The sequence below is a fragment of the Pseudomonas sp. TE3644 genome (assembly GCF_056278815.1).
In genome coordinates this window covers 2,225,621-2,340,963 of sequence record NZ_JBWBQF010000001.1, presented here as the reverse complement: position 1 = coordinate 2,340,963, position 115,343 = coordinate 2,225,621, and the positions used below count along the sequence as shown (strand labels likewise).

The 115,343-nt window shown below is 64.5% G+C and carries 95 protein-coding genes and 2 pseudogenes (2 of these 97 running past the window's edge); 41 read left to right on the top strand and 56 right to left on the bottom strand.

Going from position 1 to position 115,343, the window contains the following annotated elements:
- Positions 1–496: the 5' portion of a GGDEF domain-containing protein gene (locus ACZ9GA_RS10365; RefSeq protein ID WP_457362758.1), read on the bottom strand. It extends 683 nt beyond the left edge of the window; the window shows 496 of its 1,179 coding nt (coding positions 1–496); its start codon is at positions 494–496; its stop codon lies off the left edge, out of view.
- Between the two features lie 166 nt (positions 497–662).
- Here ACZ9GA_RS10365 and ACZ9GA_RS10360 point away from each other — a divergent pair, with 166 nt between their 5' ends.
- Positions 663–794, top strand: coding sequence for a hypothetical protein (locus tag ACZ9GA_RS10360; RefSeq protein ID WP_457362759.1), 132 nt, complete (start codon positions 663–665; stop codon positions 792–794).
- Positions 795–870: 76 nt separating this feature from the next.
- Here the strand turns inward: ACZ9GA_RS10360 and ACZ9GA_RS10355 are convergent, their stop codons facing one another.
- From ACZ9GA_RS10355 to ACZ9GA_RS10330, 6 genes are all read right to left on the bottom strand, one after another.
- Positions 871–1,107, bottom strand: a complete 237-nt coding sequence (locus ACZ9GA_RS10355; protein WP_457362760.1) for a hypothetical protein — start codon at positions 1,105–1,107, stop codon at positions 871–873.
- Between the two features lie 133 nt (positions 1,108–1,240).
- Complete coding sequence (locus ACZ9GA_RS10350; protein WP_457362761.1) at positions 1,241–2,191, bottom strand: GlxA family transcriptional regulator; 951 nt, start codon at positions 2,189–2,191, stop codon at positions 1,241–1,243.
- 198 nt (positions 2,192–2,389) lie between these two features.
- Positions 2,390–3,022 carry an isochorismate family cysteine hydrolase YcaC gene (ycaC, locus tag ACZ9GA_RS10345; protein ID WP_457362762.1) on the bottom strand — a complete coding sequence of 211 codons (633 nt, stop codon included), beginning with the start codon at positions 3,020–3,022 and terminating at the stop codon, positions 2,390–2,392.
- 34 nt (positions 3,023–3,056) lie between these two features.
- Positions 3,057–4,895: an amidohydrolase gene (locus ACZ9GA_RS10340; RefSeq protein WP_457362763.1), complete on the bottom strand. Its 1,839-nt coding sequence runs from the start codon at positions 4,893–4,895 to the stop codon at positions 3,057–3,059.
- Between the two features lie 25 nt (positions 4,896–4,920).
- Positions 4,921–5,331, bottom strand: coding sequence for a DoxX family protein (locus ACZ9GA_RS10335; protein WP_457362764.1), 411 nt, complete (start codon positions 5,329–5,331; stop codon positions 4,921–4,923).
- A 221-nt stretch (positions 5,332–5,552) separates the two neighbouring features.
- Positions 5,553–6,464, bottom strand: coding sequence for a LysR substrate-binding domain-containing protein (locus ACZ9GA_RS10330; protein ID WP_457362765.1), 912 nt, complete (start codon positions 6,462–6,464; stop codon positions 5,553–5,555).
- 164 nt (positions 6,465–6,628) lie between these two features.
- Here ACZ9GA_RS10330 and ACZ9GA_RS10325 point away from each other — a divergent pair, with 164 nt between their 5' ends.
- The 4 genes from ACZ9GA_RS10325 to ACZ9GA_RS10310 all read left to right on the top strand — a co-directional run bounded on the left by ACZ9GA_RS10325 (position 6,629) and on the right by ACZ9GA_RS10310 (position 11,300).
- Complete coding sequence (locus ACZ9GA_RS10325; RefSeq protein WP_457362766.1) at positions 6,629–8,518, top strand: hypothetical protein; 1,890 nt, start codon at positions 6,629–6,631, stop codon at positions 8,516–8,518.
- Between the two features lie 147 nt (positions 8,519–8,665).
- Positions 8,666–8,872 (top strand): hypervirulence associated TUDOR domain-containing protein, encoded by a 207-nt coding sequence (locus ACZ9GA_RS10320; protein ID WP_457362767.1) that lies wholly within the window; start codon positions 8,666–8,668, stop codon positions 8,870–8,872.
- A 191-nt stretch (positions 8,873–9,063) separates the two neighbouring features.
- On the top strand, positions 9,064–9,936 hold the full coding sequence (locus ACZ9GA_RS10315) for a glyoxalase (protein ID WP_457362768.1): 873 nt from the start codon (positions 9,064–9,066) through the stop codon (positions 9,934–9,936).
- Positions 9,933–11,300 carry an alginate export family protein gene (locus tag ACZ9GA_RS10310; protein ID WP_457362769.1) on the top strand — a complete coding sequence of 456 codons (1,368 nt, stop codon included), beginning with the start codon at positions 9,933–9,935 and terminating at the stop codon, positions 11,298–11,300. Before ACZ9GA_RS10315 ends, ACZ9GA_RS10310 begins: the two co-directional genes overlap by 4 nt.
- Here ACZ9GA_RS10310 and ACZ9GA_RS10305 read toward each other — a convergent pair.
- A complete protein-coding gene (locus ACZ9GA_RS10305; protein WP_457362770.1) occupies positions 11,290–11,823 on the bottom strand; it encodes a helix-turn-helix transcriptional regulator in 534 nt (177 codons plus the stop codon). The genes ACZ9GA_RS10310 and ACZ9GA_RS10305 overlap by 11 nt on opposite strands.
- 302 nt (positions 11,824–12,125) lie before the next feature.
- On the opposite strand from ACZ9GA_RS10305, the gene ACZ9GA_RS10300 reads away from it, so the two are divergent.
- Positions 12,126–12,947, top strand: coding sequence for an alpha/beta fold hydrolase (locus ACZ9GA_RS10300; protein WP_457362771.1), 822 nt, complete (start codon positions 12,126–12,128; stop codon positions 12,945–12,947).
- A 103-nt stretch (positions 12,948–13,050) separates the two neighbouring features.
- Here the strand turns inward: ACZ9GA_RS10300 and ACZ9GA_RS10295 are convergent, their stop codons facing one another.
- Together ACZ9GA_RS10295 and ACZ9GA_RS10290 are read right to left on the bottom strand one after the other, a co-directional pair.
- Positions 13,051–18,564: a trifunctional serine/threonine-protein kinase/ATP-binding protein/sensor histidine kinase gene (locus tag ACZ9GA_RS10295; protein WP_457362772.1), complete on the bottom strand. Its 5,514-nt coding sequence runs from the start codon at positions 18,562–18,564 to the stop codon at positions 13,051–13,053.
- 6 nt (positions 18,565–18,570) lie between these two features.
- Positions 18,571–19,626 (bottom strand): response regulator, encoded by a 1,056-nt coding sequence (locus ACZ9GA_RS10290; protein WP_457362773.1) that lies wholly within the window; start codon positions 19,624–19,626, stop codon positions 18,571–18,573.
- Between the two features lie 365 nt (positions 19,627–19,991).
- Between ACZ9GA_RS10290 and ACZ9GA_RS10285 the strand changes: the two genes are divergently transcribed.
- A complete protein-coding gene (locus ACZ9GA_RS10285; RefSeq protein WP_457362774.1) occupies positions 19,992–20,360 on the top strand; it encodes an RNA polymerase sigma factor in 369 nt (122 codons plus the stop codon).
- On the opposite strand, the gene ACZ9GA_RS10280 is transcribed toward ACZ9GA_RS10285, so the two are convergent.
- The 7 genes from ACZ9GA_RS10280 to ACZ9GA_RS10250 form a co-directional block, all read right to left on the bottom strand.
- The gene (locus tag ACZ9GA_RS10280) at positions 20,357–21,121 is read right to left on the bottom strand and encodes a 1,6-dihydroxycyclohexa-2,4-diene-1-carboxylate dehydrogenase (protein WP_457362775.1); all 765 of its coding nucleotides are present in this window, start codon (positions 21,119–21,121) and stop codon (positions 20,357–20,359) included. The two genes, ACZ9GA_RS10285 and ACZ9GA_RS10280, sit on opposite strands and share 4 nt — an antisense overlap.
- A gap of 115 nt (positions 21,122–21,236) precedes the next feature.
- Entirely contained in the window at positions 21,237–22,244 is a 1,008-nt protein-coding gene (gene benC / locus ACZ9GA_RS10275; RefSeq protein ID WP_457362776.1) for a benzoate 1,2-dioxygenase electron transfer component BenC, read from the bottom strand.
- A 10-nt stretch (positions 22,245–22,254) separates the two neighbouring features.
- Positions 22,255–22,740, bottom strand: coding sequence for a benzoate 1,2-dioxygenase small subunit (gene benB, locus ACZ9GA_RS10270; protein WP_457362777.1), 486 nt, complete (start codon positions 22,738–22,740; stop codon positions 22,255–22,257).
- Positions 22,737–24,092: a benzoate 1,2-dioxygenase large subunit gene (benA, locus tag ACZ9GA_RS10265; RefSeq protein WP_457362778.1), complete on the bottom strand. Its 1,356-nt coding sequence runs from the start codon at positions 24,090–24,092 to the stop codon at positions 22,737–22,739. Before benA ends, benB begins: the two co-directional genes overlap by 4 nt.
- Before the next feature lie 83 nt (positions 24,093–24,175).
- Positions 24,176–25,153: an AraC family transcriptional regulator gene (locus ACZ9GA_RS10260; protein ID WP_457362779.1), complete on the bottom strand. Its 978-nt coding sequence runs from the start codon at positions 25,151–25,153 to the stop codon at positions 24,176–24,178.
- Positions 25,154–25,313: 160 nt separating this feature from the next.
- Positions 25,314–25,862 carry a hypothetical protein gene (locus ACZ9GA_RS10255; RefSeq protein WP_457362780.1) on the bottom strand — a complete coding sequence of 183 codons (549 nt, stop codon included), beginning with the start codon at positions 25,860–25,862 and terminating at the stop codon, positions 25,314–25,316.
- 180 nt (positions 25,863–26,042) lie between these two features.
- Positions 26,043–26,969 carry a Gfo/Idh/MocA family protein gene (locus ACZ9GA_RS10250; protein WP_457362781.1) on the bottom strand — a complete coding sequence of 309 codons (927 nt, stop codon included), beginning with the start codon at positions 26,967–26,969 and terminating at the stop codon, positions 26,043–26,045.
- A 211-nt stretch (positions 26,970–27,180) separates the two neighbouring features.
- Between ACZ9GA_RS10250 and ACZ9GA_RS10245 the strand changes: the two genes are divergently transcribed.
- Together ACZ9GA_RS10245 and ACZ9GA_RS10240 are read left to right on the top strand one after the other, a co-directional pair.
- The gene (locus tag ACZ9GA_RS10245) at positions 27,181–28,632 is read left to right on the top strand and encodes a SulP family inorganic anion transporter (RefSeq protein WP_457362782.1); all 1,452 of its coding nucleotides are present in this window, start codon (positions 27,181–27,183) and stop codon (positions 28,630–28,632) included.
- A gap of 256 nt (positions 28,633–28,888) precedes the next feature.
- Positions 28,889–29,953, top strand: a complete 1,065-nt coding sequence (locus ACZ9GA_RS10240; protein ID WP_457362783.1) for an SDR family oxidoreductase — start codon at positions 28,889–28,891, stop codon at positions 29,951–29,953.
- A gap of 77 nt (positions 29,954–30,030) precedes the next feature.
- Here ACZ9GA_RS10240 and ACZ9GA_RS10235 read toward each other — a convergent pair whose 3' ends face one another.
- Positions 30,031–30,567, bottom strand: coding sequence for a DUF4174 domain-containing protein (locus ACZ9GA_RS10235; RefSeq protein ID WP_457362784.1), 537 nt, complete (start codon positions 30,565–30,567; stop codon positions 30,031–30,033).
- Between the two features lie 357 nt (positions 30,568–30,924).
- Between ACZ9GA_RS10235 and ACZ9GA_RS10230 the strand changes: the two genes are divergently transcribed.
- The 4 genes from ACZ9GA_RS10230 (at position 30,925) to ACZ9GA_RS10215 (ending at position 34,864) form a co-directional block, all read left to right on the top strand.
- Positions 30,925–32,115 carry an alpha/beta hydrolase gene (locus ACZ9GA_RS10230; RefSeq protein ID WP_457362785.1) on the top strand — a complete coding sequence of 397 codons (1,191 nt, stop codon included), beginning with the start codon at positions 30,925–30,927 and terminating at the stop codon, positions 32,113–32,115.
- A gap of 108 nt (positions 32,116–32,223) precedes the next feature.
- Positions 32,224–33,477, top strand: a complete 1,254-nt coding sequence (locus ACZ9GA_RS10225) for an MFS transporter (RefSeq protein ID WP_457362786.1) — start codon at positions 32,224–32,226, stop codon at positions 33,475–33,477.
- A 44-nt stretch (positions 33,478–33,521) separates the two neighbouring features.
- A complete protein-coding gene (locus tag ACZ9GA_RS10220; protein ID WP_457362787.1) occupies positions 33,522–34,331 on the top strand; it encodes an alpha/beta fold hydrolase in 810 nt (269 codons plus the stop codon).
- 80 nt (positions 34,332–34,411) lie between these two features.
- A complete protein-coding gene (locus tag ACZ9GA_RS10215; protein ID WP_457362788.1) occupies positions 34,412–34,864 on the top strand; it encodes a DUF2214 family protein in 453 nt (150 codons plus the stop codon).
- A gap of 9 nt (positions 34,865–34,873) precedes the next feature.
- Here ACZ9GA_RS10215 and aroA read toward each other — a convergent pair whose 3' ends face one another.
- A complete protein-coding gene (gene aroA, locus ACZ9GA_RS10210) occupies positions 34,874–36,133 on the bottom strand; it encodes a 3-phosphoshikimate 1-carboxyvinyltransferase (protein WP_457362789.1) in 1,260 nt (419 codons plus the stop codon).
- A gap of 156 nt (positions 36,134–36,289) precedes the next feature.
- Here aroA and ACZ9GA_RS10205 point away from each other — a divergent pair, with 156 nt between their 5' ends.
- The 5 genes from ACZ9GA_RS10205 (at position 36,290) to ACZ9GA_RS10185 (ending at position 41,607) form a co-directional block, all read left to right on the top strand.
- Entirely contained in the window at positions 36,290–37,273 is a 984-nt protein-coding gene (locus tag ACZ9GA_RS10205) for an aldo/keto reductase (protein ID WP_457362790.1), read from the top strand.
- A gap of 262 nt (positions 37,274–37,535) precedes the next feature.
- On the top strand, positions 37,536–38,618 hold the full coding sequence (locus ACZ9GA_RS10200; protein ID WP_457362791.1) for a lactonase family protein: 1,083 nt from the start codon (positions 37,536–37,538) through the stop codon (positions 38,616–38,618).
- A gap of 286 nt (positions 38,619–38,904) precedes the next feature.
- Complete coding sequence (locus tag ACZ9GA_RS10195; protein WP_457362792.1) at positions 38,905–40,059, top strand: cysteine desulfurase family protein; 1,155 nt, start codon at positions 38,905–38,907, stop codon at positions 40,057–40,059.
- A 95-nt stretch (positions 40,060–40,154) separates the two neighbouring features.
- A complete protein-coding gene (locus ACZ9GA_RS10190; RefSeq protein ID WP_457362793.1) occupies positions 40,155–40,403 on the top strand; it encodes a helix-turn-helix domain-containing protein in 249 nt (82 codons plus the stop codon).
- The gene (locus ACZ9GA_RS10185) at positions 40,396–41,607 is read left to right on the top strand and encodes a type II toxin-antitoxin system HipA family toxin (protein ID WP_457362794.1); all 1,212 of its coding nucleotides are present in this window, start codon (positions 40,396–40,398) and stop codon (positions 41,605–41,607) included. The genes ACZ9GA_RS10190 and ACZ9GA_RS10185 overlap by 8 nt, the downstream gene beginning before the upstream one ends.
- A 75-nt stretch (positions 41,608–41,682) precedes the next feature.
- Here ACZ9GA_RS10185 and ACZ9GA_RS10180 read toward each other — a convergent pair whose 3' ends face one another.
- Positions 41,683–43,017 (bottom strand): MFS transporter, encoded by a 1,335-nt coding sequence (locus ACZ9GA_RS10180; RefSeq protein ID WP_457362795.1) that lies wholly within the window; start codon positions 43,015–43,017, stop codon positions 41,683–41,685.
- 291 nt (positions 43,018–43,308) lie between these two features.
- Between ACZ9GA_RS10180 and ACZ9GA_RS10175 the strand changes: the two genes are divergently transcribed.
- Positions 43,309–45,012: an amidase gene (locus ACZ9GA_RS10175; protein WP_457362796.1), complete on the top strand. Its 1,704-nt coding sequence runs from the start codon at positions 43,309–43,311 to the stop codon at positions 45,010–45,012.
- Positions 45,013–45,186: 174 nt separating this feature from the next.
- Here ACZ9GA_RS10175 and ACZ9GA_RS10170 read toward each other — a convergent pair whose 3' ends face one another.
- Complete coding sequence (locus tag ACZ9GA_RS10170) at positions 45,187–46,251, bottom strand: diguanylate cyclase (protein ID WP_457362797.1); 1,065 nt, start codon at positions 46,249–46,251, stop codon at positions 45,187–45,189.
- A 171-nt stretch (positions 46,252–46,422) separates the two neighbouring features.
- On the opposite strand from ACZ9GA_RS10170, the gene ACZ9GA_RS10165 reads away from it, so the two are divergent.
- A complete protein-coding gene (locus ACZ9GA_RS10165; RefSeq protein ID WP_457362798.1) occupies positions 46,423–47,301 on the top strand; it encodes an NAD(P)-dependent oxidoreductase in 879 nt (292 codons plus the stop codon).
- A gap of 108 nt (positions 47,302–47,409) precedes the next feature.
- A complete protein-coding gene (locus ACZ9GA_RS10160; RefSeq protein WP_457362799.1) occupies positions 47,410–48,027 on the top strand; it encodes a DNA-3-methyladenine glycosylase family protein in 618 nt (205 codons plus the stop codon).
- Between the two features lie 90 nt (positions 48,028–48,117).
- Here the strand turns inward: ACZ9GA_RS10160 and tssE are convergent, their stop codons facing one another.
- From tssE to tssB, 18 genes are all read right to left on the bottom strand, one after another.
- The gene (tssE, locus tag ACZ9GA_RS10155; protein WP_457362800.1) at positions 48,118–48,543 is read right to left on the bottom strand and encodes a type VI secretion system baseplate subunit TssE; all 426 of its coding nucleotides are present in this window, start codon (positions 48,541–48,543) and stop codon (positions 48,118–48,120) included.
- A 3-nt stretch (positions 48,544–48,546) separates the two neighbouring features.
- A complete protein-coding gene (gene tssJ, locus ACZ9GA_RS10150) occupies positions 48,547–49,059 on the bottom strand; it encodes a type VI secretion system lipoprotein TssJ (protein ID WP_457362801.1) in 513 nt (170 codons plus the stop codon).
- On the bottom strand, positions 48,974–50,116 hold the full coding sequence (tssG, locus tag ACZ9GA_RS10145) for a type VI secretion system baseplate subunit TssG (RefSeq protein ID WP_457363762.1): 1,143 nt from the start codon (positions 50,114–50,116) through the stop codon (positions 48,974–48,976). The genes tssJ and tssG overlap by 86 nt, the downstream gene beginning before the upstream one ends.
- The gene (tssF, locus tag ACZ9GA_RS10140) at positions 50,080–51,849 is read right to left on the bottom strand and encodes a type VI secretion system baseplate subunit TssF (protein WP_457362802.1); all 1,770 of its coding nucleotides are present in this window, start codon (positions 51,847–51,849) and stop codon (positions 50,080–50,082) included. The genes tssG and tssF overlap by 37 nt, the downstream gene beginning before the upstream one ends.
- Before the next feature lie 25 nt (positions 51,850–51,874).
- Complete coding sequence (gene tssA / locus ACZ9GA_RS10135; RefSeq protein WP_457362803.1) at positions 51,875–53,437, bottom strand: type VI secretion system protein TssA; 1,563 nt, start codon at positions 53,435–53,437, stop codon at positions 51,875–51,877.
- Positions 53,434–56,595, bottom strand: a complete 3,162-nt coding sequence (locus tag ACZ9GA_RS10130) for an ImcF-related family protein (RefSeq protein WP_457362804.1) — start codon at positions 56,593–56,595, stop codon at positions 53,434–53,436. Before ACZ9GA_RS10130 ends, tssA begins: the two co-directional genes overlap by 4 nt.
- 9 nt (positions 56,596–56,604) lie before the next feature.
- Positions 56,605–57,831 carry a hypothetical protein gene (locus ACZ9GA_RS10125; protein WP_457362805.1) on the bottom strand — a complete coding sequence of 409 codons (1,227 nt, stop codon included), beginning with the start codon at positions 57,829–57,831 and terminating at the stop codon, positions 56,605–56,607.
- Positions 57,832–57,833: 2 nt separating this feature from the next.
- Positions 57,834–58,091: a PAAR domain-containing protein gene (locus ACZ9GA_RS10120; protein ID WP_457362806.1), complete on the bottom strand. Its 258-nt coding sequence runs from the start codon at positions 58,089–58,091 to the stop codon at positions 57,834–57,836.
- 41 nt (positions 58,092–58,132) lie between these two features.
- Complete coding sequence (locus tag ACZ9GA_RS10115) at positions 58,133–59,059, bottom strand: hypothetical protein (RefSeq protein WP_457362807.1); 927 nt, start codon at positions 59,057–59,059, stop codon at positions 58,133–58,135.
- Positions 59,060–59,103: 44 nt separating this feature from the next.
- A complete protein-coding gene (locus ACZ9GA_RS10110; RefSeq protein ID WP_457362808.1) occupies positions 59,104–59,742 on the bottom strand; it encodes a DUF2931 family protein in 639 nt (212 codons plus the stop codon).
- Entirely contained in the window at positions 59,739–63,743 is a 4,005-nt protein-coding gene (gene vgrG, locus ACZ9GA_RS10105) for a type VI secretion system tip protein VgrG (RefSeq protein WP_457362809.1), read from the bottom strand. The genes ACZ9GA_RS10110 and vgrG overlap by 4 nt, the downstream gene beginning before the upstream one ends.
- The gene (gene tssH / locus ACZ9GA_RS10100; RefSeq protein WP_457362810.1) at positions 63,740–66,337 is read right to left on the bottom strand and encodes a type VI secretion system ATPase TssH; all 2,598 of its coding nucleotides are present in this window, start codon (positions 66,335–66,337) and stop codon (positions 63,740–63,742) included. The genes vgrG and tssH overlap by 4 nt, the downstream gene beginning before the upstream one ends.
- 116 nt (positions 66,338–66,453) lie before the next feature.
- A complete protein-coding gene (locus ACZ9GA_RS10095; protein WP_457362811.1) occupies positions 66,454–66,945 on the bottom strand; it encodes an Hcp family type VI secretion system effector in 492 nt (163 codons plus the stop codon).
- 10 nt (positions 66,946–66,955) lie between these two features.
- Positions 66,956–68,311 carry an OmpA family protein gene (locus tag ACZ9GA_RS10090; protein WP_457362812.1) on the bottom strand — a complete coding sequence of 452 codons (1,356 nt, stop codon included), beginning with the start codon at positions 68,309–68,311 and terminating at the stop codon, positions 66,956–66,958.
- A gap of 10 nt (positions 68,312–68,321) precedes the next feature.
- On the bottom strand, positions 68,322–68,996 hold the full coding sequence (gene tssL / locus ACZ9GA_RS10085; RefSeq protein WP_457362813.1) for a type VI secretion system protein TssL, short form: 675 nt from the start codon (positions 68,994–68,996) through the stop codon (positions 68,322–68,324).
- Entirely contained in the window at positions 68,993–70,348 is a 1,356-nt protein-coding gene (gene tssK / locus ACZ9GA_RS10080) for a type VI secretion system baseplate subunit TssK (RefSeq protein ID WP_457362814.1), read from the bottom strand. The genes tssL and tssK overlap by 4 nt, the downstream gene beginning before the upstream one ends.
- 22 nt (positions 70,349–70,370) lie before the next feature.
- A complete protein-coding gene (gene tssC, locus ACZ9GA_RS10075) occupies positions 70,371–71,909 on the bottom strand; it encodes a type VI secretion system contractile sheath large subunit (RefSeq protein ID WP_457362815.1) in 1,539 nt (512 codons plus the stop codon).
- Between the two features lie 33 nt (positions 71,910–71,942).
- Entirely contained in the window at positions 71,943–72,443 is a 501-nt protein-coding gene (gene tssB / locus ACZ9GA_RS10070) for a type VI secretion system contractile sheath small subunit (RefSeq protein ID WP_457363763.1), read from the bottom strand.
- A gap of 465 nt (positions 72,444–72,908) precedes the next feature.
- Here tssB and ACZ9GA_RS10065 point away from each other — a divergent pair, with 465 nt between their 5' ends.
- Positions 72,909–73,925, top strand: a complete 1,017-nt coding sequence (locus tag ACZ9GA_RS10065; protein ID WP_457362816.1) for an alpha/beta hydrolase — start codon at positions 72,909–72,911, stop codon at positions 73,923–73,925.
- A gap of 60 nt (positions 73,926–73,985) precedes the next feature.
- Here ACZ9GA_RS10065 and ACZ9GA_RS10060 read toward each other — a convergent pair whose 3' ends face one another.
- From ACZ9GA_RS10060 to ACZ9GA_RS10050, 3 genes are all read right to left on the bottom strand, one after another.
- Positions 73,986–74,216, bottom strand: coding sequence for a hypothetical protein (locus ACZ9GA_RS10060; RefSeq protein ID WP_457363764.1), 231 nt, complete (start codon positions 74,214–74,216; stop codon positions 73,986–73,988).
- A 206-nt stretch (positions 74,217–74,422) separates the two neighbouring features.
- On the bottom strand, positions 74,423–75,778 hold the full coding sequence (locus tag ACZ9GA_RS10055; RefSeq protein ID WP_457362817.1) for an MFS transporter: 1,356 nt from the start codon (positions 75,776–75,778) through the stop codon (positions 74,423–74,425).
- Between the two features lie 108 nt (positions 75,779–75,886).
- Entirely contained in the window at positions 75,887–76,012 is a 126-nt protein-coding gene (locus ACZ9GA_RS10050) for a PSPA7_2676 family Cys-rich small protein (RefSeq protein WP_476226456.1), read from the bottom strand.
- Positions 76,013–76,277: 265 nt separating this feature from the next.
- On the opposite strand from ACZ9GA_RS10050, the gene ACZ9GA_RS10045 reads away from it, so the two are divergent.
- Both ACZ9GA_RS10045 and mqo read left to right on the top strand, forming a co-directional pair.
- Positions 76,278–78,617, top strand: coding sequence for a putative bifunctional diguanylate cyclase/phosphodiesterase (locus tag ACZ9GA_RS10045; protein ID WP_457362819.1), 2,340 nt, complete (start codon positions 76,278–76,280; stop codon positions 78,615–78,617).
- Positions 78,618–79,071: 454 nt separating this feature from the next.
- Positions 79,072–80,709, top strand: a complete 1,638-nt coding sequence (gene mqo, locus ACZ9GA_RS10040; RefSeq protein ID WP_457362820.1) for a malate dehydrogenase (quinone) — start codon at positions 79,072–79,074, stop codon at positions 80,707–80,709.
- Between the two features lie 126 nt (positions 80,710–80,835).
- Here the strand turns inward: mqo and ACZ9GA_RS10035 are convergent, their stop codons facing one another.
- Entirely contained in the window at positions 80,836–82,812 is a 1,977-nt protein-coding gene (locus tag ACZ9GA_RS10035; protein ID WP_457362821.1) for a sigma-54-dependent Fis family transcriptional regulator, read from the bottom strand.
- A gap of 172 nt (positions 82,813–82,984) precedes the next feature.
- Here ACZ9GA_RS10035 and ACZ9GA_RS10030 point away from each other — a divergent pair, with 172 nt between their 5' ends.
- From ACZ9GA_RS10030 to ACZ9GA_RS10005, 6 genes are all read left to right on the top strand, one after another.
- On the top strand, positions 82,985–83,986 hold the full coding sequence (locus ACZ9GA_RS10030; protein ID WP_457362822.1) for a Gfo/Idh/MocA family oxidoreductase: 1,002 nt from the start codon (positions 82,985–82,987) through the stop codon (positions 83,984–83,986).
- A gap of 11 nt (positions 83,987–83,997) precedes the next feature.
- On the top strand, positions 83,998–84,786 hold the full coding sequence (locus ACZ9GA_RS10025; protein WP_457362823.1) for a TIM barrel protein: 789 nt from the start codon (positions 83,998–84,000) through the stop codon (positions 84,784–84,786).
- Positions 84,787–84,826: 40 nt separating this feature from the next.
- Positions 84,827–85,753 (top strand): sugar ABC transporter substrate-binding protein, encoded by a 927-nt coding sequence (locus ACZ9GA_RS10020; RefSeq protein WP_457362824.1) that lies wholly within the window; start codon positions 84,827–84,829, stop codon positions 85,751–85,753.
- A 408-nt stretch (positions 85,754–86,161) separates the two neighbouring features.
- Complete coding sequence (locus tag ACZ9GA_RS10015; protein WP_457363765.1) at positions 86,162–86,698, top strand: RNA polymerase sigma factor; 537 nt, start codon at positions 86,162–86,164, stop codon at positions 86,696–86,698.
- Positions 86,695–87,702 (top strand): FecR family protein, encoded by a 1,008-nt coding sequence (locus tag ACZ9GA_RS10010; RefSeq protein ID WP_457362825.1) that lies wholly within the window; start codon positions 86,695–86,697, stop codon positions 87,700–87,702. Before ACZ9GA_RS10015 ends, ACZ9GA_RS10010 begins: the two co-directional genes overlap by 4 nt.
- 184 nt (positions 87,703–87,886) lie before the next feature.
- Positions 87,887–90,292, top strand: a complete 2,406-nt coding sequence (locus ACZ9GA_RS10005; protein ID WP_457362826.1) for a TonB-dependent siderophore receptor — start codon at positions 87,887–87,889, stop codon at positions 90,290–90,292.
- A gap of 443 nt (positions 90,293–90,735) precedes the next feature.
- Here ACZ9GA_RS10005 and ACZ9GA_RS10000 read toward each other — a convergent pair.
- A pseudogene (locus tag ACZ9GA_RS10000) lies at positions 90,736–91,170 on the bottom strand (methyl-accepting chemotaxis protein); the annotation flags it as partial.
- Between the two features lie 111 nt (positions 91,171–91,281).
- Positions 91,282–92,052, bottom strand: a pseudogene (locus ACZ9GA_RS09995) (PAS domain-containing protein); the annotation flags it as partial.
- 234 nt (positions 92,053–92,286) lie between these two features.
- Here ACZ9GA_RS09995 and ACZ9GA_RS09990 point away from each other — a divergent pair.
- The 6 genes from ACZ9GA_RS09990 to ACZ9GA_RS09965 all read left to right on the top strand — a co-directional run bounded on the left by ACZ9GA_RS09990 (position 92,287) and on the right by ACZ9GA_RS09965 (position 96,734).
- Positions 92,287–92,922: a LysE family translocator gene (locus ACZ9GA_RS09990; protein ID WP_457362827.1), complete on the top strand. Its 636-nt coding sequence runs from the start codon at positions 92,287–92,289 to the stop codon at positions 92,920–92,922.
- A gap of 190 nt (positions 92,923–93,112) precedes the next feature.
- Entirely contained in the window at positions 93,113–93,448 is a 336-nt protein-coding gene (locus ACZ9GA_RS09985) for a hypothetical protein (RefSeq protein WP_457362828.1), read from the top strand.
- A gap of 497 nt (positions 93,449–93,945) precedes the next feature.
- Entirely contained in the window at positions 93,946–94,194 is a 249-nt protein-coding gene (locus ACZ9GA_RS09980) for a ParD-like family protein (protein ID WP_008370240.1), read from the top strand.
- Positions 94,191–94,982 carry a type I methionyl aminopeptidase gene (map, locus tag ACZ9GA_RS09975; RefSeq protein ID WP_457362829.1) on the top strand — a complete coding sequence of 264 codons (792 nt, stop codon included), beginning with the start codon at positions 94,191–94,193 and terminating at the stop codon, positions 94,980–94,982. The genes ACZ9GA_RS09980 and map overlap by 4 nt, the downstream gene beginning before the upstream one ends.
- Positions 94,983–95,066: 84 nt before the next feature.
- Positions 95,067–96,476 carry a GntR family transcriptional regulator MpaR gene (gene mapR / locus ACZ9GA_RS09970; RefSeq protein WP_457362830.1) on the top strand — a complete coding sequence of 470 codons (1,410 nt, stop codon included), beginning with the start codon at positions 95,067–95,069 and terminating at the stop codon, positions 96,474–96,476.
- Between the two features lie 120 nt (positions 96,477–96,596).
- Positions 96,597–96,734 carry a hypothetical protein gene (locus tag ACZ9GA_RS09965; protein ID WP_155980613.1) on the top strand — a complete coding sequence of 46 codons (138 nt, stop codon included), beginning with the start codon at positions 96,597–96,599 and terminating at the stop codon, positions 96,732–96,734.
- Between the two features lie 3 nt (positions 96,735–96,737).
- Here ACZ9GA_RS09965 and ACZ9GA_RS09960 read toward each other — a convergent pair whose 3' ends face one another.
- The gene (locus tag ACZ9GA_RS09960; protein WP_457362831.1) at positions 96,738–97,646 is read right to left on the bottom strand and encodes a LysR family transcriptional regulator; all 909 of its coding nucleotides are present in this window, start codon (positions 97,644–97,646) and stop codon (positions 96,738–96,740) included.
- A 294-nt stretch (positions 97,647–97,940) separates the two neighbouring features.
- Positions 97,941–98,912, bottom strand: coding sequence for a porphobilinogen synthase (hemB, locus tag ACZ9GA_RS09955; RefSeq protein WP_457362832.1), 972 nt, complete (start codon positions 98,910–98,912; stop codon positions 97,941–97,943).
- A gap of 171 nt (positions 98,913–99,083) precedes the next feature.
- Between hemB and ddlA the strand changes: the two genes are divergently transcribed.
- On the top strand, positions 99,084–100,163 hold the full coding sequence (ddlA, locus tag ACZ9GA_RS09950) for a D-alanine--D-alanine ligase (RefSeq protein WP_457362833.1): 1,080 nt from the start codon (positions 99,084–99,086) through the stop codon (positions 100,161–100,163).
- 1,246 nt (positions 100,164–101,409) lie between these two features.
- On the top strand, positions 101,410–101,892 hold the full coding sequence (locus ACZ9GA_RS09945) for an REP-associated tyrosine transposase (protein ID WP_457362834.1): 483 nt from the start codon (positions 101,410–101,412) through the stop codon (positions 101,890–101,892).
- Here ACZ9GA_RS09945 and ACZ9GA_RS09940 read toward each other — a convergent pair.
- The 3 genes from ACZ9GA_RS09940 to ACZ9GA_RS09930 all read right to left on the bottom strand — a co-directional run bounded on the left by ACZ9GA_RS09940 (position 101,870) and on the right by ACZ9GA_RS09930 (position 105,108).
- The gene (locus tag ACZ9GA_RS09940; RefSeq protein WP_027980648.1) at positions 101,870–102,142 is read right to left on the bottom strand and encodes a hypothetical protein; all 273 of its coding nucleotides are present in this window, start codon (positions 102,140–102,142) and stop codon (positions 101,870–101,872) included. The genes ACZ9GA_RS09945 and ACZ9GA_RS09940 overlap by 23 nt on opposite strands.
- A 234-nt stretch (positions 102,143–102,376) precedes the next feature.
- The gene (locus ACZ9GA_RS09935; protein ID WP_457362835.1) at positions 102,377–103,711 is read right to left on the bottom strand and encodes an aminotransferase-like domain-containing protein; all 1,335 of its coding nucleotides are present in this window, start codon (positions 103,709–103,711) and stop codon (positions 102,377–102,379) included.
- Positions 103,712–103,944: 233 nt separating this feature from the next.
- Entirely contained in the window at positions 103,945–105,108 is a 1,164-nt protein-coding gene (locus tag ACZ9GA_RS09930; protein ID WP_457362836.1) for an AAA family ATPase, read from the bottom strand.
- A 396-nt stretch (positions 105,109–105,504) separates the two neighbouring features.
- On the opposite strand from ACZ9GA_RS09930, the gene ACZ9GA_RS09925 reads away from it, so the two are divergent.
- Together ACZ9GA_RS09925 and ACZ9GA_RS09920 are read left to right on the top strand one after the other, a co-directional pair.
- Positions 105,505–106,941, top strand: coding sequence for a carbohydrate porin (locus ACZ9GA_RS09925; protein ID WP_457362837.1), 1,437 nt, complete (start codon positions 105,505–105,507; stop codon positions 106,939–106,941).
- A gap of 30 nt (positions 106,942–106,971) precedes the next feature.
- On the top strand, positions 106,972–108,312 hold the full coding sequence (locus tag ACZ9GA_RS09920) for a glycoside hydrolase family 1 protein (RefSeq protein ID WP_457362838.1): 1,341 nt from the start codon (positions 106,972–106,974) through the stop codon (positions 108,310–108,312).
- A 335-nt stretch (positions 108,313–108,647) separates the two neighbouring features.
- On the opposite strand, the gene ACZ9GA_RS09915 is transcribed toward ACZ9GA_RS09920, so the two are convergent.
- The 5 genes from ACZ9GA_RS09915 to ACZ9GA_RS09895 form a co-directional block, all read right to left on the bottom strand.
- The gene (locus ACZ9GA_RS09915; protein WP_457362839.1) at positions 108,648–109,586 is read right to left on the bottom strand and encodes a SphA family protein; all 939 of its coding nucleotides are present in this window, start codon (positions 109,584–109,586) and stop codon (positions 108,648–108,650) included.
- A gap of 66 nt (positions 109,587–109,652) precedes the next feature.
- Complete coding sequence (locus ACZ9GA_RS09910) at positions 109,653–110,846, bottom strand: acetyl-CoA C-acyltransferase (protein WP_457362840.1); 1,194 nt, start codon at positions 110,844–110,846, stop codon at positions 109,653–109,655.
- Positions 110,847–110,887: 41 nt separating this feature from the next.
- On the bottom strand, positions 110,888–111,658 hold the full coding sequence (locus ACZ9GA_RS09905) for a crotonase/enoyl-CoA hydratase family protein (RefSeq protein WP_457362841.1): 771 nt from the start codon (positions 111,656–111,658) through the stop codon (positions 110,888–110,890).
- Position 111,659: 1 nt separating this feature from the next.
- Positions 111,660–113,309, bottom strand: coding sequence for a (2,3-dihydroxybenzoyl)adenylate synthase (locus ACZ9GA_RS09900; protein WP_457362842.1), 1,650 nt, complete (start codon positions 113,307–113,309; stop codon positions 111,660–111,662).
- A 79-nt stretch (positions 113,310–113,388) separates the two neighbouring features.
- Positions 113,389–114,153 (bottom strand): SDR family NAD(P)-dependent oxidoreductase, encoded by a 765-nt coding sequence (locus ACZ9GA_RS09895; RefSeq protein ID WP_027980640.1) that lies wholly within the window; start codon positions 114,151–114,153, stop codon positions 113,389–113,391.
- Positions 114,154–114,286: 133 nt separating this feature from the next.
- On the opposite strand from ACZ9GA_RS09895, the gene ACZ9GA_RS09890 reads away from it, so the two are divergent.
- A complete protein-coding gene (locus tag ACZ9GA_RS09890; RefSeq protein ID WP_457362843.1) occupies positions 114,287–114,916 on the top strand; it encodes a TetR/AcrR family transcriptional regulator in 630 nt (209 codons plus the stop codon).
- Here ACZ9GA_RS09890 and ACZ9GA_RS09885 read toward each other — a convergent pair.
- Positions 114,861–115,343 carry the 3' end of an MFS transporter gene (locus ACZ9GA_RS09885; protein WP_457362844.1) on the bottom strand. The gene runs 822 nt beyond the window's last position, so 483 of the gene's 1,305 nt are visible here — the last part of the coding sequence; its start codon lies off the right edge, out of view; its stop codon occupies positions 114,861–114,863. The genes ACZ9GA_RS09890 and ACZ9GA_RS09885 overlap by 56 nt on opposite strands.

The window sequence follows — 115,343 nt, the reverse complement described above, 5'->3', positions numbered from 1 at the left end:
ACAGGGCCACGTTGCCGATGACCACGCCCGAGATCAACAGCGAAACCACGGCAATGCCCTTGAATGACACCCGCACGCCGAGGTTGCCCAACAGCACGAAGATCACCGAGGCGTACAGGAACGTGGGTATGTCCGGTGAGTGGCTGCGCTTGAGCAGTTCGAACCAGGCAACGGCGCAGATCAGGTCGTGCACGGGCATCAGCATGTCGAGCAACAGCAGGTTGCGGCTGTAGCGGAACACTAAAAAGATGTTCACCAACCCCCAGGCCACCAGGCTGGTGCGCACCACCAGCGAGGTCATGGCCATGTCCGGGATCAGGATGAAGTCGGCGAACACATAGGAATAATAGGCCGCCGCCGCGATCAGGTTGATGGCCAGCAGAAAGCCGCGGTAGTGCTCAAGCACATAGGCGTTGAACGCAGGGCGCAGGGTTTCCGGGATTGTCCGGCTGGCATCGCGCAGGCGCGGGCGCGTGGGCTGTTCGGGAAGCGTCATGGCGAAGCGCCTGCAAACGGGATGGGCCAACTCAGTGTAAGAGCGGGTCACGCCTCTCGTCCAGTCGCACCGATACGGTGCGTGCTGAAACATCCTGTAACTGTGATCTGTTTGGTTTTTCGTTTGAGTGCAGGTTCCAATGGGACTTTTTCCCAAGGAGATCCACATGCCGACCAGCCAACTCATCCTGCTTCTGATCATCGGCGCCGCCGCCATGGCCTGGGGCGCCCGCCTGGATTTGAAGAACCGCCGCAAGGAACAGGCCGAGAAACAGGCGCGCGAGCAGCGCGAGGCCTGAGGGTTTCCCACTGCCACCTGCGCCTCGCTGGAAATCTTCAGGGTTTCCACCGGCCAGCGCAGCCTGGCGGCAGCGGCTACGGGGTGAGGCGCACCAACAGGGCTGCCAAATCCTGCCAGGGATGCTGCTCGCGTCGCGCGCCGCAGGTTGGCCGATGGGTGAACACCTCCCCCGGCTGGTTGATCGTTTGCGTCGCCTGACAGCAACTGCAGGTGATCTGCCCATCCTGCACCGCCCAGCGGAAGCTCCAGCTGGCCAGCCGATCCCCAGGGCTCATGCTGTCGCGCAGCGCCTGTGCGATCTCGTCCATCACCCCCATGTCCCCCATGACCGTCTCCCCTGCCCGATAGTCGACTGAGGATTATCTTGGCAGGCAGGCACGCACATCGGGTGACGGGCAGGGATACGACACGGCCAATGTCGTGCCCAATCCGGACATCATCCCTTCAATTGAATTGCTCACGGTACTGCGCGGGTGTACGCCCAATGCGTTCACTGAACAGCAGGCGCATGTGCCGGACGCTGCCAAAGCCACTTTTGAACGCCACGGTCTTGAGCGGCAGCTCGGTGCTTTCCAGCAGGTTGCGGGCGCGGTCGATGCGCGCGTTCTGGATAAAGGCCATGGGCGTGATGCCCACGTCCCGGGCAAACAGACGGCTGAGGTTGCGCGGGCTCATGGCGGCCACTTCGGCCAGTGCGTCGATGCTCAGCGGCTGGTCCAGGTGCTCAAGGATATGGTGCTGCACGCGGGTGACCGGCGAGTCCTGGGCCGCCACCTCGGCCATCAGCGGGCTGAACTGCGCCTGGTCCCCTTGGCGGCGCATGATCACCAACAGCACTTTGGCCACGTCCAGCGCCACCTTGCGGCCGTGGTCGCTGGCCACCACCGACAGCGCCAGGTCGATGCCGGCCGTCACACCACCAGAGGACAGCAGCTTGCGATCGTGAATGTAAATGTCTTCGGTGCCCACCTGCGCCTTGGGGAAGGCCTTGATCAGGCGGTCGGTGTAATGCCAGTGGGTGGTGACGCGGTGATCATCCAGCAGGCCCGCGTGGCCGAGAATGAAGGCGCCGGTGCAGATCGAACCATAGGACGGCAAGTGCTGGGCGGCCTGTTTGAGCCAGTCGATCAGCGCAGGATGTTGTTCGTTATAAGCGCCCGGTCCGCCAGGCACCAGCAGCAGGTCGATGGGCTGGTTGGCGTCTTCGATCAGGTGATCGGCGTGCACGGTGATGCCGCTTGAGGCACGCACACTGCGGTGCGCCGTGGCATAGGTGGCGATGCGATAGTGCTGGCAAGGCGCCAAATAGCGGTTGGCGATGGAGAACACTTCCACCGGGCCGGCCATGTCCAGCAGCAGGAAATCGGGGTACAGCACGATTGCAACGTCTTTCATGTCCAGGGGCCAATTGCCTGTGTTCAAGCAGGCGACAGTACCCTGTCCAGCGATAATGGCAAGCATTCACGCAAACGAACAGTTCTCGACCCACCCCGTAGCCGCTGCCGAAGGCTGCGCTGGCCCTGTGCCTCGCTGAAAATCTTCAGGGTTCACACGGGCCAGCGCAGCCTGGCGGCAGCGGCTACAGGTCGAGACTTACTTCTTGACAGTCAGCGCCACGTAGCTGTTCATCAGGTTGCGGTAGTTGGGCAGGCGCTGGGACAGCAGGTTGCCCAGGCCTTCGATGTCGTTGCGCCAGTCGCGGTGCAGCTCGCAGGCCACGGCGAACCAGTTCATCAGCTGGGCACCGGCAGCGCTCATGCGCGCCCAGGCAGCCTGTTGCACGGTGTCGTTGAAAGTACCCGAGGCATCGGTCACCACGAACACGTCAAAGCCTTCAGCCAGCGCCGACAGGGTCGGGAACGCCACGCACACGTCAGTCACCACGCCTGCGATGATCAGTTGCTTGCGGCCGGTGGCCTTGATGGCCTGGACGAAGTCGGCGTTGTCCCAAGCGTTGATCTGGCCAGGGCGCGGGATGTACGGCGCGTCCGGGAACATTTCTTTGAGCTCAGGTACCAGCGGGCCGTTGGGGCCGTTTTCGAAGCTGGTGGTCAGGATGGTCGGCAGGCCGAAGAACTTGGCGCAGTCGGCCAGGGCCAGCACGTTGTTCTTGAACTCGTTGGGCGAGAAATCCTGCACCAGCGAGATCAGGCCGGTCTGGTGGTCAACCAGCAGGACCACGGCGTCGTCTTTGTTCAGGCGGTTGTAAACAGGCGAATTGCTCATAACGGACTCCTAGCGTGTGTGTTGGATAACAGATTCAGAACGAGAAGCAGGAACAGCCCAGCGCACCCCAGAAACCCTGGAAGTCGCTGATCGGCGCGCTGGACTGGCGCGCCCGGTCGTGGCTGTGGACGTGCACGGCGCACGGGCCGCTGCAGTGGTGAACCTGCTGTGCCATGGGCGCTTGTGGGCGCCAGTGGCCCGGCACCTTGACCACCGGCGACCACTCGGGCACCACCGGCAGGCGCGGCGGCGCCAGGTCGGAAAATTCTGCGTCGGCGTGCACCACCTTGCCGCCGACCACAGTCAGCACCGATTCCAGCCACTTGATGGCTTCTTCCTCGACGCTGAAGAAGTCGGCGGACAAGGCGGCCAGGTCAGCCAGTTGGCCGATCTTGATCTGGCCCTTGTTGCCTTGCTCGGACGAGAACCAGGCGCTGCCGTGGGTGAACAGTTCCAGCGCGGTGTCACGCGGCAAGCCTTCAGGCTGCAACGCCAGGCCGCCGACGGTGCGGCCGCTGACCATCCAGTACAGCGAGGTCCACGGGTTGTAGCTGGACACCCGCGTGGCATCGGTGCCGGCGCCCACCGGCACGCCTTCGGCCAGCATGCGCTTGATCGGCGGCGTGGCCTCGGCGGCCTGCTGGCCGTAGCGGTCGACAAAGTACTCACCCTGGAAGGCCATGCGGTCCTGGATGGCGATGCCGCCGTTCAGGGCGCGTACACGCTCGATGTTGCGCGGCGAAATGGTCTCGGCGTGGTCGAAGAACCACGGCAGGTTGTTGAACGGGATGTCGCGGTTGACCTTCTCGAACACGTCCAGCATGCGCGAGATGGACTCGTCATAGGTGGCGTGCAGGCGGAACGGCCAGCGCTGCTCGACCAGGTGGCGCACCACCGGCTCCAGCTCTTCTTCCATGGTTTGCGGCAGGTCCGGGCGCGGTTCAAGGAAGTCCTCGAAGTCGGCCGCCGAGAACACCAGCATCTCGCCGGCGCCGTTGTGGCGCAGGTAGTCGTCGCCCTGGTGCAGCTTGACGCTGGAGGTCCAGTTCTTGAAGTCGGTCAGCTCTTCCTTGGGCTTCTGGGTGAACAGGTTGTAGGCGATGCGCACCGTCAACTGATCGTCCTTGGCCAACTGCTCGATCACTTGGTAGTCATCGGGGTAGTTCTGGAAGCCACCACCGGCGTCGATCACGCTGGTCAGGCCCAGGCGGTTCAGCTCACGCATGAACTGGCGGGTGGAGTTGACCTGGTATTCGAGCGGCAGCTTCGGCCCCTTGGCCAGGGTGGCGTAGAGGATCATCGCGTTGGGACGGGCGATCAGCATGCCGGTCGGGTCGCCATTGGCATCACGCTGGATCTCACCGCCGGGCGGGTTTGGCGTGTCGCGGGTGTAGCCCACCACGCGCAAGGCGGCGCGGTTGAGCAAGGCGCGGTCGTACAGGTGCAGCACGAACACCGGGGTGTCGGGGGCGGCCTGGTTGAGCTCCTGCAGGGTGGGCATGCGTTTTTCGGCGAACTGGAACTCGTTCCAGCCACCCACTACGCGCACCCATTGCGGGGTGGGCGTGCGGTCAGCCTGCTCCTTGAGCATGCGCAGGGCGTCGGCCACCGACGGCACGCCTTCCCAGCGCAGTTCCAGGTTGTAGTTCAGGCCGCCACGGATCAGGTGCAGGTGCGAGTCGTTCAGGCCAGGGATGACGGTGCGGCCTTTAAGGTCGATGACCTGGGTGCCGGTGCCACGAAAGGCCATGGCCTGGGCATCGCTGCCCACGGCCACGAAGCGGCCTTCACGGATGGCCACCGCGCTGGCGGTGGGGTTCTGCCGGTCGACGGTGTGAAACTTGCCATTGAAAAGAATCAGTTCGGCGTTCATTGCAGCTCCTGGGAAGGTGGAGAAATCAGGCGTAGCGCAGCGGCGCGGGCAAGCGCGGGGCCACGGCCAGGCGGCCGGCGCCGCCGATCAAAATGGTGGTGAACAGGATCAACAGCAGCCAGGCGAACTGGCCCTGCTCAAGGGTCCATTCGGGGTGCACGAACACCAGCGCCACCAGCAGCACCGCCAGCACGGGCAGACAAGCCAGGCGGGTGAACACGCCGGCGATGATCAGCAGCGGGCACAGCACCTCGGCAAAAATAGCCAGGCACAGGGTGGGCACGGCGCCCAAGTGGAAGGGGTCTTCGATCAACTGTAGCTGAGCCTGGAAGTTCAGCAGCTTGGGCAGGCCGTGCACCGTCAGCAGGAACACCGCGGCGCACACACGCAACCACAACAGGGCAAGGTCGGCGGGGTGGTGGCGGTGCGGGGTCATGGGTGGTCCTGGGTGGGTGATCAGAAGCGCCTATGATGAGCACCCTGCCCCTGGACCGATTGCACGGGTGTGCTGTGTTTTGAACCGGTGTGCGACCAGAAATCGTTGATGAACCCACCGCATTCCTTGTGGGACCGGGCGAAGCTCGGGAAGAGGCCATCCCGACTATCGTGTCGTTCGCTTCCCGAGCTTCGCCCGGTCCCACAAGGAGCGCGGCGGTGTCAGGGCAGCGGCGCCGCCATGACGCGGCTGATGTGTGCGCGCAACCAGCGCTCGGCCGGGTCGTTGTCGTGCACCCCGCTCCACACCATCGACAACTCGGCCGGCACGATGGGGAACGGCGGCTCGTCGGCGCGCAGCGCACCGTCTTCCACCAGCGCGCAAGCGGCATAGTCGGGCACCGTGGCAATCAGGTTGCTGCCCCTGAGCAGCGCCCGCAAGCCATGAAACTGCGGCACCCCCAGCACCACCCGGCGCGTGCGCCCGACCTTGGCCAGGTCCAGGTCGATGTTGCCGCTCAGGTCGCCCGAGAACGACACCATCGCATGGGGCCGCTCGCAGTAATCGTCCAGGGTCAGCGCCCCCGGCTCACTGTCACCGCGCAGCACCTTGCAGCCAATATCACGCAGCTTGCGGCGCTTGGCGTTGGCCGGCAAATCGGTGGTGTAGCTCACGCCCACCGAGATCTCGCCGCTGGCGAGCATGGCCGGCAGCAACAGGTAATTGGCGCGGCGCACCACGATGATGATGCCCGGCGCCTCCTCGCGCAGCTGCGCCAGCAAGGGCGGGAACAGGCCGAACTCGGCATCGTCCGACAGGCCGATGCGGAAGGTGGCGCAACTGGTGGTGGGGTCGAAATCCTTGGCGCGGCTGACGGCGCCGGAGATGGTGTCCAGCGCCGGGCGCAATTCTTCCAGAATCGACAGCGCGCGCAGGGTGGGCTCCATGTTGCGACCGTTGCGGATCAGCAGCGGGTCGTCGAACAGGTCGCGCAGCCGGCCCAGCGCAGCACTGACCGCCGGCTGGCCGATGAAGTGCTTTTCGGCCACCCGGGTCAGGTTGCGCTCGAACATCAGCGCTTCGAACAGCACCAGCAGGTTCATGTCGACGTGACGCAAGTCGTTGCGGTTCATGGATGGCGGGCTCCTTGCTGAGCGGGGTGGACGGGCGACCTGCTAGTGAAGCACAGCGCCAAGGGTTTGTTTTGAACGAATGTGCTGCTTGGGAAATTTCCTCTTTCTGCGCCAAGGGGGCCAAGGGCATGTTGCGACGGTCAATGGCCCCCGGACTTGCCCCGATGAAAACAGCCACCTGGTACCTGCCGCTCAGCGAACCGCTTGCTGGCGCCCTGCTGAACGACGCCCCCCTGGACGTGGCCGACCTGTGCCGCTATCAGACGGCGGCCATCCTCTACCTGCTGCACCTGCCCAAGCTGCCAGCCAACTCCGCCGTGGCCATGCAGCAGGCCTTCGCCCGCCTGCTGGAGCGCCCCACCGCCACCTTGAAAACCTTCCTGGCCGAAGGCTTTGAGCCGGCCGCCTTCGCCAAGGGGCTGGCCCACGCCCGCGCCATCGGTATCGAACTGCTGGACGCCGACACGGTGAAACGCCACCCGTTCGTTCACCCCCAGGGCACCTGGGATTTCGACTTCGCGCAACGCCATCGGGCCTCGCACGGTCCGTTGCAGCACGCCTACCCGCGCCCCGGCGGCCTGATCATTCGCCTCAGCGACCACCAGTTGCGCCTGGTGCAGAACATCCGCGCCAACCTTGAGGACTCCATCGAAGCCCAGGCCCACGCCGGCACCGGCAAGACCTTCGTGCTGGAGCAAGTGCTGGAGTTGATGCCCAAGGGCCAATGCCTGCTGCTGGCCGACGCGCAGCCCAAGCTTCAAGCCGTCAGCAAGCGCTTTGGCGATCAGGTGTCCACCTCCACCTTCAGGCAACTGGCCGAACACCTGCTGGCCCGCGGCAATCAGTTGCTCAAGGCGCGCATGCTGGCCTCATCACGGTTGCCGGTGCACTACGCGGCACTGGCCGAGCAGGCCAACCTGGGGCCCATCGGCCGCCGCACTCCAACGCAGGTCGCCGCCCTGTGCTGGAGTATCATTGCCAGGTTCTGCGCCACGCCCGACACCAGCATCACCGTCGCCCACCTGCCCGCCGAGCAGTTGCTGTGGATCGCCCCGGCCGAGCGGCAACTGCTGGCGCTGATGGCCGAGAAGCTGTGGTTCAAGATCAAGACCCTGAACGTCGATGCGCCGCTGCTGCCCAGTCGGGGCTACCACCGGATCAAGCAGATGATGCTGCACAACCTATTCATCCCCGAGCCCATCAAGATGATCATCATCGACGAGGGCCAGGACCTGTCCCCGGCCATCGTCGACTTCCTCAACCGCTCGCCACAATCGGTCATTACCCTGGGTGACCAGTTTCAAAACCTGGATGGCCGTTACGTCCCTCACCACGCCTCGATTCGGCATCGTGAAATGGCCATGTCGCTGCGCTGTGGGCCGTCATTGGTGGACTACGTCAACGACTTGATCGAGATATTCCCACATGCCAGCACTTTGCCGTTCACGGCAGACAAGACCAAGCAAACCGTGGTCGCCCACTACCCCGCCACCACCTTCCCCGCCGAGCCGTGCGTGATATTGGTGGCGGACGAATGGGGCCTGTTTGACTGGCTGATCCGCAGCCGCGACGAAGCCCGGGGCGCGGCAGTCATCGATTGGGAATGGCGCCTTGAAGGGTTCATGGAAGGTTGTTTGAACCTGTGCCTGTACGACCAGCCCGCCAGCCATGGCCTGATTGCCCGCTACGCCAACTGGGCCCAGTTGCGTGAAGTGATGGCCTGGAACGAGGCGTTCCTGCGGGTGGAGCACTGGCTGCAGACCGTCGGGGGACGATTTGGCGTATCCGGGCTGTACCGGCGCGCCGAGCTGGCCGAGTTTTCCTGGGACACCCCAATGCGCCCCTTGCTGGCGACTGTCTACACCGCCAAGAACTTCGAACTGCCGCACATGGCCCTGTCCGAAGACCTCTACTACTTCGCCAACCTGAAGGGCAAGCGGGCGCTGTCCAAGAAGCTGGCCCTGCTGTACACCGCCATCACCCGCGCCAGCGGCAAAATCCACTTCCCCGACACCCACCAGGAGCGCATGGCGCACATCCACGCCGCCCTGTAGCCGCTGCCGCAGGCTGCGCTGGCCGGTGTGAACCCTGAAGATCTTCAGCGAGGCAGAGGGCCAGCGCAGCCTGGCGGCAGCGGCTACGGGAATTTTGCGCTGTGGCGTTGAGTCTTATGGCTACGCCCACAACCCAGGAGCCCGAAGATGAAAACGTTCAAAGTCGGCGATGCCGTGCGCTGGAACTCCGAAGCCGGCGAAATCCATGGCACGGTGGTCAAGGTGCATGTGCATGACCTGGAGTTCATGGGCAGGCACCGCCCCGCGTCCAAAGCCGAGCCCCAGTACGAAGTCAAAAGCGACAAGACCGGCCACCACGCCGTGCACCATGGCGATGCCCTCCACAAACGCTGACGCTACAGGACGGCGTCGTCTGCATCGCGGCCAAGGCCGGCTCCTACCTCGGTCGGCGTAGGAGCCGACTTTAGTCGCGATGCGGGCAACGCGGTTTCAAGGCATCGGCTTGAAAAGCACACCCATTCAATTATTCATCTCCCCCACCCGCCACCCTGACGCCATCAACTTGCCCCTCTCTGGAGTTTGTCATGCGTCATACCCTGCTCATGCTCGCCATTGCCACGCCGCTGTCGGCGCTGGCTGCCACCGGCCCTGCGGTCGGCCCGCAATACGACACCAGCCACGTGTACGTGGCCCCCGGCGATGTCGATGCCTTTGTGCAAAGCTTCACCACCACCTTCGGCGGCAAGAGCACGCCGCAAGTGGTGGCCGATGTCACGCCAACGCCCAGCAGCACCACCTCGCAGCTGCTGCAGACGCCCTCGGGCACGGTCTCGCTGTTCGGCTTCAAGACGCCCATCCCGCACCCGTTCGGTGATGAGCGCAACGGCTACCTGGTCAAGGACATGGACCAGGCCATCAAGCTGGCCCGCCAGGCCGGTGCCGACGTGATCGTGGCGCCCTTCCCCGACCCCATCGGCCGCGACGCCGTGGTGCAGTGGCCAGGCGGCGTGAACATGCAGCTATACTGGCACAACACCGCGCCCAACTATGCGGCGTTCCAGTACGTACCGGAGAACCGCGTGTACGTATCAGCCGATCGCGCCCCGGCGTTCATCAAGGCGTTCACCACTTTCTCCCACGGCAAAGTGGTGGCCGACGATAAACACGCCCCCGGCGCCGAGATCGGCCGCGACAAGGGCACCTATGAGCGTGTGCGCATCACCTCCGACTTCGGCCGCATGACCGTACTGGTCACCGACGGTCACCTGCCCTTCCCTTACGGCCACGACACCACTGGCTACGAAGTGGCCGACCTGAATGCCACCCTGGCCAAGGCCACCGGCAGCGGCGCCACCGTGCTGGTACCGGCCGCCACCACCGATGGCCGTACGGCGGCGATGGTGCAGTTCCCAGGCGGCTACGTCGCGGAAATCCACCAAGTCCTGGCGAAACAGTGAAGCGGCCACTCGTCGGCCTGTCGTTGGCGCTGCTGCCGTTGCTGGCAGCGGCCGACGATACGCGCCCCGCCATCAAGGCCAACCGCTGGCAGGAGGACTGGTCGGCCCTGGCCTCCCCCGCCCTGCGCACCGAGCCTTTGGACAACCTCAAGTACATCGCCCTGGGGGACAGCGCCTGGCTGTCCCTGGGCGCCACCTTGCGCGAACGCCTGGAAATGAACGACGCCCCCGGCTTCGGCACCAAGGGCGTGAAGCGTGACAACTACCTGCTGCAACGCTTCCAGGTGCACGCCGACCTGCATTTGAACGAGCACTGGCGAGTCTTCACGCAACTGGAAGACGTACGCGCCTATGACAAGACCACCATCGGCGGCGCCGACCAGAACCGCCTGGACCTGCGCCTGGCCTTTCTGGAATACATCAACGCCTACGACAGCGGCACCCTGAAAACCCGCGTGGGCCGCCAGGATTTCGCCTTCGACTTGCAGCGCTTCGTGTCCTCGCGCGACGGACCCAACGTGCGTCAGTCGTTCGATGCCCTGTGGGCCGACTGGGAAACCAGCCAGTGGCGCTTCATCGGCATCGCCAGCCACCCGGTGCAGTACCGCGACGACGAGCACTTCGACGACACCTCCAGCAAGGCGATTCGCTTCGACATGCTGCGCGTGGAACGCGTGGTGGGCAGCAATCAGGAACTGTCGGCCTACTACGCCCTGTACCAGCGCGACGAAGCCCAGTACCTGGACGCGGTGGGCAGCGAGCACCGGGACATCCTTGATGCCCGTTATGCCGGCACCGCAGCCAGCGTGGATTGGGACGTGGAAGGCATGCTGCAGTCAGGCAGCGTGGCCGGCAAGGACATCCGCGCCTGGGCCGCTGGCAGTCGGCTGGGCTACACCTTCAAGCAAACCCCGTGGACCCCGCGCCTGGGCCTGCAACTGGACGTCGCCTCGGGTGACAGCCATGCCGGCGACGGCCGCGTGGGCACCTTCAACCCGCTGTTCCCCAATGGCTATTACTTCACCCTGGCCGGCTACACCGGCTATAGCAACTTGATCCACGTCAAGCCGTCGCTCACGGTCAAGCCGCTGCCGGGCCTGAGCGTGCAGACTGCGGTCGGCCTGCTGTGGCGTCAGACCACCAACGACGCGGTGTACACCCAGCCCAACATCGCCGTGGCCAACACCGCCGGCAGCGGCCAGCGCTGGACCGGCGCCTATGCCCAGCTGCGCACCGACTACGCCTTCACGGCCAACCTGAGCGGGGCCATCGAGGCTGTGCACTACGACGTCGGGCAAAGCCTGCGCGACGCCGGTGGCCACGACAGCAACTACCTGGGCACCGAACTTAAATTCAGTTGGTAAGGGACTGACGCGGCAGGGAGCGACGCCAGGCAAAGGGCGTCACTCCCATGCCCCGCGTGAACACGCGGGTGAAGTGCGACTGATCGGCAAACCCACACTCCAGGCCCACCTGGGCGATGGCCATGTCGTTGTCGGCCAGCAGCGCCTTGGCGCGTTCAAGACGGGCCTGCTGCAGCCAGTCGCGGGGCGACTGCCCGGTGGTTTTCTTGAAGGCGCGGGAAAAGTGGCTGCGCGACAGCGAGCAGGCGGCGGCGATGTCGGCAATGCAGGGGCTGGCACCCATCTGCTCCAGCATCAACTGCTTGGCGCGGCGCGTCTGCCACGGCGACAAGGCCACACGCTGTGGTTCCGGCGCCGTGTCGCTGTAGCGCACCAGCAGGTGCTCGCACAGGGCGCTGGAGTGCTGATGCAACGTATCGGGCGCAGCAGGGCCGGGCTCGGCCAGGGTGGCGGCCAGGGTCAGCAGCAGGTCGAGGGTCACCGGGTCCAGGGCGGCGCCGGGGGCTTGCATGCGGGCGTTCATGGGCAAGATTTCCTATTACGATCCAGGCTATCAGTGTCCCCGTGTGCGCCTTTAAGGTCCTTGTCGGCACCTTAATCGTTCTGAATTAAGAACGATTAAGGTTCGCCCAAGGATTTTTGTAGCCCCAGCCCCTTAGCGTGTGAACTCCCGTCGCCGCAACTGCCTTGACACCGCGTTGCCTGCATCGCGACTAAAGTCGGCTCCTACACCGTCCGTGGTAGGAGCCGACTTTAGTCGCGATGGCGCTAGTGCGACCAGCGCCGATGCAGCGGCCGAGCGGGCTCACCAATCAGGAGACAAGCATGCCTTACTTGACCACCACCGATGGCACCCAGCTGTACTACAAGGACTGGGGCAGCGGCCAACCCGTGGTACTGAGCCACGGCTGGCCGTTGAACGCCGACATGTGGGACTACCAGGCCAACTTCCTGGCCAACAACGGCTTCCGCGTAATCGCCCACGACCGTCGCGGCTTTGGCCGCTCCAGCCAACCCTGGACCGGCTACGACTACGACACCTTCGCCGATGACCTGGAGCAACTGCTCAGCCACCTGGACATCAGCAACGCGGTGCTGGCGGGCTTCTCCATGGGCGGCGGCGAAGTGGCGCGCTACCTGGGCCGTCACGGCAGCAAGCGCATCGCCAAGGCGGTGCTGATCAGCGCCGTGACGCCGCTGATGATCCGCCGCGACGATCACCCCGAAGGCATGGACCCGGCCATCTTCGACGGCATCCGCCAAGGCCTGCTCAACGACCGTGCCGGCTTCCTCGACGCCTTCGGCCCGGTGTTCACCGGCAGCGCGGAGCCTGCCAACAAGGTCGGCAAACCGATGCTCGACTGGACCCAGTTCCTGGCCCTGCAGGCCGGCTTCAAGGGCACTTACGACTGCGTGGCGGCGTTCTCGGAAACCGACTTCCGTGATGACCTGCGCAGCATCGACATCCCCACCCTGGTGATCCATGGCGACGGCGATGCGGTGGTGAGCTTCGAGGTGACCGGCAAGGCGGCCGCAGAATTGGTACGTGGGGCGACGCTGAAGGTGTACCCGGGTGCACCGCACGCGGTGTATTTCACCCATAAAGACCAGTTGAATCAGGACTTGCTGGCCTTCGCCCGCAGCTGACGCACTTGTAGCCGCTGCCGCCAGGCTGCGCTGGCCATGTGCCCCGCAGGAGATTTTCAGGGTTCACACGGGCCAGCGCAGCCTGGCGGCAGCGGCTACAGGGTCACGGGCCAGGGGCACACGGCAGGGTAAACACAAACACCGTCTGCCCCTCGCGCCCGCGGTGGAGGTGCAAGGTACCGTCCTGCGCATCCATGATCGACCGGCAAATGGCCAAGCCCATGCCCATGCCAGTGGTCTTGGTGGTGAAGAAGGCGTTGAACACCTTGTCTTCATCCTCGACGCTGATACCCGGCCCGCTGTCCTCCACCATCACCACCAGGTGACCTGCCACCGGTACCCGCGAACTCACCTGCAAGCGGCGTGTGATCTGCGGCACCCGCCCCATGGCCTCCACCGCGTTGACGATCAGGTTGTACAACACCTGCTGCAACTGCACGCCATCGACCTGCACCGCCATGCCCTGGGCCTGCAAGGAGGTGTGCACCGCCACCTGCTGTGCTTCGGTTTCCACTGCCGTCAGGCGCAGCACCTGCTGGATCAGTTCATCGATGGCCACCCAGCTGCGGCTGGCCGGTTCCTGACGCGCCAGCGCCTGCAACGAACGGATAATGTCGCCGGCCCGACGGCCGTCACGGGCGATGTCGCGCAGGCCTTCCAGGGCCTCGCCCACCTGCGGCACGTCACGCTGCAGCCAGCGCAGGCTGGCGCTGGCGTTGGTGACGATGGAGGCCAGTGGTTGATTGATTTCGTGGGCAATGGACGCCGCCAGCTCACCCATCACCGTGCTGTGACGCACCCGCGCCAGCTCCGCCCGGGCGCCGCGCAGGGCCGCCTCGGTGGCCCGCCGCTCGCTGACATCGGAGGTCACGCCCACGTACACGCCGTCTTCGGCGGGCTCGGCGTGGGCCTCCAGGTAACGCACGCTGCCATCCTCCAGCACGATGCGGAAGGCCATGCGCAACGGCAGCCGCGTCTGCCGCGCCCACAGCAGTTGCGCGTGCATGCGCTCGGCGTCCTCGCTGTGCACGCGACGTACCAGTGATTCGGACGAAGGGGCCTTGCTGCGCACCGGCAAATCCCAGACCGCGAACAGCTCATCGGACCACTGCGCCTGGTCGGTGTTGACGTCCCAGCGGAACGAGCCGGAGCGGATGATCTTCTGGCCGATGGCAAGCAACGCCTTGCTGGTGCGCAGTTGCGCTTCGGTGTCCCGGCGGCGGGCGTTTTCGTCCAACACCTGGGCATACAAGCGCGCGGTCTCCAGGGAAATGGCCGCCTGGGCCGCCAGCAGTTCGATCATCGCCACCCGCGCCAGGGTGAACACGCCACTGGCCAGCGGGTTTTCCAGGTACAGCAGGCCAATCACCTCGCCTTGCTTGAGCAAGGGCAGGCACAGCACCGCGCCGGCTTCCTGCACGGCAAAATACGGATCGTCGGCAAAATCGGCGTCGCGCCCGGCCTGCACCAGCGCCACGGTACGGCCGGTGCGCATCACCGTGTACAGCAACGACAAGGGCAGGCCCCGGGCCTGTACCGGCTGTTGCTGCAGGCTCACCCGCACGCCGGCATCGGCCGCCTCACCGCGGGCCACGCTGAGCAGGTCGCCCGCTTCCACCAGCACCAGTACGCCATTGCGCGCCCCGGCATGGACGATGGTGTTGGCCAGCAGCGTTTCCACCAGCCGCTCGAAGACGATTTCCCGCGACAGCGCCTGGGAGGCCTTGGTCACCGAGACCAGGTCCAGGTACTGTTGGCCGTTGAGCATGTCGATGGAGGTGCGGGCATCCAGGGGCTTGTTGCTCAGGTACAGATGCGCGGCTTCCAGCGCCCGCACCTTGTTCAGCGCGCCCCAGCGCTGGTAGCCATCCCGGGCGCTGACGCGGTGGCCACGGGCCGAGCTGGCCAGGCCCAGGGCCTGATGGCAGTTGGCGGCGCGTTCATGGGCCATGGCCTGCACCGGCGCGCAGCCGCTGGCGGCGGAATGTTCGATGGCACCTTCAAGCAGCTGCAAGGCACGCACCAGGTCACCTTGCAGGCGGGCGATCTCGGCTTCCACCAACATCTGCCGGTCCAGGTAGGCCTGGGGGTTGAGCCGGGCCCAGCGGCGCAGGTCCGCCAGGTACGGTTGCAGACCATGCACGGCGGCCAGTGGGCTGTAGGCGCTGGCCGCCAGGGCGGCGTGGTTGAGCGCCGAATAGAACGCCAGGTCCATCAGGTGCACGTGGGCGGCCATGCAGCCCTTCTGCGCTTCGGCGCGGCCCAGGTAATCGCTGGCCGCTTCGTGGCGGCCCTGGACGAAGGCCAGCAGGCCCCGGTACAGCCAGTAGAAGAAGCCGATGGGCAACATGCGGCTGGCTTCCACGCGCACCTGCCAGGCGTGCAGCGGGTCGCTGGAAGGCGAAAGGTCGGCGTCGCGCAACCCGCGCACGCACGCTTGCTGGATTTCCAGCAGCAGACGGCTGTCGGCGAACCCGGCCGCATCGGCCAAGGCCACCGCCGCATCAATGCGCTGTTCCACCTGGGCCAGCGGGCCGCCCATGACCAGCAGGATGCTGACCATGTGATGGCAGGCGTAACAGCTGAGCGCCGCCCTGCCCTCGCGGCGCCCGGCGGCGAACGCCTGTTCGCCACACTCCAGGGAAAACGCCAGCGAACGCGTCCAGGCGCTGGTGCGCCCCAGGGCCAGCTGGGTGGAGACCTGGCCGGTGTCCAGGCCCAGCACCTGCTCCAGGCGCACGGCCAGTTCGGTATAGCGCTGGCCTTGGGCGTGCGCGGCGTATTCATCGGCCAGCAGCACGCCGAACCACGCCAGCCCCGGCACGGAGGCGGCGCTGACGCCGTGGCGCACGGTCATCTGCACCATGCGGCCCAGCAACGGCAACGCCAGTTCGCGCTCCACGTGAATGGCCGGGATGATCATCGCCGCCATCAACTGCAAGGCGGCGGCGATAAAGCTGTTGTCCACGGTCTGATGCGCCAGCAGGGCTTCGATCGGGCGCTCGCCCAAGGCCTCATTGACCTGCGCCAATACCTGCTCGCGGTCGCAGCCATTGAACTCGATGCCGAACAGCGCCAGGCCCGCGCGCCCGGTATGCAGCGCTGCCATGTAGTTATCGGCCAGCGACAGCGCTTCAAGCTTGAGCACGTACAGCGCCGACACCTGGCACAGTGACTCGACCCGGTCCAACACTTGATCGATGCAGGCATGGGCGCCGGCGTAGTCGGCGCTGTTCATCAGGCATTGGGCGTACAGCAGGTCCATGGCGTAGCGCTGCGCCGGCGCCTGCTGCCAGCGCGGGCAACGGGCCAGCTCGCGGGCCAGGCGCAGGTATTGCAAGGCGAAGGGCAAAGTCGCGGTGTCGCTGGCCCGCCGTGCCGCCCGCAGCAGCGCCTCGACGAACGCTTGCAGGTCCTGTGCCTGCAACTGCTCATGGGCACACTGCTGAATATGCAGGGCAATGCGAAACAGGTAGGCCGGCGGCTGGCGGTCGTCCATGGCCTGGAGCAACTGCCGCGCCAGGCGTGTGTGCTGCAACGCGCGGTGCCGCGGCGCGATGGCGTGGTAGGCGGTTTCGCGCACCCGGTCATGGCTGAAGCACCAGCCCTCGCCCTCTGCCAACAGCAACCCGGCCTGCACCGCCGCGCCCAGGGCCTGACGCACACGGGCAGGCTGCAAGCGGCCCAGGCTGGCGATTTGCGCCAGGTTGGCACGGGTGCCGATCAGCGCCAGCAGGCCCAGCAGCCAGCGAGTGCGCCGGGGCAAGCGCGCCATGCGCGTGAGCAGCAGATCCACCACGTTGTCGGCCATCGGGTAGGCCAGCAGCGCCTGTTGGTCCCAGGCCCAGCCCAGCGCGCCAGGCCGGGGCACCAGGCGTTTTTCTTCCACCAGGGTGCGCACCAGTTGCTGGATGAACAGCGGGTTGCCGCCGCTCTTCTCGTGGATCACCTCGGCCAACGGCTGCATCGCCGCGCCCTGGCTGCCCAGCAACGTGTTGACCATGGCCAGCACGGCAGGCAAGCCCAAGGGTTTGAGCGCCAGTTCCGTGCAATGGCCCGCATCGGCGCGCGCCGCCTGTGCCAGCGGGCCTTGCCAGGGTTCACGGCTGGCCAGCACCAGCACCACGTGGGGCAAGGGTGTTTCCATCAGGTTGTGCAGCAGCGCCAGGGTATGGGTATCCAGCGCCGGCACGTGCTCGAAAAACAGCAGCAACGGGGTGCCGGGCGTGCCGAAGGCGGCAATAAAAGCGCGCAGCACCGTTTGCATGCGCTGGCTGGCATCGGCGCGCGGCGGTTCGGCCACAGGGGGTACGGCGCCCATCACCAGCTCCAGTTCAGGCACCAGCGCCTGCACTTGCGCGGCGCCATCACCCAGCGCCAGCAGCAGGTGTTGGCGCCAATGGGCCAGGCCCTGGGGATGTTCGCCCAGCAGGCGCAACACCAACGCGCGCAGGGCCGTGGTCAATGCCGCATAGGGGGTGATCTGGCCCAGCGGGTCGAAACGGCCGGCGGCAAAGACGATGCTGCCGGCCACCAGGTCCTGGTGCACCTGGCGCACCAGGGCGCCCTTGCCGCTGCCCACCGGGCCGCTGATCAGTACGCGCTCGCCTTCCCCGGTGACCGCACAGCGCAGCACGCGTTCATGCAGCAGCGCGCACTCATGCTCGCGACCGGGCAACGAAGCGTTCAGCGCCCCTTGCGCCAGGCCGCCACGGGCACCGGGCTCGAAGGGGTGAATGGTCTGCAGTTCGGTCCACTGCGCCAGGCACAGGCGCAGGTCGGCGGCCAGTTCATCGGCGCTGGCGTAGCGCTCATCGGCGCGCTTGGCCAGCAGTTTGAGCACCACCGCCGTCAGGGCCGGCGGCACCGTCGGGCGCACAATCTCCAACGGCGGTGGTTGCAGGGCCAGGTGCTGATGCAACCACTCCACCGGGTCGTTACCCTCGAACGGCAGCGTGCCGGTGAGCATCTCGTAAAAGCTGACGCCCAGTGAGTACAGGTCACTGCGCTCGTCCACCGGCTGCCCCGTACGGCCCGCCTGCTCGGGCGACATGTAGGCGAAACTGCCGCGAATGGCTTCCAGCGCCGGCCCGCTGGCGTCGCGCTGGCAACTCAGGGCGAAGGCCATCAGCCGCACTACGCCGTCGGCCCCTTCGATCAGGTTGCAAGGCTTGATGTCGCGGTGCAGGATGCCCGCCCGGTGGGCCTGCCCCAGGGCCTGGGTGGCGCTCAGGGCCAGGCGCAGGAAGCGCAGGATGGGCAGGCGCTCGCCCAATGCGTCCTGCAGGCCACGACCCTGGCTGTCGTCGAGCACCAGCAACGGCCCATCCACGGCGCCAATCAGCGCTACCGGCACAATCGCCCAGGCGGGCGACAGATGATGGCGAACATCGTATTCCTGATGCAGCCGCCGGAAGCCCCCTTCGCAGGGCAAGGCGGCGGGCCGGGCGATCAGCCAGTCACGGGCGGAGATGGGCGAACGCACGCGGTAGCGCGCCACTTCGCCATCCACCAGCAGCAGGCGCCAGGTGAGGTGCTTGAGCCATTGTTCATTGAAGCCGCCCAGTTGCTGGCGGTAATCGGCCAGCTCGCCGGGCAGTGGCGGCGCAAGGGTCATGGCGCCTCAGCCGGCATGGGCATCGACCTGCACGGGGTTCACGCCGATCTGCTCGCACAGGCGCACCAGGTCCACCAGGGTGGCGGCGCGCATCTTGGCCATGACGTGTTTTTTGTGCACCTTGGCGGTCACCTCGCGGGTGCCCAGCGCTGCGGCAACCAGCTTGTTGGGCTTGCCCTCCAGCAGCAACCCCAACACCTGGCGCTCGCGCGGCGTGAGGCTTTGATAGCGGCCGCGCACCTCGCGCGCCTGGGCCTGCACGGCGAAACCCTGACGGGCGCCGGCCAAGGCGCGGTCGATGGCGTCGAGCAATTCGTTTTCATCGAACGGTTTGGTCAGGAACTCCTGGGCGCCGGCCTTGATGGCCTTCACCGACATGGGGATGGTGCCATAGCCGGTCATGAAGATGATCGGCAGCGCACTGGCACGACGGCGCAGCTCGGCTTGCAGGTCAAAGCCGGTGCCGATCGAGAGGTTCACGTCCAGCACCAGGCAGGCCAGGCGCTGATCAAAATCCGAGGCCAGGAAGTCATCGGCAGTGGCAAAGGTGCGCACGGCGATGTCGGCGGAGCGCAACAGGCGCGACAGGGCATCGCGCACGCTGGCTTCGTCGTCCACCACGTAGACGATGGGTTCGCCGTGAGCGGGCACAGGGGGCGCTTCAGGCAGGGCCGTACCGGGGGCATCCAGCATGTCATGCAGCCCCAGGCGTTGCAGCAGCGCGATCAGCAAACTGTCGCGGCCGGTGGCAACGGGCGGCTGGGCGTCGGGCTCGGCGTCCAGCACCAGTCGGTAGCCACGCCCCGGCACCGTGCGGATGCGCTCGCGGGCCTCGCCCAGGGCTTTGCGCAGGGCCGAGATGTGCACCTGCAGGTTGTTCTCCTCCACCACCGCGCCGGGCCACACCCGGGCCAGCAGTTCATCCTTGCTGACCAGTTGGCCCTGGGCCGCTACCAGCACTTCGAGGATGTCGAACGCCCGGCTGCCGACCTTGACCGGCACCCCGCCCTGGTGAATCTCGCGCAGCGCAAGCGAGACTGTGACATTTCCAATACGAATCATGGGGTTCTCACCGAGCCGTCCAGGCGCCTGTCCATCGAGCTTTTCGCGATGCTGAACAGACTAGAGACAGTTGGATGGGTTGGCAATTATCCGGATGGATACGTTTGGGAACCATTTCGGACGGATGTGATCGCGGTGCGGACATTATTGCTTGATGCCTCGGCATTTCCCCGTCGCCGCTGCCGAAGGCTGCGCTGGTCCGATGCATCACTGCAGATCTACAGGGTTTATGAGGGCCAGCGCAGCCTGCGGCAGCGGCTACGGGGTGGTGCGGGATTCAGGGAGCAGCTTTGGCGTGTGCCATTGATAATGATTCGCATTGCAGCTATGATAAACCCGTCTTCCCCCACGACCGGTGACTGATCGTGAACCCCTGCACAGCCAAGCTCGACCTCTACCTGACTCAGCGCAAGGCGCTGATCGACTACGCCACTGCGATTCTGGGCTGCCGCGAGCAGGCCGAGCGGCTGGTGCAGGAAGCCTGGCTGCGCTTTGGCGCGGCACAAGGGGAAGTGCGGCCCAGCGGGTTGTTTCGCATTGTGCGCAACCTGGCACGGGCGCGGGTGCGGCCGCCGGTGGTGCCTGCGGTGGCGCCGCGCTGTGAACCGCAGCGCCCAAGCCTTGTGCAGAATGTTGTAGCCGCTGCCGCCAGGCTGCGCTGGCCTGCATTGAGCCTCAAAATCCCTGGCGCGTATGACGGCCAGCGCAGCCTGCGGCAGCGGCTACAGGCCTAACCCAGGTCGCCGCCGCCCACCGGCAGGGTGACGCCGGTGATGTAGGAGGCCTCGTCGGAGGCCAGGAACAGAATCGCCCCCACCTGCTCCTCTACGGTGCCGTAGCGATGCATCAGGCTGCTGTCCAACGTCTGATCGACGATCTGCCGGTACCAGCCTTTCTCCTCTTCACTTTGCTCGGCACTGTTGCGCGGGATACGCCGTGGCGGCGCCTCGGTGCCGCCCGGCGCAGTGGCGTTGACGCGCACGCCGCGGCCTGCCGTTTCGAAGGCCAGGCAGGCGGTCAGCGCATTGACGCCGCCCTTCGCCGCGCCATAGGGCACGCGGTTCACGCTGCGCGTGGCGATGGACGAGACATTGACGATAGCGCCACTGCCCTGCCCCACCATGATCGGCAACGCCGCGTGGCAGCACCACAACGTGGGGAACAGCGAGCGGCGCACTTCGGCTTCGATCTGCTCGGGTTGATAGTGTTCGAAGGGCTTGGCCCAGATCGTACCGCCCACGTTGTTGATCAGAATGTCCAGACGGCCGAAGTGCTTGACCGCCGCGGCGACGACACGGGCGCATTCTTCATGCTGTTCAAGATCGGCAGTGAGGACCAGGGGGTGGTTGGGCAGGTGCTCAAGCTCGTACACCAGCTCGGAGCGGTCCACCAGCACCAGGCGTGCGCCTTCGGCGGCCAGGCGCTGGGCCACGCCCAGGCCGATGCCTTGGGCAGCGCCGGTGACCAGGGCTATTTTGTTGTTGAATCGATTCATGAGGTGTCCTCGGTAGCCGCTGCCGCCAGGCTGCGCTGGCCTGTGTGAACCCTGAATATCTCCAGTGGGGCTCAGGGCCAGCGCAGCCTTCGGCAGCGGCTACGGTGATGGGGTATCAGGCGGCCGCGAATTTTTCGAAGTAGAAGTTGGCCGGCACGATCGCCTGGTCGCGCAGGTAGGCGCTCACGGCTTCCACCATGGGCGGCGGCCCGCACAGGTAGACGTCGACATCACCGTCGTTCAGGTGGCCCGGCTCGATGTGCTGGGTGACGTAGCCCTTGCGCGGGTAGCGACTGTCGGGGCTGGCCACGCACGCGCTGAAGGTGAACCGGGGAATGCGCAAGGCCAGCTCTTCCAGCCGCGCGGTCTCCACCAGATCGATGTCGTGGGTCACCCCGTAGATCAGGTGCACCGGGTGGTCGCTGCCTTGCTCGGCAATTCGCTCGAGCATCGCGGTAAACGGCGCCAGCCCCGTGCCGCCCGCCAGCAGCAACAGCGGCCGACGGATCTCGCGCAGATAAAAACTGCCCAACGGCCCTGCCAGGGTCATGCTGTCGCCGGCCTTGGCCAGGCCGGTGAGGAAGCTGCTCATCAAGCCCCCCGGCACGTTGCGAATCAGGAAGCTGACCTCGCCGTCACGCTGCAACGAACTGAAGGAATAGGCCCGGGTGTGCTCGCTGCCCGGCACCTGCAGGTTGACGTACTGCCCTGGCAGGAAGGCCAACTGGTTCAGCGCCTCGCCCTTGATCTTCAGCGCGATGGTGCTGTCGGACAGCTGCTGCACGGCGCTGATGGTGGCGTCGTAGCTGGCCTGCCTGGTCTTGCAAACGTCAGAAGACGCGGGCACGCGCACCACGCAGTCGCTTTGCGCCCTCATCTGGCAGGTCAGCACGTAGCCCTGGTCCGACTCATCCTGGGTCAGGGCGTCCTCGATGTATTCCTGGCCCAGGTCGTAGCGACCGGCTTCGGCAAAGCACTTGCAGGTGCCGCAGGCGCCATCGCGGCAGTCCAGGGGGATGTTGATGCCCTGGCGATACGCGGCATCGGCCACGGTTTCGCTGGCGCTGCTGTCGATGAAACGGGTCACGCCATCCTCGAAATTCAGTGCGATCTTGTAGGTCATGATGGCCGCCTCAGATGTGGTAGATGTCGATCAGCTGGCGCACGTAGTCGTTCTTCAACACCACTTTCTTGGCGCTGATCAACGGCTGTTCGCCGCGCGTATCCAGGGTGTAAAAGCTGGTGCCGAAGTAGCTGTCCACGGTCTTGTAGCGAAAGCTCAGGGTGTGCCAGTTGAACCGCACCCGCGCCTGCCCGTCGCCCTGTTCCAGCACCTCGATGTTGCTCAGGTTGTGCGAGGTGCGGGTGTCGGGGATGCTGGCGCTGGAACGCTCGGTCTTGATGCGGAACACGCGGTCTTCCAGGCCGTCGCGGCGGCCGTACCAGATCAGCGAAATCTCGCGTTGCGGGTCCTGGGTCAGCTCGTCGTTATCGTCCCAGCTGGGCATCCAGAACGTCGCGTCGGGGGCATAGAGTGCCAGCCAGCTGTCCCAGTCCTTGTCGTCCAGGTAGCGGGCTTCGCGGTAGAGAAAATCACGCACGGTGTCGTGGCTGATCATTGCACCACCTCCACGTCGATACGCTCGGCCTGCAGCGCCTTGATCATGGTCTGCTGCCAGTATTTGTGCTGCATCACGAACAGGCCTTCATCCTCGGTGCGCACGCCGCTGAGCTGGGGGTGCAGGTCGATGTCCTGGGCGGCCTGGTCGGCGCCCTCTACCCAATGCGAAGCACCTCGGGACATGTCGTTCCACGCCGTGGTGCTGCCCTGGTAGCCCAACTGGCAGGAGCGAAACTCCTCCAGGTCATCGGGGGTGGCCATGCCACTGACGTTGAAGAAGTCCTCGTACTGACGGATGCGCTGGGCGCGCGCGGCGTCGCTTTCGCCCTTGGGGGCGATGCAGTAGATGGTGATCTCAGTGCGGTTCACGTCCAGCGGCCGGGCGATGCGGATCTGCGAGCTGAATTGGTCCATCAGGTAGACGTTGGGGTACAGGCACAGGTTGCGCGAGTTGTGGATCATCCAGTCGGCGCGGGCACTGCCGAACTGCTGGGCCAGCTCATCGCGGCGCTCGTACAACGGCCGGTCCTCGGGATTAGACCAGCGAGTCCACAGCAGCATGTGGCCCTTGTCGAACGAGTAGAAACCGCCGCCCTGCTTGGCCCAGCCACCGGCGCTCATGGTCTTGGCGGCCGCCTGGGCCTCGCGCTGTTGGCGTTGCTGCTGGGTGGCGGCGTAGTTCCAGTGCACGGCGCTGACGTGGTAGCCGTCAGCGCCGTTTTCGGCGGTGAGCTTCCAGTTGCCCTCGTAGACGTAGCTGCTGGAACCGCGCAGCACTTCCAGGCCATCGGGGGACTGGTCGACGATCATGTCGATGATCTTCGCCGATTCGCCCAGGTGCTCCTGGAGGGATGGCACGTCCGGGTTCAGCGAACCGAACAGAAAACCGCGGTAGGACTCGAAGCGCGCCACCTTGGTCAGGTCATGGGAGCCTTCGCAATTGAAGCTTGCCGGATAGCCGGCCTCCACCGGATCCTTCACTTTCAACAGCTTGCCGGAGTTATTGAAGGTCCAGCCGTGGAACGGACAGGTGTAGGAACTGCGGTTGCCGGTTTTGTGCCGACACAGCATGGCGCCGCGGTGGCTGCAGGCGTTGAGGAACGCGTTGAGCTCGCCGGCCTTGTTGCGCGCGATGAACACCGGCTGGCGGCCCATCTGCACGGTGTAGTAGTCGTTGACGTTGGGGATCTGGCTTTCGTGGGCCAGGTACAGCCAGTTGCCCTCGAAGATGTGCTTCATCTCCAGGTCGAACAGCCGCGGGTCGGTGAACATCTCGCGCTTGCAGCGGTAGATGCCCTGAGCGCGGTCTTCGTGCAGCAGGGCATTGAGGTAGTCGATTCCCAGGGACATGGCCGGGGCCTCCGTTGTTATTGTTCAGGCACCTCCAGCGTACGAATGGGTGGGGGATGTCGATAGCCGATGCTTGCAGACCGCTATCCGTTTTGCGCGAGGGCGTTGCGGCGTCGCGCCAGGGTCTGGGACGGCAATTCGCCAAACTGCTGGCGATAGCTTTGGGAGAAGCGCCCCAGGTGGAAAAAGCCATGGTCCATGGCCAGCTCCGAGACGCTGCGCACCTTGCAGGTGGGGTCGGCCAGGCAGGCCTGGATACGCGCCAGGCGGCGCTGGCGGATGTACTGCGCCGGCGTGCTGTCGGCGTTGCGGGCAAACAGGTCGTACAGGGTGCGCACACTGACCTGCGCCAGGCGGGCCAGGGCCTGGCTGTCCAGTTCATCGCCCAAGTGGTTGTCGATGTAGTCGATCACCCGCTCGAAGTTCAGCGGCGGCGCCTCAGCGCTGACGCGCCGCACGTTGGTGCGGGTCAGGGTCAGCAGTTTGCTGGCCAGAATCTGCGCGTAGTGCGCTTGCACCTGCGGCTGCGGCTCTACTTCTTCAGCCTCTTGGCAGAGCATGCCCAACAGGCTCACCAGGCTTTGCAGCTGGTCCAGCCGATAGCGGTGTTCGGTGAAGCGCACGCCGGGCTCGGGCAACGTCCAGCGTTGCTGCTGGCACAGGCCTTCAAGCAGGCGCACGGGCACTTTGACGATGAACTTCTCGCAGTCGGCCGAATAGGTCAGGTCCACCGGCTCGTCGGGGTTGATCAACAGCAGTTCGCCGGGCACCAGGTCGTGTTCCTCGCGGCCACGACGCCACAGGCAATGGCCCTGCAACAGCACTTGCAAGTGAAAGAAGCGCTCCAGTGCCGGCGACACCACGCGCACGGCGGCGCCATAGCCAATGCGGCACAGGTCCAGGTCGGCGAACGGGCGGTGGCTCAGATGGGCCAGCGGGCGACTGGCGCGCGGCAGTTGAATGCAGTGGCTCCCTACGTGTTGATTGACGTACAGGGACACGGCATGAGGATCGGCACGGTTGAAGATTTCGCTGCGCTGGCCCAGTAAAGGCGTGTGCATGGCGGGAACACTCTGATTGTTGTTATTGAGTGGTATCTTCCCCCTTCGCGGGCTGGGGCGCCAATAGGCATGAGGTCTGGTTCGATACCCGTAGGGTATGGGGCAAGTGCCCCCATCCTTGGGGCTTTGGCCCGATTACGGGGCTATGGTTGCGCCAGTATCAGCTACCGGAACGATCGTCTCCGGGTTCACCGCCAGCATGAACACCACGGTCGTCGCCCAGTTCACCGGCGGCGTGAACACCCCGGTCGTCGCCCACTTCACCCGCGGCATGGACGCCGTGATCGTCACCTACTTCCCCGCCAGCGTGGACGCCATGATCGTCGCCTGCTTCGGCATGGGTACCGCTGCGGCCAGAGCTGGAAACACCTGCATGACCGTCGCCATGGCTGCTGCTGCCACTGGCACTGCCGCCATGGCCACCGCTGCTGCCGCTGCTGCCGCTACCGCCGCCACCGCCACCACTGCCTCCGTTGCCACCACCGCCACCGCTGCCACCGCCTCCTCCGCCACCTCCGCTGCCACCTCCACCGCCGCTACCGCCGCTACCGCCGCCTCCACCGCTCCCACTGCCGCCACCATGGCCACCGCTACCCCCCTCCTTGGCGTGAACACTGGAAAAACCGCCGAGTGAATCGGGGATCAACACCACCGACGCGGACAGCACCGCGCCTATCGCCAACGCCATTATTGTTTTTGTGATCAGCATGTATACCTCCACCAAACGCTATGGATGGGAACCGCAGGGAGGTCCATAGCAAGGTGCAGGCCAAGGCCGACACGCGGTCAATGCAGCCGCTGCCGCCAGGCTGCGCTGGCCCTGTGCCTCACTGAAGATCTCCAGGGCTAATGCAGGCCAGCGCAGCCTGGCGGCAGCGGCTACAAGGGGTCAGTCGTGGAACTCGGCCACCAGGGTGCGGCTGCCCGCCATGAAGGCATCAGCCACCAGACGCAACGGCTGCAGGTCGGCATCCCTGGCCTGGCGTGCGATCAGTTGCGCGAAATGCTGGTACAGCGACGGGTATTCCGCCTCGGCCGGCAGCGGCTGCGCCACGTCGTCGATGAACAGCGCCGCACCGCCCTGCTCCAGGCGCAGCACGCCATCTTCGGTCTCCACCACGATGCGCCAGATGTCCGGCTCGGGATGGTCCCAGTCAAAGTCGGCGGTCACCGGCAAGCCGTGGGCGTCCGTCATGCGCAGGCGGGCGGCGATGGGGGCCTGGTGGTTGGCCGGCACCCGCAATTCGGCGCCGCTGACGAACAGCGGCTGCGGCAGCAGTGCGGTGACAATGGACAGCGCATTGATACCCGGATCGAACACCCCCTGCCCGCCCGCCTGCCAGATCCACGCCTGGCCGGGGTGCCACTTGCGCACATCCTCCTTCCAGGTAATGGCCACGCTGCGCAGCGTGCGGCCCTGCAACCACTGGCGCGCCGGCTGCACCGCCGGGGCAAAGCGCGAATGCCAGGCAAACAGGCAGGTCACCCCCTGCGCCTGGGCCAGGTCCACCAGCGCCATGGCCTCGCCGAGGCTGGCGCATGGCGGTTTCTCGACCAACACGTGCTTGCCGGCCAGCAACGCCTGGCGCACCTGCGCGTAGCGCCCCTGGGGCGGGGTGCAGAACGACACCGCGGCAACCGCCGGCCCGTCGCTGAGCAAGGCCTCCAGGCTGTTGAAATTGGCCACGCCAGGGCAAGGCTGGCCCAGGGTAGCCACGGCCTGCAGGTGCCAGGCGGGGTTGCCGAGGATGGCCGGGACGTGCTGGTCCTGGGCGATCTTGCCGTAGCCGACGAGGCCCAGCGAAAGTTGCTCCATGGTGCGACTCCTGTTGCTTGGTTGTTGTTATGGGCAGCGAGGGTAACGCAGGGAGTCTAAACGATTGCGCCGGTGATGCGGCAAGGGCTGCCGCCGATCAAAATACCTGTCCGATCCAGTCCATTTTTCTTTAAACTGCGCACCACTCTCTGATTCACCCCACCGCTTGCCTATCCCTAGGTGAGCCGTTGGCGTTTTCGCAAGGAACCCCATGTCACTGTCTTCACTTCGCAGTAACGTCCTGGCCGGGCTGACCTCGTCCTTCGCCCTGGTGCCCGAATGCATCGCCTTTGCCCTGGTGGCGCAGCTCAACCCGCTGATGGGCCTGTACGGCGCGTTCATCATCTGCACCCTGACGGCACTGTTTGGCGGCCGCCCGGCGATGATTTCCGGGGCGGCCGGCTCCATGGCCGTGGTGATTGTGGCGCTGGTGGTGCAGCACGGCGTGCAATACCTGCTGGCCACCGTGGTGCTGGGCGGGCTGATCATGGTGCTGTTCGGGCTGTTGCGCCTGGGCAAGCTGATCCGCATGGTGCCGCACCCGGTGATGCTGGGCTTCGTCAACGGCCTGGCGATCATCATCGCGCTGTCGCAGCTGGAGCACTTCAAGCAGGGCGCCGACTGGCTGGGCGGTTCGGCCCTGGCGGTGATGCTGGGCCTGGTGGCGCTGACCATGGCCATCGTCTACCTGCTGCCGCGCTTGACGCGTGCGGTGCCGCCGGCGCTGGTGGCCATCATCGGGGTCAGCCTGCTGGTGTATTTCCTCGACCTGCCCACCCGCACCCTCAGTGACATGGCGCACATCGCCGGTGGCCTGCCCACCTTGCACTGGCCCAGCGTGCCGATGAACCTGGACACCCTGAAGATCATCGCCCCCTACGCGGTGCTGATGGCCATGGTCGGCCTGCTGGAGACCTTGCTCACCTTCAACCTCACCGATGAGCTGACCGAAACCCGTGGCCAGCCCAACCGTGAATGCGTGGCCCTGGGCGTGGCCAACGTCGCCTCGGGGCTGTTCGGCGGTATGGGCGGTTGCGCCATGATCGGCCAGACCGTGATCAACCTCAGCTCCGGCGGCCGCGGGCGCTTGTCCGGCGTGGTCAGCGGCATCATGGTGCTGCTGTTCATTCTGTTCCTGTCGCCGCTGATCGAGCGTATTCCGCTGGCAGCGCTGGCCGGGGTGATGTTCGTGGTGGCGCAGCAGACCTTTGCCTGGGGCTCGCTGCGGGTGCTGGGCAAGGTGCCGCGCCAGGACGCCGTGGTGATTGTCGCCGTGACCGTAATCACCGTCTTCACCGACCTGGCCACTGCCGTGCTGTGCGGCATCCTGATCGCCGCGCTGGCGTTCGCCTGGCAGCACGCCCGCGACATCCGCGCCGATGCCGACGACAGCCAGCCAGGCCGCAAGCGCTACACGCCCCACGGGACGCTGTTCTTCGCCTCGACCACGCACTTCCAGGCCCTGTTCGACCCGCGCAACGACCCTGACGAGGTGGTGGTGGACTGCCGTTATCTGCACTTGGCGGACCATTCGGCCATTGCCGCGCTGGAGGCCCTGGCGACGCGCTACGAGAAAGCCGGCAAGGGCTTTGTGCTGGAGCAGTTGTCGGAACGCAGCCAGCGTCTGCTGCAACGCGCTGGCGCTGCGGTGGTGATGAACTAGGCATTTTTGTTGTAGACCGCATCGCCTGCATCGCGACCAAGGTCGGCTCCTACGCGGTCCGTGGTAGGCCTGCCGGCGCCGCAATCGACGGGTACACGCGCCCTCGTAGCCGCTGCCGCCAGGCTGCGCTGGCCCGTGTGCCCCCCCCAAGATTTCCACCGAGGCAGCGGCTACGGGTCGCACCACGGCCATTGCGGGTTGGATCTCACGGCATCTGCCGCTAAGGTGTAACAACATTTGTTGCACAGAGGCAGACATGACTGAAGTCGCATTGGTAGTCGGCGCCAGCGGTATCGTCGGCAGCGCGCTCACCCGCGTACTGGCCGAAAACACCAATTGGAAGGTGGCCGGGCTGTCCCGCCACCCCAACCTGGCGCCGGGTATCATCCCGATTGCCGCCGATCTGCAGGATCCGGCTGCACTGGCCAGCGCCGTTGCCGGCCTGGCCCCGACCCACCTGTTCCTCACCACCTGGTCACGCCAGGCCAGCGAAGCGGAAAACATCCGCGTCAACGCTGCCATGGTGCGCAACGTGCTGGACGCCGTGCGCAGTGCTCGCAGCCTGCGCCACGCGGCCTTGGTCACCGGCCTCAAGCATTACCTGGGGCCGTTCGAGGCGTATGGCCAGGGCAGCCTGCCGCAGACACCGTTCCGCGAAAGCCAGGCGCGCCTTGAGGTGGAAAACTTCTACTACGCCCAGGAAGACGAAGTGTTCGCCGCCGCCCAGCGCGACCATTTCACCTGGAGCGTGCATCGCCCGCACACCATCACCGGCGTGGCCGTGGGCAACGCCATGAACATGGCCACCACCCTGGCCGTGTACGCCAGCGTGTGCAAGGCCAGCGGCCGCCCGTTCGTGTTCCCCGGGTCACGGGTGCAGTGGGACAGCCTTACCGACATGACTGACGCACGCATCCTCGCCCGTCAGTTGCTGTGGGCCGCCACCACGCCTGCCGCCGCCAACGAGGCGTTCAACGTCACCAACGGCGATGTGTTTCGCTGGAGCTGGATGTGGGGGCGGATTGCCGAGTGGTTCGATTTGGAACCGGCGCCCTTCCCCGAGCAGTCGATGCCACTGGCCACGCAGATGGCTGATGATCAGCAGGTGTGGACGCAGTTGGCGGCCGAGTATGGCTTGGTGGAGCACGACATTAAGCGGCTGATCTCGCCGTGGCACACCGACGCCGACCTGGGGCGGCCGATCGAGGTGGTCACCGACATGTCGAAAAGCCGGCGGTTGGGCTTTGTCGATTTTCAGGCCAGTGACCAGGGGTTCTTCGACGTGTTCGCGCAGTTGCGTGCCGAGCGTTTGATTCCCTGAGGATCGGCGTCGCGTTCATCGCGGCCACGCAGACCGGCGTAGGAGCCGGCCTTGGCCACGATGAACGCGACGCGGTTTCAATCGTCCAGCGACTGCGGTGCTGCGGCTGCCTTGCCGGCCTTGCCACCCTTGGCCGGCTTGCCCGGTTCCGGGGCAGGCGCGGCCGGAGCCGCCGCTGCCGCCTCTTTCTCAGCCATCGGCATGGCATCCACCGTGTCGAAGATTTCCTTCAATTCCACCGGCCCACTCTTCTCCAGCTTCTTGGTGCCGTCCTTGCCCACCAGAATGGTCTTGGGCAACTCGCCCGCGCCCAGGCTCAAACTGCGAATAAGCGCCATGGTCGCCTGCGGGTCCATGTTCTTGCCGTCGCGCTGGCCGATGGTGTTGACCACGGTGTACAGCACCAGGCTACGCTGGGCGAAGGCCTGCTGGTTGGCCGGTTCTTTGAGCGCGTCCTTGAGGTGCACCAGGGTGGGGTCCACCGAGCTGCGCGCAATGATGATCAGGGGCCGCGCCTTGCCCTGCTCCTGGGCCAGCGGCGAGTCGCTGTCGGCTGCCAGCACGGGGCCCGCAACTGCAACTAGGGCAGCCAAAGCCAGAGACCGAATGAGCATGTACACCTCCATTTCAAATTGACGCCCTAAAGACTACGGGACAGGGCGAAAGGTCCGGCATAGTGCGTTGAATTTGTAAGTTTTTTCATCCTGCTGGGGTGAAGCTTAGGCGAGCTTGCCCGACACGCAACCCGTATCCTCGTGGGACCGGGCGTCAGCTCGGGAAAAGATCGCCGCGGATACTCGGATAAAACGCAGCGTCTGCTTCCCGAGCTGACGCCCGGTCCCACGGGAAATGTATCGACTGGGCCATGTTTATGTAGCAAAAATTTACCCAGCTTTTACCCGGCCCGCGCCCCACCTGGCCCGCAGCTTCTGCATAATCGCGGCTTTCGTTGCCGTTGAAGCAGAATCGTCATGTCATTGCTGCCTTTTTCCCTGTCACGTTTCGTCCGTCCCCTGGCCCTGGGCATCGCCCTGGCCTCCCTTGGTGCCTGCGCCGACAAGCCCGCTGCCGAGGATGACGGCATCGTTTCGCTGCAGGAATACCTGAAAACCGCCTACCACCCCGCCCAGGCCAGCAAGCTTGACGGCTGGGCCACACGCTGGGCGTGGGGCACCCACCAGATCGACCTGTCGCTGCTGGTGCCCACCGGCCAGAAAAACGTACCGCTGGTGGTGTACCTGCCGGGCCTGGGTGAAGACGACAGCGCCGGCCAACTGTGGCGCCAAAGCTGGGGCAATGCCGGCTACGCCGTGCTGACCCTGCAGCCAACCCGTTACGACTCATCGGTCTATAAAACCCCCGATGCCCAGGCCGGCGCTTTCCGCAGCATCGCCGCCAACAGCTACGCCGACGCCGCGCTGCAAGCCCGGGTGGCCGAAGTGGTCACCGTGCTGGCCGAAGTGCGCCGCCGCGGCCTGGCCGGCGAGCCCGGCTTCAATGCCGTGGACGTGGAACACGTGGTGGTGGCCGGCTACGACCTGGGCGCCCAGACGGCGGCCGCCCTGGCCGGCGAGCGCGACCCTGGCCAGGCGCGCCTGACCCAATGGCGCCCGCAAGGCGCAATCATCCTCAGCCCCTACGTGGCGGCCGGCGCCGACCCGGCGCGCTTCAGCCAGATCGACACCCCGGTGCTGACCGCCACCGGCCCGCTGGATGAAGACCCCTTCAGCTGGGTGGGCAGCGCGCAACAGCGTTTCGCCCTGTTCGACGGCCTTGGCACCCCGGGCAGCTACCAACTGCGCCTGCAGGACGCCAGCCACAAGGACCTGTCCGGCACCCTGGCCCACGCCGGGGGCGGCAAGCCGGGCGAGAGCAAACGCGAAGGCCACCACGGCGGCGGCCCCGACGGTGGTGGCCCAGGCGGTGGTGGCCCAGGCGGTGGTGGCCCAGGCGGCCCGGGCGGCGAAGGTCGTGGCGGCGCCAAACCGGTGGACCTGGGCGTTGACCGCCGTCAGGCCGCCAGCGTCGCTGCCGTCAGTACCGCCTGGCTGGATGCCACGCTCAAGCGCGCGCCCACTGCCCAACAGTGGCTGGACCAGCAGGCCGGCCAATGGCTGGGCCCGGTCGGCCGCCTGGAACACAAGACCCCCGCCGCGCGTTGAACGTCATCGCTTGACAGCCTGACGCCGGGCCACTGAAGATCGAAGATAGGCAGCTAACGGTTTAGTCGGCGCTGCCTGTCTTCCGTCCAGACTTCGGGAACCGGTTTTGTGAAAGGCACTTTCCGCTCGCTACGCAACTACAACTACCGTGTATGGGCAGGCGGCGCGCTGATTTCCAATATCGGCACCTGGATGCAACGCACCGCGCAGGACTGGCTGGTGCTGGTGCAACTGACCCACGAAAGCGCCACCGCCGTGGGCATCGTCATGGCCTTGCAGTTCGGCCCCTACTTGCTGCTGATGCCGTTTACCGGCCTTGCCGCCGACCACTTCGACCGCCGCAAACTGGTGATGACCACCCAGGCCCTGTCCGGCGCCCTGGCGTTGGCATTAGGGCTGCTGACCCTGACGGGCGTGGTGCAACTGTGGCAAGTCTACGTGTTCGCGTTCTTGTTCGGCTGCGTCAGCGCCTTCGACTCCACCGCCCGCCAGACCTTCGTCGCCGAGCTGGTGGGCGACAAGGACCTGTCCAACGCCGTGGCGCTCAACTCCACCTCATTCAATGCCGCGCGCATGATCGGCCCCGCCGTGGCCGGCGTGCTGATTGCCGCCATTGGCAGCGGCTGGGTGTTCGTGCTCAATGCCGCCTCGTTTGGCGCCGTGCTGCTGTCCCTGCGCTGGCTGCGCCTGGGCGACCTGCAGTTGCGCGAACGCACCAAGAGCAGCCGCGCCGGCCTGGCTGACGGCTTTGCCTACGTGCGCAGCCGCCCTGACCTGCTGGCCATCCTGTGGATGTACTTTCTGATCGGCACCTTCGGCCTGAACTTCCCCATCTTCATTTCCACCATGTCGGTCACGGTCTTCCAGCAGGGCTCCAGCGAGTACGGTGTGCTGACCTCGTGCATGGCCGTGGGCTCGGTGCTCGGCGCCCTGCTCTCGGCCAGCCGCGGCACCCCGCGCATGAGCGCGCTGCTGGCCGGTGCGCTGCTGTTTGGCCTGGGCACGGGCCTGGCGGCCGTCATGCCCGGGTATTGGTGGTTCGGCCTGACCCTGACGGCGGTCGGCGTGGCCGCGCAAACCTTCACCACCACCGCCAACAGTACGGTGCAACTGTCCACCGACCCCGCCATGCGCGGGCGGGTGATGGCCATTCTGCTGGCCATTTCCGTGGGGGGCACGCCGCTGGGCGCGCCCGTGGTTGGCTGGGTGGCCGACAGCTTCGGCCCGCGCTGGGCGTTGGGCATCGGCGCCGCTTCAGGCCTGATCGCGGCCGCCGTCGCGCTGGGTTACTTGAGGAAACACAAAGGCTTGCGCGTAAGGTGGGAAAACGGACGGCTGCGGCATAGGCTTGAGTTGCCCTGAGCAACCCTGTCAGGGCGTCTTATTTTCAGGAAGAAGGAATGCCCATGCCCCAGCTGATCATCGATGGACAACCACTGCACTACACCGACCAGGGGTCCGGGGAAGTCATTCTGCTGGCCCACGGCTATTTGTGCGATCAGCGCATGTGGGTGCCGCAACTGCAGGCACTCAAGGACCACTACCGCGTCATCGCCCCCGACCTGTGGGGCCACGGCCAGTCCGGCCAGCGCCCGGCCAATGTGCGCGAGCTCGCCGACCTGGGTCGCCAGGCCGTCACGCTGCTGGACCATCTTGGCATCGAGCGCTGCCACCTCATCGGGCTGTCCATAGGCGGCATGTGGGCGGCCCGGCTGGCCGTGGACGCGCCCGAGCGCATCGATCGCCTGGTGCTGATGGACACCTACGTCGGCCCCGAGGACGAACCCGCGCGCCAATACTACTTCTCGCTGTTACAGCAGTTGGAAGATGAAGGCACCATGACCGACGCCTTGCTGGATATCGTGGTGCCCCTTTATTTTCACCCCGAAGCCGACCTGCACTCACCCCTGTGCCGCGCCTTTCGCGCCACGCTCGCCGCCCTGCCGGCCGCCACCGTGAACCAGAGCATCGTGCCGCTTGGGCGCATGATCTTCGGCCGCGAAGACCTGCGCGACCGTCTTGATCGGCTCGACCCACGCAAGACCCTGGTGATGTGCGGCGATCACGACATCCCACGCCCGCCCCATGAAACGCTGGAAATGGCCCGTATCATCGGCTGCCCCCATGTGCTGGTGCCGGACGCTGGCCACCTGGCCAACCTGGAGAACCCGGGCCGTGTCACCGACACGCTACTCAGCTTTCTGGCCAGCCGCTGACCGCGCCTGTTGGCCAGGCGAGCAGCGCCCGAGGGGAATTGAACTACGATGGTCAGACACACCGGTTGCGGGACATCGCCATGAGCCAAGCCATAGCCGCCTACCTGCATTATCTGGCGATTTTCGCCCTGTTCGCCCTGCTGTCCATCGAGCACGTATTGCTCAAGCCCGAGCCTACCCTGGAGCAGGCGCGCAGCCTGATACGCGTGGACATGTGGTTCGGCATCGTGGCGGGGGTGGTGTTGCTGACAGGGTTGGCGCGATTGCTGTGGTTTGCCAAGGGGCCGGACTTTTACCTGCACAACAGCTTCTTTCACGCCAAGGTGGCGTTGTTCGTGCTGATAGGCCTGATGTCGATCGTGCCGACCGTGCGTTTCCTGGGCTGGCGCGCGGCGGTGAAGGCAGGCGTGGCGCCCACCGTCAGCGCTGCCAGCATCCGGCAGATGATCATGATCATCCGCCTGGAGCTGACATTGCTGGTGCTGGTGCCGCTGCCCGCTACGCTGATGGCTCGGGGCTTTGGCACCTTCTGAATAACGGGCTCAGCCGTGGGTGTAGGTCACGCCCAGGGAGGCCAGGGCGTCCCAGTAACGCGGGTAGGTCTTGCCCACGCACAGCGGGTCCTGGATGCGGATGCCGCCCACCTTCAGGCCGGCCAGGGCAAAGCACATGGCGATGCGGTGGTCCGAATGGGTGTCGATCAATGCCTCGCAAGTGGTGCCAGCCAATGCAGGGTCAGCGTGCACCAGCAAGTCATCGCCCTCCACCGTCGACAGGCCGGGGCGAATGGCGTTGAGGCCGTCGTCCAGCGCTGCCACCCGGTCGCATTCCTTGACGCGCAGGTTGGCCAGTTCGACGAAGCGCACCGGCGTTTCGTTGAACGCCGCCAGCACCGCCAGCGTCGGGATCGCGTCCTGCATCTGCGAGCCGTTGATCACGGCCGGCATGCGCGGGAACTGCGCGATGTAATCCTGCGCCTTGGCGTCCGGTTGGGTGAAGGCGTCGTCGGCCACGCCCAGGTCGATGCGGCCACCGGTCAAGGCCTGGGCGGCCCACAGGTAAGTGGCGGCCGAGGCGTCGGGCTCGATGAAGTAATCGCCGGCCACGTAGCCGGTGGGCTGAACGCGCCAGGTCACCTCGTCCAGTTGCTCCACTTGCGCGCCGAAGGCACGCATGCAGGCCAGGGTCAGGTCCACGTAGCCGCGGGCGCCAATGTCTTTACCGGTCAAGGCGACGTCGATGGGCGTGGTACCGCACGCGGCAACCATCAGCAGCGCCGAGACGTACTGGCTGGACAAGCCGCCATCGATCTCGAAACGCTGGGCCTGCAGGCGGCCGGTACCTTTGACCTGCACCGGCGGGCAACCGGTGGCGCTGTGCACGTCAATGCCGCCGGCAGTGAGCGAAGCCAGCAGCGGGCCGATCGGGCGCTTTTGCATGTAATGGTCGCCGTCCAGGGTCACGTCGCCGTTGACCGTGGCCACGGCGGCGGTGAGGAAACGCACGGCGGTGCCGGCGTTGCCCAGGAACAGCGGTTCGCTGGGCACCTGCAGCTGGCCGCTGCTGGTGACCACGAAGGTGGTGTCGTCCGGTTCGTCAATGACCACGCCCATCTGCCGCAGGGCATTGGACATGTGCCGGGTGTCATCGCTTTTCAGCGCGCCGTCCAGGCGGCTGGTGCCTTTGGCCAGGGCGGCCAGCAGCAATGCGCGGTTGGTGATGGACTTCGATCCGGGTGGCGAAACCTGCCCGTTCAAGGCAAAGCCAGGCGGGATCACCGTGATTGTTTGTTGCGCAGCCATTTGTTCAACACTCCCCACTCGAAAACCTTGCCGCCGGTGTTACCACAGCAATAAAGATTCCCATCATGCCATTTCTGCGCGGGCAGTTGCACCCCGGTGCAGCCCGGGACTAGGCTGAATGCGCAAAATGGACTATTTCGACCACAGGAGCGATGCATGAAAACCGTCAACCTGGGCAGCACGGGCCTCAAGGTTTCCCCCTTGGCTCTGGGCTGCATGACCTATGGGGTGCCCAACCGCGGCAAACACCCCTGGACCCTGGACGAACACAGCAGCCGCCCGCTGATCAAACAGGCGCTGGAGCTGGGCATCAACTTTTTCGACACCGCCAACAGCTATTCCGATGGCACCAGCGAGGAAATCGTCGGCCGCGCCCTGCGCGACTACGCTCAGCGTGACGAGATCGTCATCGCCACCAAGGTGTATTTCCCCATGCGCGCCGCGCCGAATGTCGGCGGGCTGTCGCGCAAATCCATCTTCACCGAAATCGACAACAGCCTGCGCCGCCTGGGCACCGACTACGTCGACCTGTACCAGATTCACCGCTGGGACTATGAGACGCCGATTGAAGAAACCCTGGAGGCGCTGCACGACGTGGTCAAGGCCGGCAAGGCCCTGCACATTGGCGCCTCGTCCATGCACGCCTGGCAGTTTGCCAAGGCCCTGGCGACCTCCGAGCGCCACGGCTGGACGAAATTTGTGTCGATGCAAGACCACCTCAACCTGATCAACCGTGAAGAAGAGCGCGACATGCTGCCGCTGTGCCGGGACGCGGGTATTGCCGTGCTGCCCTGGAGCCCGCTGGCCCGTGGCCGCCTGACGCGTGACTGGGACCAGAGCACCACCCGTACCGAGACCGACGACTACGGCAAAAGCCTGTACCAGCCCTACACCGAGGATTGCGACCGGCAGATCGTCGAAGCCGTGGCCCGCGTGGCCGCCGCCCGTGGCGTGCCGCGTGCGCAGGTGGCGCTGGCGTGGGTGATGCAGGCGCCAGGCGTGACCGCGCCACTGGTGGGGGCCTCGCGGGCCGAGCATCTGACGGATGCGGTGGCGGCGTTGTCGTTGAAGCTTGAGCCGGAGGAAATCGAGCAGTTGGAAGCGCCGTACATTCCCCATGCCGTGGTGGGTTTCACCTGATTTGTAGCCGCAACTGCTGTTTGTGGGAGTGGGCTCTGCCCACGAAAAGTACTGCGCGTGGTGTCAGATACTGCGCGAAGTTCTTTTCGCGGGTAGAACCCGCTCCCACAACCGCAGTTGCAGCGACGCCGCCAGGAACTGGCATTTGTCATACGACGTCTGATAACCTCGAATGACAATAACAAGGAGTCCCTCCATGCCCTCACCCTTCCTACGCTTGGCCGCTCCTCTTCTTTTCCTCTCTCTGTCCAGTCAGGTAACCATGGCCTCTTCCTTCGTCTACGTCTCCAACGCCGCCGATGGCACCCTGTCCACCTACCGCCTGGACGCCAGCAGCGGCAAGCTGACCCCCGGCGGCACGACCCAGGCCGGGCCGACCGTGATGCCCATGACCGTCAGCCCCGACGGCAGCCTGCTGTACGCCGCCGTGCGCTCCAAGCCCTACCGCGTGCAAACCTTCAGCATCGCCCCGGCCGATGGGCACCTGACCCAGGTCAGCGAAAGCCCGGCCGCCGACAGCTACGCCTACATCTCGCTGGACCGCACGGGTCGCTACCTGTTCGGCGTGTCCTACGACAACGACATCGTCACCGTCACCCCGGTGAACAAGGCCAAGGTCGCCGACGCCCCGCTGCACACCCTCAAGACCGCACAAAACGCCCACTCAGTGCGCATCGACAAAGACAATCGCACCGTACTGGTGGCCAACCTGGGCGGCGAGCGCGTGTTGCAATACCGCTTCGACAGCCAGACCGGCAACCTGACGCCCTACACCCCCGATCACCTGCCCGCCCCTCAAGGCCTGGGCCCGCGCCACCTGGCGTTTGCCCCGGACAACCGCTTCGTCTACGTGCTGGATGAACTGCAGGACAAAGTCATCAGCTACGCCCTGGACAGCCACAGCGGGCAACTGACCCAGGTCGCCGTGGCCAGCAGCCTGCCCGCCGACTACGGCCTCAAGCCTGGTGCGCCACGTGGCCCGTCGCGGGTCGACACCCCGGCCATGCAACCGCACGCCGACAACACCCAGGACATCTGGGCGGCTGACATCCACCTGACCCCGGACGGCAATTACCTGTACACCAGCGAACGCACCAGCAGCGTGCTGTCGGCGTTCAAAGTCGACAAGGCCCACGGCACCCTGAGCCTGGTGGGCACCTTCGCCACCGAGAAACAGCCGCGCGGGTTCGCGATCAGTGCCGACAGCCGTCACCTGATCTGCACCGGGGAAAAATCCACCCAACTGTCGGTGTTCGACATCGATCCGGCCACCGGCGGGTTGACGCTCAACGGTCGCTACCCGACCGGCAACGGCGCCAACTGGGTTGAGATCGTTAACTTGTGAGGCTGCGCCCGCCCCATCCGTAGCCGCTGCCGCAGGCTGCGCTGGCCCTGTGCTTCGCTGGAAATCTCCAAGGTCCACACGGGCCAGCGCCGCCTGGCGGCAGCGGCTACAGGATGGCGCTGGGAGCTTGATGGCGATGTGGAGGGTAGTTATTCCGCCATCGTCTCTAAGCTACGAAAAATATTCTATAAACCCCGCAATTCAGCGCGCAGAAATCAATATTTTTGCCCACCCCGAAGCGTAAGCTTTCCCCATCACTGATCCCCAGCACGATAGGGAAAGCCCCATGCCCAACGCCCCCCTCTATTTCGACTACGCCGCCACCACCCCCGTCGACGACCGCGTCATCGCCGCCATGGTCGAGTGCCTGGGCCAGGCCGGCAATTTCGGCAACCCGGCCTCCAGCTCCCATGCCTTCGGCCAACGTGCACGGCAGTCCGTAGAACTGGCGCGTCGTCAGGTGGGCGAGTTGATCGGCGCACCTGCCGACTCGCTGGTGTGGACCAGCGGCGCCACCGAATCCAACAACCTGGCGCTCAAGGGCATCGCCGCCTCGGCCAGTACCGAATGCCGCCACATCATCACCAGCGTGCTGGAACACAAGGCCATTCTCGACACGGTGAATGAGCTTGAGCAGCAGGGTTTCCGCATCACCCGTCTGCGTCCCGATGCCAACGGCCTGATCCAGCCAGACGCCGTGCGCGCGGCACTGAGCGCCGACACCCTGCTGGTGTCGCTGATGTTGGTGAACAACGAACTGGGCACCCTCACCGACGTCGCCGCCATCGGCCAGATCGTCCGCGAGCACGGCGCATTGATGCACGTGGACGCCGCCCAAGGCACCGGCAAGGTCGCCATCGACCTGAACCAGTGGCCGGTGGACCTGCTGTCCATCTCGGCGCACAAAAGCTATGGCCCAAAAGGCATCGGCGCCCTCTACGTAGGCGAACGCGCCCGCCCTGCCCTGCGCGCCCAGATCCACGGCGGCGGCCATGAACAAGGCCTGCGTTCGGGCACCCTGGCCACTCACCAGATTGTCGGGATGGGCAGCGCCTACGCCTTGGCAGCCGCACACCTGGAAGAGGAACAACAACGCATCCAGACCCTGTCGACGCGCCTGCGCGATGGCCTGCTGCAACTGCCGGGCGTGCGCCTCAACGGTTGTCCCGATCAGCGCATTCCTCATACGTTGAACCTGTGCATCGACGTGCCCGGCTTCAACAGTGCCACCCTGGCAAACGAGCTTGCCGTGTCCTCGACCTCAGCCTGCAACTCCGCCAGTGCCGGTCCGTCCCACGTGCTGGTAGCCATTGGCCTGAGCAGCGAACAGGCGCAACGCAGCGTACGCCTGAGCCTGGGCCGCTACACCCGCGAAGCCGACGTGGACCGCGCCATCGAAGTGATCGGCCAGGCCCTCAGCGCACCGCCATCGTTCTGGTAAGCCAGCTGCCTGGCAGAAATAGCTTAATATGCATCAAATGCAGTGCAAAAGCATCTATAATGGGTTTTTTGCATTGCATATAATGCAGGCCTGTCATGAACCAAATCGGCGAAGTCATCAAACAACTGCGTAAAGCCCACGGGCTCACTCAAGCGGCGCTGGCCAGTAAATATGGCATGAGCCGCGCCACTATCTCTGGCATCGAAAATGGTACCGTCAGCGAAATCGGCTTGCGCAAAGTAGAGGCCATCCTTGCTGGCTTCGGCTATGAACTAGTTGCAGCAGCCAAACGACGTGGCCGCCCCACCCTCGACGAGTTGAAAAAAGGCGGCTTCCATGACTGAGCCAGACACGCAGCTTCAGGTCAACGTACTTGGTCGCCCCGTGGGAGCGCTGGGGCGTGCCGCCGAAGATGCTTCGGTTTTCAGCTACGACAGCCAGACGCCACAGCGCGAGTCTGTCTCGTTGACCATGCCCAGCCGGCTGCAAAGTTATGACTGGCAGCGCGGTGTTGCACCGCTTTTCGAGATGAACCTGCCCGAAGGCGCGCTGCGAGCCGAACTCCAACGACGATTCAGCAAGACCGTTCGCGGCTTTGATGATTTCGCGCTATTGGCCATCGTCGGCCCGCACCAGTTGGGGCGCGTAGGAATCGGCCAGGCCCCATCAACATCATTGCCTACGACAGATGTGGCGCACCTGCTGACCCACGATGGCACCGAAGGATTGTTCGAGGCATTGGTCAGCCAGTACGGGCAATATTCCGGCGTTTCTGGGGTACAGCCCAAAGTGCTAATTGCCGACGGCAATGGCATCGACCGCCTCACTCATCGTAGCGCTACTCATCTGGTCAAGGCGTTCGTCGCCCAGGACTTCCCGGACCTGGCTGCGAACGAGTTCTTCTGCATGCAGGCTGCGCGTTACTCGGGGCTTGCGGTACCAAAGGTCGAACTGAGTGACCACGGTCGATTTCTGCTAGTGGAGCGATTTGATCGTGATGAGCATGGCTACCTGGGGTTCGAGGATTTCTGCGTGCTCAACGGCTGGCCGTCAAAAGCCAAATATGACGGCTCCTACGAGGGCGCAGCCAGGCAAATTCAGGCGTTCGTGAGTCCGGTAATGCTGACCGACGCCCTTGAAGCATTTTTCAAGATCGTTGCGTTGTCAGCCATGGTGCGCAACGGCGATGCTCACCTGAAGAATTTCGGCGTTTTGTACCGTGATTGCGCGGATGATGCGCCCGTATGGCTGGCGCCCGCCTACGACATCGTGACCACTACCGTCTACATCAAGCAAGACTCGATGGCCTTGTTGCTGGGAGGCTCCAAAGCATGGCCCAAGCACAAGACTTTAATCCGCTTTGGCCGTGTCGCCTGTCAACTGACCGAAGGCCGGTGCGCAGATTTGCTGAATGAAGTCGCTGATGGAACGCAGAAAGCGATGAGAGAGCTTGAACAGTATCTTGAACGTCAACCGGCGTTCGAAGCTGTCGGGCGCGCGATGTTAAATCAATGGGCCGAAGGGATGCAGCGCAGCTTGGCCACCTAACGAAATTGCATCATATACAATGCACAATTTATCATTCCATGATAGTGCATTGCATATGATGCACATTACCGCTTATCAGCTTCGGAGCAGCCGCTCCGCCGCCACGGGCTTGAGCCGTGGCGTCAGCACATGAATCACCACGATCGCCACCAGGTACGCACTGCCCGCCACGATGAAAATCGGCTGGTAGGACTTGAACACGTCCAGGATGTAGCCGTTGTAGGTGGTCATCAGCATCCCGCCCATGGCGCCCGCAGTACCGCCAATGCCGATCACCGAGGCCACCGCCTGTTTGGGGAACAGGTCGGAAGGCAAGGTCATCAGGTTGGCCGACCAGGCCTGGTGCGCGGCTGCGGCCAGGCCGATGATCGCCACCACCAGCCATAGGTTGGAGACAAACTGCGCGGTCACGATCGGGATCACTGCCAAGGCACAGATGAGCATGGTGGTTTTGCGCGCGGCGTTCACGCCGCGGCCGTTTTTCAGCTGCCGTGACGAACCCCAGCCGCCCAGCACCGAGCCCAGGTCGGCCAGCAGGTAGACCGCAATCAAGGGCGGGCCGAAGGACTTCAGGTCCAGGCCGTAGGTCTTGCCCAGGAAATCCGGCAGCCAGAACAGGTACAGCCACCAGATGGGGTCGGTCAGGAACTTGCCGGCCGCATACGCCCAGGTCTCACGAAAGGTCAGCAGCTTGAACCACGAGAATTTGGCCGGCGTGGCGTCCACCGGCAACGACGGATCGGTGTCGCTGCGGATGTAGTCCAGTTCGCTGGCGCTGACGCGCGGATGGTCCTGGGGGCTGCGGTACATCAGCAGCCAGGCGATCAGCCACAGCGCAGTGACCACACCAATGGAGATGAACGCTGCGCGCCAGCCCCAGGCCAAGGTGATGGCCGGCACCAGCAGTGGCGTGACGATGGGGCCGAAGGCGGTACCGGCGTTGAAGATACCAGTGGCCTGGGCCCGCTCTTTCTGTGGGAACCATTCGGAGACCGCCTTGAGGCTGGCCGGGAAACTGCCGGACTCGCCAAAGCCCAGGGCAAAGCGGGCGATCGCAAACTGCGTGACGCCCTGCACCAGGCCATGGCCGATGCTGGCAATGGTCCACAGGGTGAAGGCCATGGCATAGCCAATGCGCACGCCGACCTTGTCGATGATGCGGCCAAAGGTCAGGAAGCCGATGGCGTAGGCGCACTGGAACCAGAACACGATACTGGCGTAGTCCGATTCCGACCATTTCAGCTCGGCGCTGAGGGTGGGCTTGAGGATGCCGATCATCTGACGGTCGATGTAGTTGATGCCGATGGCGACGAACAACAGCGCACAGATGGTCCAGCGGTAACGGCTGGTCAGGGTTTTAGCGGGGGCATGGGCCTGCGGACGGGACGCGGGCCCGATATCGATTGTCATGCTGGGCTTCCTTTATTGTTTTTATTGGACCCATTCGACAGCAGGACGATGGGTTTGTATGACATCGTATGACGTGTTTTGGAGGGTGTCAAATGCCCTCATCTGGACAGGCGTGGTGTTTTTTGGGCTGTTCAATATAATGCTCACACTGTAAATTCAGCGCACCCGCACCACGCGGCGTAACGAGAATCTTATGAGCACCCTAATGACGAGAAGTGATACCCCTGCCCTGGCAGGTTACAGTCACCCCATTTGCCTTTTTCTTTCCCTTCAGCCATCGGCGGTAGCAGCATGATCGAGGTCACCGAAGTTTCCATTGCCCAGCTGCGTGCTGCGCTTGAATCAGGCCAGACAACCGCCGTCGAGCTGGTTGAGGCGTACCTTGCGCGCATCGACGCCTTTGATGTGCCAGGCACCGAGACTGCCTTGAATGCGGTGGTGGTGCGCAACCCCGAAGCGCTCAAGGAAGCCCAGGCCAGCGACGCACGCCGCGCCCGTGGCGAAACCCTCGGCCCGCTGGACGGCATCCCCTATACCGCCAAGGACAGCTACCTGGTCAAGGGCCTGACCGCCGCCTCGGGCAGCCCGGCGTTCGCCAAGCTGGTGGCCCATCGCGACGCGTTCACCATTGAACGCCTGCGCGCCGCCGGCGCCATCTGCCTGGGCAAAACCAATATGCCGCCCATGGCCAACGGCGGCATGCAGCGCGGCGTCTACGGCCGGGCCGAAAGCCCTTACAACGCCGACTACCTGACCGCCCCCTTCGCCTCCGGCTCCTCCAACGGTGCCGGCACCGCAACGGCCGCCAGCTTTGCCGCCTTCGGCCTGGCAGAAGAGACCTGGTCGAGCGGCCGCGGCCCGGCCTCCAACAATGGCCTGTGCGCCTACACGCCGTCGCGCGGCGTGATCTCGGTACGCGGCAACTGGCCGCTGACGCCGACCATGGACGTGGTAGTGCCCTATGCCCGCACCATGGCCGACCTGCTGGAAGTGCTGGACGTGGTGGTAGCCGAAGACGCCGACACCCGCGGCGACCTGTGGCGCCTGCAGCCCTGGGTGCCTATCCCCAGCGTCGACTCGGTGCGCCCGGCGTCCTACCTTGACCTGGCCGCCAGCCCCGCTGCCCTGAAGGGCAAGCGCCTGGGCGTGCCACGCATGTTCATCAACGCCGATGAGGCAGCCGGCACCTCGGAGATCCCTGGCATCGGCGGCCCTACCGGCCAGCGCATCAACACCCGCGCCACCGTCATCGACCTGTGGCAACAGGCCCGCCAGGCCCTGGAAGCGGCCGGTGCCGAAGTGGTTGAAGTGGACTTCCCGCTGGTGTCCAACTGCGAAGGCGACCGCCCCGGCGCGCCGACGGTGTTCACCCGCGGTCTGGTCAGCAAGGAGTTCCTGCACCACGAACTGTGGGACTTGAGCGCCTGGGCCTTCGATGACTTTCTGCGCGCCAACGACGACCCGGCGCTCAACCGCCTGGCCGACGTCGACGGCCCGCTGATTTTCCCTCACGACCCGGGCACCCTGCCCAACCGCGAGGACGACCTGGCCGCCGGCATGGACGAGTACGTGCGCATGGCCCAGCGCGGCATCACGCCGTGGAACGAGATCAGCACCCTGCCGGACGGCCTGCGTGGCCTGGAGCAGACGCGCCGCACCGACCTTGAAGACTGGATGACCGGCCTGGGGCTTGATGCCGTGCTGTTCCCCACCGTCGCCGACGTGGGCCCGGCCGATGCCGACGTGAACCCGGCCTCGGCCGATATCGCCTGGAGCAACGGCATCTGGGTAGCCAACGGCAACCTGGCCATCCGTCACCTGGGCGTGCCCACGGTCACCGTGCCCATGGGCGTGATGGCGGACATCGGCATGCCGGTGGGCCTGACCTTCGCCGGCCGTGCCTACGATGACTCGGCGCTGCTGCAACTGGCGTCGGCCTTCGAAGCCTGCGGCAACAAACGCCAGATCCCGCCGCGCACCCCGCCACTGCGCTGATACCCCGACGGCCGCTGCTGCAGGACAGCGTCCTCCGTATCGCGGCCAAGGCCGGCTCCTACCACCACGCACGGCGTAGGAGCCGACCTTGGTCGCGATGCAGGCACCGCTATTTATCCTGACACCACTCCCACCTGAAGACAGTGGCTACAAAGATTGTGGGTAACGATTCAGTCACGCAGCTTCACCCGCCATCATCACCCGGTCGCGCCCCGCCTCCTTGCCCGCGTACAACAGGCCATCGGCCCGCTTCAGCGCGTCCCGGAACGTTTCATCAGCACCAATCACCGTCACCGACAACGTCGCCGTCACCACCAGCGCCCTGCCCTCGATCAGCCCGGCCCGGGCCCGAATGCATTCCAACACACGCTGCGCCACCACGCCGGCCTCGGCCAGCGAGGTGCTGGGCATCAGCACCAAAAACTCCTCCCCGCCCCAGCGCGCCGCAATGTCCGTGCCGCGCACGGCCCCGGCGATGCTGTCGGCCACCTGCTGCAACACCACATCGCCCAGGTCATGCCCGTGGCGATCATTGATCAGCTTGAAATGGTCCACATCCAGCAGGATCAGCGCCGTACAGCCGCCCTGCCGCTCACCGCCCATCTGCCGCAGGCGCTGCAACACCCGGCGACGGGTATACAGGCTGGTGAGGCTGTCACGGTGAGCCGACTGATACAGGTGCAACTGCATGGACAAGGTGAAGCGCACCGACAACGCCGTGGCGTACATCAACAAGCCGGTAGCGGTCAGGGCGTTGACGATGCCGAAAGTATCGATCAGATCATTCTGCACGCCCTGCGCCAGCCCCATGTGCCGCCGCAAGGCAAAACCACCCACGGCCACCAGCGCGATGGCCACGCTCAGCAGTACCCGGCGCACCGGCGCAGTCTGGAAACTGAACGCAATGATGGGCACCAGGCAAAACAGGTACAGGTCAAAATTGCTGTCCCAGCCCAGCATCCAGGTTGCGACGATCGCATGGCCGATGATTTCCAGGCTGAACAGCATGCCGGCCAATTGAAAGCGATTGTGCCGGATGGCCAGTAGGCACACCACGTAGCTGAGGATGCTGAGGGCATTGGCCACCCACAGCACGGGAATATTCAGCGCCACGAACAGGCCAAACAGCACGATATGGATGGCAAGGGCCAACCACACAATGCCGATGATGTGTTTCCAGAACTGTAAGTTTGCATCCTGCAAAACCTGGGCGCGGTCATCCGCGGAAAAGCTGGTCATCTAAGCGTCTCGCAGGAAGGGGTGTGAACATCGTTGTTGTTATGCCATTGATGTCGGCGCGTTGGCGCCGGTCTTGATGGCAGTGGTCGGGCATTTTTGCCAGCCCTCCGCCGGGTGGCGGGCCGGGGCCCGGGCATGCGATGCTTGGGATTTGGACAAGGAGTGCTTGCCATGCAAATCGCCTTCCTGGGCCTGGGTACCATGGGTCTGCCCATGGCCGCCAACCTGCTCAAGGCCGGTTACCCCGTGCGTGCCTGGAACCGTTCGCCACAGCCGGTCGCCACCCTGGCGGCACTGGGCGCGGTGCCTGCCGAAACGGCCCGCGAGGCGGTCGAGGGTGCAGATGTCGTGATCTCGATGCTGGCCGACGATAACGCCACCCAGGCCGCGCTGATCGACAGCGGCGCCCTGCAGGCCCTTAAGTCGGGGGCCATTCACATCAACATGGCGACTATCTCGGTGGCACTGGCCAACCGCCTGCTGGACCAGCACCAGCAACAAGGCGTTGCCTACCTTGCCGCCCCGGTGCTGGGCCGGGTGAACGTGGCCGAGGCCGGGCAGTTGCAGATTCTGGCGGCCGGCGACGCCACGGCGCTGGCCAGCGTACAGCCGCTGTTCGATGTGCTGGGGCAGAAGACCTGGCACTTTGGCGAGCGTCCCGAGCAGGCCAACGCCGTCAAACTCTCGGTCAATTTCATGATTGCCAGCGCCATCGGCACCCTGGGCGAGGCCGTGGCGCTGGCCCACGGGTATGGGGTGGACAAGGGCAGCATGCTGGACCTGGTCACCTCCACGCTGTTTGCAGCGCCCGTGTACAAAGGCTACGGCCAGGCCATGGCCGAGGAACGCTTCGAACCGGCCGGCTTCAAGCTGGCCCTGGGCCTGAAGGACGTGCGCCTGGCCATGGACGCCGCGGAAAAGGTCAACGTGCCCCTGCCCTTGGCCAGCACCCTGCGCGACACCCACATCGAAGCCCTGGCCCACGGCGAAGGCCACCTGGACTGGGCCGCGCTGTCACGCACCAGCGCCCGCCGCGCCGGTCAGTTCTGATGTGGGGTAGCCGCTGCCGCCAGGCTGCGCTGGTCCTTGCATTCACTCGAGATGTTGAGTGTACTCAGGGGCCAGCGCAGCCTGCCGGCAGCGGCTACGGAGTTTTGTGTGTCAAATATCTTTGAGCAGGCGAGTCTCCATCTCAGTGGTCTGGACCCGGACTGGGCCCGTCTGGTCCGCCAGGTGGGGCCTTGCCTGCATGCGCCAAAACCGGCGCGTGAACCCTACGAGGCATTGATCCGCGCCATTGCCTACCAGCAACTGCATGCCAAGGCGGGGGATGCGATTCTTGGCCGATTCCTGGCGCTATATCCCGATTCGTCCTTCCCGTCGGCCGAGCAATTGCTGGCGACCGACCCGGACCTGCAACGGGCCTGTGGTTTTTCCGCGACCAAGCTTTCGACCATTCGCGCCATTGCCCAGGCCACCCTGGAAGGCGTGGTGCCGTCGCGCGCTGAATCCCTGGGCCTTGACGACGAAGCGCTGATCACGCGCCTGACCAGCCTCAAAGGCATCGGGCGCTGGACCGTGGAGATGTTCCTGATCTACACCCTTGAGCGCCTGGACATTCTGCCCGTGGATGACTTTGGCGTGCGTGAGGGCTATCGGCGCCTCAAGCAGCTGGCCAAGGCGCCCACGCCGAAACAGATGCGTGACCTGGGCCAGCCCTGGGCGCCCTACCGCACCGTGGCAGCATGGTACCTGTGGCGCTGCCCACCCCTGTAGCCGCTGCCGCCAGGCTGCGCTGACCGGTGTAAACCCTGAAGATCTTCCGCGAAGCACAGGGCCAGCGCAGCCTGCGGCAGCGGCTACGGTTCACGCTAGCGGCTTGAGGCGCCACACCCGCACGTTGCCCTGGGGCCCCACCGTGGTGGCAAAGCTGGCTTGGGCACCGTTGTGCAGGTGCAGCTCCAACGCGTATTCCAGGTGCCCCGGCTGTTTTTGCGGCAACAGCGCGATGTCCAACCCGCGCAGGCGGGGCTCGTAGGTGCGCAAGGTGTGGGCGATGCGGTCCATCAGCTGGTGCGCAGAGCCCGGCAAGCCCTGAAGGATCTCGCTCATGTCCGGCAAACCATAATCAGGCAAATGCGCCAGGGTACCGGCACGGCTGTTGAGAATGCGCTGCACGTTGTCCAGGATCGACACAATGGGCTGGTCCTCCTCGTGCAGGCGCTGCAGGCGCGTCTCGGCGGTCACGTTCTGCAGCAAACGCTCATACAGCGACGGCATCGATTGCGGCATGGCTCACCCCTCGCCCACAGGCAGCAACATCAAGCGGTTATCGCCCAACTCCAGCACCCGCGCCTGCACCGGGTCCAGTTCGTTGCGGTCGAGGATGAGCCGCCATGAGCCCGCCTGCAGATCGGGGTCGCGGAACAACCCCACTACCGCGACGAAGCGTGCGTCGCCGGCCAAGGGCATGTTCAATTGCGCACCCTCGCCGGGACGCACCACCACGCCCTGCTCGGCCAGCACGTCCGCGCCTGGCAAATGCCCGCTGTCAGCCACCAGGCTTTCATACGACGCCTTTTCCAGTGCCGCCCGCGACCGCACCTGATACACCCGCACCAGGGTTGGCACCGACAACGTGTTCATTTCGCGGCCTGCGGTGTTCAAGGCCGCGCGGCCATTGAAGTCCAGCCGCAGGGTAGTCAGCGCCGAGGCGCGGTCATCACTCGTGGCGCGACTCAGGCCACACCCAGCCAGCCCCAGACTGATGACCACCATCAACGTGACCTTGAATACGGTAGCGAACATGAAAAATCTCCCTCAAGAATGGATTAGGGTGCAAGCCCTGATAGCGCCCCAGGTGAATGGTGATCGTGGTGTCGGCACGGGTGCCTATCAGCCCCGTTCTGCCCAGCAGCAAATTGGCCTTGCCCAGTATCGGGGTGGGGAGCAGGTGCGGCGCCAGGGTCAGCGTGAGCCGCACGGTGCAACGCCATCCCAGGTACACCCGCAACAACACCAGCAGGTCGCGGTGCAGCGGCGCACCGGGCAGCCAGCCCTGGGCCTGCTGCGGATCGTCGGTGGCCAGGCTTAACAGCACCTCGCAGCTGGCATCGCGCCCCATATCGCCCAAGGGCGCGCTTTGTGCCAGGCATACCGGATGGTCACCGCCCAACCTGGCGTGATGGGGCGCTGGCACCCGCACCGGCCAATGGGGCGTCACCTGCGCCAGGGTGTTGGCCGCCAGCAGCCTGACCAGGGCCACCAGGCCTTCGCCGGTGCGAGTGGGCAGGCGCATCGGGCCCAGTAACGCCAAAAACCGCGATACGGGCGCGTCTACGTGGGCCGCCGTGCCGGACAGGCCCAACCCGATCAATCCCAGCAGGCACTGGGACGTGGCGTCGGTGCCGCCCGGCGCAAAGGTGACCGGGTAGGAGTACTTGCGCCAAACGCGATAGAACTGGGTGAAGATCCGGTGGTTGAAGATATCCAGAAAGGCTTGCAACCCTTGGTGCCCCTCGCGTTGCAGGGCGATATCGTCCAGGTACGCTGTGGGCAACGGCGATTCCACCCCATACAGGCCCAGCAACCAGGTCCGCACGGTAGGCGGTTGCTCGGGGTGCAACGCGTCGTGTTCGACAGCCTTCAACTCTGCGCCGGGGAAACCCATGCCCGGGTGCGGACGGAAGCGCACCGGGTCGTCAGCCGGGTTGTCGGTGCTGCCCAGCAGCGCACGCTGGGGCTCGGCCTGTTCCAATAGGTGGCAGAAGCGGTACACCGAGGCTTGCGCCACCCGGGGGCGGATTGCGGCCAGCACCGCCTGCACGCTCAACCTGGCACCCGCTGGCTGTGATTTTCGCCCCAGCGCAAGCAGCGGTTACCGGGGTGCAGGATCAGCGTGAGCTGGTTGAACAGATGGATATCGGCGTACAGCGCAAAGAAACGGCTGAGCATTTCACCGAACAGGCTGATGTCCCCCTCCCCGCGGAACCCGCTGGTTTCCAGGGTCACCTCGATGTCGACCCCGCGCAGCAGGCAACCCTTCTCGAAGCGCTGAATCAGGTGGTGCCGCACCTCGGTGATCGCCCGCAGGCGCCGCCGATTGGCGTCACTGGCTGTCCAGTCATACAGCGCCAGGGTGCCGCGCAGCACTTCGGCGTTATCGAGCATGGGCAAAAAGGTGGAGCCCAGGTGGCTGAGGATGCGCCAGTGAAAACGGTCGCCGCTGGGTGGGTAACACGGCGAGGTCGGCGCGCACAGGCTGCGCACCTGCAAGGGGACGGGGCCGGCCTGGGCGGGCGTGTCCAGCAACGCACTTTGCAGCGCCTTGTGCGGCAGCATCCCGTGGGTGCCGGTCAAACGCAGCGACAGGTGCTCCTCGGCACCCAGGCGATCCTGATCGAAACCTTCGCCGCCCAGGATCAGCCACGTGTCGTGCAGACCGTTGGCACCGCGCTTGAGCCGGGTATGAAAATAGCGCTCCGGCGCGTCATCGCGCAGCAGCCCACCCTTATGCTGAAAGCTGGTGAAGGGCACGTAGGTGTGGTGGCCGCTCTTGCCGGTGCCGGTCACGCCGTCCACCGAATAAATCTCGGTATGGCCGTCCTGCAGGCGCAAGGCGCGCAACAGGTAGTCCGATTGCAACGGGTCCAGCGCCAGCGGGTCGGACTCCAGGGCAAACAGATTGATCACGGGCACGGCGTGCAGCTTCAGGTTGCTCAGGCTCAGGTTGTGCTCCCGGGGCCAGGGGCTGTCCAGTTCGATGTCCAGCTCCAGCCAGGGCGCTTGCGCAGGCACCTGTACCTGTTCCAGCCCGCACAGGGTTACGAAGCTGAATTTCTGCGGGAAGGTGAAGTATTCCAGCAATAGCTGGTAACCACTGAACGCGCTGTCCCCCTTGGGCCACAGGCGGTCCTGGGGGCAAAACCCCTTGGGCGAGAAAAACGCGTCCAGTGGCTGACGCCCCGGCTGCTCCGGTACCCGCGCATGGATCGCCTGCACACCCAGGGTCAGCGCGCGGTGCAAGGTTGCCGTGAGTCGCTCGTCACCGTCGAGATACAGCGCGATCTGCGCCAGGTCGAATTGCCCCCAGGGCATCTGCGCGCCCCGGCTCAAGCGGATTTGCAACAGCGCCCGACCGTCGAAGCCATGGCTCAGTCGCAGGGCGTCCAGCCGCAGCGGCCGCAACGGCACTGCCTGCGTGGTGGTGTAACGGCATCGCGTGTCGCGCGGGCCAAGGGGACGCGACAGAATCTCGAAGCCTTTGTCGACCACATGGCTCTGCTTCATGCGGTCTATCTCGGGGGCCAGTTCCACCACGCACAGCGAGGGAATGGTGCGCAGGTAGTGCGGCCACAGCAGGCTCACCAGGCCCTCGGTGAGCTCCGGCAGGTCGTCGTCGATTTTCTCCCGCACCCGCCCCATCAGGAAGGCAAAGCCTTCGAGCAGCCGTTCCACGTAGGGGTCGCGGGCGCCGGGGCGGTCCAGGTTGAGCTCAGCGGCCAGTTCCGGGTAGGCGGCGGCGAACTCCTTGCCGGCCTCGCGCAGGTAGCGCATTTCCGCCTGGAAGTAACGCAGGGTCAGGTTGTCTTTGTCCATCACGGTTGCCTTGTAAACGTGGGGGTCAGCTGCAGAGTGCTGCGGCATTGACCGGGTCGATGGCCACCAGGGCCGCCAGCAGCATGTCCATGCGCCCGTTCAGCGCGGGCCGGTCGGCGTCGCTGCGCTGGGCCTTGCGGCGCAGCAACTTGAGCAGGCGCGCCTTGACCTCGAAGTGCAGGTCCGGCTCCCATGCACCCAGGCCCTGGCGTTCGCCGGCCGCGTCCAGTTCGCTGAACAGGTGCAGGGCCAGCGCAGCGCTGCCCGCCTGCTCGGCCACCCGCGCCATCACCAACCGCAGCATCCAGCGATGGCGACCACTGGGGCCAATGGGTTGTACCGCCAGCCAGGCCAGGGCGTGGTCCACACCCTGCTCGCTGGCCTGCGCCAAGGCTTGCTGTTCCAGCGCGTGCAGATCGTGACCGCCCTCCTCTGCCGCGGGCGGCGGCAGCACGGGGCGTTGGGCCTTGGTGTGCTGGCTGATCCATTCACGGGTGGTTTCGTCGGCGAAGGGCGACCCGTCGCTCCAGTGCAGCAGTTCCAGGCCCGGCAGGCGTTGCAACAACCCCGTCAGGTCTTGCGCCACGGCCTGCGCCCAACTGCCGCAAGGCGCAGGCAGACGGCTGAGGGCCTGATGCTGGTACCACTGCAGATCCAGCCAGAAGTGGTTGGCGCCCTCGGCAAACAAACCCTCGAGCCGTTCAAGCAACTCGTCCCAGGCCTGCTGTTGGTGCAGGCGTTGCAGTTGCGGCCGATACTCGCCACGCGGCGGGGCCAGCCGTGTGTGACCGCTGCCGTCAATGACCGGCAACTGGTGCACCGTGTCCCAACGCAAAGCCTTGATCACCCGATGGCCGGCCAGCCAGCCCTGGGGTTGGCCGCGCAGGTACCCGGCCAGGGCGCGTCCGCTGTCGAGCAGCTCTCGAGCCGAGGTAACGGCGCTGGCGGCGGGGGCGGCCGTTTCTACAGGCCTGTCTTGTGTCGGCGCCGGCGCTGCGCTGCCACTGGGTTGTCCCAGGTGCAGCGCCAGGGCGTTATGCAGCCCTGTCAGGTCAGGGCGCTGCTCCGCTGGCCAGGCCTCCAGGGCGTGGTCCAGCCAGGCCAGCGCGCAGACAATGCTTTCGGCGTGCGGCTGCCCGGTGCCGCGATGCTGGGCAAGGCCGTCCAGCACCTTGCTGCCCGCCAGCCATTCCAGCGCTGCCTTGCGGCTGTTGGGCCGCGCCGGCAATACTTGCGTGGCAAAGCGCTCCACCAGGGCTGCCAGCAGGCTCAGGCCATCGCCCAGGCCCGCCAGGCCGTTGCGCTGCTGGCGCGCCCATAGCCAGTAAGTGATCACGCGCAGGTCTTTGCAGGTGTGCAGCGACAACTGCTCGGCCAGGCGGGCAACCTGTTCTGTGTCCGCGCCGGACAGCCGGTTGACCTCCTCGCGCAGGCGCTGAAATTCGTCGTGGTAGGCCGGGTCTTCGCCCACCGGGTTCAGCCCGTCGATGGGCCGCAGCCAGGCGGCCCACGCACTGGCCTGTTGCCGGGCCAGCGGCAAGGGTGGGCGATCGCCCAGCCAAGTGGTGATCAAGGTGTTCAGGCTCATGACGTACTCCCCTTGTCTTCCCCTGCGGCGAGGGGATCATCGTCGGCCAGGAACACCTCACGCGGCAGGGTAAAGCCCCGCAGCGTCAGGGCGGCCAAAGGTCCGGCACCCAGTTCGGTGCGCAAGTGCCAGGTCAGCGGTAAGCCATCGGGCGCCGTCAGCACAATGCGAAACTGCGTGCCGCTGTCGTCCAGCGCTGTCACCCGGGCCTGCTCCAGCAGGCGGATCAAGCCCCACGGCCCCGGGTATTCACCGAACAGGCGCTCGCCGGTGTGCACGCTGGTCCAGGTCAGGCGCGTGCCCGGCTGGTCGCCGCGGCCCGGCCACCGGAAGCGTTGCCAACGCTCTTTCTGGTTGAAATAGTGCTGGCGCTCACCGTCCAGGATGAAGGTGGTCTGCACCACGTCGCGCACCGGCTTGGCCCGCAGATCGAAACCGCGGCCCATGCCACCGTCGGTGTAGAGCACATCGGCCAGGTGGCTGAGCTGATTGATGGCCTGCAGAAACTGCGGGTTCACGCGCACGTCCTGCGGATGGCGGGGGTTGAGCACCCAGCGGCCGCCCTGCTTGCGCACCACGCCATCAAGCTCGGCACGCAGGAATTGTTCGATGCGCCCGGTATCGGCGCGAATCATCTGGCCCAACATGGCCAGCGAGACATCACTGTCGGTGGCCGCGAACGGATAACGACCGCCGAAAGCAGCGTTCCAGTGGGCGACGATGGTCTGCTGCCACTGGCGGTTCAGGCCGCCGGCCGAGGGCTGCAGCAGCAACTGGCGCGCCTGTTCCAGGGGCTCCACGAACAGCGCCTGGCCCAGGCCCTGCCACTGCCGACCCAGGTTGGCAGCCAGCAGGCGGCCCTGCTCGTGCGCCTGGCTCAGGCCGCTGGCCTGGCCCTGCAACACCGACTGGGCCATGGCCTGCGCCTGGGACTGCGGGTCGCGGGCATTAGCCGACTGTTGCAACGCCAGCCGCGCGGACGTGATCGCGGACAGGTAGCCGGGCAGCTCACTGTCCGCAAGTTTCACCAGTGGGCCGAACACGGTGGCCAAGCGTTGTGGATCGGTCTGCCCTTGATACGCCAGGGTTTGCTGCAACGCCAGCAGTGGTGACTGGCTGGCGTCGCCGGCCAGCGCCAGTTGCTCGACCGCTTCGGGCAGCGTGCTGACGGAACGCCAGCTCACCGCGTTCAGCGCCCTGAGCCAGGCCTTGCCGAAATCTCGAAAATAGCGCGCCGTGAGCCGTGCCTGAAGCGCGTCGGCCGAGACGCGGTCAGCATGATTTGCAGGTGGCTCGCCCAGCACCCAGTCGACAGCCTCCCGGCGCGCTTGCGCGGTCTGCTCGATGGCGTCGCGCACCTGCCCTTCCCACGCCTGGCGCGTGAAGGCGCCAGGCACGGCACTGGCGCTGTCGAACAACGCCGTGCTGCCCGCCATCTGCGCCATACTGAGCGCCGGGAAACGTCCGGCCTGCTCCAGCACCTGGGTGTAAAGCGCTGTCTCACTGTTGCGCCGCTCCAGTTCAGCCAGCAACAACTGGCGGGTGCGCACCGTCAGGTTGGCGTCTGCGGCGATGGCCCACTGTGGGTGGCGCGGCAGTTGCTCGGCGTAGAACTGCCACAGTGTCGATGCATAGGTGCCCCACTCCTCCGGTCCGACCCCGGGCGGCGCCTGGAACTGTGCCATCTTTTGCGCAAGAAACCCTGGCTCCACCCGTGCCGGGTTGGCCATCATCAAATAGGCTTTCAGCGCCTCATGGGCGGGCTGGGTGTCGCTACCGGGCTGGAGGGCCAAAGCCGTGCGCAGCCGGCTTTGCAGTTGCAGCATTGCGGCATCGCGCAAGAGCGGCAAGGCAAGCTGCTCGTAGCGCGGCCACAGGGCCTGGCGCAGTTGCGGCGCAGGGTTCAAGGCAAGCCCCTGGTACCAAGGGGCACCCCGCACGCCCTGGCGATCCAGCTGCCGGGTGATTGCTACCAGCCGTTGCAAGTCCGTGCCGGGCTGAGTCAGTGCGGTGTTCGCCTGTTCAAGCAGGTTGCGGTTGCTGGAGAAAGCGATCACCACCCCTGCCAACATCACCAAGGCCGCCATCATGAAGCCTACGCTGGCCAGTCGTACCGCATGCCAGCCTGCCCGCTTGCCGGCCACACGGTCTTCCAGCACCTGAGCCCAGGCCGGGTCAAGCTGTAACAAGTGCCCCACCCTGGGCGCCGCGTCGTCATCGCGCGCCAGGCTGAACTGCAGGCCGCGCAACGGTGCGCCTCGGGCGAACGCGGGCAGCAAGGGCGCCAGCGTCTTGCACCACTGCTCGATACCAACAGCGTGCAAGTCCCCACCCAGGCGATAGAGGAAGTCGTGACGGCTGTCCAGGCGCATCTGCTCGATGCCCTGTTGATTCAGCGGCGCCACCAGCGCCGTCAGTGCAGCAGCCACGTCCGCGTCACGGGTCGGCGCGGGCAGCAGGCAGCCCACGGAGGCCACTTCGCGCCCTGCCTGCGACCAACCGCTGCTGCACACCTGCCACAGGTACAACGGCGCCTGCCAGCGCAACGCATGGGTCAGGTCGCGCAGGTGGCGGGCACCGTTGCCCATGGCCTTGTCATCGCCACGCTGCCCCTGGGTCAACGGCCAGACAATGGCATCGAAAGGGCGCCGACGGTGCAGCGCCTTGAGCTGCCCGGCCACCGCCTGCGGCGCCATGCCTGCGCAACTGCCGGCCCACAGCAACAGCGTGCCACTGCATTCCTGCCACTCATCAACGGCCAGGCCCGGCGCCACGGCGTTGACTTGCTCAGCCTCGCCCAAAACCAGTATCAACCGCACCTTGCCGCGCCAGCGCCAACCGTAGTGTTCGCGCAAGTAGGCCCTGGCGTCATGGGCTGCGGTCGACGGCGGCGCAACCAGTGGCCGCGGCAGCCTGATGTGGTCATCGGCCGCCATCTCGGCCAGCACACTGCGCCCCTGCTTGTCGCCAAACAGCTTGCAGCTGGTCGCCAGCAACACCAGCACCGTGCCAATGGCCGCCAGCATCAGCCAGCGCTCGACGCCCTGCTCGCTGTCCAGCCACTGGGGGAAGTACCAGAGCACCGCCGTCGCGGTCATGACAATCACCAACAGCGTGCTGACCAGGGTCAGCGCGCCTGTCGAGCGTGGAATATGCATCCTGTGCTCCTAACGCAGAGGTGACGGCCCCGGCATGACTGCCGAGCACCAGAGCCGCGTATTCACGGGGCCCTCGCCACTGAAAATGAATTGCGGCCCTGCGCCGCAGGTGATCGCCTGGGTGGCGGCTGCGACCGCCAGCCACGGCGCGACGAGGCCCGTATTACCGAGCAAGGCATCGGGGCAGCACGGGCGCTGGTCAGGCGTAAGCGCCAAGTCCTTGATGACGCGGTTGAGGGCCACCGAGCGCTGGGCGACGATCCCCGTGCACCAGGTGCGCTCAATGTCGATCGCCGGCAGCGGCACCCAGTCCAGCGCTTGCCGGGCAGCCTCGGCCAATGACGCCTGACCCGCGCCACGCTCCTGCTGCGGCCGGTGCAGGTAGGCAATGGGCGGCAGCGTGGCCTGGGTCAGGCGGTTGCCCAGCAACACACCGACGGCGGCCTCGCCTGTGCCTTCGGGGTGCGGCGGCGCGACTTGCAGCGCGATGACCAACAGCAGCGCCGGGTCGTCGATGCGCTGGTCCAGCCATTCGTCGACTACCGACAGGCCGCTGCCGTCCAGGGTTTCGATGGGATGGCCGATGCCACTGGTAGCCCAGGCGGTTTGCCAGAGGTGTTGCAGCAACTCGGGGGCGGCGGTGGTGTTGAGTTCCAGGAGGACGGCCAGGGGGGTGTCGGCGGGCAGTTTGGCCAGGGTGGGGGCCAGGTCGGTGAGGAGGGTTTGCATGGCTTGTAGTAAAGCTTCCTCAGGCCCCTCCGATTCGCCCTGCAGGCGAGTGTGGCGCAACGAGAGTGCACCGTCCCTTATGGTTTGAGCTTTGAGAGACGGTTGGTCGTTGAGCATCACACCCAACTGTTTACGGCCATCCCCGTCATCCGGTTCATGCAGCGCGGTGTACCAGCTGACCGCCAGCACCTGCTGCGACCTGCGGCCAAAGCGCATCAACCGTGCTCGACGCTCATCCAGCGCCGAATCCCAGCCGTCAGCCATACCGCGCTGCCCCACGTAAATGAGGGTGCGGGTAAAAAAGCACAGGCTCCACAGCAACACCGGCAGTACTACTGCAAACCCGATGAAACTGCGCCAGTCCTGCTCCTGTGTTTGCGTCGCCAGATGATTCGCCTTTGCCAGCCCCACCAATAACAGCACGCCCAACAACGCCGCCCAGCGCAGGGCGTTGGGCGCTGCCGGGCGAAGTGCCGGGGGCGGCAACTTGTCCAGTCGGATGGCCATGATCAACGCACGCTCGCATCAGGAAAGGACGAAATCAGGGTGCAACCGCAGTCGCACGCATGCCCATCAAAGGCCACCGGCACCCCGTTGTCAGTGAAGCTTTCGTGCCCCTGGCCGATGGCGGTGAAGCCATGCACCGGACAACTGACCGGGTCCCCTACCCGTGCCACCCCGATACCGCCAAACACCATGGTGCTGGAACCGGCGAGTACAGTGCCGCCACTGCTGGTTTTGTCACCGTTGCGAATAATGTCTTGCATATGCATTCCTTGTTTTTAGTATTTAATTGCTGCTGCGTGCTTTATTTATCAGCCACATAATCAGCGCAGCATCCCTTATCCAGCAGGCCACCGCCCGGCTCATGGACGGGTGATTCCGGATCACTGGAAAGTTCGCTGTGCAGTGCCGCGCTTTTGGCTAAGGCAATGTTATCGATCAGCTTCTTGCGGGGGACCCATTCCCGGTTCACCCGATCCCAACGATAAAAAATACCGCCCCGCCAACGGCTCAATGTTTCGTTGCGTAGTTGCTCTTCCGTATAGGCATAACCTTCCAGACTCAGGTAATCCCTGGCGATCAATACTTTTTCCTGGAAAGCCTCACTGCCGGCCAGCACATTGGCCTTCCAGTTCCAGGCTTGCTCGTAGGACGGCATCCAATGGGCCATGTGGGTAATGCCATAACGCTGATCCAACGTTACGACGGGCTCGTCGTCGAGATCGCTGAAATGGCGTTGTTTGATTTCCGAGGCAAACATGTCGTCAAAGTCGCTGAGTTCATCCAGGGTGTCGATATAATCGCGGATTTGCTGTTGAGAAGGGTTCTGCCCCTTGATCAGTACGGACCGTGACAACACTTCGTTATCGACCTTGACTTGCACGGTCAGTACGCCGCCCAGGACTTTACCGCCCAGTTCGAATTGCCAACGCTTTGCACTGGAGGTGAAGCTTTCCGACTCTTGGAAGAGTTTCACGCACCGCCCTTGTCGCGGGCCGTAATTAGGGCCACAGACTCTCGCTGCCCATTGCAGGGTCCATGTCCAGGTGTATTCGCCAGTGAAACTGGAGGCGAATTCGAAGAGGATCTCAGGCAGTGCTGCGTCGGTGGTGAGGCTGAATATGTCGTGGTCGGCGGGTGATATCCAGGTGAGCGTGGGTTTTGATGACGTCACGGGAGTGACGCCGGTTCGAGTCGGTTGGGTGGAGCTGGCGTTTTTTACTTGTTGCATTGTTTGACCCTCACTTTGGTTACGCTCTGTCCACACCTTGTGGTTTACCAAGACCCGTATGGAATTCCATATTGGTCGACATAATCTTTATTCCTAGGATTCATAGGCCTGTATCGTCCGTTGGTTTTTCCTCCGTAAGGACCATTCGGATCTACTTCGGCTTGGAAACGCCCCACTTCTTTATATCCAAGGCAGCCAGCACCTACCCAAACCTTAACAATACCTCCTGGCGCCATACCCAAGGTAAGCGTATGCGGATAGAGGGTCATATCTCTTTGTGCAGGCACGCAGTACATATGCGTCGGCCTCACCATTTCATCTCGAACCCACTTAGGGATATTGATATTGACCCTATAGGTTTTTGATTCCACTAGTGATTGCCAGCGCAATATGATTTGCTCAGGCAAATCAACATTGTTCACCGGCATTGTTTTCCCCACCCCATTATTCCAGTCTTCCGGACGGGAGGCATACCCCGCAACACCGCCAAAAACATTGAAATACAATTCGCCAAGCTGATCAATAACATCGACACTCTCTACCCACACCTCCATATATCTTGGCGCTGAAAGCCCGACATACCAAGACTTATATGGAAGCATAGGCCTACCGTTACTTATATGCCCACCATTACAAGCTCCTAGTGAAAGGGTCAGGCTCAAAAGCAATACAACATACTTCATTGAGGGTACCCTTCTTGCGGCTTGTGAGGATAAACGTTGCGCCTACGGCTTTTAGTCGGCTTATTTATTGCCAATCTCATGCGTGTATTCCAGTTTGCCGACTGATGAATATAACGGGCGACCAACAAGCGCTGCTGATGACTATCTAGCTGTACGTCTTGACCAGCCATAGCAAGCTCCAATATATGTTCGGCGACTGCTTCCAGTTCCTCGGGTAGGGCTAGCTCAGGGTAATCCTCCAACCCTTGGAACGGCACTCCATGGACTACCGCCAAATTACGCATCACCCGCAGTGGAATCAGGCTCAACTCACCGCGTACCGAGCGATCCAGCGTGATAGCTGTCCAATGATCAGTGCCACCACCGAAGCGACCACGGGGAGGCTGGGGCGTTTCCCACCTTGCAATAGAGATCTGGCCATCTCCGGCCAGACCAGTAGCGCGTAACGCTTGGACCTTTTCATTGACCTGCCGCCACTCCGTGCTGTCCTCAAGCTTCTCGTGGGGTGCCAACAGGACGCGAGCGGGTGGGGTCAACAACATTCGTTCCTGTCCGATGGGCAAATAACCACCGCCGATGTCAGAGTGCACCCCCGGCAATTCTATTTCTTGGTGATCCTCCTTCACGCTGTTAAGCGCGAAGTTCAAACGTACTTCGTCACGCGCAGTCAGCTGGAGCACTTTTCGGGCACAACCTGGAGGCAAGTAAAGGTTAACGCCTGGATTACGCGCATCGGTGATGTCGAAATTGCCACGCCATGGGTCAGCAATGGCAGCAACTGTGTCAAACAGCCCTATAAAGTTGAGAATGATATCGCTCGCGGGCTCAAAGCCAGGCAATATCCCCAACCTCCCACCCTTTAAAATTTCCCAGAAAACACCCCGCCCAGGCTTCAGCAACTCATTTGCGCAATGACGCGCTGCTGCTGCACCTCGGCTAAATCCGAAAATGTCGAATTCGATCCTGCGAATCGTTTTCATTGGATTGGAGGAAACAAAGTTCAACATCTGCTTTTCGATCGCTTCTGGGGCTTCTCTTACCCGGGCCGCCACACCCGTTTCACCTCGACCAACGCCTTGTCCGTAATTACTGTCTTTATCTCCCGCACGGGTGCCGATCCCTTCGATGTAAACAGGCATAAATGCCATATCGGCGTCCTCGGAAATACTGCTGGCAGTGTCATCTGGGTAAAGCCGTAGAAGGTGAGCTACATTACTTGCAGTATTCCCGAAACTACTGTCCGGCGCCGCCTTGAACCGACCTTCCGAATATTCCCCGTACCCAAGTTTCTTGCACTGCTTGATCAGTAACTCTAATCCCGTTGTGCCGAACAACTCTGCATCTTCACGTTGACACTGCTGAGCCGCTGCCGCGTTGGGCAGGTTGTTCCCCGTCCCATCAAAGAACAGCCCGATCCGCAGGGTAATACCCTCAGGCCGCTCTTCCTCCTCTTCTTCCTCTTCCTCCGGCAGGTCATAGCTGATCGACAGATCCGTCTCATCGACCGTCCACACCCGCTCAGTCAGCCCCTCCTCATCGGAAACCCCACGCCATTCCTGCGCCCCATCATGCGTCTTGATCACATACCGCGAATTGGCCACCGGCATCTGCCCATCCGGCCGCAGCAACTGAAATTGCTGGCTGTACTCAAACGGCGGGTTATTGGGTGTGGGCAGGTCCGGCAACGTTGGCGCGTTGCGACACTTTTCGTTGTGGTAGGCGAAATACACCGACCGCAGATTGATCTCGCCTTCCGTGGCCGCTTCGATGCCGTAGCGGTCCATCTGGATGTAACTGCCATTCGCATTAAGCGTGATTCGCTTCCTGGCCGTAATACGAATCTCATCCTCGCTACTGGTGATGTCCAACCCATGCCGAGCCAGCAACTCCAGCTTGTCGTTCTGCGCCTGAACACTCACCGGTCCCTGGTTGGCGATCAGCTTGATGCCCAGCTTGTCGACAAACGCACTCAACCCCGCGCCGATCCCGAGAAACAGCCGCTTCACCACGCTGACGTCCGCCTGGCCGCCTGCGTTGAGAATCAGGTTCTGTTGCGCCGCCAGTTGCAGGTGCTTGCCACTGGTAACGGCAATGCCATTGGGCGCGCTGATCAAGGCAACCGCGCCGCGCAGTTGCTCGACTTCCTCGCGCAGCAGGGCCATCTGATGGTGAACTTCGGCGGGGTCAGCGCCGCAAGCTTCGGCTTCGCGGGACAGTTTGTAGCTCTGCTCACCGGCCTCCTTGAGGCGATTGACGGCGGCCTTCATGTCCAGCACCGGGCCGTTAGCCTCCGGTTGGGCATCGGCGCTGATGAACACACCTTGACCTGCGCGCAGGGCACCGTGGGCATCAGTACGTAGCTCGAACCCGGCACCGCGTTTCTTTTTCGTGGAATCGACAACGTGACCCAGGTTGAGCTGGCTCTTGCCACCATGCTCGGTCGCCAGCTTTACATGCTCCTCACCCCGCGTGTCCTCCATGCGCAGCTTGTTGTTGGCCGGCGTGCGCAGGATGTTGCGCTTTTCATTCTTGTAGTTGATGTGATCAGGATGGTCGCTGTCGTGCAGCGCGTGGGCAATGTACGGCCTGTCGGGGTCACCATTTTCGAAGGCGATCGCCACTTCGGTACCCACGATCAGCGGCAGGTGCAAACCATGGGTATCGCCGGCATACGGCCGTGCCAACCGTAGCCATATGCTCTCCTGGCCTAACGGCCAAGTGTCCCGGTCAAACAGGAAGCGCACGTGATAGCGGCCTTGTTCGTCGGTATCGGCGTACTGGTTGTACTGCTGCTCACTGGAGATCCGCGCCGCCACCGTCCCCGCCATCACCGGCTTGGGCTTGAGCGCCGGACGGAAGCACACATCGCGGTCGTAGGGCATACCGGTAAAGCAGGCTATAAAGCTGCTGTCCCGCGCCGCCCGGGTGGTCAGCCCGACGATCACCGCGCCCGGCGCAAACGCCGCTGGCGCGTCGCCTTTCAGCGTCAGGCATTGGCCCGGCGCGAGGATGGGGCTACTGGTGGTCCCACTCAGCCGGGTCCGGTCATTGAGATACCGCTCATGATGCAACCGCGCCAGGCCGATTCCGGTCTCCGGCTCCTGCTCATGCCGAAAGGCGTACCGGTCACCCATGGCCGTAAACGCATCGCCGACATGGTGAGCATCGCCGTAGGTCGTCGTGGCTCCACGCGTCTGATCGATATCCCCCTCAAGCTTCGCGTAGACATCGTTCGGGTCATAGGTACGAACATGAATGTGCTTCTCGACCACCTGATGATGCGACTGCAATTGCCAGACAGCGTCCTGCTCACCACTCGATAAGCCCGACTCCGAACGGCACGGCAATTCCACGTCAAACCGGTAAAACCGCTGTTCATCATGAAACTCCAAGACCCCGATATTCAGGCGCTCGTCAGTCCCAAAGCGATACCAGATCCCCACCTCGGCCAGCAGCCGTTCAATAAAGGCCAGATCACTCTCGCCGTACTGCATCACCTGCAACCGCCGCGGATACTCGTACAACAGGTCAAACAGAAAATGCTGCCCCAGATAACCATGCCGGCTGCGCAGGATGCTTTCGACAATCTCCGGCACCGACTGCTGCTGATAGAGGCGGTACTCACGACCGCGCCCCAACAAAGCCAGGCGCGGTTGCAACACCACCTCGTAGCGCGCCTCATCGCGCGACGAAGACAAGCGCTTGAACTCCGTGATCACCCCATGCACCTTGCGCAACGGTACCGGCGCAGGCACCTGCATGCCGCGATACAGCGGCTTCTGCGGTAGCGGATACAAGCTGAAGTAGGCCTCATGGCCCAGGATGTCTTCGGCCGGAATGTCCTGCACCGCACTGGTGAATTCGATGCGGTACTTGAAGCACTGGCTCAACCGCTCCTCACCCTCGAACGCCAGCACATCAATCGGCGCCTTACAGTTGTACACCGTGAGCCGATGTCGGCTGTGGTCAAAAAACGGCCCCATGGGGATGCTCACGCTCATGCCTGGTTTTCCTCTACTTCTTCAAAATGCATCGTCACCCCCTCCTCTTCGCTGTACCCCAGCGTCACCCCACGGGCACGCGGGCCCGCCGCCTGGCGTTGCAGCAGTTGCTGGCTAAGCACGGGCAGGATCTGCTGGTTGAGCAGGGTGTCGAGGGTGCGTGCGCCGCTGTCGGGCAGCAGGCAGGCGGCGGCCAGGGCGTCGGTGAGGCCTGGCTGCAGTTGGCAGCCCAGGCCGTAGTGGCGGTGCAGTCGCTGGCTCAGTTTTCCGAGCTTGAGCGCGGCGATGCGGCTCAGGGCCTCGGCACCCAGCGGGCGGTAGATCAGGGTCTGGAAGCGCGCCAGCAGCGCGGGCTGGAAATGATCGCGCAACAGAGGGTGCAGCAGGCGGTGCAGATCGCTGTCGGTGGCGTCAGGCTGGGCCTGCAACAGGGCTTGCAATGGATCGCTGCCCAGGTTGGAGGTCATAATGATGACGGTGTTGCGGAAGTCGATTTCGCGCCCTTCACCGTCACGCATGAAGCCGCGATCGAACACTTGGTAGAACAGGTTGAGCACATCGCGATGGGCCTTTTCCACCTCGTCCAGCAGCACCACGCTGTAGGGACGCTGGCGCACGGCTTCGGTCAGCACCCCACCCTGCCCGTAGCCGACATACCCCGGTGGCGAACCCTTGAGTTGGCTGACGGTGTGGGGCTCCTGGTACTCGGACAGGTTGAGGGTGATCAGCGACTTTTCACCGCCAAACAGCACGTCCGCCAGGGCCCGGGCCGTTTCGGTCTTGCCGACGCCGCTGCTGCCCACCAGCAGGAACACGCCCAGCGGCGCATCCTCCGGCGCAAGACCGGTCTTGGCGGCGCGCAACCGCTGGGCCAGGGCTTCGAGGGCCGGCGCCTGACCAATGACGCGCTGGCCCAGTTGCTGTTCCAGCGCCAACAGGCTGGCCTGTTCATCCTTGAGCAGGCTGCTCAGGGGCACGCCGGTCCAGTCGGCCACCACTTCAGCGACGTTGCGCACGCCGACCTCCAGCGACAGCAACGGTTGCTCGCCCTGGGTGGCCACCAGCCAGCCCAGCAAATCGTTGCAGACGGCGCGGTCCAGCGGCTCGCTTTGGCGCGCGGCAAGCAGTCGTTGGCTGAAGGCCTGCTCTTGCTGGTACTGCGCCTGCAATCGCAGTTGCTGGTCCAGCAGTTCATCGTACTGGGCGTCAAGGGTGTCGCGGCGCTCGTCGATATTGAAGCCATGCAGGCGGGCGTCGTCTTCCAGGGCCTGGCGCTCCAGCATCAGGGCCTCGAGCCTGGCCTTGAGCTGCACCAGCGCCTGGGGCTCACAGTCCAGGTTGATGCGCACACGGGCACTGGCGGTATCCAGCAGGTCGACCGCCTTGTCGGGTAGCTGGCGGCCACTGAGGTAGCGACGCGACAGGCTAACCGCAGCCTGCACGGCGGCGTCGAGGATGTGGACGCCATGATGACGCGCGTAGCGATCTTTCAGGCCGCGCAGCATCAGGCAGGCGCCTGGGTCGTCCGGCTCCTCCACGGCCACGCGCTGGAAGCGGCGCTCCAGGGCGGCGTCGCGCTCGAAATACTGCTTGTATTCCGACCAGGTGGTGGCGGCGATGGTGCGCAACTCGCCACGGGCCAGGGCCGGTTTGAGCAGGTTGGCCGCATCGGCGCCACCTGCCTGGTTGCCGGCGCCGATCAGGGTGTGAGCCTCGTCGATAAACAACAGTACAGGCACAGGCGATTGCTGTACGGCTTCGATCACCTGCTTGAGCCGCTGTTCGAACTCGCCCTTCACCCCTGCCCCAGCTTGCAGCAAACCCAGGTCCAGGGTGCGCACGCTGACCGGCTTGAGGCTGTCGGGCACATTGCCATCGGCAATGCGCAGGGCCAGCCCTTCGACCAGGGCGGTCTTGCCCACGCCGGGCTCGCCCACCAGCAGCGGGTTGTTCTTGCGCCGACGGCTGAGGATATCGATGACCTGACGAATCTCGTTGTCACGGCCGAACACCGGGTCGATGCCCCCTTGCCGCGCCTTGGCGGTGAGGTCGTGGGTGAACCGATCCAGGACCGCGTCGCGGGCTGGCGCATCGGTGAACACGGGTGACGCTTGCGCCGCGCAGCGCTCCACCGAAGCCTGATCCAGCCAGGGCTGCAACTGTTGCAATTGCGCCTGCCCCAGGCTGAGCAACGGCCACAGGGCGTCGCAGGCCAGCAACGTCGGGGTGTCCATCAGCGCGGCCAGCACATGCACCGAGCGCAGGTGCTCGACGTTGCCTTCCAGGGACGCGCGCAACCAGGCGTCGCGGATCAGTTGTTGCAGACGCTCGCACAGCTGCGGCTTGACCTGCACGCTGCGCGGCAGACGCTGCAGGTGATCGAGCAGGCCGCCCCACAGCGCGTCCATATCGCAGGCATGGCGGCGGGCAATCAGGGTCAGGTCGCCCTCATCCTGCTCCAGCAGTTTGAGCAGCCAGTGCTCCAGGGTAATGTGCCCGTGGGCGCGGCTTTGGCACAGTGACGCTGCAGCACTGAGCGCCTGGGCGCAGTGGGGGTTGAGGCGGCGCAGCAATTGGGTGGCAACGGGTACCATGGCGGGTACGTCCTTGTTCTGGAAACGGGGCGATGTGCTTGGCTGAACGCCCGCGAACGGACGCTCAACCCTGCACACCAGGCAGCGGCAAGCCGCAGCTTGCCGGGTCATGGGCATCAGGCGGTCTGGCGCTCCGTCCAGGAGTCGGAATGGATGATGTTGCCGTCCTTGTAGGTCCAGGTGATCTTCTCGTAGCGCAGCTCCACCTCCTCCAGGTGGTTGTGCTTTTCCTTGGCGGGGTCTTTCACGTCATGCATCTTTGCCGCGACGGTCACCACCTTCACGTTCTCCAATTTAGTGTTGTAGTACTCCACTTCCTGGCCGGCATCGTCGATGCGGTACCACTTGAACTCCGCCGTCTTGAGGGTCTGGCCGGTGCTGGCGGCCTTGTAGAGGTAGGGGCTGCTGGCGTCGATTTCCTTGGTGAATTTGAACGCCGTGTGGATACGTGCACCGGTCAATTTGCCGGTGTTGTCATCGGTGGGGATGTACAGCTTGTGGTCCTGGGCGACGACCTCGACGCTGCCTTCTCGGCTTTGTACGTTGACGGAGCCCTTGATGTCGGCGCCGCCATCGTCTTTCAGCCACAGGTAAACAGGGATAGCCATGTGTAACTCCTCAAGAATTGGCCGCCACGGGCGGCACAGGTTGTTGGCCTGACTCCTGGGTGAAGGCCCCACAGGCCTCCCCTTCCGGGACCAGGCGGATATCGACGCGCCGGTTGGCGGCGCGTCCGGATTCGGTGTCGTTGCTGGCGATGGGCTGGCTGGCGCCGAAGCCCTGCACCGCGAAACAGTGGGCGGGCATGCCGCCAATGGTCTGCATCCAGTCGCGCACCGCTTCGGCGCGGGCCACCGACAGGCGTTGGTTGCTGTCGGGGTGGCCCGTGGCATCGGTGTGCCCGGTGACCACGATCAAACCGCCCTGCCCGGCCTTGATGTCCAGCAACGCACCCACCAGCACCTGGGTAGCCTGCGGCTTGAGTTGCGCACTGCCGCTGGCGAACAGCGACAGGCTGTCCAGGCGCAGGGGGTGGGCTGTGGGAGCGATGGGCTGAGGCTGCGCCTGGACCATGGCCGGCGCGGGCAGCCACCGGCTCTGCCAGGCGGTATGCCCCATGGCCAGCAGCGAGCCCCCTGTAAACAGCCACAGGGCCACCATCACCGCAGGCGGCACACGACGCACGCTGACCGGCAGTTGCTGCACCACGGGATCGGGGAACGGCCAGTGCGACGGCCCGGCAGCGTGCCCTGTCGCTGCCTGAACCAACCCCGTGCGCTGGTGCAGCCACTGCTGCCACAGGTTGCCGGGCTGCTGCTGCGGTGTTGCCGCGACCAGCATCACGGCGCAGGTCGCCACCCGGGCATCGACGTGAACCAGGACGCGCTCATGCAGCCACCGCGCTGCGCATTCAAGCTGCACCGCGGCATGCAACCGCGCCGTGCGTGCAGTGGTGTCCGTCACCTGCCGCTGCCAAGCGATCAGATCGGCCCGGCTGGCGCCCTCGAGTACCCAGGGGCTGGGCTGGCCTGCCTCCCAGCAAAACCAGGGCCCGGCACAATGGGCAGCAGGCACGTAGCCGGCCACGGTCACTGGCAGCGGCTGCCCGCCCCGGCGTGCCAGGGCGAGCTGATGACCGAAGGCGCGAAGTCGGCCCGCCAGGCTGACCGTGTCCTGGTGCTCGCCGGGGTTGACGACCAACAGAACGCTGAGTTGCCCCGCCCAGCCGGGACGCAAGGTGCGCAGATCGGCCACCACCGCCGGCAGGTTCTTCACACGCGGTACCGGCACATAGCAGGCCTGATCGGTGACGGATGGTACGTCCGGCGAAGCGCCAAACAGGGCTGGCTGACCGTCGCCGCAGACCAGTACAACAGGCTGCCGGTAACCGGGCGGTGGCAAGGCGTCGGGCTTGCCCAGCGCCACACAGACGGCATGACGACGGGCCATCCAGCGCCACAAGGTGCGGATCATGGACACCCCCTCACGCAGGTCCCACCATGAGCCCGGCCGCTTGACTGGCGAGCCAATGGTTCAGCCCCCACCACGCGACCGCCAGCAATGCGCCAGCCCCTACCGCGTGCAGGACCAGTGACCGGCTGCCATACCTGAATCGGGCGTGGGTGCCCAGCCGTGTCGTCAGGGGCTTGCACACCTGCAAAGGCATGATCAGCTCGTCCAATGCCGCCTGAAGCTGCTCGCGCTCCGGCGCATCAATGGCGTGATAACGCCCTCGAAAACCCAGCATCAGCACCCGGTGATAGACCGTCAGTACCTGCAGGTCAGGCGCAGGCTGGCGCAGCACTTCGCGCAGTTCCTCATAAAGGAAGTCGCCTGCCTGATGGCGATTGAAGAAGCGCGCCTGCAACGGCTCGCCGGCCCACGCGTCATGCTCGTCCTCGGTGGCGACGTGCAGCACCGTTTCATCCAGCAAGGCGCATTGCGCGTAGCTGATGCGCTCGATATTGGCCTGGCTCAGGCCTGCGCCCTGCAACTGTTCGCGCACGCTGACCACTTGCGCAGCGCAGCGCTCACGCAACTGCTGCACCTCGACGGGCATGCTACCGTTGCGTAACTGCACCACCAGCAGGTAGCTGTCCTGGAGCACCTGATCGATGTCCATCGCTGCGGCATCGGCCTTCATCTGCAAGGGGCTCATGTGCGCAGTACCGCGAACAGTTCCAGCTGCGCTTCGGTCAAGGTGCTGGGCACGTAGAACGCGCACAGTCCCTCAGCCAGCACGGCCTGCCCCTTGGGGTGGCCAAGATCCAAGGCGAAATACTGGTTTTCCAGGCGCAATGCGATGGCCGCGGGCACGTGGCTGAGGGCTTGCAGCGGCACGCCGTCCAGGGCCGCGTTGACCAGTTGCCTGACCTCGTCCGGCGCGCCCACCTTGCACAGGCGCGGAAACTGCAATTGCACCTGCGCGGCCGGCAAGCGGCAGCGCACCGACAGGTAGAAATCGGCGGCGCCGGGTTCGCGCAGGCGCGGGTCATCCAGCCGTGCCTGCCAGTGGTTGGGGGCGGTTTCACGCAGGTCCAGGGTGACCACCCGCGATGGCAGGCTGGCCTCCAGCAGCGTCGAGATCACCTTGATCAAGGTCGGCAATACCGAGCCGAGGTCGTCGTGCCGATACGCCGGTATCTGCTCAATGTCATGGTCCAGGGAGAAGGTCAGCAGCGCACCCGCCAGCTTCGCCAGCTCGCCATACACCTGCTCGGGATGGCGCGCCGGATACTGGATGAGGTCAGCCAGCACCGGCTGGTAAGTGTTGAGTGCGTTGAGCAGCCAGAACAGCGACACATCGGCCACGGCAAAGTCGGCCATGCGCTGGTTGCACTCGCGGCGCATGCCCATCAGGCGTTCACGCTTGGCTGACAGCTGGGTCAACAGGTTGTCCAGTTGCGCCACCAACCCCGGGTGCGCAGCCAGGCTGAGCAAAGGCGGCACGAAGCCTGGGTCCAGCACCCAGCCGCCCTGACTGTCCTGCACCAGCCGCGCCAGCGGGCAGGTGACGTACTCGCCGGTGCCGCTGGTGCTCAGGCGCAGGCTGAGGTCGTGCTCCAGCACGGCCACAGACTCCACCTCGTCGCCGTACAGGTCCTGGACCTGCTTCCAGCTTTGCCGGTATCGCGTCGGGTAGTTGGCGCGTTCGGCTGAAGGCAGGCAATTGCGACCGTTGGCTTTTTCCAGTGGCAACGCCAACACCAGGGTCGCGCTCTGACCGACGTCGGCCAGCAGCGTGGACAGCGCCTGCGCCGGTGGCAGTGCATCGGCTGTATCGGTGTCGATCAACGTGCCATCTGGCAGCCTGGCCTGAATGCGCGTGGCGTGCAGCTTGCCCAGGCGCAGCGCGTCGGGATCGAATTCGGCGGCCAATACACCCCAGGGGTGCACCCATTGCAGGCGAGCCAGGTTTTCATTGCTCCAGGCCTCCCAGCGCGCCTGTTGCTGGAATTGCTGGGGTGAGAGCAACACCCCCGTGGCCCATGCGGGACGGTCTATTTTCATGGTGTCAGGTCCTTGGACGGGTTCAGGCCTTGGCCTTGGGCATCTGCGAAACCAGCGACAGGTTCACGTCCATGCCTTCCACCTGGAAATGCGGCACGGCGTACAACTTGACGCGGAAGAAACCGGGGTTGTCGTGCAGGTCTTCCACCGTGACCCGCGCGTCGCGCAGCGGGTGTGAGGCTTGCAGGTCGTCACCGGGGTCGGTCATTTCGGTCACCAGGCCGCTGACCCACTTGTTGAGTTCCACTTCCAGCACGCGCCGGTCCTTGGTGGTGCCGATGTTTTCGCGCTGGATCAGTTTCAGGTAATGGGCGATGCGCGAGAGCAGGAAGATGTACGGCAGGCGCGCATTGATACGGCTGTTGGCGGTGGCGTCGGGGGTGTCGTACAGCGCCGGTTTCTGCGCGGAGTTGGCGGAGAAGAAACAGGCGTAATCACGGTTCTTGTAGTACGACAGGGGGATGAACCCCAGGTTGGCGAACTCGAACTCGCGGGTCTCGGGGATCATCACCTCGGAGGGGATCTTCACCTGGCTGCCAGTGCCCAGGTCATAGAGGTGGATGGGCAGGCCACTGACCGCCCCGCCGGACTGCGGACCGCGCACCTGCACGCACCAGCCGTTGCGGATAAAGCTCTTGACCATGTTGGCGGCAAAGGCGAACGAGGCGTTGGTCCACAGGTATTTGTGGTGGTCGGGGCCTTTGACGCTTTCGATGTAGTTGAAGCTGCGCACCGGGACCGTGTCCGGGCCGTAGGGCAAGCGGCCCAACACCCGTGGTGTGGTCAGGCCGATGTAACGGGCATCGTCGCTGTCGCGAAAGGCTTTCCACTTGGTGTATTCGGCACGGTCGAAATAGTTGCCGATGTCCTTGATGGCCGCCACTTCCTCCATGGTCTGCTTGCCGAAAAATGCGGGGCCCACGGCACTGATGACCGGCATGTGGGCCGCCGCCGCGACACTGGACAGGTTGCGCAGCAACGCCATGTCCTGGGGGCTGCGGTCGAATTCGTAGTCGCAGATGGCGGCGGCGATGGGCTCGCCGCCCGGGGTGTCGTATTCCAGGGTGTAGGTGTGCCAATACAACCCGCTCTGGGCAATTTCGGGGGCGTCCTCGAAGTCCTGAATCAGGTGCTGCTTGCTGGCGTCCAGCAGTTCGATGCGCACGTTCTGGCGAAAATCGGTCTGGTCGACCAGCGACTTCACCCCGCGCCAGGTGGACTCCACGCGCTGAAAGTCCGGATGGTGCATCACCTGGTCCAGTTGACGGCTTATCTGCTGGTCCAAAGTGGCAATGTGTTCATCCAGCAGCGCCCGGTCCAGACGCTCGACGGTACGCGAGGACTGCTGCAGCAGGTCGAGGAACACACTGACGGCCGCCGTCACGCGCTCATCGGCGGTGGCCTCGGACAGCGCGTCCATATGCTGAAACACTTCGATCCCGCCCAGTGCGGCAACGGGACTGAGATCGATCTTTGCCAGCAGCGACGTATAGACGCTGGGGTTTTCCTGGAGCGACACCGGGCCGCCGCTGGATAATGCGGAAGAATGGGGCGTTGACATTGAAGTTACATCCTGCAAAACAATAAGGAATAATCAGCTCTGTTGCGGAGCCGCCAATGCAGCCAGTTCCTGACGTAACTCGTTACTTAAAGCGCTGTCCTTGAGAATGCGCTCCAGCTCCTGTCGAAACGTGGCGTTATCGAGCAAATTGGATTTAAGGTCTCGTAACAAATTCCTCATGGCCAATAACGCGCGCAAGTGCGGTATTTGCCGTGCCACTTGTTCGGGCTCAAAATCCTTGATGGACTGAAACTTCAAATCAATGGCGGTATCGCCAGGGCTGTCTGGCGTATCTGGCAGTACCATCTTCACGCAGGGCGCGTATTGGCCCAGCACGCTGTCGAAATTGTTTTTGTTGATGTCCAGCTTGCCGCGCCCGGCCAGCGGCCGCTGCTCATGGCCGTTGCTGAAGTCACCCAGCACCAGCAATTTCAACGGCAACTCCACTTTGCGCTGGGCACCGCCGGTATGCAGGTCAAGTTTGATATTGACCCTGGCCTTGGGAATTTCATTCTGGAAACTGTTGGATGTCATAGACCCCCCGAATCGTTGTAAGGAGTGTGCAAACACAATCAGGCACCAATGCAATTTAAACTTTAGCCCAGCCTGCCAACAGGCAGTGGGGGCAATCAATTCAATATGTACCTGAGGAGTCACTCCTGTTGGGGTATTCGGACGGGAAGGTATCCAAGTGGCCATGTGGTTGATAGAGGAAAACGCCTCATCGGAATTTTCCACAAAACTTTGGGAAATTTCCTTCATGTAATACGACAAACCGTAGCCGCTGCCGAAGGCTGCGCTGGCCCTGTGCCTCGCTGCGGATTTCCAGGAGTCCCACCGGCCAGCGCAGCCTGGCGGCAGCGGCTACATTGTCCCCAAAATAGAATCAATGATTCTCAAATGCATGCAATTGTCCCATTCATGGATCCTCCGTAAAGTAGCCCCCATGCCGCGAACAACGCCGCACTTCACTTAACGACACTTTGAAGGAACAACACCATGACCCTGCGCAAAACCCTCACCGCTTCCCTGCTGGCCCTGTCCATCGGCAACGCTTTCGCCGCCGACGACACCGGCGCCGAACACCAGACCCAGGCGTTCCTGGATGCCCTGAACGCGGGTGGCGGCACGCCGATCGAACAGCTGAGCCCCAAGGACGCCCGTGCCGTACTGACCGGCGCGCAAAACTCGGTGAAGGTTGATCTGTCCGGCACGGACGTCAGCAACAAGACCATCCAGGTCGATGGCCAGGCCATCAAGCTGACCATCGTGCGGCCCGCCAAGGTGAAGGGCGATCTGCCCGTGTTCATGTTCTTCCACGGCGGTGGCTGGGTGCTGGGCGACTACCCGACCCACGCTCGCCTGATTCATGACCTGGTGGTGAATTCCGGCGCCGTAGCGGTGTATGTGGACTACACCCCGTCGCCCGAAGCGCACTACCCTACCGCCATCAATCAGGCCTACGCCGCCACCCGCTGGGTAGCCGAGCACGGCAAGCAGATTGGTGTGGACGGCAAGCGCCTGGCGGTGGCCGGCAACAGTGTGGGGGGCAACATGGCCGCGGTGGTCAGCCTGATGGCCAAGGAACAGGGCACGCCCAAACTGCGCTTCCAGCTACTGTTGTGGCCGGTGACCGACGCCAACTTCGATGATGCGTCGTACCAGCAATATGCCCAGGGGCATTTCCTGACCAAGAACATGATGACCTGGTTCTGGGACAGCTACACCACCGACGCCGCCCAGCGCGCCGAGATCCACGCCTCGCCGCTGCGTGCCAGCCTTGAACAGCTCAAGGGCCTGCCACCGGCACTGGTGCAGACCGCCGGCCTGGACGTGTTGCGCGATGAAGGCGAAGCCTACGCCCGCAAACTGGACGCGGCTGGGGTGGACGTGACGGCGGTGCGCTACAACGGCATGATCCATGACTACGGCCTGCTCAACCCGCTGAGCAACATCCCCGAGGTCAAGGCGGCCATGCGCCAGGCAGGCCAGGAGCTCAAGGCTCACCTGAACTGACACCGCCAGGATGCACCGTAGCCTGGCGGCAGCGGCTACGTCGGGTCGTGAGGTGTCGTGTCAGCCATTGACACGTCGGCGGTATTGGGCAATTTCTTCATCCGACACATCTTCCCGGTAACAGATTGGCGCATAGCCACCGGGCTTGCTGTAGGCGCTGCGCCGCCCACAACTGCTGCCATTGCGCGCCCTGTTGTAAGGACACGCACAGACACTGGGGTAGGTGGCAATCGATTCGGTGATGATCCGTCGTGCAATCTCATCGTCGGTCGGGGATGAGGATTTGGCCATCGCAGTGGCTGAAAGGACGGCTGAGGTCAAGGCCACCAGCAGCAGCGTTCGCATAAGACTATCCCTGTTGAGCGATAGCCAAATAATATCCTAACGCCATCTTTACGCCACTACCCCTATCAAAAACCATCCCCTGTAGCCGCTGCCGCCAGGCTGCGCTGGCCCCCACATTCACTGGAGATTTCCAGCGTAACTGGCGGCAGCGGCTACGGGCGTTGCATCAACCGCGCGCCGCTGGCGATGCTGCCACCCAGGGCAAACACACACCCCAGCCACAACGCCCATTGCGGCCCACTGCTCAGCGACGCGTGGAAGCACAACGCAACCAGCGAAGCCCCCAACGTCTGCCCCAGCAACCGCGACGTCGCGACGATGCCACTGGCGCCGCCGCTGCGATGCGCCGGCGCGCTGGTCATCAGAGCCTTGAGGTTGGGTGACTGAAAAAAGCCGAACCCCGCGCCGCACAGCGCCATGCGCCAGCCAATGTCGAAGGCCGAGGCGCCATCGCCCAGCAAGGCCAGGCTGGCCATGCCCGCACTCAACGCCAGCAAGCCGATGCCGCCCAGCAACCCCGGCGAAAACCTATCGGCCAGGCGCCCCGCCACCAACGCTACCAGGGCCACTACTGCCGGCCACGGCGTCATCAGGAACCCGGTCGCCACTTGACTGTGCCCCAGCACGCTTTGCAACAGAAACGGCAAGGCCACGAAGGCCAGGCCCTGGGTGCTGAACGCACAGATGGCCGTGGCCGACGACAGCGCAAACAATGGGCGACGGAACAGGTCCAGGGCCAGCATAGGCGCCGGGTGACCGGCCTGGCGACGGATCAGCAATACGCCGCAGGCCAGGGCCATCAACAGTTCAGCCCCGGTGAGCACACCGCTGGCACCATGCACCGTGGTGCCCAGCCCCAACACCAGAAAACCGAACAGCCCGGCACACAGCACCGCCGCCACGCGGTCAAAGTCATGGCCTGCACGTTCGATCTCAGGCAGATTGCGCTGGGCCAGCACCACCGCCAGCAACCCCAGCGGCACATTGATCAGGAACAGCCAATGCCAGCTGGCCACCGCCAGAATGGCAGACGCCGCCGTAGGCCCCAGGGTGAAGGCCAACCCCACCACCAGCGAGTTGTAGCCCATGCCCCGCCCCAGCATCCTGGAGGGATAGATAAAGCGAATCAGCGCGGTATTGACGCTCATGATCGCCGCCGCCCCCAACCCCTGCACCACCCGCGCGATGGCCAGCGACGGCAGGGACCAAGCCAGGCCGCACACCAATGAGGAAAGTAAGAACACCAGCAGCCCGCCCAGATACACCCGGCGGTGCCCCAGCACTTCGCCCAGCGAAGCAAACGGCAGGATAGTGGCGACCATGGCCAGTTGATAAGCATTGACCACCCAGATCACCGACGCCGAATCGGTGCCGATGCCCGTGGCCAGGGTGGGCAGCGCCGTGTTGACAATGGCGGTGTCGAGGGTGGCCATGCCAACCGCCAGCGAGATGGCAATCACGGCAGGAACGCGGTTGTGGCTGGGCAGACCGTCAGCAGGGGCAAGCATGCGCGCAGGTATCCGATGTCAGGCGGGGAAGCCTTGGAGGGTACCGCTGCGTAGAGCGAATTTCATGTCAAAGCGGCGAACCTGTCAGACGTTTCATCTGCGCGCTGGCTACTGAGTCATGACATGGTGGTAACGCAAGCTGCCGCAGCGCTCGCAACGCTCACAGGTCATCGATGGCATCTGCAGGGGGTAGGCGACCCATTCACAACCTCTGACAAAACAAATAATGCTCATGACGCATTCCTCAAGGCTTCTCAACAGGGATATTGCAGCGATCAGGCCAACTTGGCGCCCCAGTAGAAACAACGACTTAGCCCGCATACCACCGTGCATTTTGCAAGATGCACCGTCACGGCCCGTGCACCCTGCCGGGTGCGCATGACCCCTCGTCAGATTCCTCGCGAGCGGGGCTAAACCTTAGAGCGCCCCGACCGATACCTCACGGTAATGAAAGCTCGCGCGACAGGGAGTCGACACCTGACTCGGTAGACCGGCCTAGATGACAGAAAAAACCTTCAGCACGTTCGTGCGCTGCCCCGGTACCCGCTACCTGCTGCTGACCGGCGTGCTGCTGGCCGGCCTGGTCTGCACCAGTGGCGCGGCGCGGTGGCGCCTGGCCTGGCAGTCGCCGCTGACCTGGCTGTGCCTGGCGGCCATCGTGTTGCTGGCCGTGCTGGCGGTGCAGATCGGCATCAGCCAACGCCTGATCCGCCGCCGCAACCTGGAGCTCAAGCGCCAGATCCAGGAGCACGCCAGCGTGCGCGCCTCCCTGGCCTTGAGCGAAGACCGCTTCCGCCGCCTGTTCCACTGCTCCCCGGACGCGGTGTGGATCCTCGACCAGCATGGCTTCAGCAGCCAGGCCAACGCAGCCATGCTGGCCACATTCGGCTTCAGCGATGCCGCTGCGTTCAAAAACGTCAGCCCACTGGATCTGTCGCCGCCGCTGCAGGAAGACGGCACCCCCTCGGTTGAGCGCGCCGAGCTGGTCATGGCAGCGGCCAATGCCAAGGGTGTACAGCGTTTCGAGTGGACCCACCGACGCCTGGACGGCAGCCTGTTCCCCGCCGAAGTCACCCTCAGCGTGCTGCACCTGGACGGCGAACCGGTGACTTTCGCCGTGGTGCGCGATATCTCCCTGCGCCGCCAGGCCGAGGATGAACTGCTGCGCCAGAAGACCCTGCTGCAAGCCATCGTCGACAACGCGCCGTCGCTGATCTACATGTTCGACCCACAGGGCCGGCTGGTGCTGTGCAACCAGCTGTATGAAGACGCCGTCGGCCGCCAGGAAGATGACCTGATCGGCAAACGCCGCGATGACTTCATGATTCCCGCCGATGCCCGTCAGCAGAACCTGGACGACGCCACGGTGCTGAACAACAGCCAGGCCCAGCGCTTCGAGGACATCCACCACCGCCAGGGCGAGCCGCGCACCTACCTGACCACCAAATGCCCGCTGCGTACCCCCGACGGCCAACTGCTGGGCGTGCTGGGCATCTCCAACGACATCACCCGCCTCAAGCAGACCCAGGCCGCGCTGGAACGCCTGGCGCACTTTGATGCCACCACGGGGCTGGCCAACCGCGTGCTGTTCCACCGCGACCTGGCCGAGGACATCCGCCAGGCCGGCACCCACGGCCGGCAATTGGCGGTGCTGGTACTGGACCTGGATGGTTTCAAGACCGTCAACGACACCTTGGGCCACCCCACCGGCGACCGCCTGTTGCAGGAAGTCACCGTGCGCTTCCAATTGGCCTTGCGCCCCGGCGACCGGGTGGCCCGGCTGGGCGGCGACGAGTTTGCCTTCGTGTTGCCCATTGGTCGCCATGTAGAGGAGATCATCGCCCGCCTGCAAGCCCTGCTCGACAGCCTGCGCCCCGCGTTCGAGCTGGACGGCAGCACCGCGCTGATCACCGCCAGCATCGGCGTGGCCCTGTACCCGTCCGACGGTGCCTGCGGCGACACCCTGCTGCGCCACGCCGACACCGCCATGTACGCGGCCAAGGAAGCCGGGCGTAACGACTATCGGTTCTACCAGCGGCACATGACCCAGCACATGCAGCAGCGTGTCAGCCTGGAACATGCCCTGCGCCGCGCCCTGGACAACGACGAGCTGGAAGTGTGGTACCAGCCCAAGCTGAACCTGGCGGACGGCCAGGTGATGGGCGCCGAAGCGCTGATGCGCTGGCGCGACCCGGTGGCCGGACTGATCCCGCCCAGCGATTTCATTCCCCTGGCCGAGCGCACCGGGCTGATCCTGCCCATGGGCGAATGGCTGCTGGACCAGGTGTGCGGGCAAATCCGCCGCTGGCGCGACAGTGGCTGTTTCGATGGCCACGTGGCGGTCAACGTCGCCGTGCCGCAGATCGAGCGCAGCGACTTCGCCAGCACCGTCACCCGTGCCCTGCAGCGCTATCAATTGCCGGCGCGGGCGCTGGAAGTGGAAGTCACGGAAAGCCTGTTCCTGGAAAGCCGGCAACTGGCGCGCAGCGTGCTGGGGCGATTGCAGAGCATGGGTGTGACCACGGCGGTGGACGATTTTGGTACGGGTTATTCATCGCTGGCTTACCTGCACTTGTTGCCGGTGGACAACCTGAAGATCGACCGCGCCTTTATCCAGGAACTGCCGCACTCCACCACCCACGTGGCGATTACCCGGGCAATCATTCAGTTGGGGCATGCGTTGAAATTCCACGTGACAGCCGAAGGCATCGAAACGCCGGAGCAGTACGATTTTGTGCGCCAGGCCGGGTGTGACGTGGGCCAGGGTTACCTGATCGCCCGCCCCATGCCGGCGGCCGAGTTCCAAGCGTGGCTAGCCAGCGACCGCCCCGCGCTATAAGCCCGTAGCCGCTGCCGCCAGGCTGCGCTGGCCCTGTGCCCACTGGAAATCCCAAGGGTTCACACAGGCCAGCGCAGCCTGCGGCAGCGGCTACAGGTCGCATTTCGCCATCAAAAGCAGGGCATTTACGCCATTACATGAAACATTTTTCATGCGACTAAGGTATTATCCCCCGCGACCAAGTGCCGCAACCTGCGGGAAATTTCTAGCAATCTAGATAACGCCTGGTCGTTCATAAAGAGTGCCCCCTAGCAGCTGTCGCCAATAATTAACAATAAATCGGCTCCGGAGGGACATGACTACGGGATAGATAGCTGACTATCTGTTCCAGTACTCACTGCTCCGTACTTTCGAGTTCGGTAAATACATGGCATGTCACCGTGCGTGCGGTGTTTTACGCAGACTCGCCCTAGAGCGGGACGCGGATTGAGTTTTTTAAATACAGGGGTAACCGATGTTTAAGAAAGTGAACAAGGCACTGCTGGGTCTGGCATTGTCCATGACGCTCATGCCTGCCCATGGCGAGGAGCCGAAGAAAGTCGACGTACTGCTGGTCGGCGGCGGCATCATGAGCGCCACCCTCGGCGTCTGGCTCAACGAACTGGAGCCGGGCTGGTCGATGCAGATGGTCGAGCGCCTGGACGGCGTGGCCGAAGAAAGCTCCAACGGCTGGAACAACGCCGGTACCGGCCACTCTGCCCTGGCCGAGTCCAACTACACCCCGTACGGCAAGGACGGCAAGATCGAGATCGGCAAGGCCATCGAGATCAACGAAGCGTTCCAGGTCACCCGTCAGTTCCTGTCGTGGCAGGTGCGTTCGGGCGTGCTGAAAAACCCGCACTCGTTCATCAACTCCACCCCGCACATGAGCTTCATGTGGGGCGATGACAACGTCAAATTCCTCAAGGCCCGCTACGAAGCCCTGAAGCAGAGCCCGTTGTTCGCCGGCATGCAGTACAGCGAAGATCAGGAGCAGATCAAGAAGTGGGTGCCGCTGATGATGGAAGGGCGTGATCCCAACCAGAAAATCGCCGCCACCTGGACGCCGCTGGGCACCGACGCCAACTGGGGTGAAGTCACTCGCCAGTACGTTGCCGCCCTGCAGACCAGCCCCAACTTCACGCTGAACCTGTCCAGCGAAGTCGAAGAGATCACCCGCAATAAGGACGGCGGCTGGCACGTCGAGTACAAAAACCTGAAAGACGGCACCACCCACGCCACCGACGCGAAATTCGTGTTCATCGGTGCCGGCGGCGGCGCGCTGAAACTGCTGCAGAAAGCCGACATCCCGGAAGCGCGCGATTACGCCGGCTTCCCGGTGGGTGGTTCGTTCCTGGTCACTGATAACCAGGACATCGCCCTGCAGCACATGGCCAAGGCCTACGGCATCGCCTCCACCGGCGCGCCGCCCATGTCCGTACCGCACCTGGACACCCGCGTGCTGGATGGCAAGCGCGTGATCCTGTTCGGGCCATTCGCCACCTTCTCCACCAAGTTCCTCAAGCAAGGCTCCTACCTGGACCTGCTGTCGACCACCACCACGCATAACGTGTGGCCGATGACCAAGGTTGGCGTTGAGCAGTACCCGCTGATCGAGTACCTGGCTGGCCAGTTGATGATGTCGGATGACGACCGCTTCAACGCCCTGAAAGAGTACTTCCCGCACGCCAAGAAAGAAGACTGGCGCCTGTGGCAAGCCGGCCAGCGCGTGCAGATCATCAAGCGTGATGCCGAGAAAGGCGGCGTGCTGAAACTGGGTACCGAGGTTGTGTACTCCCAGGATCGCTCCATCGCCGGCCTGCTGGGCGCCTCCCCAGGTGCCTCGACCGCGCCACCGATCATGATCGATGTGCTGGAAAAGGTCTTCAAGGACAAGGTCGCCACCCCGGCCTGGCAGGAAAAGATGCACCAGATCGTGCCTAGCTACGGCACCAAGCTGAATGACTCGCCAGCGCGCGTTCAGCAGGAGTGGAACTACACCTCCGAGGTGCTGCAACTGACCAAGCCACCGGTGATCGACGCTTCGGTTGCCCCGCAGGCTGCCCCGGCCGTCAAGCCGGCTGCCAACCCAGCGGCTGACATGGCGCTGTAAGCAACACGCTGATCTATCGGCATTGCTGCTTGTGTGGGAGCGGGTTCTACCCGCGAAAGAGCCTCCGCGGTTTATTTGACAAACCGCGTTGCCCTTTTCGCGGGCAGAGCCCGCTCCCACATTTTGTCAGAGGCGGTACTGCGCGACGCTGATGCCCAGCCGATTCATCTTCACGTACAACCCTCCCCGCGACACCTTCAACTGCTGCGCCGCCAGGCGAATGTTACCCCCTGTCTCGCGCAAGGCCGCCTCGATGGCCTGCCGCTCATGCCCGCTCAAATCCCTCGGTGCCTCCGGCGCCACCGCGCGGCTGCCCACCATCAACTCCAACGGCAAGTCCTGCGCTTGCAACCACTCGCCACTGGCCACGTTCACCGCCCGCTCGATGGTGTTTTCCAACTCGCGCACATTGCCCGGCCACGGATGCTCCAGCAGTCGCTCCAGCGCCGCTGGCGTCAGGTCACGCACCGCTTTGCGCAGGCTGCGCGCGCAGCGTGACAGAAAATGCCGCGCCAGCACCGCGATGTCCTCGCGGCGCATGCGCAGCGGCGGCACGCTCAGGCTCAGCACGTTGAGGCGGTAGTACAGGTCTTCACGAAAAGCACCGTCGGCCACGGCCTGGCCCAGGTTGCGATGGGTGGCGGCGATGATGCGCACGTCCACCTGCTGGGATTTGCGCGCCCCCACGCGGGTCACCTCCCCTTCCTGCAACACCCGCAGCAAGCTGACCTGAGCATCGAACGCCATGTCGCCGATTTCATCGAGAAAGATGGTGCCGCCATCGGCCAACTCGAACTTGCCGGCCGCCCCACCCCGCGCCGAGCCACTGAACGCGCCTTCGACATGGCCGAACAGTTCGCTCTGCACCAGATCACGCGGAATGGCCCCGCAGTTAACCGCCACGAACGGCCCGTTGCGCCGCTCGCTGGCATTATGGATGGCCTGGGCGAACAGCTCCTTGCCGGTGCCGCTTTCCCCCAGGATCAGCGTGGTGGCGTCGCTGCGGCTGGCGACACGGCCCAGGTGCAGGGCGTCCTGCAAAGCGCGGGAATTGCCCAGGAGGGTGTCGAAGGTATAGCGCGCTTGTGTGCCGATGATGCGCCGGGCGATCTCGCGGGTGCGGCGGTTTTCGCGCAGGGAGATGATCTGGCCGCCCTGCTCCATGGCGCACACAGATGCCAGGCAGGCCAGGGTCGAGCCGTCGTGCAACTGGAAGGTGCAGTCCAGGTCACGCAGCGGTTCGGTGACGCGGCGCAGACGCTCGTCGGTCAGGTCGCTGTGGCCCAGCTGCTTGAAGGGCTGGCCCAGCAACGCCTCCCCCACGCGGAACAACTGCCGCGCATAGCGGTTGAGCGCCTTGATGCTGCCCCGTTCATCCAGCACCACCAGGCCTTCGTTGAGCACTTCCAGCACCGTGCGCTGTTCGTTCAGCAGCGCTTGCAAGGCCATCTGCCGGCCCACCGCCTCGGCTGCGGCCTGCACGGTGCCCAGGGTATGGAAATGGAACCAGCCGGGCTCCGCCGTCAGGGTCAGGATGGCCACGGTGGTGCCCCGGGCATCGCGGATGGGGGCGGCAGCGCAGTGCATTCGGCGCTGGCGGTGCCAGGTGCTGAAATTCTCCTCGGCCAGCACATAGACCAACCGGTCCAATACCATCGCCAGGCCCGTGCAGTTGGTGCCCTGCACCGATTCGGTCAGGCGGCTGCCCACCGGCGTCAGGTCCAGGCCGCAATAGGCCAGTGTGGTGCCCTCGGCGTCGGTCAGGTTGACGTGGCCGCGCGGGTTGTAGGCCAGCAGGCCGCTCATGACCTCGGCGGCGATGGGGATCAGGCCACGATTGGCGTGCAGTTTTTCGTCAAGGCTGGCGGGCGCCACGAATCGGTAGGCCTGTTGATCGGGGTGCAGGCCAGCAGCGAGGCTGCGGCGCCATGACGCCCAGATCACCTGGCGCACGCCAGGGGGCGGCTGTACTTGCCCTGACAGGCAGTGTTCCCACGCCTGCTGCAACTCCATCAATGGCCCTTGGTTCAATGCGGCCGGGCCCAGGGCGGCCAGGTAATCGAGATCCTCGGGGGTACAGTCCATCGGGGGCAAGCGGCTCATGAACGCGTCCTGGCAATGTCATTGTTTTTGACATGTCAGTGTAGCCATGTCTTTCAAATAGACATTAATGCGCCTATCCAAAATCAATAAACCTATAAAAATCAACAACTTGAAAAATGGCACAGGCCTTGCTCCAGTCGCTGTATCACCTCACAACAACAAGGACCACCGCATGAGCAAGATCATCCGCCTCGGCCTCATCGGCGCCGGCCGCATGGGCAGCTTCCACGCCCACACCGCTGCCCGGCACATCCCCGGTGCCTGCCTGAGTGCGATCGCCGACCCCACCCCGGGCCAGGCCGCGCGCCTGGCCGAAGAACTGGGCGTGGCCCAGGCCTATACCGACCCGCAGCAACTGCTGGACGACCCGGCCGTGGACGCCGTGCTGATTGCCGCCCCCGCCCGCAGCCACGCGGAACTGGTGATCAGCGCCGCCCACGCCGGCAAAAGCGTGTTCTGCGAAAAACCCATGGCCATCACCCTGGACGAAGCCGACCGCGCCATTGCCGCTGCCGCCGACGCCGGCGTGGTGCTGCAAGTGGGCTTCAACCGCCGCTTCGCCCGCAGCTTCCGCACCGCCCATGAAGACGTGCTGGCCGGCCGCATCGGCACCCCGCAACTGCTGCGCTCGCTGACCCGTGACCCCGGGCTGAGCAACCCGGCCGCCATCAAGCCCTGGACCATCTTCCTGGAAACCCTGATCCACGACTTCGATGCCCTGCGCTATCTCAACCCCGGCGCCGAAGCCGTGCAGGTGTTCGCCGTGGCCGACGCCCTGGTGGCGCCGCAGTACAAGGACAAGGGCCTGCTGGACACCGCCGTGGTCACCGTGCGTTTCGACAACGGCGCCATCGCCACCGCCGAGGCCAATTTCCAGGCTGTGTACGGCTACGACGTGCGCGGGGAAGTGTTCGGCAGCGCCGGGATGCTGAGCATCGGTAGCGTCGCTGACGGCAACCTGGTGCGCTACCTGGCCGACGGCGTGCAGGCCGATACCCTGCGCCTGGACACCGACCTGCTGCGCGACGCCTACATTGCCGAGCTCAACCATTTCGTGGCCTGCGTGCGCAGCGGCGAGGCGCCCCAAGCCAGCGGTGAAGATGCCCGTGCCGCCCTGCGCATCGCCCTGGCCTGTATCGACTCGGTGCAATCCGGCCTGCCGGTCAACCTGTGAGGAATCTGCCCATGACCACTTCGCCCTTCACCCTGGCCGCCAGCGCGGAAATGCTGTTTGTTGACTTGCCGTTCGTGGAGCGCGTGCAGCGCATCCACGCCCTGGGTTTCAGCGTGGAAATCTGGGACTGGTCAACCAAGGACATCGACGCCCTGGTGGCCACCGGCGCCCGTTTCACGTCGATGACCGGGTACCTGAGCGGCAACCTCACGGAAAGCGACGGCATCCGCCAGTTGCTCGACAGCGCCGAGACCTCCCTGGCCGTGGCCGAACGCCTGGGCTGCCCCAGCCTCAACCTGCACGGCACCGGCCTGGACAATCGCGGTTTGCCGGTGCGCCCGGTGGCCCAGGTCACGGGCGCCATGTGGCTGAGCGCGTGCAAAACCCTGGAAAAAATCGCGCGCCTGGGCGAGGCGGCCGGCAAGGTGTTTTTACTGGAAAACCTCAACACCGCCGTCGACCATCCCGGCACGCCGTTCGCCACGGCGGCTGACACCCTGGCGCTGATCGAAGCCGTGGGCAGCCCCTGGCTCAAGCTCAACCTGGACCTGTACCACGCACAAATCGGCGAGGGCAACCTGATCGAACTGGTGCAGCGCGCCGGCTCGGCGATTGGCGAGATCCAGGTGGCCGACGTGCCCGGACGCAAGGAGCCGGGCACCGGCGAAATCCACTACCCCGCCATTGCCCGCGCCCTGGATGTCATCGGCTATCGCGGCGTGGTCGGCCTGGAAGGCTGGGCCTCGAGCGACCCGGTGCTGGCCCTGGAGCGTTTCCGCAGCGCCTTTACCCTCGACTGAATCGTGCATTTTCCTACAACAACAATAAGGAAACACCTTCATGCGCAAGCTCTCACTGCTAATCGCCTCACTGCTGTTGCTGGCCAGCCAGGCCAGCTGGGCCGACTACCGCATCGGCGTGACCATCGCCCGCGTCGACGACAACTTCATGACCTACGTGCGCACCGGGCTTGAGGCCGCCGGTCGCCAGCAACACGTCCAGGTGCAGGTGCAGGACGCCCAGGGCGACGTGGTGCGTCAGCTGGACCAGGTACAAAGCTTCATCAGCCAGAAGGTCGACGCCATCATCGTGCTGCCGGTGGACACGGCGGGCACCACCAACATTTCCCGCGCCACCCTGGCGGCCGGCATTCCGCTGGTGTACGTCAACCGTCGTCCCGACCAGACCGACCTGCCCAAGGGCGTGGTCGCCGTGGCCTCCAACGACATCGAGGCCGGCCAGTTGCAGATGCGTTACCTGGCCCAGCGCATGGGCGGCAAGGGCAACCTGGCGATCATCCTCGGTGACCTGACGCAGAACGCCACGCAAGGTCGCACTGAAGGTGTGAAGGAGGTGCTCAAGCAGTTTCCCGGCATCAAGGTAGTCGCCGAACAAAGCGCCAACTGGGACCGCAGCAAGGGCATGGACCTGACCAGCAACTGGGTGCTGGCCGGCACGCCCCTGGACGCCATCGTCGCCAACAACGACGAAATGGCCATCGGCGCCGCCATGGCCCTGCAGCAGGCCGGCAAAAACGCGGGCAGCCTGCCCATCGTCGGCGTCGACGGCCTGCCCGATGGCCTGGCGGCGATCAAGAGCGGGCAACTGGCCGCCACCGTGTTCCAGGACCCCAAGGCCCAGGCCGACAGCGCCATGGACGCGGCGGTGAAGATGATCGAAGGCAAGCCGGTGGAGAGCAACATCTGGGTGCCTTACCAGCTAGTCAAACCTGAAGAAGTAGCCCTGTTCGCCGCCCATTTCAAATAAATGCGGCTGAACAGAACCGGCGACGCCTAACCATCAGGCCATGGTACGTTGCAACAAACTGTAGGAGCCGAGCTTGCTCGCGATGCGCCGCGCGGGCGGCGCTCGATCTCAAGCACGCTATAAACACCAAGGCATGCACCTCCGGGGTCCAAGTGCGGTTTCACGGCAGGCGTATCGGGTTTTCCTCAAAGGGTCCGGCGGGTCATTGCGTTACGGCCACCAGGTGCCAGCCGATGTTTCTCCAGCGTTCTCGAGATCGAGCGCCGCCCGCGCGGCGCATCGCGAGCAAGCTCGGCTCCTACGGTCTGTTGCAACGTGCCATGGCCTGTGAAACCGGCGTCGCCAGCCTTGTGGCCATTCCCATCGCGAGCGCTTATCATGCGCGTTTTCCCTGGCCGCCCCCCCTCCATGCCCAAGCCGCCCTTCCCCGAGCCTGACGATCAGGACATGCTGCAGGTCTTCCTGCAACAGCAAGGGCGCGTGGAAAAACAGCTCAGCCGCTGGGTGGCCTGCCGCGCCACGGCGGCTGACCTGTGCCAGGAGCTGTTCATCCGCCTGTGGCGACGCAAGGACGTGCAGGTGCAGGACATGGGCCAGTACATGATGCGCAGCGCGCGCAACCTGGCCATTGACCACATCCGCAGCCAGCGCAGCCGCCTGCGCACCGAGACCGCGCTGTTGCCCGAACAGATGGCCGGCACCTCGTCCGCCCTGGAAGACGGCCACCAGGCCAACCACGAACTGCATCAGGTGGACGCCGCCCTGCGCGCGCTGCCCGAGCGCACCCGCCATGTGTTTTTGCTCAACCGCATCCATGGCCAAAGCTACAACGAAATAGCCCGTGCGCTGGACATCTCCGCCAGCGCCGTGGAAAAACATATGATGCGCGCCTTGCAGGCCTGCAAGAGCAGCGTCGAAGCCCCCACCGTGAAGGCCAGGCCATGAACGTTGTCAGCATCTCCTCTCGCCCCGCCAGCGCGGACATCGCCTTGCTGTGGGTGACGCGCGTGGCGGCCGAGCCCGGCAACCCGACCCTGGATGAGACCCGCCTGCCTGCCACCGACCAGCAGGAACTGCAGCGCTGGCTGGCCCAGGATGCCGCCAACGCCGACGCCTACCGCGATGCGCGCCGCCTGTGGCACCTCACCGGCCCTGCGGCCGCGCAGTTGGCCCACGAAGAAGACGCGGCCCTGCAGGCCCTGCTGCGCCGCGCCCAGGCAGCCCGCCCCCGCCGTCGGCTGCTGCCCGTGGCCATGGCCGCCACGGTGGTGCTGGCCGGCGTGCTGGCCCTGGCCTGGCAGCCCGAGCGCTGGCTCGACGACCTGCAGGCCGACTACCACACCGCCCCCGGCCAGTTGCGCAACCTCACCCTGGCCGATGGCAGCGAAGTGCAACTGGACGGCGACAGCGCCATCGACGTGACACTCGACGCCCAGGGCCGCAACGTGCGCCTGCGCCGTGGTGCTGCGTACTTCCATGTCAGCCACAACGGCCAGCCATTCGTGGTGCACGCCGATGACGGCGAGGTGCGCGTGCTGGGCACCCACTTCGAAGTCCGCCGCCAGGCCAACGGCAGCCAGGTGACCGTTGAAGAAGGCAAGGTCGCGGTCAAGGCGGCCCAGGACACCACCCCAGTGCTGCTCACCGCCGGTCAACGCGTGGACTACGACCCACTTCACGCCGGCGCCCTGCAAGCGGTCAACCCGCAGCAGGCTTTCAGCTGGCGCCAAGGGCAACTGAGCTTCCGCCGCCAGCCCCTGGCCGATGCCCTGGCCGTGGTGCAACGCTACTACCCCGGGCGCATCGTGCTGCTGGGCAGCGGGCTGGGCAAACGCCAGGTCAGCGGCGACTTCGCCAGCAACGACCCGCAAGCCGTACTCGACGCCTTTCAGGGCGTGCTGGGCTACACCCAACAGCGCCTGCCCGGCGGTAACCTGATCATCCGCTGAACCTGATCATCCGCCTGTAGCCGCTGCCGCAAGGCTGCGCTGGCCCCTTGCCCCGCTGGAGATATTCAGGGTTCACGCTGGCCAGCGCAGCCTGTCGCCAGCGGCGACGGATGAGTGATCGGCAGGTGCATATTTAAAGCTAATGAGATATATTCGCATCTCATAACCCCTGAGCCGAAATTCGATGCGCTGCCGGTTGCGATTTTCCTTGCTGGCAGCAGCACTGAGCACCCCCCTGGGCCTGCCCCTGGCGGTCCAGGCCGACGCGCTCGCCCCCCAGGCGGCCGCGCCGCGTTACAACCTTGCCCTCAAGCCCCAACCCCTGCCCGACGCCTTGGCTGCACTGAGCCGCCTGACCGGGCAGAACATCGTCTATGTCGACGACACCCCTTACCTCGTCCAGGCGCCAGCAGTGATCGGCCAACTCACCGTTGAGCAGGCCTTGAGCCGCCTACTGGCGGGCACCGGCCTGCGCTACCGGCGCACTGACGACAAAACCCTGGCCCTGACCGCCCCACCCGTCGACGCCAGCCAGATCCAGCTGCAACCCTTGAACATCGACAGCCAGCGTCTGGCCAGCTACCAGCCCGCCGCCGTAGTCCGTGTCAATCGCAGCCCTTCGTCCTGGCTGGAGCAGCCGGCCAGCATCAGCCGGGTGAACGACGCCGTACTGCGCGACCAGCAACCGCGCAACCTGGACGACGCCCTGCGCAACGTCAGCGGCCTGACCCAGGGCAACACCCTGGGCAGCACCCAGGACACCCTGGTCAAGCGCGGCTTCGGCGACAACCGCGACGGCTCGATAGTGCGCGACGGCATGCCCATGGTGCAGGGTCGCAACTTCAACGCCACCACCGACAGCGTCGAAGTGCTCAAAGGCCCCGCCGCCCTGCTGTACGGCATCCAGGACCCGGGCGGGGTGATCAACGTGGTCAGCAAGACCCCACAGCTCACCGCCCGCAACGAACTGCAGACCAAGGCCTCCGGCTTCGCCCATGGCCGCGATGGCAGCGACATCAGCCTGGACAGCACCGGGCCACTGGGCGACAACGGCCTGGCGTATCGGCTGATCGTTGATCATCAGGACGAAGACTACTGGCGCAACTACGGCGTGCACCGCGAAACCCTGGTGGCGCCGTCGCTGGCCTGGTACGGCGAGCGTGACGAGATCCAGCTGGCGTACGAGCACCGCACCTTCCTCACCCCGTTCGACCGCGGCACGGTGATCAACCCCGATACCGGCCGGCCGCTGGACATCCCCTATACCCGGCGGCTGGACGAGCCATTCAACGACATGACCGGCCGCTCGCAACGGCTGCGCCTGAGCTACAACCATCAACTGGACAATGGCTGGCAAGCCCACGGTGCCTACAGCTACAACGAGGAAACCTATGACGCCTACCAGGTGCGCATCACCGGGGTGGACACCAGCACCGGCACCCTGACCCGCAGCATGGACGGCACCCTGGGCTCGATCAGCCGCGCCCAGCAGGGCGAACTGGAATTGTCCGGCAGCCCCACCTGGCTGGGCCTGGAGCACGAGGTGCTGGTGGGCCTGAGCGAAGAGCATCGGCTGTACTACCGTGATGACCTGCTACGCCAGAACAGCCTCAGCACCTTCAGCTACGTCAACCCCGTCTACGGCCAGGAAGTAGCGCCCACCAGCGTGTCCGCCAGCTCCAGCGCGCAGCTGGATCGCCTGCGCACCACGGCGCTGTACCTGCGTGACTCGATCCATTTGAACGAGCAGTGGCTGGCCATCGTGGGCACCCGCCTGCTCAGCTACGACCAGTACGCCGGGCGCGGCCGCCCCTTCCACGCCAACACCGACATCAACGGCACCGCCTGGGTGCCCAGCGCCGGGCTGGTGTACCGCTTCGCCCCGGACTGGTCGTGGTACGTCAGCTACAGCGAGTCGTTCAAGCCCAATTCCAGCATCGCGCCGCTCAATGCCGACACCACGCAGATCATCGACTCCACCATCCGCCCCGAGCAAGCCAAGGCGTGGGAGACGGGCCTCAAGTACGAGCACCCCGATGGCCTGTCCGCCAGCGTGGCGCTGTACGACATCCGCAAGCGCAATGTGCTGGTCAGCGAGACCGTCAACGACGTTCCGGTCAGCCGCAATGCCGGCGCCGTGCGTTCGCGCGGTATCGAGCTTGAGGCCAGCGGCAGCCTGGCGCCTGGCTGGGATGTGATGGCGGCCTATGCCTTCACCGATGCGTGGGTTACCCGGGATCCGCAGTTGCGCGGCAATCCCTTGCAGAACGTGCCCCGCCATAGCGCGTCTCTATACCTGAGCCACGACCTGGGCACCGTGCTAGGCGGTGGTCGCCTGCACATTGGCGGTGGGCCGCGTTATGTGGGGGAACGGGCGGGAGATCCGCAGGACAGTTTCAAATTGCCGGCTTACACCGTGACTGATGCGTTTGCCCGTTATGACACCCATGTGGGTGGCCATGACCTGCGAGTGCAGTTGAACATCAACAATCTGTTCGACCGGCATTACTACCCTTCGGCGGTGAGCCAGTACGTGGTTGCCGTGGGCGACCCGCGACAGGTCGTGCTGACCACCAGCGTATCCTTCTAAGCAAACCCACCGCAGAACCAAGGCAGGCCGCCGCTTTGGCTTTTGATCTTGATCTTGATCTTGATCTTGATCGACGTCTCCGGTCGGCCCTTGGCTCTAACGGGGCATACAATCAAGATCAAAGGCCTCACGGAAGCAAAAGCGGTTCGCGGTGTGGCGACGGTTGCTTGCTGGCTTTCTGACCACAGCGTCCCTGAAAAAGCACGTATTCGGTAAACCCAAAAATAATTTCAATGCTTCACTGAGGTGACAGCACCGCCGTGCCCGCCACTGCGCCCAGACGGCGAGCGAAGAAGGCTACGTGCCACTGAGCGCCAGCGACCTGGCACACGAACGCCAGCAACTGAAGCAACCTGTGGGACCGGGCGAAGCTCGGGAAGCGAACCACCCGGTCTTCCTGGCCAGCCCCTTCCCGAGCTTCGCCCGGTCCCACAGATCAGCCCTCAGTGGGTCAGTTGGCTGCTGAACTGCCCCACCGCGCTCACCACCTTCTGCGCCCCATCCTGAATCTCGGCAATCACCGCCCCCGACTGCGCCGCCAATCCCAGCCCCTGCTCGGCCTGGCGCTTGCCCTGCTCGATCACCTGCACGGCCTCCTCGGCCAGCTTCTGGTTCTGCAGCACCACCGCCACGATCTCCTCGGTCGCCGTGCTGGTGCGCGACGCCAGTTGCCGCACTTCATCGGCCACCACCGCAAACCCACGCCCCTGCTCACCCGCACGCGCCGCTTCAATGGCCGCATTGAGCGCAAGCAAGTTGGTCTGGTCGGCAATGCTGCTGATGCTCTTGATGATGGTGCCGATGACCTGCGACTGCTTGTCCAGCGCGGCAATGCCATCCGCTGCCGCTTGCATCTGCGCCGCCAACTGGCGCATCACCTCCACGGTCTCCTGCACCACGGTGCTGCCGCGCCGCGCTGCCGCATCGGTGTCCTCCGACGTGCTGTAGGCAATGTCCGCCGCCTCGGCCACGGCCAGTTCACGGTTGACCTGATCGGTGATCACCGTGGCGAACTTCACCACCTTGTAAAGCCGGTTGTGCACATCGGCGATCGGGTTGTACGAGGCCTCCAACCACACCACGCGCCCGGCGCTGTCCACGCGCTTGAAGCGGTTGGCGACAAATTCGCCACGGCGCAGGGTGTCCCAGAACGCCTGGTACTGCGCCGAGCTGGCCTCTTCAGGCTCGCAGAACAGGCGGTGATGCTTGCCCTTGACCTGCTCCAGGCGATAGCCCATGCCACTGAGGAAACGATCATTGGCGGTGATCACGGTACCGTCCAGATTGAACTCGATCACCGCCGTGGACCGCTGCAGGGCATCGATCAGGTTCTCGTGCTCGCGCGAGGTGTCGATGGTACGGGTCAAGTCATTGGCGTACACCGAACAGTGCAGGATCTTGCCCTGGCTGTTGCGCACCGGCTGCACGATTGCCCGCAACCAGGCGTCGGCGTTGTCGCCCCGGGTCAACTGCAATGCACCCGCCCAATGGGCGCCGCTCTGCAGGGCTGTCTTCATGCGCTTGAAATGCTCGGTGCCACGGGCATCGCTGGGCACCAGGTCCACCAGTGCACGGCCCACCAACTGATCACCGCCGTAGTGCATTTCACGCTTGAAGTTATCGTTGGCGTAGATCACCCGGCCTTGAGGGTCCAGGTTCAGCGTCAGCATCTCGCTGTCCAGGCTCTCGATCACCTGCTCATGGATGGACAGCTTTTCACCGATTACCGCCAGTTCTTGTTTCAACCGCTTGTTAAACATCATGGGACCGTATCTCAAGGCATGGTAGGCAGATTCGTGGCTTTGATATCGGCGTGATAGCGCCGCGCTTGAGGGGGCTGTGGAAGATTTGCATCCCCTGCCGTAGCCGCTGCCGCAAGGCTGCGCTGGCCCTGCGGCTCGCGGTAAATCGCCAGGGTTCACGCCGGCCAGCGCAGCCTGGCGGCAGCGGCTACGGATATACTGCGCCGCGCCCTTCCCGACAGGAGTCTGACAATGCCCGAGTTACCCAGCCTGCTGGCCTTTGCCCTGATCGCCCTGGGCATGGTACTGACCCCAGGCCCGAACATGGTCTACCTGATTTCACGTTCAATCTGCCAAGGCCGCACGGCGGGGCTGATCTCTTTAAGCGGCGTGGCCGCAGGCTTTGTGATCTACATGCTGTGCGCCGCCCTGGGCATCACCGCCCTGCTGCTGGCCGTGCCGTTCGCCTACGACACCCTGCGCCTGGGCGGCGCGCTGTACCTACTGTACTTGGCCTGGCAGGCGGTCAAACCGGGCGGCCGCTCGCCGTTCCAGGTACGCGACCTGCCCGCCGACAGCCCGCGCAAGCTGTTCACCATGGGGTTGGTGACCAACCTGCTCAACCCCAAGATCGCCGTGATGTACCTGTCGCTGCTGCCGCAATTCATCAGCCCCAGCGGCCATGGCAGCGTACTGGCGCAATCGCTGGTGCTGGGCAGTACGCAGATTGTCATCAGCCTGTTGGTGAACGGTTTGATTGCCATGATGGCCGGCACCGTCGCCGCCTTCCTGGCCAACCGCCCCACCTGGCAGGTGGTACAACGATGGCTGATGGGCACCGTGCTTGCCGGCCTGGCCATACGCATGGCCACCGAAAGCCGCCGCTGATTGTAGCCGCTGCCAAAGGCTGCGCTGGCCGGGGTGAACCCTGAGCATCTCCAGCGCGGCATAGGGCCAGCGCAGCCTGCGGCAGCGGCTACGGGTTTACCGAATCTTTACCGATTGTAGACATCCACTTACACGAATCCGTTGTTTCATAGCTCCATGGCGAACCCATTACCCGCCAAAGGAGACACCCATGATTTCGAAGATGACCCAAGCCCTGATCCTGTCCGGTTGCCTGATTGCCGCCGGTACCGCCAGCGCAGGTGAACGCGACGTGATCGTGCCCGTCATCGCCGGGGCCGTCGTGGGCGCCGTGGTGGCCGGGGCCCTGAGCGGGCCGGTGCATGAACACCACCACTACCGTCCGGCGTATCAGGGGTATTACCAGCAGCCGGTGTATCAGGGTTACTACCAACAGCCGGTCGCCTATGTGCCTGCCCCGCCGCCACGCCCTTATTACTATGGCGGCCACTATCGACGTGACGACTACTACCGTTATGACCACCGCCCAGGCTACGGCCGCTGGTAACCCCCCGCAGATCTGATGCCGAACAAACAAGGCGGACCAGGCAATGGCACAGACATAACTGGCCCGAAACAAATGTGGGACCGAGCGTAGCTCGGGAAGCGCCGCGCGGGCGGCGCTCGATCTCAAGAACGCCGAAATAACATCGGCTGGCACCTGGTGGCCGTGACGCAATCCGTAGCCGCTGCCGCCAGGCTGCGCTGGCCTGTGTGAACCCTGAAGATCTCCAGCGGGGCAAAGGGCCAGCGCAGCCTGGCGGCAGCGGCTACGGTCCGCGGTGGCTTCCAGGGGTGCATGTCGTGATGGTTGGGGTGCTCTTGAGATCGAGCGCCGCCCGCGCGGCGCATCGCCGCCTAGCGGCAGCTCCTACATTTGTTTCGGGCCAGTTATGTCTCTGCCATTGCCTGGTCCGCCTTGTGTGCTCGACATCAAGGCTGGCATAGACCTGCCAACCACGCTACCATACGTTCCATATACACTTCATATATGGACCGTCCCCCATGGGTATCGTCAAAATCTCCGACGTGATGCACGAAAACCTGCGCATCACCTCCAACGCCCTGAGCCGCTCCATCAACGCCCAGGCCGAGCACTGGATGCGTATCGGCATGCTCGCCGAGCTGCACCCCCACCTGCCCCACAACGAACTCACGCAATTGCTGATCCGCGCCGAGCAGGCCGGCGGCTTCGACCTGCAGACGGTCGCCACATGCATGGAACAACGCCAACTGGCCGGGAGCGCCCAATGAGCAAGAAAGTCACCCTCCACGACGCCGCCGGCATCGAACAGTCACGCATCGCCGGCAAGCTGGCCGCCGATGTGCTGGACATGATCACCCCCTACGTGAAGCCTGGCGTGTCCACCGATGAGCTGGACCGCATCTGCAACGATTACATCGTCAACGTGCAGAAGGCCAAGCCGGCCAACGTCGGTTATCACGGTTTCCCCAAGACCATCTGCGCCTCGGTCAACGACGTGATCTGCCACGGCATCCCCAACGGCAAGGTGCTGGTTGACGGCGATATCCTCAATATCGACGTGGCGGTGATCAAGGATGGCTGGTTCGGTGACACCAGCCGCATGTACCCGGTGGGCCAGGTCAATGACGAAGCCCAGCGCCTGATACGTACCACGTACGAGGCCATGTGCGCGGGCATCCGCCAGGTACGCCCCGGCGCGCACCTGGGTGATATCGGCCATGCGATTCAAACCGTCGCCGAGGCGGCCGGCTTCAGCGTGGTACGCGAGTACTGCGGCCATGGCATCGGCAAGGTCTACCACGATGAGCCGCAAGTGCTGCACTACGGCATGAAGGGCCAGGGCATGAAGCTGGTCAAGGGCATGATCTTTACCGTGGAGCCGATGCTCAACGCCGGCAAGCGCGGCACCCATACCCTGGCCGATGGCTGGACGGTGCTGACCCGCGACGGCTCGCTGTCGGCGCAGTGGGAGCACATGGTGGTGGTCACCGATGACGGCTTCCAGATCCTCACGCCCTGGCCGCACCCGGTGCCGGGCTACGACGCGATCATCTGATCCGCTGTTTTGCGCTGAATCTGCCGCTGGTATGTGAGCAGATTCGGCGGCATGCTGGTGCCCCCTACCCCGCGCCGGCTCATCATGAAACGCTACGAACAGCTCGCTGACGAAATCTCCCTGATGATCCGCACCGGCGTGCTCAAGGCCGGGGAGAAAGTGCCGTCGGTGCGTACCGCCAGCCGTACCTTCGTGGTCAGCCCGTCGACCGTCTTCCAGGCCTATTACCTGCTCGAAGACCGTGGGCTGATCCAGGCCCGCGCGCGCTCGGGCTACTACGTGCGCGAGCAGACCGCCAGGCCGCTGACCGAGCCCAGCATCACCGAGCGCCAGGCCGAAAGCACCGACGTGGATGTCAGCGAGCTGGTGTTCTCGGTGCTGGGCTCACTCAAGGACCCCAACACCGTGCCGTTCGGCTCGGCCTTCCCCAGCCCCGACCTGTATCCGCTGCAGCGCCTGGCCCGCTCGATGGCGCGCACCGTGCGCGACATGGCGCCCCAGGCCGTGATTGCCGACATGACCGCAGGCAACCCCGACCTGCGCCGCCAGATCGCCCTGCGCTACATGATCAGCGGCGTGCACCTGGCCATGGATGAGTTGGTGATCACCAACGGCGCGCTGGAAGCGTTGAATCTGTGCCTGCAATCGGTGACCCAGCCCGGTGACTTGGTGGCCATCGAGTCACCGGCTTTTTATGCGACCTTGCAAGTGCTGGAACGACTCAAACTCAAGGCCGTGGAAATCCCCGTGCACCCACGCGAAGGCGTCGACCTGACCGTGCTGGCCGACCGCTTGCAACGCCTGCCGATCAAGGCCTGCTGGTTCATGAGCAGCCTGCAGAACCCGCTGGGTGCCAGCCTGCCCGCTGCCGCCAAGCAGGCGCTCTACGGGCTGCTGCACCAACATCAGGTGCCGCTGATCGAGGATGATGTCTACAGCGAGCTGCACTACGGCGCGCAGCCGCAGCAGCCGGTCAAGCGCCTGGACCGCGACGGCCTGGTGATGCACTGCGGCTCGTTCTCCAAAAGCCTGGCGCCCGGTTATCGGGTGGGCTGGGTGGCCGGCGGGCGCTTCGCCCAGCAGATCAGCCGCCTGAAGCTGATGACCACCATCTCGCCATCCGTGCCGGCCCAGGCGGCCATCGCCGATTACCTGCAACATGGCGGCTACGACCGGCACCTGCGCAAGCTGCGGCACAACCTGGAGATGCAGCAAAGCGCAATGCTGGCTTCGGCGGCGCGGCACTTTCCCGAGAGCACGCGGGTAACGCGGCCCGATGGCGGTTATTTTCTGTGGTTTGAATTTCCGCGGCAGGTGGATTCCCTGCAACTGTTCCAGCTGGCGCTGGCCCAGGGCATCAGCATCGCGCCGGGGCCGATTTTCTCGGCCACGCGCAGCTTCAGTCAGTGCGCACGGCTCAACCACGGGCATCCGTGGGACAAGCGCAGTGAGGACGCCATGGCCATGCTGGGACGCATCATTGGCTCATTTTAATGCGTGGTGTAATGGATTGTTACCGGTTTTGGAAAACAGCCTTGCGACCTGCGACCTAGCGTCGCACCCTAGCCGTTGGTAGAGTAGCGCCGGATTGAAAGAACCTGTAAGGACCGCCCCATGCTACGTCTCGTCGCCTCTGCCCTGCTGCTGCTGATTTCGTGCGGCATCGCCATTGATCACCGCCGCGAATACCGCCGCGGCCAGGCCCGTCGCCGGGCGCTGGTGGCTTCCCAACATACCCGCGCGCAAGACTGACCCTCACAGCTGAGCCTGCCCACCCGGCAACACCCCACGCAGATGGCTGATCAACACCTTGATCTTGGCATCCAGGTAGCGCCGGTTCGGGTACACCGCGTACACGTTCAGGCATTGCAGCCGATACTGCGGCAACAGGCGCACCAGGCTGCCCGTCTCGATGCCTTTCTGGGCCGAGAACACCGGCAGCGACCCTACCCCCATTCCCGACTCGATCGCCTCGATCATGGCGTCGCCCATGTTCACCTGGAACGCCGACGGCCCCAGGGTGATGCGCTGCACATCGTCTTCGCCATGAAATTCCCACAGGTCAGTGGCGCTGCTGGGGTTGACCAGCCGCAGGCACTCATGGCCATGCAAGGCCTGGGGCGTTAGCGGCGCGCCGTGACGGGCGAGGTAATCGGGCGAGGCGCACAGCACGCTGTAGGACTGGCCGATGCGCTGGCTGACATACCCCGAATCGGGCAGTTGCGGGGCCAGCACGATGGCGACGTCGATGCCCTCCTCGATCAAGTCCGGCATGCGGTTGGCCATGGTCAGCTCGAAGCTGACCTCGGGATGCTGCTGGCGATAATCGGCGATGGCCGGCACCACGTAGTGACGGCCAACGCCCATCATCGAATGCACGCGCAGGCGGCCGCTGGGGCGCAGCTGGGTGTTGCCCGCCTCGACTTCGGCTTCGTCGACGTGGGCGATGATCTGCTCACAGCGAACCAGGTAACGTTGACCCACTTCGGTCAGGGCCACGTGGCGGGTGCTGCGGTTGAGCAGGCGCGCGCGCAGGTGCGCTTCCAGCGCCGCGACACTGCGCGACACCGTGGCCACGGCGACATTCAATTGTTTGGCGGCATGGCTGAAGCTGCCGGCCTCGGCGACGCAGACGAAGGTGCGCATGTTTTGCAGAGTGTCCATCGAATGCCTCGAAGATGGTGAAGCTGCAATTGTCACACACAGTTCGCGAATGATTATTCCGCAGGATGAAAAGGCTATTCGCCTGGAACGAAAAATTGTGCTGCGCCTTTCCCGAGCTTTGCTCGGTCCCACACCTTTCGCGGCAGTTGGGTCAGTGAGGCAAAGCACTTAGCCTTTGGCGGCACCGCAGTAATAGCTGCAGAGCCGCAAAAAGCTGAGCGCTTTGCCTCCCTGACACTCATGGCCCGAAAGGTGTGGGACCGAGCAAAGCTCGGGAAGCAGTCACCGCCGCAATCAAATCCCGTCGCGGGCAATGTCCATGGCGAAATAGGTGAAGATCAGATCAGCACCCGCACGCTTGATCGCACCCAAACTTTCACGCACCACACGCGCTTCATCAATGGCACCGGCCTGGGCACCGAACTTGATCATCGCGTACTCGCCGCTCACCTGGTACGCCGTCAACGGCAGGCGCGAGGCTTCGCGGATGTCGCGGATGATGTCCAGGTACGCGCCGGCCGGCTTGACCATGATCGCGTCTGCACCTTCCTGCTCGTCCATCAGCGACTCGCGCACCGCTTCGCGGCGGTTCATCGGGTTCATCTGGTAGGCCTTGCGGTCACCCTTGAGCGCCGAGCCGCCGGCTTCGCGGAACGGGCCGTACAGGGCCGAGGCGAATTTGGTGGAATAGGCCATGATCGAGGTGTCGATGAAACCGGCCTCGTCCAGCGCGCTGCGGATGGCCTGCACCTGGCCATCCATCGCTGCCGACGGCGAAATGAAATCGGCACCGGCGCGGGCGGCGGCCACAGCCTGCTTGCCCAGGTTGCGCAAGGTGGCGTCGTTGTCCACGCCGTGGTCACACAGCACACCGCAGTGGCCGTGGGAGGTGTATTCGCAGAAGCAGGTGTCGGCCATCACGATCATTTCCGGCACGGCGTCCTTGCAGATGCGCGCGATGCGCGACACCAGACCGTTTTCCTGCCAGGTGTCGCTGCCGTCGGCGTCCAGCTTGTGCGACACGCCAAAGGTCATCACCGACTTGATGCCGGCACGGGCATAGCGCTCGATCTCGCCGGCCAGCTTGGATTCGGGGATGCGCGCCACACCGGGCATGCTGGTGATAGGCACGAAATCATCGATCTCTTCCTCGACGAAAATCGGCAGCACCAGGTCATCCAGGCTGAACTCGGTTTCCTGGAACAGCGAACGGAGGTTCTCGGAACGCCGCAGGCGCCGTGGACGAACGATAGGGAACTGGGACATCGGGATTCCTGTGTTGAAGATAACCAATCAGTGCGTCAGATTATGCCTGTCCGGCGTGAAGGACAAATCGGCTTTGACAATGCATTCTTGCAGCCAGTGTAACAGTCTTGTCCCACGCCTCCCATCCAACCGTAGCCGCTGCCGCCAGGCTGCGGTTACCAGGAACTGATCATGAGCAAAATGCGCGTAGGGGTGATTTTCGGCGGCCGTTCGGCCGAGCATGAAGTGTCATTGCAGTCGGCGCGCAACATCGTCGAGGCGCTGGACCGCGAGCGCTTCGAGCCGGTACTGATCGGCATCGACAAGGACGGCCAGTGGCACCTCAACGATGCCTCCAACTACCTGCTCAACCAGGAAGACCCGGCGCTGATCGCCCTCAACCGCTCCCACCGCGAACTGGCGCTGGTGCCCGGCAAGGCCGAGCGCCAATTGCTGGAAACCGGTGCCTCGCCGCTGGCGCATATCGACGTGATCTTCCCCGTGGTACACGGCACCCAGGGCGAGGACGGCTGCCTGCAGGGCCTGCTGCGCATGGCCGACCTGCCCTTCGTCGGTTCCGACGTGCTGGGCTCGGCGGTTTGCATGGACAAGGACATCAGCAAGCGCCTGCTGCGTGATGCGGGACTGGCCATCACCCCTTTCATCACCCTCACCCGCGCCACTTCGCGGCGCCGCGAATTTGCCCAGGTGCAGGCCGAACTGGGCCTGCCGCTGTTCGTCAAACCGGCCAACCTGGGGTCATCGGTGGGCGTCAGCAAGGTCGAGGACGAAGCCGGTTACTGGCAGGCCGTGGACCTGGCCCTGACCTACGACAACAAGGTGCTGGTGGAAGCTGCCGTGCAGGGCCGCGAAATCGAATGCGCCGTGCTGGGCAACGACGCGCCCATCGCCAGCGGCTGCGGCGAGATCGTGGTCAAGGGCGGCTTCTATTCCTACAACAGCAAATACATAGACGGCGATGCGGCCCAGGTGCTGGTGCCGGCGGACATTCCCGTTGAAGCCAGCGAGCGCATCCGCGCCCTGGCGATCGAAGCCTTCCAGGTGCTGGGCTGCAGTGGCTTGGCGCGAGTGGACGTATTCCTGACCGACAGTGGCGAGGTCATCATCAACGAACTCAACACCCTGCCTGGCTTTACCCGCATCAGCATGTACCCGCAACTGTGGCTGGCGGCGGGCATGACCTACACCGAGTTGGTGAGCCGCCTGATCGAGTTGGCGCTGGAACGGCACAGGCAGCGCGTTCAACTGTAGGAGCCGACCTTGGTCGCGATAAACCCACCGCACATCCACCGGCCTTACCATCGGCGCCAACCGCATCGCGGCCAAGATCGCCCCCCAACCACGTTCGGCGTAGGAGCCGACCTTGGTCGCGATGAATCCACCGCCCTTCCATCGGCCGAACCACCGGCGCCAACCGCATCGCGGCCAAGGCCGGCTCCTACCACGATCGGCGTAGGAGCCGACCTTGGTCGCGATAAATCCACCGCGCATCCATCGGCCGAACCATCGGTGCCAACCCCATCGCGGCCAAGGCCGGCTCCTACCACAATCGGCGTAGGAGCCGACCTTGGTCGCGATAAATCCACCGCGCATCCATCGGCCGAACCATCGGTGCCAACCCCATCGCGGCCAAGGCCGGCTCCTACCACGATCGGCGTAGGAGCCGACCTTGGTCGCGATATATCCACCGCCCATCCATCGGCCGAACCACCGGCGCCAACCGCATCGCGGCCAAGGCCGGCTCCTACCACAATCGGCGTAGGAGCCGACCTTGGTCGCGATAAACCCACCGCACATCCACCGGCCTTACCATCGGCGCCAACCGCATCGCGGCCAAGGCCGGCTCCTACCACGATCGGCGTAGGAGCCGACCTTGGTCGCGATAAATCCACCGCGCATCCATCTGCGAACCACCGGCGCCAACCGCATCGCGGCCAAGGCCGGCTCCTACCACGATCGGCGTAGGAGCCGACCTTGGTCGCGATAAATCCACCGCGCATCCATCGGCCGAACCATCGGTGCCAACCCCATCGCGGCCAAGGCCGGCTCCTACCACGATCGGCGTAGGAGCCGACCTTGGTCGCGATAAATCCACCGCGCATCCATCGGCCGAACCATCGGTGCCAACCCCATCGCGGCCAAGGCCGGCTCCTACCACGATCGGCGTAGGAGCCGACCTTGGTCGCGATATATCCACCGCCCATCCATCGGCCGAACCACCGGCGCCAACCGCATCGCGGCCAAGGCCGGCTCCTACCACGATCAGCGTAGGAGCCGACCTTGGTCGCGATAAATCCACCGCGCATCCATCTGCGAACCACCGGCGCCAACCGCATCGCGGCCAAGGCCGGCTCCTACCACGATCGGCGTAGGAGCCGACCTTGGTCGCGATAAATCCACCGCATATCCACCTGCCTGCAACAACCTGTGGCTATTAAAGGCAGCACCGCCATACGCCATGCACTAGGTTTGAATTTTGCCAAGGAGGCACTCCCCCATGCACAAATCCACTAACCTGCGGCTCGGACGCTACTCGGAATTGAATCGCATCTATCTGCTGACCACCGTCACCCTCAATCGCAAGGCACTGTTCACCGATGGGCGCTTTGCGCGCCCGGTGATCGATGCTCTCAATTTGGCTGAACGGGAAGAAGCAGCACACACCCTCTGCTGGGTGTTGATGCCCGACCACTTGCATTGGCTGGCAGAACTGCGGCAAGGCACACTGGCCAGCCTGATGGGCCGCCTGAAATCACGATCAACGCTGGACATCAATCGTGCAGGCGGTACCACGGGCCCCGTCTGGCAACGGGGCTATCACGACCATGCTCTGCGCCGGGAGGACGACCTCGAGCACCTCGCACGTTACGTCGTAGCGAACCCAATTCGAGCAGGCATCGTGGACAGTGCCCGCGACTACCCCTACTGGGACGCCGCCTGGCGAAACAAGGACGAGTTTACAAAACCTGCTGATCAGTAATCATCGACTGCACGATGAAGTCTTTCTGCGCAGGCGTCAGGGTGTCCCAGATGTGGGTTTTGCCGTACACGCCCAAGCCACCAATGATGTAAATCACCAGCGCACAAATGATCGCAATCGAGGAGAAGGTCCAACGACCTTCGTCGTCTTCGGCGTGGGTGCCTTGCAGCTCGGCGCGCGGGCTGACGGAGGTGCCACTGAACAGGCGGCGGAACGTTTGCAACAGGAAAAGCAGAACCAGGCGCAACATGGATTTCAGTCTCTCTAAAGGGTACAGGGGTGCGCAGTCCGTGCGCGGCTGTGAATCAAAAAGCGGAAACGAAAAAGCCCGTCGCATGGACGGGCTTTTTTATAAGAAGTAAGGAGGCATGCTCCTGCGGCTCGTTGGCCGAATGAGGGGAATTTTACATGTACTAATTGGTTAATTCCACATTTGTTAGCCAGCAAACGATAAACGGTCGGTCATCGTACAACTGTCACGTAACTAGTATGCATGAAGGTCAATCACCCGCCTGACCTTCATCAGCGCCGCCTCCAAATCTACCAACGGCACCGACCCCAACGCCAACCGAATGGCATGCGGCGCACTTGAAGACACCGCAAACGGCTCCGCCGTCGACACCGACACCTGCTGCTGTAACAGCGCCTTGGCAATCGCGTCGGCGCGCACTTCCTCGCCCAACGGCAACCACAGGAAATAAGCATTGGGATGCCCCACCCACGCCAACCCCTCCAGCACTTTTCTGGCAATCGCCTGCCGCGCTACCGCATCTGCGCGCTTTTCAGCCTCAAGCCGCTCAACCGTCCCGTCCTCCAGCCATCCGCAGGCGATAGCAGTCATCACGCCGGGTGTGTTCCAGGTAGTGGCGCGGATGGCACGCTCCAGCGCCGCCACCCGCTCCAGCGGCGCCGAAACGAAGCCGACGCGAATGCCCGTGGCAATGTTCTTCGACAGCCCCGAGACATACACCGTGATATCCGGCGCCAGCGTGGCGATCGGTGGTGGCGGCGCTTCAACCAGAAACGCGTAGGCAGCGTCCTCGATGATCAGCAGATCGCGCCGGCGGGCGATGGCCACCAGCCGCTCGCGCCACTGCAAGTTCAGTACCCAGCCCAACGGGTTGTGCAAGGTGGGCATGGTGTAGACGGCGCGTACCCGCCGTGTGCGGCACAGTTGCTCCAGCGCATCCAGATCCGGCTGGTCGTCCTTGGCGGGGATGGGCGCCAGTTCCAGGTGCAGCGCCTCGGCCACGGCCTTGAAGCCGGGGTAGGTCAAGGCATCAGTGGCCACCACGTCGCCGGGACGCAACAGGGCCATGGCGACCACGGCCAACCCGTGCTGGGCACCGTTGACGATCACCACGCGCTCGGCCGCTGTCTGCACGCCGCGCGCCAGCAGGTAGCGGGCAATGCAGGCGCGCTCATGCATCCGCCCGCCATGGGGCTGGTACCTGAGCAGGGCTTCCAGGTCGCCGGCCAACGCCAGCTGCCGCAGTGCCTGGCGCAGCAGCTCGGCCTGCCCGGGCACCGAGGGGTAATTGAAATTCAGGTCGAGCATGCCAGGCGTGACCGCGTGCTGGTCAATGCCCAACCCCGGCGGCAGCGACGTTTCGCGCACGAACGTACCGCGCCCGGTCTCGCCGCTGACCAGGCCCATGGCTTCCAGCTCGGCGTAGACGCGGGTGGCGGTGACCAGAGCCATTTTCTCGCGGCTGGCCAGTTCGCGGTGGGTGGGCAGGCGGGTGCCCGGGGGCAGTCGGCCGGCGCGGATGTCGGCGGCCAGGGTGTCGACCACGTGTTTGTAGCGGGCACGGGGCATGGCGAAGGTCCAGCACAATGAGGGGATTGTCATTATCGTGATGCCGGGGCGCTCTTCCATGCAACTGCGATAACGTTTTCGAGCAAAACGATTCAGACGCCGCGGCGTGTCAAAGCCACCCGTAGCCGCTGCCGCCAGGCTGCGCTGGCCGGTGTCAACCCCGCACATCTGGGTGGGGCGCAGGGCCAGCGCAGCCTTCGGCAGCGGCTACGGGTGGTTACCGTCGCTCCCCCTCAATCCGCCCACCGCCACAACGGCTCCTCCAGCCTCCCCATCCCCCGCACCCGGGTCTGCCCCACCTGCTTTTCCAACTCCAGCACATTGCACCCCTCACACGCCGACAGCGCCTCGATCAACGGCGCACTGTGCGACACCACCCATACCTGGCAACGCTGCGACGCCCGAATGATCAGCCGCGCCAGGGCCGGCAGCAGGTCGGTGTGCAGGCTGGTCTCCGGCTCGTTGAGCACCATCATCGACGGCGGACGCGGGGTCAGCAATGCCGCCATCAGCAACAGGTAGCGCAAGGTGCCGTCGGACAACTCCGCGCCGCCCAGCGGCCGCAGCAGGCCGTGCTGATACAGGCGCACACTGAACAGCCCACCCGGTGGCGCATCGATCTCCAGGCGACTGCCGGGAAACGCGTCGTCCAGCGCCTGCACCAGGTCTTCCACTTCGCCAATCTCGATGATGGTCTGCAACGCCGCCGCCAGGTTGCGCCCATCGTGGTGCAGCACCGGCGAGCGGGTGCCCAGTTGTGGCTGGCGGCACGGCGCCTCGCGGTCGATGCGAAAGTGATCGTAGAAGCGCCAGCCGCTGATGAAGGCTCGCAGGTCCGCTACCTCGGGCGCCTGTTGCGGGCGGCCCAGCAGGCTGAAAAAGCTGTCATAGGCGGGGGCGTGCTGCTCAAGCACGGTCCAGCTGCGCCCCTCCCTTGCCCGCACCATGGGGCCTTGGCGATCGACCAGCAAAGCGGCCGGGCGGTAGGCGCCGCCGCCCCAGATAGCCTCGCGCTTGATCTCCGGGTCCAGCATGAAGGCACTGGGGTACGGCAGCGGTATCGGCAAACCCAGGGAGATGGCAAAGCCCAGTTCCTGCATGGCGAAACCCAGGCGCAAGCGCCGCGCCTGGGACGCTTGCTGCCCTTCGATGGCGACCTCACCGTTGACCATGCGCCGGCTCACCTCGGGCCCGGCCCACCACGTGGAATCCAGCCCGCCTTCACGCGCCAGCGCCTCGATCACCCCGCCCTGGGCGGTCTCGGCGAGCAGGCGCAGCGCCTTGTAGAGGTTGGACTTGCCGCTGCCATTGGCGCCAGTGACCAGGTTGAGCCTGCCCAACGGCACGACCAGATGGTTGATGGAGCGGTAATTGGCGATGGCAAGGGTGGTGAGCATTCGGCGCGTCCTGGCGTAAAAGAGTGGCCCGATTTTGGGGCATCGACACCACCCTGTCACACCGTCCTTCCTCGAAAATAGTGTACGAATTCCTGATACACCATTTTTAATATTTTATCTTGCGACCATTTTTGATTCTGTATAGGATTCAAGTCACCAACAATCATAAAAATAGCCGCCATGACCACTACCCAGCTCCAGGCAGCGGTAGACGCTGTTCCCGACAGCGTGCCGTGCGCCCTCGACATCCCCTGCGTGGCCAATCCGCCCTGGCCATCCGATCACGCCTACCCCTGACACCTGATTCACCACAAGCAACCGGACGTGCCGCCTGCGCTGGCCAGGGACTCGTGCGCCTTGTGAATAGAGCCACAACAATAAAAAAAGAAGGTCTCCATGAACAAATACGCCCAGTATTCGCTGTTCGCTGTCTCGCTGTTGAGTGCATCCCCCAGCTTCGCCGACCTGGCGCAGCTTGAACTGGCCAGCCTGGAATACCCCGGTGAACCGATCGGCCCCAGCGTCGGCATCCCGGACTCTTTCATCCCGGTGATGACCCCGCCCCCGCTGGCAAAACAAGGCAAATGGCTGGATGACCATGGCGTCAGCCCGCACTTGGGCCTGACCCAGTTTTACCTGGCCAACCCGGACGTGGGCACGGACACCGGCAACCACGAGTCGTTGACGCTGATTGATGTGGGCGTCGACTTCGACCTGGAGAAGATCCTGGGCTGGAACGGCACCCGCCTGCACTTCAACGAGCTGTACGTGCCCTACCGCAACAACCTGGACTTCGGTGCCCAGGCCGGCGATGTGCTGTCCAGCAAGTCCAGCCCGTACATCCCCCGGGTCAGCCACCTGACGCTGTTCACCCTGGAACAGAAGCTGTTGCAGGACAAGCTGACGGTGGAAGGCGGTATCAGCAATGCCGGCAACTACTTTGCCCTGCCCCTGTGCAACGTGGGCCTGGGCTGCACCACGCTGCCGGACGCCGCGGGCGCCAACCCGGCGCCTTACGCCAACTGGGGCGCGCGACTCAATTACCAGTTCACCCCGGCGCTGAGTGCCCAAGTGGGCACCTGGCGCGTCAACGACGCCTACCCGTTCACCAACGGCTGGGAGCGCGGCGCCGGCTCCTCGGGCGGCAACATGTCCACTACTTACCTGGCCAACGTGGCCTATCGCACCGACTTCTCCAACACCGCGTACCCGGAGTCCTATGAGCTGGTGGGCTTCCACAACACCCGCGACGGCAAGGACCCTTACTACACCACGGCTGGCACTGCGCAGCTCACCGACCCTACCCACGCGGCAGCTACCACCGACGGCCTCAACGGTTTCTACGTCGGCCTGAAAAAAACCTTCTGGCGCGCCGACGGCGGCCAGACCAAAGACATGACGCCCACCGCGCTGAGCGCCTATTTTGCCGGCAGCCACGTGTTCGAAGAGGACGTACCCAACGGCATTCCCAACCAGGTCAGCACCGGCCTGATCCTGTCCGCACCCTTCAAGTCGCGCCCCTACGACACCTACTCGCTAAGCGCCCACTGGGTGCAACTCAGCGACCACGAACAGAAGTACATCAACGCCGCCTTCCGCACCACGGGCCAGGACTATTCCAGCCCGGGCGGCGAATATGCGCTGGAGTTGGACGCCAACCTGATCCTGACCCGTGGCGTGGTGGTCAGCCCGTACGTGATGTACACCTGGGACCCGATCAAGACGATCAACCCCTACGACGGCATCGCCCCCAAGGCCGGCGTGTCGGCGGGCTTCCTGTTCCATATCCAGCTGGAAAGCTTCCTGGGCCTGGACTCGGGCATGCATCGCTGAACCGCACCCTGACAATAAGGAATTGAGATCGTGAAAATCACCTCTGCCCCCCTCACCCGCCGTGACGTACTGGTCGGCGGCGCTACCCTGGCACTGGCCGCCAGCCTGCCAGGCCTGGGTTATGGCGCCGGCAAGAACCCGGCGTTTCCCAAAGGCTTTTTGTGGGGCGCGGCGTCTGCCGGGCACCAGATCGAGGGCAACAACAGCGACTCCGATATCTGGTTGCTGGAACAGGTGACCCCCACGGTATTTGCCGAGCGCTCGGGCGATGCCTGCGACAGCCTGTTCCGCTGGAACGAGGACGTGGACCTGGTCAAGGGCATGGGCCTGAACACCTACCGATTCTCCCTCGAGTGGGCGCGCATCGAGCCCACCGAAGGCCAGTTCTCGGTGGCCATGCTGGACCTGTACAAACGCATGATGGGCAACTGCCTTGAGCGTGGCATCACGCCCATGGTTACATTCAACCACTTCACCACCCCGCGCTGGTTTGCCGCGCGCGGTGGCTGGGAAGCGGCCGGGGCGCCGGACCTGTTCGCGCGTTTCTGCGAGCGCGCGGCTACCCACCTGGGGGCGCATCTGAACTACGCCACCACCCTCAACGAGCCCAATATCCTGGCGGTGCTGGACTGGCTGCCGCTGCCGTTCCCGCCAGCGTTCAAGGCCGTTGAAACGCAGATGCTGCAAGCGGCGGCCAAGGCGACCGGCAGTGCCAACTATTCGGTGGCCAACTTTGGCCAGTACCAGCCCAAGTTGAAGCTGATGCTGGAGGGTCATCTCAAGGGCTACCAGGCGATCAAGTCGGCGGCCCCGCACGCGCTGGTGGGCGTCAGCCTGTCCATCACCGACGACCAGGCCGTTGGCGCGGACAGCAAGCGCGACGCCAAGCGAGAAAGCGTCTACGGGCCGTGGATGGAAGCGGCCAGGACGGCGTCGGACTTCATTGGCGTGCAGAACTACGGCCGACAGCAGTTGAATGCCCAGGGCGCCATGCTGCCACCCAAGGGCGCCGAGTTGACCGAGAGCGGCGAGGAATACTACCCAGCGTCCCTGGAAGGCGCCGTGCGCTATGCGCACCAGGCCACCGGCAAGCCGGTGATCGTCACCGAGAACGGCATCAGCACCTCCAACGATGCGCGGCGCGCGGCCTATATCCCTGAAGCGTTGGCCGGCCTGCAGCGCGCCATGCACGATGGGGTCCCGGTGCTGGGGTATGTGCACTGGAGCTTGCTGGATAATTTTGAGTGGTTGTTTGGGTACAAGCCCAAGTTTGGGCTGGTGGCGGTGGATCGGGAAACGTTTAAGCGCGAGGTGAAGGGGAGTGCCCGGGTGTTGGGGGCGATTGCGCAGCGTAATGGTTTGTTGGGGTGATAGTGGCCGCGGGGTGGGGCTGGCATGGGCCTGGCTTGGTTTTTTCAGCGTTCTTGAGATCGAGCGCCGCCCGCGCGGCGCTTCGCCGCCTCACGCGCAAGCCCGCTCCCACGTTGGTTGCAACGTGCCCCGCTGGAGATGGGTGGTGCGCCTGGTGGCACCAACGCAGATCTGTAGCGGGCAAACAAGGCGGACCAGGCAATGGCACTGGCATAACTGGCCCGAAACAAACGTGGGAGCGGGCTCTGCCCGCGAAGCGCCGCGCGGGCGGCGCGCGATCTCATGAACACCGCAACAACATCGTCGAACACCACAAACCCACCGCCACCCCCCCCCTAAAACGGCAACCGCGCCTGCACCCACACCCTTGTCCCCTCCCCCTTATTCCGTGCATCAAACTCATCCTGCACCTTCGCCACCAACGCAAAATCCTTGGTAAACCGGTACATCACATACGGCCCCAGCGCATTGACCGAACCGCGATTGCCATTGCCATTCACCGCCGCACCATCCTGGCGGTCATCGGTGGTCTGGCGATACAGGTAACCGTTGATGCCGAAGCTCAGTGCCTGGCTGAACCGGTAACCGCCACTGAACTCCAGGGTCAGCTCATCGCCGGAGCGATAATCCGTCGCGTCGTTTTTCGAGTTGATGCCGTAGCGCAGCTTGGCACTGGCCTCCCAGTGTTCGCCGGGCAACCAGGTCACGGCGTAGAACGGCGCCACCTGATAGTAGTTGCGCCCGGTGTTGACCGGCTCGTTCTTGTCGTAGCTGCCAGTGGGCAAAAAGGTCTCCACGCCCGCGGTCTGATGCAGGGTCTTGCCGTGCCATCCCAATAACACCGGGGCGAAGCTCAGGTCCGCGATGTCAGTGCTGGTACCGCCCTTGTCCAGCGGCGCCAACGGCGCGGGCCGGGCCACGTCCAGGGTGACATCCAGGGTAGGCACGGCCAGGGCGGCGCGGGTTTCGACGTTGGCGCCCAGCCATTTCACCCCGGGCCACACGTAACTCAGGCGCAACGACACGGTGTCGGACTTGACGCGGTAGCGCGCAATGTTGGCGTTGTCGTGGCCGTCGTTGCCTTTGACGTGGGTGGCTTCGTAGTGGTTGTAGTACAGCAGCGACGTCAGGCCCTCGGGCAGCATCAGCCCGGACATGTTGGTTTCCACCCCCAGGGGATAGGAGTTGCCGTTGCCCTCGGTGGCGTTGACCGCGCCACTGAAGCACAACAGCAGGCTGACGCAGGGCACGGCGCGGCGATGAACTGGATTCATGTTGAAGTCCCTCATTTCTTGTTGTTGTAGAGACACAGTGCAGGCAGGTGAAAAGCGGCTCAGGTGTCAGTCATGGCACACCTGGAACAAGCCGGCGGCGCCCTGCCCGCCCCCCACGCACATGGTCACCAGCACATGGCGGGCACCGCGGCGCCGACCTTCCAGCAAGGCGTGACCCACCATGCGCGCGCCGGACATGCCATACGGATGCCCCAGGGCGATGGCCCCGCCGTTGACGTTCAAGCGGTCCAGGGGGATGCCCAGCGCGCGTTGGCAATACAGCACCTGGGCGGCGAAGGCTTCATTCAGCTCCCACAAGTCGATGTCGCTCACGCTCAAGCCGTAGCGCGCCAACAGTCGTGGCACGGCCAGCACCGGGCCAATGCCCATCTCGTCCGGCGCGCACCCGGCGCTGGCGAAGCCGATGAAACGGCCCAAGGGTTTCAGCCCCCGGGCGCTGGCCTGGGCCGCGCTCATCAATACGCAGGCGGCCACGCCATCGCTGAGCTGTGACGCATTGCCCGCCGTGACCGTGCGCCGGTCGCCTTCCAGCACCGGCGCCAAAGCGGCCAGCTGCGCGGCCTGGGTGCCGGGGCGGTTGCACTCGTCGCGGTCGATGCACAGGGACTTGTCGTAATATTCGTAAGTGGCCTTGTCCAGTGCCTTGGTCACCACCTGCAACGGCACGATCTCCTCGGCAAACAGGCCATCGCGCTGGGCCTGGGCGGTGCGCTGCTGGCTGAGCAAGGCGTAGGCGTCCTGATCACTGCGCGACACACCGTAGCGCTGGGCCACTCGCTCGGCGGTCTCCAGCATGCTGATGTAGGCATCGGGTCGATGCTCCAGCAGCCAGGGGTCCTGGCCGTAGTGCTCATTGGTATGGGCGTTCTGCACCAGGCTGATGGACTCGCCGCCCACCGCCAGCATCACTTCGCAAGCGTCCAGCTGAATACGCTGGGCCGCACTGGCAATGGCCTGCAGCCCCGAAGCGCAATGGCGGCTGACGGTCTGCGCGGCGACGCTGTCCGGCAACCCGGCGCGCAGCGCGCTGTGGCGGGCGATGTTCTTGCCCTGGGTGCCTTCCGGGCGACCACAGCCCATGACCAGCTCCTCCACCTCAGCGCCTTGCACCTGCGCCCGGTCCAGCGCCGCCTGAATGATCGGCGCGGCCAGGCTGGGCATCGCGGTGTGGTTGAAAGCGCCCCGGTAGGCCTTGCCGATGGCCGAGCGCGCGTAGGCAACAATGACTGCGTCTTGCATGATGACCTCCGGCCGCACGCCTTGCAGGCGTGCGGCAACGTTCAGAGCGCCTGCACGATGGCCAGGTGGGCGTCGGTATGGTGGGCCAGCGCCTGATAGGCGGCGGACAGTTCCAGCAAGGGTTCGAGCCGGGTGTGCTGGCCTTCGCGCAACAGCCTTTTGGTCAGGCGCAGCGCATGGCCGGGGTTAGCGGCGATGCGCCTGGCCAGGTCATAGGCGGTGGTCAGCAAGGCGTCGGGTTCGACCACCCGTGACACAAGGCCGTACTCCAGGGCCTGTTCGGCCGACACGGTTTCGCCGGTGAACGACAGCTCATAGGCCCGCGACAGGTTGTTCAGCGCCCGTGGCAACAGCCACGCGCCGCCGTCGCCAGGCACAATGCCCAGGCGCACGAAGCTCTCGGCAAACCGCGCCTGCTGCGAGGCAATGCGGATATCGCACATCAAGGCCAGGTCGCAACCAGCACCGATGGCCGCACCATTGACGGCGGCGATGGTGGGCACCTCCAGGTGGTACACCGCCAGCGGGATTTGCTGAATGCCGTGGCGATAGCCGTCACGCAACTGGTAAGGGTCGCCGGCGAACAGCCCTGCCCGGGCCTTCATGTCCTTGACGTTGCCGCCGGCACAGAATGATTTGCCGGCGCCGGTCAGCACCACCACCTTCACCTGAGGGTCGCGGTTGATCCGCGCGCACACGTGGGTGAAGGCGTCAAACTGGGCCTGCTGGCTCAAGGCGTTGTGCTGCTCGGGGGCGCACAGCGTCAGGGTGACGACGCCGTCGTCGAACTGGTATTCAATGAAGTCGCTCATGTCAGGCGGCCTCGCTCTTGAGCTTGGCACTCACCCGTTCCACCAGATCCTTTTTGGACACTTTGCCGAAGGTCGACAAGGGGAAGCTGTCCACCAGTTCCAGGCGCTCGGGCAGCTTGAAGCGCGCAATTTCCTGGGTTTGCAGGTAGCTCACCAAGGCCTCCAGGCTCAACTGCGCACCCGGCTTGAGGATGACGTAGGCGCACATTTTTTCGCCCAGCACCGGGTCGGGCATGGCCACGCAGGCCACGTTGGTGACGGCCGGGTGGGCCAGCACCAGGTTCTCGATTTCCTCGGCCGAGATTTTTTCGCCGCCGCGGTTGATCAAGTCCTTCTTGCGCCCTTCCACCACATAGTTACCCGAAGGCAACTGACGCATCATGTCGCCGGACCGGTAGAAGCCATCGGGGGTAAACGCCCGGGCGTTGTGCTCCGGCGCGTTGAAATAGCCGCGCAGGGTGTAAGGGCCGCGGCAGCACAGCTCGCCGGGCGTGCCCACCGGTACAGGCTGATCATCCTCGTCCAGCAACAGCACCTCGTCGTCCTCGCACACCGGCCGGCCCACTGACTCGCGGCGCACGTCCAGGGGGTCGTCCAGGCGCACGAACATCAGCAAGCCCTCGGCCATGCCGAAGTTTTCCTGCACGGTGCAGTTGCGCAGCACCTGTTCGGTCAGGGCGCGGGTCTCGGGTTGCAGGCGCTGGCCGCCGGACTGGATCACCCGCACGCTGTCCAGGTTGTAGGCGTGCACCTGGGCATCGTTCATCCACATGATCAGCAGCGCGGGCACCACATGTATGTGGGTGACCTTGAAGCGCTGGATCAGGGCAAAGACCTCCTCGGCGCGGGTGCTGGCGTGCAACACCACTTTGGCGCCGCACAGCATGAACCCCTGCAGGCCGGGGCAGGCCAACGGCAGGTTGTGGGCGATGGGCAGCACGTCCAGCAACACCGACTGCTCGTCGATGCCGGTGTAACGCGACGCCAGGCGTGAGTTGCACGCGTAGTCGTTGTGCGAACGCGGGATCATCTTGGGGATACCCGTGGTGCCCCCCGACAGCAGGAACAGCGCCGGGCTGCACGGGTCGATGGTGGCCTGGATGGCGGCGATCTGCGCAGGGTCGCGTTGCGGCTCACGGCTCAGCAACGCCCCCAGGCCAACAAAACCGGCGGGGGCGTCGCCCAGTACGAACTTACGCCGGATGCTGCTGGTGTCCGCCTGGACGCGATTGACGATATCGATGAAATCGCAATCCTTGGAGCGGTCGGCGGTGATGGTGGCGCTGGCCCCGGACAGCTCGACAAACTGGCGCAGCTCGCGATAGCGATGGGTGTGCAGCGCCAGGATCGGCCGCACGCCGATCTTCTGCAGGGCCAGGTGCACGAACACGAACTCCAGCACGTTGCCCAGTTGCAGCACCACGATGTCGCCGGGCACCAGGCCCTCGTCCAGCAGGTTCAGGCCCAGGCGGGTGGCAATCCGGTCAAGCTCCGCGTAGCTCACTTCACGGTGGGCGTCGCAGACCGCAATGCGCGAGGCATAGCGCTGGCACACGGCCTGGAAGGTGTCGGCCAGGGTCTGGTCCTGCCAGTACCCCTTGGCCCGGTAATGGGCGGCAAACTTTTCTGGAAACGGCACGAATCCCATCATGGAAAAATCCTCGATGTAGGTTTTGTTGTCGGGATCAGGTGTACGGGGCCACGGCGTTGCGCGGGCCCCGGCAGACGGCTCAGGTGGTCTTGGCGAAGCCGCCGTCGATGACAATGGTTTCGCCGGTCACAAAGTGCATGTGCTCGATCAGGGTCAGCACCACTTCGGCCACGTCGGGCATGGTCACGCAGCGCTGCAGCGGCGTGGCACGGGCGCGGCGGGTCATCAACTTGTCGTAGTTGTCACCCAGCATCCACTCCATCCACTCCCCTTCCATCCAGCCCGGGGCGATGGCGTTGACGCGCACTTTGGGGCCCAGGGCGTTGGCCAGGGTCTGGGTCATGCTGATGACGGCCGCCTTGGAGGCCGAGTACGGCAACGGCTGGGCGCCGGGGCGCATGCCGACGATGGAAGCGGTGTTGACCATGCACGGGCGCGGCGCTTCGAACAGCAGTGCCTTGGTGTGCTTGGCAATCAGGAACAAGCCGCGCACGTTGACGGCGAACACCCGGTCCCAGGCCTCCACGTCGATCTCATCGAACTTTTTCGGCGGGGTGTCGATGGACACGCCGGCATTGCTGCACACCACGTCCAGGTGGCTGTAGCGTTCGCTGATGGCGGCTACCATGGCCTTGACGCTGGTCTCGTCCGACACGTCGCATTGCAGCAGCAGGGTGCGGGCACCGGCCGCCTGGCAGGCCTCGACGGTGGCCTTGGCCGACGCTTCACTGCGGCTGTAGTTGACGATGACATCGTAACCGGCGGTGGCCAGGGCGATCGCGACGGTGGCACCGATACCTGAGGCGGAGCCGGTGACCAGGGCGACTTTGGTGGGTGTGGACATGGCAAACCTCTTTGTTGTTTTTTATTGAACATGTTCATTTTTAGACGTGATCATATTGTTTGTCAAGGGTCGGGGCATCCCTTAAGATGAGGCTTTCCGAACCCGACAAAACCAGAAAAATCAAAGGTCTGATATGAACGCGAAATCGAATGCGCCGCTGGGTTTGCGCGAACGCAACAAGCTCGATAAATTTTTGCGCATCCGCGCCGCGTCGAAAAAACTGTTCACCGAAAACGGCTTTGAACCCACTACCACGCGGCAGATCGCCCAAGAGGCCGACGTCGGCCTGTCCACCCTGTTCCTCTACGCCACCGACAAGCGCGACCTGCTGTTCCTGGTGTTCAACGATGACCTGGACGAGCTGACCACCCGCGCGTTCGCCGACAGCCAGGCCCAGGCGCCGTTGCTGGACAACCTGCGCACGGCGTTGCGGCATTTCTTTGTGTTTTACGGGCAGGACAAGGTGATCTCCCGGGACCTGACCCGCGAGATCACCTTCTATACCACCGGCATGCAAAGCGAACGTTTCCAGGCCACCCGGGCGCGCACCATCCACTCGATCTCGACCCTGGTGGCCCAGGCGCGCGCCACCGGTGAAGTGCGCTGCCTGGAAGACGACACGCTCATCGCCACCACCATGTTCTACCTGCTGGCCGCCGAGATTCGCATGTGGCTGGCCAGCGACTCCGAGGTGCCCGAGGAAGGCCTCACTGAACTGATGAAGCGCCTGACCCTGATAATGCACGGCCTGCAGGCGGCGTAACGCTGCCGACCTGGGGCGCACGCGCCAGGTCCGGGTAGCGACCCACGCACAGCATCAGCACGCACGCCAGCACCATGCACCCCGCGAACAGCAGCAACACCGGGTCGTAGCTGCCCAGCACGGTCTGGCCGATGCCCATCAGCAAGGGGCCGAAGGCGGTGCCCAGGCAGAACAGCCCGAACAGGTAGCCGTAGATTTCACCAAAGGCGCGCAGGCCGAAGTAGCGGGCGATCAGGTAGGCAATCAGGTCCACCTCCGCGCCCACCCCCAGCCCGATCAGCGCCGCGCACAGCATGGCGCCGGCACCACTGGCACCGCTGTACAGCAACAGGATGCCGATCACCGGGCCCATGAAGAAGAACACCGTGACGAAGGGCGCGAACAGGTAGTCCAGCAAATACCCCGCCCCTACCCGCCCGACAATCAG

Bases quoted from the DNA above. Each gene is read 5' to 3' on its own strand.
- ACZ9GA_RS10005 (WP_457362826.1), top strand. From the start codon at position 87,887: ATGCGCTGCCGGTTGCGATTTTCCTTGCTGGCAGCAGCACTGAGCACC.
- ACZ9GA_RS09940 (WP_027980648.1), bottom strand. From the start codon at position 102,142: ATGTTGCGCCTGGTTCTGCTTTTCCTGTTGCAAACGTTCCGCCGCCTG.
- tssC (WP_457362815.1), bottom strand. From the start codon at position 71,909: ATGTCAACGCCCCATTCTTCCGCATTATCCAGCGGCGGCCCGGTGTCG.
- ACZ9GA_RS10325 (WP_457362766.1), top strand. From the start codon at position 6,629: ATGAAAACAGCCACCTGGTACCTGCCGCTCAGCGAACCGCTTGCTGGC.
- ACZ9GA_RS10335 (WP_457362764.1), bottom strand. From the start codon at position 5,331: ATGACCCCGCACCGCCACCACCCCGCCGACCTTGCCCTGTTGTGGTTG.
- ACZ9GA_RS10165 (WP_457362798.1), top strand. From the start codon at position 46,423: ATGCAAATCGCCTTCCTGGGCCTGGGTACCATGGGTCTGCCCATGGCC.
- ACZ9GA_RS10170 (WP_457362797.1), bottom strand. From the start codon at position 46,251: ATGACCAGCTTTTCCGCGGATGACCGCGCCCAGGTTTTGCAGGATGCA.
- aroA (WP_457362789.1), bottom strand. From the start codon at position 36,133: ATGGCTGCGCAACAAACAATCACGGTGATCCCGCCTGGCTTTGCCTTG.
- vgrG (WP_457362809.1), bottom strand. From the start codon at position 63,743: ATGAGCGTGAGCATCCCCATGGGGCCGTTTTTTGACCACAGCCGACAT.
- ACZ9GA_RS10215 (WP_457362788.1), top strand. From the start codon at position 34,412: ATGAGCCAAGCCATAGCCGCCTACCTGCATTATCTGGCGATTTTCGCC.
- ACZ9GA_RS10175 (WP_457362796.1), top strand. From the start codon at position 43,309: ATGATCGAGGTCACCGAAGTTTCCATTGCCCAGCTGCGTGCTGCGCTT.
- ACZ9GA_RS10060 (WP_457363764.1), bottom strand. From the start codon at position 74,216: ATGGCCAAATCCTCATCCCCGACCGACGATGAGATTGCACGACGGATC.
- ACZ9GA_RS10055 (WP_457362817.1), bottom strand. From the start codon at position 75,778: ATGCTTGCCCCTGCTGACGGTCTGCCCAGCCACAACCGCGTTCCTGCC.
- hemB (WP_457362832.1), bottom strand. From the start codon at position 98,912: ATGTCCCAGTTCCCTATCGTTCGTCCACGGCGCCTGCGGCGTTCCGAG.
- ACZ9GA_RS10230 (WP_457362785.1), top strand. From the start codon at position 30,925: ATGTCATTGCTGCCTTTTTCCCTGTCACGTTTCGTCCGTCCCCTGGCC.
- ACZ9GA_RS10020 (WP_457362824.1), top strand. From the start codon at position 84,827: ATGCGCAAGCTCTCACTGCTAATCGCCTCACTGCTGTTGCTGGCCAGC.
- ACZ9GA_RS09890 (WP_457362843.1), top strand. From the start codon at position 114,287: ATGAACGCGAAATCGAATGCGCCGCTGGGTTTGCGCGAACGCAACAAG.
- tssL (WP_457362813.1), bottom strand. From the start codon at position 68,996: ATGAGCCCCTTGCAGATGAAGGCCGATGCCGCAGCGATGGACATCGAT.
- ACZ9GA_RS10115 (WP_457362807.1), bottom strand. From the start codon at position 59,059: ATGCAACAAGTAAAAAACGCCAGCTCCACCCAACCGACTCGAACCGGC.
- ACZ9GA_RS10030 (WP_457362822.1), top strand. From the start codon at position 82,985: ATGAGCAAGATCATCCGCCTCGGCCTCATCGGCGCCGGCCGCATGGGC.
- ACZ9GA_RS10190 (WP_457362793.1), top strand. From the start codon at position 40,155: ATGAACCAAATCGGCGAAGTCATCAAACAACTGCGTAAAGCCCACGGG.
- ACZ9GA_RS09980 (WP_008370240.1), top strand. From the start codon at position 93,946: ATGGGTATCGTCAAAATCTCCGACGTGATGCACGAAAACCTGCGCATC.
- ACZ9GA_RS10300 (WP_457362771.1), top strand. From the start codon at position 12,126: ATGCCTTACTTGACCACCACCGATGGCACCCAGCTGTACTACAAGGAC.
- tssJ (WP_457362801.1), bottom strand. From the start codon at position 49,059: ATGTTCGCTACCGTATTCAAGGTCACGTTGATGGTGGTCATCAGTCTG.
- mqo (WP_457362820.1), top strand. From the start codon at position 79,072: ATGTTTAAGAAAGTGAACAAGGCACTGCTGGGTCTGGCATTGTCCATG.
- ACZ9GA_RS10220 (WP_457362787.1), top strand. From the start codon at position 33,522: ATGCCCCAGCTGATCATCGATGGACAACCACTGCACTACACCGACCAG.
- ACZ9GA_RS10330 (WP_457362765.1), bottom strand. From the start codon at position 6,464: ATGAACCGCAACGACTTGCGTCACGTCGACATGAACCTGCTGGTGCTG.
- ACZ9GA_RS09965 (WP_155980613.1), top strand. From the start codon at position 96,597: ATGCTACGTCTCGTCGCCTCTGCCCTGCTGCTGCTGATTTCGTGCGGC.
- ACZ9GA_RS10240 (WP_457362783.1), top strand. From the start codon at position 28,889: ATGACTGAAGTCGCATTGGTAGTCGGCGCCAGCGGTATCGTCGGCAGC.
- ACZ9GA_RS09960 (WP_457362831.1), bottom strand. From the start codon at position 97,646: ATGGACACTCTGCAAAACATGCGCACCTTCGTCTGCGTCGCCGAGGCC.
- ACZ9GA_RS10120 (WP_457362806.1), bottom strand. From the start codon at position 58,091: ATGCAAGACATTATTCGCAACGGTGACAAAACCAGCAGTGGCGGCACT.
- tssE (WP_457362800.1), bottom strand. From the start codon at position 48,543: ATGCCGCAATCGATGCCGTCGCTGTATGAGCGTTTGCTGCAGAACGTG.
- ACZ9GA_RS10130 (WP_457362804.1), bottom strand. From the start codon at position 56,595: ATGCATATTCCACGCTCGACAGGCGCGCTGACCCTGGTCAGCACGCTG.
- map (WP_457362829.1), top strand. From the start codon at position 94,191: ATGAGCAAGAAAGTCACCCTCCACGACGCCGCCGGCATCGAACAGTCA.
- ACZ9GA_RS09905 (WP_457362841.1), bottom strand. From the start codon at position 111,658: ATGAGCGACTTCATTGAATACCAGTTCGACGACGGCGTCGTCACCCTG.
- ACZ9GA_RS10255 (WP_457362780.1), bottom strand. From the start codon at position 25,862: ATGCTGATCACAAAAACAATAATGGCGTTGGCGATAGGCGCGGTGCTG.
- ACZ9GA_RS10045 (WP_457362819.1), top strand. From the start codon at position 76,278: ATGACAGAAAAAACCTTCAGCACGTTCGTGCGCTGCCCCGGTACCCGC.
- ACZ9GA_RS09985 (WP_457362828.1), top strand. From the start codon at position 93,113: ATGATTTCGAAGATGACCCAAGCCCTGATCCTGTCCGGTTGCCTGATT.
- ACZ9GA_RS10180 (WP_457362795.1), bottom strand. From the start codon at position 43,017: ATGACAATCGATATCGGGCCCGCGTCCCGTCCGCAGGCCCATGCCCCC.
- ACZ9GA_RS10205 (WP_457362790.1), top strand. From the start codon at position 36,290: ATGAAAACCGTCAACCTGGGCAGCACGGGCCTCAAGGTTTCCCCCTTG.
- tssF (WP_457362802.1), bottom strand. From the start codon at position 51,849: ATGGACAAAGACAACCTGACCCTGCGTTACTTCCAGGCGGAAATGCGC.
- ACZ9GA_RS10290 (WP_457362773.1), bottom strand. From the start codon at position 19,626: ATGATTCGTATTGGAAATGTCACAGTCTCGCTTGCGCTGCGCGAGATT.
- ACZ9GA_RS10305 (WP_457362770.1), bottom strand. From the start codon at position 11,823: ATGAACGCCCGCATGCAAGCCCCCGGCGCCGCCCTGGACCCGGTGACC.
- tssA (WP_457362803.1), bottom strand. From the start codon at position 53,437: ATGAGCCTGAACACCTTGATCACCACTTGGCTGGGCGATCGCCCACCC.
- ACZ9GA_RS10280 (WP_457362775.1), bottom strand. From the start codon at position 21,121: ATGAATCGATTCAACAACAAAATAGCCCTGGTCACCGGCGCTGCCCAA.
- ACZ9GA_RS10195 (WP_457362792.1), top strand. From the start codon at position 38,905: ATGCCCAACGCCCCCCTCTATTTCGACTACGCCGCCACCACCCCCGTC.
- benA (WP_457362778.1), bottom strand. From the start codon at position 24,092: ATGTCCCTGGGAATCGACTACCTCAATGCCCTGCTGCACGAAGACCGC.
- ACZ9GA_RS09925 (WP_457362837.1), top strand. From the start codon at position 105,505: ATGAACAAATACGCCCAGTATTCGCTGTTCGCTGTCTCGCTGTTGAGT.
- ACZ9GA_RS10360 (WP_457362759.1), top strand. From the start codon at position 663: ATGCCGACCAGCCAACTCATCCTGCTTCTGATCATCGGCGCCGCCGCC.
- ACZ9GA_RS09910 (WP_457362840.1), bottom strand. From the start codon at position 110,846: ATGCAAGACGCAGTCATTGTTGCCTACGCGCGCTCGGCCATCGGCAAG.
- tssH (WP_457362810.1), bottom strand. From the start codon at position 66,337: ATGGTACCCGTTGCCACCCAATTGCTGCGCCGCCTCAACCCCCACTGC.
- ACZ9GA_RS10015 (WP_457363765.1), top strand. From the start codon at position 86,162: ATGCCCAAGCCGCCCTTCCCCGAGCCTGACGATCAGGACATGCTGCAG.
- tssB (WP_457363763.1), bottom strand. From the start codon at position 72,443: ATGACATCCAACAGTTTCCAGAATGAAATTCCCAAGGCCAGGGTCAAT.
- benB (WP_457362777.1), bottom strand. From the start codon at position 22,740: ATGATCAGCCACGACACCGTGCGTGATTTTCTCTACCGCGAAGCCCGC.
- ACZ9GA_RS09990 (WP_457362827.1), top strand. From the start codon at position 92,287: ATGCCCGAGTTACCCAGCCTGCTGGCCTTTGCCCTGATCGCCCTGGGC.
- ACZ9GA_RS09895 (WP_027980640.1), bottom strand. From the start codon at position 114,153: ATGTCCACACCCACCAAAGTCGCCCTGGTCACCGGCTCCGCCTCAGGT.
- ACZ9GA_RS09915 (WP_457362839.1), bottom strand. From the start codon at position 109,586: ATGAATCCAGTTCATCGCCGCGCCGTGCCCTGCGTCAGCCTGCTGTTG.
- ACZ9GA_RS10050 (WP_476226456.1), bottom strand. From the start codon at position 76,012: ATGAGCATTATTTGTTTTGTCAGAGGTTGTGAATGGGTCGCCTACCCC.
- ACZ9GA_RS10250 (WP_457362781.1), bottom strand. From the start codon at position 26,969: ATGGAGCAACTTTCGCTGGGCCTCGTCGGCTACGGCAAGATCGCCCAG.
- ACZ9GA_RS10245 (WP_457362782.1), top strand. From the start codon at position 27,181: ATGTCACTGTCTTCACTTCGCAGTAACGTCCTGGCCGGGCTGACCTCG.
- ACZ9GA_RS10320 (WP_457362767.1), top strand. From the start codon at position 8,666: ATGAAAACGTTCAAAGTCGGCGATGCCGTGCGCTGGAACTCCGAAGCC.
- ACZ9GA_RS10340 (WP_457362763.1), bottom strand. From the start codon at position 4,895: ATGAACGCCGAACTGATTCTTTTCAATGGCAAGTTTCACACCGTCGAC.
- ycaC (WP_457362762.1), bottom strand. From the start codon at position 3,022: ATGAGCAATTCGCCTGTTTACAACCGCCTGAACAAAGACGACGCCGTG.
- benC (WP_457362776.1), bottom strand. From the start codon at position 22,244: ATGACCTACAAGATCGCACTGAATTTCGAGGATGGCGTGACCCGTTTC.
- ACZ9GA_RS10110 (WP_457362808.1), bottom strand. From the start codon at position 59,742: ATGAAGTATGTTGTATTGCTTTTGAGCCTGACCCTTTCACTAGGAGCT.
- ACZ9GA_RS09930 (WP_457362836.1), bottom strand. From the start codon at position 105,108: ATGCTCACCACCCTTGCCATCGCCAATTACCGCTCCATCAACCATCTG.
- ACZ9GA_RS10065 (WP_457362816.1), top strand. From the start codon at position 72,909: ATGACCCTGCGCAAAACCCTCACCGCTTCCCTGCTGGCCCTGTCCATC.
- ACZ9GA_RS09935 (WP_457362835.1), bottom strand. From the start codon at position 103,711: ATGCCCCGTGCCCGCTACAAACACGTGGTCGACACCCTGGCCGCCGAC.
- tssK (WP_457362814.1), bottom strand. From the start codon at position 70,348: ATGAAAATAGACCGTCCCGCATGGGCCACGGGGGTGTTGCTCTCACCC.
- ACZ9GA_RS10260 (WP_457362779.1), bottom strand. From the start codon at position 25,153: ATGCACACGCCTTTACTGGGCCAGCGCAGCGAAATCTTCAACCGTGCC.
- ACZ9GA_RS10025 (WP_457362823.1), top strand. From the start codon at position 83,998: ATGACCACTTCGCCCTTCACCCTGGCCGCCAGCGCGGAAATGCTGTTT.
- ACZ9GA_RS10315 (WP_457362768.1), top strand. From the start codon at position 9,064: ATGCGTCATACCCTGCTCATGCTCGCCATTGCCACGCCGCTGTCGGCG.
- ACZ9GA_RS10125 (WP_457362805.1), bottom strand. From the start codon at position 57,831: ATGGCCATCCGACTGGACAAGTTGCCGCCCCCGGCACTTCGCCCGGCA.
- ACZ9GA_RS10010 (WP_457362825.1), top strand. From the start codon at position 86,695: ATGAACGTTGTCAGCATCTCCTCTCGCCCCGCCAGCGCGGACATCGCC.
- ACZ9GA_RS09945 (WP_457362834.1), top strand. From the start codon at position 101,410: ATGCACAAATCCACTAACCTGCGGCTCGGACGCTACTCGGAATTGAAT.
- ACZ9GA_RS10035 (WP_457362821.1), bottom strand. From the start codon at position 82,812: ATGAGCCGCTTGCCCCCGATGGACTGTACCCCCGAGGATCTCGATTAC.
- ACZ9GA_RS10350 (WP_457362761.1), bottom strand. From the start codon at position 2,191: ATGAAAGACGTTGCAATCGTGCTGTACCCCGATTTCCTGCTGCTGGAC.
- ACZ9GA_RS10235 (WP_457362784.1), bottom strand. From the start codon at position 30,567: ATGCTCATTCGGTCTCTGGCTTTGGCTGCCCTAGTTGCAGTTGCGGGC.
- ACZ9GA_RS10200 (WP_457362791.1), top strand. From the start codon at position 37,536: ATGGCCTCTTCCTTCGTCTACGTCTCCAACGCCGCCGATGGCACCCTG.
- ACZ9GA_RS10185 (WP_457362794.1), top strand. From the start codon at position 40,396: ATGACTGAGCCAGACACGCAGCTTCAGGTCAACGTACTTGGTCGCCCC.
- ACZ9GA_RS09900 (WP_457362842.1), bottom strand. From the start codon at position 113,309: ATGATGGGATTCGTGCCGTTTCCAGAAAAGTTTGCCGCCCATTACCGG.
- mapR (WP_457362830.1), top strand. From the start codon at position 95,067: ATGAAACGCTACGAACAGCTCGCTGACGAAATCTCCCTGATGATCCGC.
- ACZ9GA_RS10095 (WP_457362811.1), bottom strand. From the start codon at position 66,945: ATGGCTATCCCTGTTTACCTGTGGCTGAAAGACGATGGCGGCGCCGAC.
- ACZ9GA_RS10090 (WP_457362812.1), bottom strand. From the start codon at position 68,311: ATGATCCGCACCTTGTGGCGCTGGATGGCCCGTCGTCATGCCGTCTGT.
- ACZ9GA_RS10295 (WP_457362772.1), bottom strand. From the start codon at position 18,564: ATGACCCTTGCGCCGCCACTGCCCGGCGAGCTGGCCGATTACCGCCAG.
- ddlA (WP_457362833.1), top strand. From the start codon at position 99,084: ATGAGCAAAATGCGCGTAGGGGTGATTTTCGGCGGCCGTTCGGCCGAG.